Origin of the sequence: Chryseobacterium lathyri (genome assembly GCF_003290185.1) — a bacterium.
GTDB lineage: Bacteria > Bacteroidota > Bacteroidia > Flavobacteriales > Weeksellaceae > Chryseobacterium > Chryseobacterium lathyri.
In genome coordinates this window covers 230686-332324 of sequence record NZ_QNFY01000006.1, presented here as the reverse complement: position 1 = coordinate 332324, position 101639 = coordinate 230686, and the positions used below count along the sequence as shown (strand labels likewise).

Here is a 101639-nt window from a genome sequence, read left to right as displayed (position 1 = left end):
ATATATAATTTAATAATTATCATTTTTAAATTGTTTTTATTAAACAATGCTCCTCCTGTCATAAACAGTCGAAGATAAAAACCCCACCTTGATTATTCCTTAAGCATACAATACAATTTTAGTTGGATTAATCCTATCCAATTTCAATTACTTGCCCTTGTTTAAGTTTCATTATTTCAAATAATAAATCTTCATCAATATAATTCATATCAAAAGTAAGAGCTAAATATGATTGATTCTCTATAACAGTTTCATTAACTATATTTATAGGTATCATTAAATCTTTTAATACTATTGTATTTATTTTGTAATTCTCTAGTTCAGAATCAGATTTAACATTTCCTGTAACAATTAATTTATTTCTAGTTTGTAATCTAAAAACACTTTTTATTAAGAAAGAATCCATTTTATTTTAATTTTTAGCATCTTATCAAAATTTTCTTTTATTTCATTGTATCTGGCTCCATAATAGTAAAGATCTGTTTCGCTGTCTAATTCCTTCGCATTAAACTTATATGGATCGACATAGGCTGTTGGTTCCTAATTTATTTAACTAATTATTAAAAATAATTCAATCTCAAAAATTAGGACGACAGATAATAATCATTGGAAATTACTGATCATATTCCATAACTATTTATCCAAGAAAATTACAAATCTTAGTTTAGTAAAGAAGCTTTAATAACAAGTTCATAATTTTGAAAGTAATTACAGGTTAAACCAATCATTTTATTTAAGGCCTGTAACAGTCTTAAAGTTCGTTAATATAGAGCATACTAAGTCAAATTCATCCTCTATTTTTTGGAAAATAACTATCTTCGCCTACAAATCTAATTTGAAAATGAAGAAGATCATCTCCGGGGTATTTGTTTTCTGCTCTGTTGTTATACTGGCTCAGGAAGCCATACAGTTCCAGGAACTACCTTTCAAAGACATTATAGCAAAGGCAAAAAAGGAAAAGAAACTTGTTTTCATCGATGCTTATGCTTCCTGGTGTGGACCGTGCAAGATGATGGAGAAAAATGTATTTACCCAGAAGCCTGTAGGAGATTATTTCAATACCAACTTCGTCAATGCCAGATTCGATATGGAAAAAGGTGAAGGAAGGGAAATTGCCGCCAAATATGGTGTACGCTCCTATCCTACTTATCTTTTCCTGAATGGTGAAGGTGAGCTGGTTTCTCAGAATTCCGGTTATATGGAGCAAAGCATGTTTGTGGCCATGGCTCAGGATATTAATTCTGCAGGTAATAAAAAAGGTTCTTTAAAAGAACGTTTTGCCAATGGAGAGAAAGACCCGGAATTCCTGATCAACATTATGAAACTGAACTCCTCCTCAGATTACGATTTTGCTAAAAAAGCTTCCGAACGGTATTTTGAAAACAAAAAGAAAACAGAAGAAATTTCTAAAGAGGAAATAGGTTTCCTGTTATTTTTTGTAAAGTCAACGGAAGACAGTAACTATAGTACGTTTACATCAAGAAAGGCTGAAATTATTAAATATCTGCCGGAAGAAACTTACAATGAATTTGACAATCAGCTGAAGCTTTCAAAAATTGTAGAACAATCTATTGATGATAAAAATAAAAGGATCAACGACGAATATTTCATGAAAACGGCTGAACCGTTAGTAGGAAAACAGCTCGCACAATCCAAACTGAACCAGACGAAACTCAGCTATTATGAGCAGAATGCCAATTTCCCTGAATTCGAAAAAGCAGCTTTGGAATATTATAAAAACTCCGATGCATTTGAGCCTAATGAACTGCTGAGAGCAGCGTGGGTATTTAGTGATCACATCAAAAATCCAGCATCACTAAAGAAAGCCTCGGAATGGGCAGAAAAATCTGTAATGCGTGGCGAAACATCGGAAAACACTTACATTCTTGCCAAGCTTTATTTTCTTACAGGGAATAAAGAAATGGCCAAAAGCTACGCAGAAATGTCTAAACATATGGCCGTTCAGACCAATAAAGACTCCAAACTCGCAGAAGAATTATTGAAACAAATAAAATAAATGCTAAAACACAAATTTCTTACCGCATCTATCACACTTCTGTCTGCTGCAATGTTGACAGCCCAGGAACAAGAACAGGAAAAAAGTCTATATATCAAAGGAAATGCACTTCTGGCTCCAATTGGACTCATCAATATTGGTCTGGAAAAGCAACTGACGTCAAAGTTTACGATGCAGGGCGACGTTCTGGTATCTCCCTGGAAGTCTTTTGCAGGACATGAATTTCAGTATTATTCTGTTTCTCTGGAAGGAAGATATTATTTCAATGAAGCATTTAGCCATTGGTATGTAGGAGCTAATATTGCAACCTCAGCATTTGTACTTCAAAAATGGAATTATTGGAAGGATGTTGCCTATATAAATGACCAAAATGAAGTATTTGTTAAATCTAATCTATATCAAAAAGGAATTTCATTTTTAGTTGGCGTTACCGGAGGATATCAATTTAAAGTATCTGACCGATGGAATATTGATGTATATGCAACTATTGGCTCATCTACAGATTTCTACAAGGGATATGACCGTACCACCGGACAGCGGTATGAATCAGCCAAAAAATTTAATAAAAGCGGAGAAATCCTTCCCTACAGAGGAGGTGTCATGATTTCTTATAAACTAAAATAACAGCATGAAACTGTTCGGAAAAAATCATATTATTATTTCAGTGATCACTTTTGTGATCCTTTTTTTAATGAATTATATCGGAAATGACCTGCCCGACAAGTTGGAAAGAGCATTGATGACAGCTTTTGCCGGAGTTATAGGATTATCACTTGGGCTTTTCATCCTAAATAAAGGTAAGAACGATAAAAACCCTCCACAGAATTTTGATTGATATCAAAGTGAATGGTCAATTGTGAATTTGGCTTTGCCAGTAAATTTTATGATCTATAGGTTCACAATTGACAAGGCAAAGCCAAATTCACAATTGACTTTTAAACTCAGTCTTTGTAAACAATATACTTACGGCGGATCTTTTCGAATTTCTCCAGATCACTTTTCCATGAAGCTTTGATTTCCTGAATTGATTTTCCGGCTACGATCTGTTTTCTGAATTCATCTGTTCCGGCCAGCTTATCGAAGAACAAATTCTCCAGGAAGAAGTTCTGCTTTGGATTCTTATAGCCTTTATAAGATTTAATCAGCCATTCAAGATTTAGTTCTCTAAGATCTTTCGGATAGGCTGAAAGATCTTCACCGTAACACAATTTTCCATTTAGAAAAGGATCTTTTGCTCCAAAATTAGGTTTTGGCGTAAACTGATAAGGAAATCCCTGCGTCCATGGAGAACCATAGACCTGAAATGGCAGATCAGTACCTCTTCCTACAGAAACCTGAGTTCCCTCAAAAAAACATAAGCTCGGATATAGATTGATAGATTTATCATTAGGCAGATTCGGGGAAGGCTTATCTAAAATCGGGTAACGTTTATTTTTATGGTAATTTTTCATAGGGATCAGGGTATATTTTGCCTGAACTCCATTTTTCAGCCACTTTTCGCCATTCACCATTTTCCCGTACTCTCCTATCGTTAATCCATAGACTACAGGAACTTCATGCATTCCTACAAAACTTGACCATTTTTTTTTCAAAACAGGTCCGTCTGTATAACCATCATGTGGGTTCGGACGGTCCAGCACCATTATTTCTACATTATTTTCGGCTCCAGCTTCCATCAGATAGGCTAAAGTTGAAATATAGGTATAGAACCTGACACCAACGTCCTGGATATCAAAAACAACAATATCAATTCCTTTTAACTGCTCCGGTTTTGGCTTTTTGTTGTTTCCATATAAAGAAATAATCGGAATTCCTGTTTTGGTATCCACTCCGTTCTTTACTTTTTCGCCTGCATCTGCATCTCCTCTGAAACCATGTTCAGGAGCGAAAATCGCCTTAATCTTGATATTATTTTTTACCAGAAAATCTACGACATGGTTTTTATCACTCATCAGTCCGGTCTGGTTGGTGACCACTCCGATGGTTTTATTTTTCAGCAGAGGAAGATAAAGCTCAGATTGATCTGCTCCGGTTTTGAAATCCGGCTGATCTTGAACCTGAGAATAATATTGGTTGAATACACCTAAAAAAATTAGGCAAATAAGAAGTAAATTTTTAATTTTGAAATCTAAATTCATAAGCTTGAAATTTCCTTTATATTTCTCTAGAAAAATAGCGTTTTCCAAAGATAACAAAAATAACCTTTCAAGAGTTATCATCTTCATCGGCAGGCTTTCTGTAGCTTTGGGGATCATTGTTTCTTTGATTACCGTATCTACGGGCTTCGGCTCAAAGAAAGCCATCAAAGAGAGGCTGGCAGATTTCAGCGGACACATTACAGTACGGTCTACAAGATCTAATTCTTCTTACAATACCTCTGTTCTTGACAATCAGGGACTGAACATTCAGAAAATTAAAAATCTTCCGGATGTAGAAAGTGTTCAGAAGTATGCAACAGTAACGGGAATTATGCGTAATGAGCATAATTTTTCAGGCATTATATTTAAAGGAATTGGAAAGGATTTTGACAGTCTGAGGTTCAAAAAATTCCTGGTTGCCGGTACTACTCCTAAAGTAACAGAGAATGGCTTTAACAATGATGTAACTATTTCACAGAAGATTGCTAATGATCTTCACCTAAAAGTAAATGACAGCATTGTTACCGTATTTTCAAAAGCCGATCAAAAGCCGATCTACCGTAAATTCAGGGTGATAGGAATTTATAAAACTGATATTAAAATGATTGACGAGCAATTCGTCATCGGGGGAATCAATCATGTAAGAAAAATTCAGGAAATGAAGCCTGATGAAATAGGTGGTCTTGATATATTCTTTAAAAATGTAAATGACATCGACAAAGATTTTCCGGAAATTGAAAAACTGATCGGCTATAAAAACTATGCTGAAAAAGCAACGGAAAAATTTCCGCAGATCAATGACTGGATCAGTATTTTCGACACCAATATTGCCCTGATTATCATCATTATGCTAATTGTGGTTGTTATTAACATTATTATGGTTCTTTTAATTCTGATCATTGAAAGAACTAATTCTATCGGCCTTCTAAAAACGCTGGGGGCAAGCAATTCACAGATAAGAGCTACGTTCATCAATTATACACTGATCATCATGATCCCGGGGCTTCTGTATGGTAATGCCATAGGTCTGGGTTTGATTCTGATTCAGAAATTCTTCGGCATCATTAAACTTAATCCTGAGAACTATTATGTAAGTACGGTTCCGGTAGATCTTAATCCTGTTGCCATTATATCTATTTCACTAGGAATTTTGCTTATTTCCGGGCTAGCTTTGATCGTTCCGAGTTACCTGATCAGCAAGATATCTCCGGTGAAGGCAATTAAGTATAATTAAAAGTGAAATGTGAAGGAGTCCATTGTCAATGACAAAACAGTGATCAATTCTATTTATTAAAAAAATTCACCATTTGCGATTCACCATTCACTTTATACAATTACAATTATTAATGAACAGAATGCAATTACCCCATTTCAACGACCTGAGTAAAAATTCATTATTAACAATTCACCATTCACATAAATCACACGGCTAATTTTTAAAGCCTTATCTTTGTACCGCTTATAAAACATTTATGAAATACGCAAAAAACATTCTTGAAACGATAGGAAACACCCCTCTTGTGAAACTTAATAAAGTATTGGGAGAAGATTTTCCTGCTCTGGTTTTAGCAAAAGTAGAGACATTCAATCCTGGGAATTCTGTAAAGGACAGAATGGCCCTTAAAATGATAGAAGATGCCGAAAAAGACGGCAGATTAAAACCTGGAGGAACCATTATTGAAGGAACTTCCGGAAATACGGGAATGGGGCTGGCTCTTGCTGCCATCATCAAAGGCTACAAATGTATTTTTGTAACCAATTCCAAACAGTCAAAAGAGAAATGCGACATCCTTCGTGCTGTAGGAGCAGAAGTGATTGTATGCCCTACGGATGTGAAGCCTACAGATCCGCGTTCTTATTATTCAGTTTCCAAAAGACTGGCAAAAGAAACAGAAAACGGATGGTACGTGAATCAATACGATAATTTATCGAACAGAGCTGCTCATTATGAATCCACTGCTCCTGAAATCTGGGAACAGACAGACGGGAAGCTTACACATTTTGTAGCAGGTGCCGGAACAGGAGGTACTGTTACAGGTTGCGGAACATTTTTCAAAGAGAAAAATCCGAACATCAAAGTAATTGGTGTCGATACATATGGTTCTATTCTGAAAGAATTCCACGAGACGGGTGAGCTTCATTATGATCATGCCTATACGTATATCACAGAAGGAATCGGGGAAGATATTATTCCTGAGAATTACGATATGTCTGTTATTGATCATTTTGAAAAAGTAACGGATAAGGACGGTGCCATCTATGCGAGAAAACTGGCTAAGGAAGAAGGAATTTTCTGTGGATATTCTGCAGGAAGTGCAATTGCTTCTCTGATCCAGATGAAAGACCAGTTCACTAAAGATGATGTAATTGTTGTTCTTCTTCACGACCACGGTTCAAGATATGTAGGAAAAGTCTACAATGACGAGTGGATGAAGGAAATGGGCTGGTTGGATTAATCAAAAACGAAGAAGGTAAATTTACCTTTATATAAATAAAAAATCAGAGCGTTTTGCTCTGATTTTTTTTATTGTTTGATATTTTTCTTTATAGTTTGTTTTAAGCTACTGTAATCTCCTTTACTCATTGATTTTTCGGGAAACATGTAATTATATTTTCCTTCCAATGCAATAAATGAATTATTTATATCATATACTTTGAAATCTTCCCACTTGCTTAGCTCTTCCTGATGATTAAGATTAACGTTAAAAATATCATCATTAAAACGGATCTCATAGATTTCAGAATCTTCCAGAGATTTCAGATAACGGTTAACCTCTTTTTTCCACCGGGAAACCTTGTTGATGCTTAAAGAAAGATAAACCGTACAAAGCAGGAACAAAAAGCTCACGAAATATAGAATCCCAAACTTTTCTTTGCTTAAATCATCTTTAAAACAAAACAGAATTAACAGAATTAATCCTACAACTGCCGTAGTAACGGTTTTTCCTTTGGTAGTCTGTGAAAAAAACAAACTTCCCTGGTTACCGCTGAAATAAATTTCCTCGAAATCCTTTCTGTTTACATTTAATTTAATGATTTTCTCTCCATTCATTTCTCAGAAATATTTAATTTGTTTTTAAAGATTACAAAACTAAATCAAATATCTTCATATTGGTCACTTATTGCAGAAAGTTTATTCAGTAAATCACGATTTTTTCTCTTCAAATCTTCCATTTTCCGAAGCATATCATGAATAACTTCCAGACCGGGAAGATTAATTTCCAGATCATAATGCCAGTTGGTAAACCTTTCAAAAACAGGCAGGTCTTCATACAGTAAATACCGGACATCATTCTCTGTTTCTACATGCAGTAAACCCTCGTCTACCAATTCATCAAAAAAAGTGATCTCTATATTGTATATTTTTACGAGTTCTTCCCGTGATATTCTTTCATTCATGGCTTAGGAATTTTTAAGTTGTTCAAAAAGTTCTTTCTGCTTGTCTGTCAGATGGGTCGGCAGCTTCACCTCATACGTCACAAAAAGATCTCCGGCCTGCCCTTCTTTCTTATACACCGGAAAACCTTTTCCCTTCAGCCTTACCGTTGTTCCGTTCTGTGTTTCCGGCTTCACTTTAAGGTTAACGCTTCCGTCGAGTGTAGTCACTTTTACGTCGCCTCCTAAAACAGCGGTATACAGATCTATTGAAACCTTGGTTTTCAGATCATCTCCTATTCTTTCAAAATTAGGATCTACGGGGATATTGAAAGTAATATACAGGTCTCCGTTTGGACCACCATTAAAACCCGGGTTTCCGTGCCCTTTCAGTTTGATCTGCTGTCCGTCATATACCCCCGCCGGAATCGTAATTCTTACTTTTTTACCGTTGATATCAAAAGTCTGCGGATGAGTCTGGGCAGCATCTTTTAAACTTAAATTTAATTCAGCATGAACATCCTGTCCCTTGAATTTTCCTGAAGAACTTCCCCTTGAGCTTCTTCCAAAACCACCACCGGCACCACCAAACATACTTTGGAAAAAATCTGAAAAATCTTCTCCCTCACCGAAATCAGCACCGGAAAATCCACCGTCGCCATAGTTCTGCTGCTGATACTGTCGTTGCTGTTGCTGAGCTTTTTCATACTCTTCCCCGTGTTTCCAGTTTTCCCCATACTTATCATATTTGGTACGGTTTTCAGGATTACTGAGAACTTCATTGGCTTCATTCAGTTCTTTGAATTTCTTTTCAGCTTCTTTGTCACCCGGATTGAGATCAGGATGAAGCTTTCTCGCCAGTTTACGGTAAGCTTTTTTAATGTCATCCTGTGTTGCGCTTTTATCTACGCCTAAAATTTTATAGTAATCTATATAAGCCATAGAAACGATATTTACTCAAATTTATGAAATTTAAGCCTGAAAATTATATAAGAGAGTGTTAAAAATAAACCTATCTTTGATAAAAAGCATTGAATGAAAGAGGTACTGAACAACTACTCGGGAATTATACTTTTACTCTTAGGAATTGTTGCAGGAAGCATTATAGGTATTACTGCTCCCAATATTGTGGAATATGTTAAACCTTTGGGAGATATCTTTCTGAACCTCCTTTTTGTGAGTGTAGTACCGTTGGTATTCTTCGCTGTTTCCAATTCTATTGCGTCGCTGGAACAGCAGTCTAAATTTGGAAGAATTATTTTAGTAATGTCTTTTACTTTTCTGTTTTTTATTTTGACAGCAGCCATTTTTACGATTTGTGTCGTTTATGTATTTCCAGTTTCCGGGATTTCCGGCAGTTCTGAAATCATTTCTGAAACGGTTAGTGAAGACAGTTGGGGAAACAGGATCGTAAGCTTTTTTACTGTTGGAGAATTTACCCAGCTTTTTTCAAGACAAAATATGCTGGCTCTTCTTATTTTTGCTTTTATGACCGGATTTGCAGCCCGCAAGGCCGGAGAAAAAGGACAGCCATTCAGGGTTTTTATCGCTTCCGGATATGAGGTAATGAAAGAGCTTCTTTTATTGATCATGAAGCTTGCGCCTATTGGTCTTGGAGCTTATTTTGCCTATCAGGTAGCCACTTTGGGGCCTCAGCTTTTTGGCTTTTATGCTAAACCTTTAGGACTTTATTATATTGCAGGAATCGTTTATTTCTTTGTCTTTTTTTCTCTGTATGCTTTTATGGCGAACGGGCAAAAGGGGATCAAAAGTTTCTGGACAAATGCAGTCTACCCTACTCTAACTGCTCTGAGTACCTGCAGCAGTTTTGCGACCATGCCGGCGAATCTTCAGGCTGCCTCGAAAATAGGTATTCCGAATTCCATTGCCAACCTGGTTATTCCAATTGGAACCACATTGCATAAGAACGGATCTTCCATGTCATCCATTATCAAGATATATGTTGCTTTTCTGATCATTGGGAAAGACTTTTTTGACCCTGCAAATTTATTGCTGGCACTAGGAATCACTGTTTTTGTAAGCATTGTAGCCGGTGGAATTCCGAACGGCGGGTATATCGGTGAAATGCTGATGATTTCGGTTTATAAACTGCCACAGGAAGCTATTCCGGCTGTGATGATTATTGGGACGCTGGTGGATCCTTTAGCTACGGTTCTTAATGCTGTGGGAGATATAGTCGCTGCTATGTTTGTGAACCGGTTTGTCAAGGTCTGATGGGATAAAGAGAAAAAGAATAAAGAACAAAGAGAAAAGAATAAAGAGCAGATATAATACATATTTATACGATTGGTTCAAATCTATACTTATAAATCCTCTTGATCTGCGATAGTTTAAATAATTATTTTCTGAGTGATTAAGTTGATCTGATATGTCTTCTCTAGCCGATTGTTTCAAAGGTCAGTTGATAGTCAATATTCTATTCGCTACGTTTTACTGGTTCCAGATGTTCATATTCTTCTTTGGTGAAAAGTCTGTACTGGACTTTGAATGTCTTGCCTAAAGGAGTTTCCAGAGAAAAACCTCCCGGACCGAATCCATCTGTGACATCCAGTGTAAAGTGGGAATATTTCCAATATTCAAATAAATCGCGGTCTATCCAGAATTCATGACCGTTGATGGTTCCTATCATAGCATCATTCATTCTCGGAAAAAATCCGCCTTTCTCAAAGCATTGTGGCTGAGTGCCTTCACAGCATCCGCCGGCCTGATAAAACATCAGGGGGCCGTATTTATCTTCCAGTTGATAAATAACATCAAGCGCTTTTTCTGTTGCTGATAATCTGGATATTGTCGCTTCCATTTCTTTCTTTTTAAACGAGTTGTTTCTATTAAGGTACGAAAGATTAATTGATGAACTCTTTCTCTTAATATATTTTTTAATCGCAAAGGCGCAAAAGTTTTTATCTCATGCTGTTTTAAGACACAAAGATTTTATCTATGATACAATTGTATACTGCTGTCATTTTGAACAATTTTACATGTCAAATCGTAAAAATTATCATCAGCATATGGTCCTCTGCTTTACCTCAGATCTCTGATTTTATTATGTATTAAAATGCAAACTGTAATTCCAAAATAATGGCTAAGTTTTCGCGTGAGGGATTGGAAGGGCGGCGAGGAACGAGCCGGTGCGGAATGAAATGGAGCACCGAAACGAAGTGAAGCCCTGGAAAAGCCCGACCGTTTTGCCCCGGCTCTGCCGGGGCAAACGGGCACGCCCTAATATTTAAAAATTAAAAGAAACCTAATTTGTTTTTGTTGTAGGAGATCAGCATATTTTTGGTCTGACGGTAGTGGTCAAGCATCATTTTATGATTTTCTCTACCGATTCCCGACTGCTTATACCCTCCAAAAGGCGCTCCTGCAGGATAGGAATGATACTGATTCACCCAAACTCTTCCTGCCTGGATCTGGCGCGGAACATTGTACAGCTGGTGTGCATCTCTTGTCCAAACTCCTGCTCCAAGACCATAGATGGTATCATTGGCGATTTTCACAGCTTCTTCTTCATCTTTGAAAGTCGTAAATGCCAGCACAGGACCAAAGATCTCTTCCTGGAAGATTCTCATCCTGTTGTTTCCTTTGAAAATGGTAGGCTGGATATAGAATCCATCTTCTAAGTTTTCTCCTACATTGTTTACGTCACCACCTACAAGAACCTCAGCTCCTTCTTCTTTTCCTAACTGAATGTAAGACAATATTTTATCTTTCTGGATCTGGGAAGCCTGGGCACCCATCATCACGGTTTTATCAAGCGGATTTCCTACTTTGATCGCTTTTACTCTTTCGATTACTTTTGCAATGAATGCGTCTGCAATATCTTCCTGTACCAACAGTCTTGAAGGACAGGTACAAATCTCTCCCTGATTAAGGGCAAAAAGAACAGCTCCCTCAATTGCTTTATCCAAAAATTCATCATCAGCATCCATTACGGAACTGAAGAAAACGTTTGGAGATTTTCCGCCTAGCTCAAGGGTTACCGGAATAATATTTTCTGTAGCATACTGCATGACAAGACGTCCTGTAGCTGTAGAACCTGTGAATGCTGCTTTTGAAACTTTAGGATTAGTCACTAAGGCTCTTCCCAGCTCCGCTCCGAAACCGTTGACAATATTAATAACACCTGCAGGCAGCAAATCGCCTATAATTTCCATTAAAACCAAGATGGAAACCGGAGTACTTTCAGCGGGCTTTAATACAACACAGTTCCCTGCAGCTAAAGCCGGGGCCAATTTCCATACGGCCATCAATATTGGGAAATTCCAAGGGATGATCTGGGCAATTACTCCCAACGGTTCGTGAACGATCAACGAAACAGTGTCCTTATCCAGTTCGTTGTGAGAACCTTCGTCTGCACGGATCACGGAAGCAAAATATCTGAAATGGTCTATGGCAAGAGGTAAATCGGCAGCCAGCGTTTCTCTTACCGCTTTCCCGTTGTCGATGGTTTCAACAATGGCAAGGTATTCAAGGTTCTGCTCGATCCTGTCTGCAATTTTGTTTAATATAACGCTTCTTTCTGTAGATGAAGTGTTTTTCCAGGTTTGGAACGCTTTGTCTGCGGCATTTACGGCCAGCTCCAAATCTTCTTTGGAAGAGTGTGCTACTTGGGTAAAGTTTTTACCATTCACCGGAGAAACTACATTGAAATACTGTCCGTTTACCGGAGGTGTAAATTTACCATCAATGTAATTATCATATTTGTTTTTGAATTCAGGCCACTGAAAAGCGGTTTCTGATTTCGGTTCTGTCATAGTGCTCATATTAATGTAATTTTATTTTTTTCGTAATACCAAATTACATTTCCAGATGAAAAAGTGATAGCACAATCGTGTAAAAAAATATCACAATAGTGCAGATGGTTAATTTTATAATTTTATTAACAACAGTCTAGGACTAAAATTTATATATTTGAGTAATTGGGTCTTACAAAATGTTTAGAAATGAATAACAATAATAAATTTTTATTAAATACTCCTGAATTAAAGAAGGAGAGCCAGTTATTGAACCTTGTTGAAAACCAGACAAAATTCAATCTAAACAACTGTGAATTTAACATTTATGAAACCCACAAAACAGCTTTCGGTGTGAAACTTCACTTTGAAAACATCGCATTTACAGCAATGCTAAGGGGCAAAAAGCATATGAAGCTGGATAATAAAACAAATTATTTTGATTATTTTCCCGGTGAAAGCATTCTCGTTGCACCCGGTGAAACCATGGTCATTGATTTTCCTGAGGCAGACGAATCTCCTACCCAATGTATTTCTTTAAGTCTTAATCCTGAATTTATAGAGAATTCGCTTAATTATTTAAATTACAGTCTTCCCAAAGTGGATGAAACTTCCCAATGGAATATCAAGCTGGATGAATTTTTCCTGTTTAATAACAAATCCTTAGCGTCTGCTACCAACAATATCATGAGGATTGCAATGGACGACAATTCCCAGAAGGATATCATGGCAGATTTTGCTTTGAAAGAACTTTTGATCAGGCTTATGCAGACGCAAGCCAGAAGCATGGTTGAAAAAAATATTGCTAAAAATAAATCCAGGATAGGTTTTGCCGTTGATTATATCCGTAAAAACCTGCATCAGAAGCTATCTATCGACAGTATGGCAAAATTGGCTTATGTAAGCAAGTCCAATTTCTTTAAAATGTTCAAAGATGAGCTGGGAACTTCTCCCAACGATTTTATCCTGCAGGAAAGGATCAACAGAGCAAAGGAGTTACTCGCTGGGCAGAACAGCATTAAGGAAACCGCCTATCAGACAGGATTCTCGGATACAAATTATTTTACTAGAGTTTTCAAGCATCTGGTAGGTGTTACACCGAAAAGTTATCAAAATGAAAAAGTATTTTTTGAATAAACCAAAAAGAGCAGATTCTTCTGCTCTTTTTTATTTTCTAAATCATTTATTGTTTCTCTAAAATCTGCTCTAACTGCTTTTCCAATTTATTAATTTTTTCGGATTGAGATTTTAAAGTTTGATTTTCTTCCTGGAGTTTTTTGATTTGCTTATTCTGCTCTATGGAATAAAGGGTAAGCTCCTCTATCTTTTGTAAAAGTTTGATCTGAAATTCACCAACATTTACACCCTCCTGCTCCATAACTTTAGCAGAAGCTATTTCCGGCAAATGCTTATTTTCTTTAATATGCTTTTCAACATCTTCTAATTTCGGAAGATCATAGTCTTTTTCAAATACGAAGTCAGCAGTCGGCGTAAGTGTTACTTTTACTTCTTTCGCTTCTAATTTCCCTTGAAGGGCTGCATTTCCGTTAGCTTTTAAAGTAAGAACCTCAATTCCTGGAGACCCGTTATATCCAACAAAAAAACGGTGCTGCCCCTGGGAAAAATAATCTAAACTTGCAGTGCTTATTCCAAAACCAAAGTAATTATTTGAACCTCCTGACCAAAGTGTAATCTTATTAGGAAAAGTTGACGGATCAGAGTAATTAGTTCCTAAATCTAATTTAGAAACTGGACTTGAAGTACCTATTCCCACATTCCCATTTGGCGTAAACCTTACTTTTTCGTCACCATTAAATCTAAATCCAAGCCCAATAATATTATCCGTATCCCCTCTGATAATTCCCATATCTGCATGATTATTATACCATGTAAACATAAGAGAAGAAACCAATGTATTAATAGGGTTTTGCGTTGTGGAAGGCTGAAAGAATCTAATCCCTTTTTGTTCGTTTCCAAAATTAACATCGAATTTAGCCTGAGGAGTTGAAGTCCCAATTCCAATATTCCCATTTTCTAATAATTGAAGACCTACTCCTGTAGAGGTCCGAAGCCTTATCCCGCCATACCAATTAATATCTAAGCCAGAAGAACCTGTCACGGGATAACTCCCTAAATAAAAATTTACAGGATCCCCATGACCATATAATTTACTGAATGCGATATCTTGAGAGAATAGTAGTCCACAGATAACCAGACCAAGAACTGATAATGTTTTTTTCATAAAATATTGTGTTTAAAAATTATTAACTACTCCTATTAAACCTAAAGAGCTCAATAAAGTGAGCAAATTTAACTATTTTTTCAAGAATATCAGAATAATTTATCACCACATATAGGCAAATTTTAATCCTTATAATGATAATATCTGGCTCCTTTCAAAACAGGATTATCAGTTTCTACTGAGGTCAGTCCAAAACCTTTATAATCTTTATTAACGGAAGTCTGAAGCTGTTTTCTATGAAGCTTTTCATAAGTTACAAAATCAACAGCAGTTCTGTTTTTTAAATTTTCAAATAAGTTCCATTTTGAAACAGCTGCCTTCCAGTTTTTGGAGATTCTTCCGGCAAAAACTTTAGATTTCGAACCGCTGCCATATGCTAAAAAGCCTATTTCTTCACCTGCCAGCTCTTCTCCTTTGTCAAAAGCGACCTGTATTGCAGAAAGGAATGCCATAAAGATGGAAGCTGTATACATATTCCCTATTTCTGAGGAGGCCCGCTGAGACCTTTCGATCTTTTCACTGATAAAATTGAGATAGTCTTCAGATTTCGCAACCGTTTTCTGCTCGTCAGAAGTTTCATAAGGAAGTCCCTTTTCCAGGCTATAAATTTCTGTGAAGACTCTTTTTCCGTGGAAAGCATACGGAAGATGGAAAATAAGATATTTCCAGGCCTCATAAGGCTTATCTTTTCCTGTAATTTCTTTATAATGCTGGTAAGCTTCCCTGATCCTGTCCTGATAGCATTGGTTTGAATACTGCCCATCAAAAACAGGCTCATCCGTAAAGATCTCAATTTTATCCGGGTAAGTTTCCGGAGCTGAATTCAGATCTTTTTTACTGTAGGCTCTTCTGGGCTTAAAGAAATCAAAAACGCCTTCGGCAGCTACTCCCCAGTTATTTTCAATCTCCAGAAGATCCGGTTTTGATGAAACAAGCAGGGCCACTGCACCTCCTCCCTGGGTATATTCACCAGAAGAAGCCAGCTCGTATTTGGCATAATCGCTGGCAATAACTACTGCTTTTTTATCGGGATTCACCCTTACAAAGTCAAGGGAATTATGAAGGGCATCTACCGCTCCGATACAGGCGAAAGTCATATCCACCACATCGCAGTTCCTGAAACATCTTTCGCCAAATTCTTTTTCCAGAACTTTCTCTATCATCTGCATGGCGTAGGAAGCCGTAGGTTTTGCAGCATCCAGGGCACTTTCAGTTCCCAGATAAATCCTGGCTATATCTTTAGGATTGAGATTATGATCTCTGATCAGTTTCAACAAAGCTTCTGCTGCAAAGGTAGCGGCATCTTCATGAACATCAGGAAATCCCATTTTATGCAGTCCTAATCCTTTTTCCAGTTTTGCAGGTTCAATTCCTCTTTTCTCCGCCAGGTCTTTGATTTCTAAGTACAAAGACGGCACATAATAGCCCGCAGCCTCAATTCCAAAAGTCATTTTATTCTTAATTTTTATACGAATTTATAAAATGATGTTTGAATAAGCCCTCATTTCTAAGGCATAATTTGTCTTTTAAATACAAAAATCATAAAAAAACCGCTGTTCGATACAGCGGTTTTATATTCTTGTCAATTTTAATGATCTGTTTATTTAAAATCTTCAATCGCTTTATTGATGGCATCAATCTGTTTGTTGATGCTTGCAGCATTCTGAGGATTCTGTCTCAACAGTTCCATTTTTTTACTTAAACCGTCTTTCAGCATCTGGGAAATCATCATTTTTACCTGAGGATTATCTCCCATTTCACCTTTTGCATGGCTGATTATTTTGGTAATGTTCTCAGTAGCTTTCAGATTATCTGAGTTCATAATCCAGTTATATCCTTCTTCTGCAGATTTACCCAATTCCGGATTCTGGAACTTAATAAATGGATAAAAGGCTACAAGCGGAGTGATATTGGACATCTGTGAAGTTACTTTATTCTTTACAATCACCGGAAGCAACTGGCTCAATAATTCGTCTGAAGCCCCTTCAAGGTCAATTTTATCCGCCAGTGTATTAGCTTTTGACGGGTCAATAGCTACAACAGCGCTTAATGAAGTTCCTTTTACAGCATTGGAGACAGCGTTTACTCCTTTTTCAAAAATTGGAAGATATTTTTTATCCTTAGTTTTAGCTAATGCAGAAATGGCAGCAGCCTGAACTAATGTTTTCGGGTCGTTGGAAGCTAATTTCTCAACATCTGCCCCCAAAGCCTTCATCTGTTCAGGATTTGAAAGATCCACCAATTGAAGAGCTTTGATTCTTGTTCTGAAATACGGATCTTTTATTGCAGCAGCCAGTAATTTTGTAGCAGCAGGGTTTTTGCCTACCTGATCTTTTATAGCGGATAAAGCTTTATATCTGCTCTTAAATTCTTTGGAGTTGGTGAACTGCAACAGGTTCTGCTCCGGAGTTTTGGTGTCTGTGATATCTGCCAGTAAAATTCCGTCTGCGTTGATGTTCACAAGATCAGGAGTTTTGGAAACATCAAAATTAAATGTATTCTTCGCTTCAGCATTTACCCATACGTTATATCTTTTCGGCTTTCCGTTGTCATACACATCAATAGCAAGAGGAAACTCGAATGGCTGCTCCTGGGTCTGGTTGATCGTTACGGCTACCTGTTTTTTTACCGGTTCGAAAGTAAATGAGTAATTGATCTTTGGATTTCCGCTTCCGAAATACCATTGATTGAAGAACCAATTCAGGTCTTTCCCTGAAACTTTTTCAAAGGAAAGTCTTAATTGGTGTGCTTCTGCATTCTGGTACTCATTGGTTTTCAGATAGTCGTTCATTCCGGCAAAGAAAGCATCATCACCAAGATAATTTCTCAGCATGTGAAGAATTCCACCTCCTTTCTGATAGGTCACAAGATCAAAAACATCTTCACGGGAATCGTAATTGAATCTCACGAGGTTTTTCTTGAAATCAGCAGGATTGTGGATATACATATTCACATCGGTCATCTGGTGGTAGTCTGCCTGGTCTTTTCCATATTTATATTCATTCCAAAGGTATTCGGAATAATTCGCGAAAGATTCGTTTACGGTAAGGTTGCTCCAGCTTTCTGCCGTCACAAGATCCCCGAACCAATGGTGAAATAATTCATGGGCAATGGTATCTTCCCATTTGTTTTCATCGATCAGCTGCCCCGGCTTCTGAAGGATATCGCTTCCATGTAGGGTTGCTGTTGTATTTTCCATGGCACCACTCACATAGTCTCTTCCTGAGATCTGTGCATATTTTGCCCAAGGATAATCATAACCCATCTTTTTGGAGAAAAACTCGATCATTTCCGGAGTATTTCCATAGATCTGTTTAGCATAAGGTTCGTATTCTTTTTCGATATAATAATCTACCGGAATATTTTTCCATTTATCTTTAACGATGGCATATTCTCCTACGCCCATGAAGAACAGATAAGTGGCATGTCTTTTATCCATTACCCAATGGTCTGTTCTTAAATTATTTCCTTCTTTCTGTGAATCTTTTAGAATTCCGTTGGAAAGCGTTACATATTTATCAGGAACGGTCATATAGATCTCCTGGGTAGTCTTCTGATTCGGTTTATCGATGGTTGGGAACCATGCAGAAGAAGATTCTGTTTCCCCTTGTGTCCAGATTTGTGTAGGCATATCCGGATCCTGTCCCTGTGCATTGACGAAATAAAGACCTTTGGCATCATTGATGGCCATACTTCCTTTCTGTTTTACTTCATTAGGTCGTGCGGTATATTTGATGTACACCGTATATTCCTGATTTTTCTGATAGGTTTTGTCCAGATTGATTTTCAGGATGTCATCTTTATATTCATATTTCAGAGGTGATCTTTTTCCGTTGTTGTCAAGAGCTACTTCATGAATCAGCATTCCTTTTGCATCAAGTGTCAACTCATTGGAAGGGTAGAAATACGGAGAGGCTGTCAGCCATTCTTCCCCTCCCATCTGTTCTTTCTGATAATCAAAATTGACTTTAAGCTTGGTATGTTTAAGTTCCGTTACTTTTGTGTGTGTGGCTCTGTAAGCCTTTTCCCTTCCTGAAGTTTCGGTCTGTGCTGATACGTTCGTGGAAAAGAAAATTCCGAGTATAGCAATGGACAAAATCGCCTTTTTCATGTATTACTGTATTATTTTTTAGAATTATTTTTTGTTATTATATCAAAAATATCATTAACTAAGGTCTCGTAGTCTCCTTTTTTGAGCTGTTCCTTGGTTTTGGCAAAAGCTTTTTTCAGTTCACTTTCGGGGTTTTCATCATCAACGATCTCTGCCGAAGCTACACCTTTCAGTTGTAGAACTGCATTTTGAAGTGCTGCAAGGTCTGCATTGTCTTCTGTATTGATTTTTAAATATTTCATTTTATTGTTTCTTAAAGGTAAAATTATTGGCTCCTTGTGAGAAGTCCATAGTTGCTTTCTCAGCATTGAACTTCATTTTAATGCCTGCCATTTCAAACTTAAACTCGCTTTCAGAGACTGCTTCCAGTGGAAATGCGCCCTGTCCTGTAGCCTGCCCCATCAGCTTTCCTTCTTGCTGAAATATTTTTATATCCAATGGAAAGCCTTCTGTCTTGTAAAGCCCTTCATATTTTTTCAGAATTTCAGCTGCTACAGAAACTTCTTTAAAATTAGGCATTTTAAAATCTTTTCCAATAGCTGTCTGGATCATTTTGATCGAAATATCGTTATTATCATAGTCTGATTGATTGGTGATGGCACTCACTGCTACTTTCAGCTCAGGAAAATAATACAGTACTGATCGGAACTGATCAATTCCCCCGTTATGTCCATACCCCGAATATTTTTCAAAAGGTACCTGTGCAATTCCATAGCCATAGCCGTCGATAAAATTTTTCATCCGGGAAAGGCTGGTTTTATTGATGAGCTTTCCGTTTTCCAGAGCCATGATAAACTTCAGAAGTTCTGTAGGGGTAGAAATGATATTTCCTGCACCAACAGGAATGCTCATATCTGTTTCCTGCCACGGCTGATAACTTCCACCGGAGTAGGTATAGGAAAGCGCCTGGTTTTTGGAAGGATCAATCTTTCCGCCCACTTCCGTCAGTGTTAACTTCAGAGGATTTGTAATTTTAGCCTTAAGCAACTGTGCATAAGTTTTTTTATAGACCTTTTCCAGTATAAAGCCCAGCAGAATATAATTTGAATTGCTGTATTCATATTTTGTTCCCGGAGAAAAATCGCTTTTGTATTTTTTGATGATTGACACCAGGGATTGTTCTGTCTGAGCTGTTGTATTATAGCTCCAGTACTCCTGTTCATCCGTTAGATTATGAATTCCGCTTCGGTGCTGTAAAAGATTTTCGAGGGTAATTTTATCTGCATTTTCTATTTCCGGATACCAGGTGGAAAGTTTAGCATCGAGGAATAGCTTTTTTTCTTCAACAGCCTTCATCACAAGTACTCCGGTAAATGTTTTTGAAATGGAACCTATTCGGTATTGGGTATTTATATTGGCTTTCTGCTGTTTTGCAACATCGGAGAATCCTGTAGTTTTCAGAAAAGTAGATTGTCCGTTTTCTGCAATAGCAAAACTTCCCATGACTTTATGATGAACAGAAAGTGAATCAAGATAATCCATTAATTTCTGTTTGTTTGCACTTTGAGAAAATGCCATACATGAAATACTTGCTGTCGCCACAAAAAACAGTTTTTTCAGAATCATATTATTAATTTTCCAATCAGTAGTAAAATTAAGGATTCTGTTACAACAGTACGTACCGGAAAGTTATCTATAGTCTTCAGAAGAAATCAAGATTTCTCAGTTGTGACATCATCTTATGTTCATCTTTGCACAAACTGTCTTTTTTTTGAGATAAAAAAAGTGAAGACCTTGCTTCACTTTTATATTTCATACGATTAATTAAATTGCCACAGGAGCTTTGATTCCCGGATGCGGATCATAATTTTCCAGGGTAAAATCTTCAAAATTAAAACTGAAAATATCTTTTATCTCAGGATTCAGCTTCATAACCGGAAGTGGTCTAGGTTCTCTGGAAAGCTGCTTATTGACCTGTTCAAAATGATTGTTATAAATATGAACATCTCCGAAACTATGAATATAATCTCCTACTTCCAGATCGCAAACCTGAGCCACCATCATCAGCAACAAGGCATAGCTTGCAATATTAAACGGTACTCCAAGAAATACATCAGCGCTTCTCTGATATAACTGCAGTGACAGTCTTCCATCTGCTACATAAAACTGGAACAAAGCGTGACATGGCGCCAGGGCCATATTGGGTATTTCAGCGGCATTCCAAGCGGAAACGATCAGTCTTCTTGAATCGGGATTCTTTTTGATCTGGTCTATTACTTCAGTGATCTGATCTACTATTTTTCCATCGGCTCCCTGCCAGCTTCTCCACTGTGCGCCGTAAACAGGTCCCAGGTCACCGTTTTCATCAGCCCATTCGTCCCAGATGCTCACTCCATTGTCGTTGAGATATTTGACATTAGTATCGCCATTCAAAAACCAAAGCAATTCATAAATAATAGATTTCAGGTGTACTTTTTTTGTAGTCACCATCGGAAAGCCTTTTGACAGATCGTATCTCAGCTGGTACCCGAAAACACTTCTGGTTCCGGTTCCCGTTCTGTCCGTCTTGTCTGTTCCATTGTCTAAAATATGCTGTAAAAGTTCCAGGTAGTTCTGCATTTTGAGAGTGCTTTTTATGGTTCAAATTTAGAAAAATTTAAACGATTTACGGGTATCATGGATCATAAAAAAGCATCCATTTCCATGAATGCTTTGTTTATTAGAGTCTTTGATCTTCAATCAAAAGAAGTAAATTTTACCTTCAAAATTCAAACAGAATAATTCTACCAGATATGCTGAATAGTCTGGACCATGCTATTAATGGCAAAAGTCTCCCCCTCTTTTTTCCCTGACATGGCTTTCACAAGGGGTGATTCTACAGAAACTGTCATCACTTTTTGTTTTTCAGAAGTAATTTCGCCCACAGATACGGCAACATAAAACAAACCTTTATCTGTTTTGACCAAAGCTCCGATCTGAGCTTTATCTGAAGGTTCAACTGATATTTTTTGAATCACAGATTGCTGATTTAAAGATTCATTAAGCTGCCGCTGAAGGTTATTGATTTCCTGCTGAAGCATTTCGCGGCCTGTTTCATATTTGTCGCCCATGGAACTTTTGGTATCATTATTAGAAGCGCGGGTTTCTGCAATCAGGTTTTCAAAAGATTGTATTTTTTCTGTAAGCTTTGCTTTTATGATGTTTAATAATTCCTGTTTGTTCATATCATGAAGTTTCGTGTAAATTTTGGCTAAAACCGGTTGCAAATATGCATAAAATAAGCGGGCTAAAGCCCGCCCCTATTGAATATTTTAGAAGATTAATATTCTTTTAAAAATAAAAGGAATATAAATATTTCTGATTTTTAATGTTTAATTTCTGATTTATTTTTCAAAAACTGCATAGTCTGAAACTTTGAATGTGAAATCTTTCCCGCTGTCAAAATCTCTTTTGGTCTTGTCAAAAACATTACGGAAAACTCCTGAAAGATTCTGGTCCTCAATGGTAAAGTTTACAGGTTCTTTTGACATGTTCAGGACTACCAACACTTCATCTTTTCCGTTCTTTCTGACGTAAGCCAGAATTTTGTCGTTGGCTGTGGTATTTAAAAGATAGGTAGATACGTTGCTATCTCCGCCTCTTAATGCAGGATTGGAGGCTTTCAGTTCCAGCAAAGTTTTATAAAATTCTGCCATCTGGTAGGTATTGGTCCATTTGATGACATCTTTTTCAAAAAATTCAAGCCTTTTCATATTGGGAAGTTCCTGGCCTGAATATAACAGGGGAATGCCATTCCATGTTGCAGAGAATACAGCCATAGGTTTGGTTATTGTTCCATACTTTTCGTATTCTGTTCCGTTCCAGGAATTTTCATCATGATTGGCTGTAAACCAGGCTCTCATGGAAGCATCTCCGATATTGGAATATTTTTGCAACAAATCTTTAAGTTCCTGAAGAGGCTCATTTTTCTTATAATAGTCTGCAGATTTATGCATCCATTTCCATGAATAGCTTGCATCAAATACTTTTCCGTATTCGGGGCTCTCGATTTCATCAAATTCTCCCAGCCAGAAAAGAGGCTTTATTTTTTCGACTTCCGGGCGTGCCTGCTGCCAAAAATCCACTTCTACCCAAGAGGCAAGATCGCATCTGAAACCGTCAATTCCCGTTTCCTTTACCCAGAATTTCATGGCATCTATCATCGCCAATCTCATTTCCTGGTTTTTGTAATCCAGCTCAATAATATCATCCATTCCTGAAGCAATATGAAATTTTCCATCAGGATCTTTCAGATAGAATTCCGGGTGTGTTTTTGTCCAGACATGATCCCAGCCGGTATGGTTGGCCACCCAATCTATGATAACTTTAAAGCCCAACCGATGGGCCTCGTTCACCATATGTTTGAAATCATTCATGGTTCCAAATTCGGGATTAATGGACGTGTAATCTGAAGCTGCATACTGACTTCCAAGGCTTCCCTTTTTGTTTTGCTGGGCAATGGGGGTTATGGGCATGAACCACAGGATTTTGATTCCCATTTTTTTCAGACGTGGCATTTCTTTTTCAAATGCTTTAAATGTGCCTTCCTGTGTATATTGTCTTAGGTTTACTTCGTAAATATTGGTCGTGTGCTTCCATTCCTTCGGCAGATCCATAGTGTTTTGAGTGTTTTGAGTGGCACAGGAAATAATTCCCAGGCCAATTATTGCTAATAGAATTAATTTCTTCATTCATCTATTTTTAGCAAAAGTAAGGAATGTTTTTTTGTTAGAAGCAGAGAACGTGAAGAAGTGAGAAAGGTAAAATGTGAATAGTCAATGGTGAATTTTGCTTCGCAAAGTAATTTAAGTTTGAAAAAGTGAACGATGAATAAGAGGCTGTTTATATTTTTAAAATCTCGCTTAAAATTCATGATTCACTTGCGAAGTAAAATTCACAATTTACCTGCAACAGCTGACATAAAAAAGCCCCGGACAGAATCCGGGGCCTTATATTGTTCAGATGTTATCTTTCATCATCGTTATCATCATCCTCTTCGAAAACATCGTCATCGTAGTTTTCTTCTTCTTCATCATCGAAACTGTCGTCATCCTCATCTTCAAAATTTGTACTTCCTCCAAAGTCATCCTCGAAACTGAAATCATCATCCATCAATGGCATTGCTGATCTTTTCTTGGATCCTCCGCCTTTGCTTGGTGCCTTTAACGGAACGTTTCCAAATCTGTATACCGTAATAGGATAATTAACTCCTTTTGTTTCTTCGATGATTTCTACAAGCTCACAATACAGTTCCCAAAGATCAAGAAGCCCATACTGGAACTGAGCTTTGTCGCCTACATTTCCAAAAGCTTCATCAATGTACACGTCCGACATAATTTCGCCATCACCATCGTCACTCATATCTTCCAGGGGAACACTTTTAATTATTGTTCCGTCGTCTTCCAACATATTAAAAGTGGAAAGTTCGTCTCCTTGCAGACTGAACGCACTTTTAATTCCCAAATGTAAGTTCCATAGTGATTGTTTTCCCTTTACTTCAATATCACGGAAAATATCCTCTTTCGCATCTAATATTACGCGGATCTTGTAAACCATATCAGTTTCTTAAATTACTTTTTTGCCTTAATTATTATGATAAATCTCTGTTGCAAATATATAATAAATGACATGTGACAAAAAAATATTTCAGGATTTTTTAAAATATTTTTTTTTCTTACATTTTACCAGAATTATTTGCTTTTTTCAAGCATGAAACTGAATTTAGTGCCTTCAAGATAGACACTTTCTACGGTAATATTTTCGTTATGGGCTTCCAGAATATGCTTTACAATAGCCAGCCCAAGGCCGGAACCACCTTCTCTCCTACTTCTGCTGGTTTCGACACGGTAAAATCTTTCAAAGATTCTCGGAAGAGCTTCAGCTTTAATTCCCATTCCGTTGTCGATCACCTCAATCAGTACCTTATTTTTAAGAACACTGGTTTTTACAGCTACTTTTGCTTCCTGCCTGTTGGCATAATGAATGGCATTGGAAATCAGGTTAATGAAAACCTGTGAAATTTTCTGCTTATCGGCATCTACAAAAATCTGTGGATGAAGGGTCTGGATCTGCAGGGTGGCATTATGTTTTTCTGCTTCAAATTCAAGAAGCTCAAAAATTTCTTTGATCAGAAGGTTAACATCAAATCTTGATACCGTAATACTGATCTCTCCTGCCTCAAGGCGGTTGATCATATCCAGGTCTGTAACGATTGCGATCAGCCTTTCTACGGATTTATCTATCCTTTCCAGATATTTATCTCGGATGGTAAGATTGTCAACACCTCCGTCTCTGAGGGTCTCTACATATCCCTGAATGGAAAACAGCGGTGTTTTAAGCTCATGGGAAACATTTCCGATATATTCTTTACGGTAGCTTTCCATTTCCTTCATCATATCGATTTCCGTTATCTGCTGCTGGTTAAGATCGGAAAACCTCTCACCCAGTTCTTTAATGGTAATATTCTCGTTATTGTCATGAACAATTTCCTGCGGAAGCATTTGTGAAAGACCGCGAACCTGCTTTTTCCCGTAATAGTTGAAAAGAAGCTCGAGGACCACATAATTGATCATAAAAATGAGGATGAGGCAGGTAAAAAGGCCAATCTTAAAAAAAGGTGTCTGGTAATAGATATCCTTCAGTGAATCAAAGATGATCACTAAAAGAAACATCACCAGTGTCAGAAGACACGAGGCGACGAGTGTAAGTCTGTAAAATTTCAATTTTACAAGTTTTTATAGGTTTATGTAAAGGTAGGAATTTAAAGTATTAAACGATAAGCTTATACCCGATTCCTTTTAATGTCTGGATGGTATTAATTCCCAGTTTTTCTCTCAGTCTTCTGATGTGGACGTCAATTGTTCTTTCTCCTACGATCACATCATTGCCCCATACTTTTTCCAGAATTTCTTCTCTCTTGAATACTTTTTCAGTATTTGAAGCAAGAAGATAAAGCAAATCAAACTCTTTTTTAGGAAGAAGGAACTGCTGTCCGCTTTTGGAAACTCTGAAATTGTCTTTGTCGATCACTAAATCACCAATTTCAATCAGTTTAGCATTATCAGAAACCTGAGAAGTCAGCTTCAATAAAGCATTCACTTTAGAAATTAGAATTTTCGGCTTGATCAGCTTTACGATGTAGTCATTGGCGCCGGCCTGAAATCCTGCCAACTGAGAGAATTCTTCGCTTCTTGCAGAAAGAAAGACAATAAGTGTTTTCTGCAGCTCTTTTACTTTACGGAGTTCCTGGCAGGTTTCGATACCATCTTTTTCGGGCATCATAACATCCAACAGAATAAGATCGGGAATAATCTCTTTGGCTTTATCTATTCCTTCGTTACCGTTTGTGGCTGTATAGATATCATAGCCTTCTTTTTCCAGGTTGTAAGACAGAATCTCTAAAATATCCAGTTCGTCGTCTATTAAGAGTATTTTCTTTTGGTTCATTTTCAATTTTTACAGAGTCAAAGTTAATAAATTTTAAAGCACAGATGAACAAATCTATTATCGTTCATATAAAGTTAACAATAACCTGCTTTTATTAATGTTTAGTTAAAAAAAAATTAAAACAACCTAAACCATTTACCCCACTAATCTTTTATTCCTTTGCACCGAAAGAATCTAGTAATAAAGTAGGTAAAATAATGAAAATTAATAAACTTAGCATTGCAGTCATATTTTTATCCGGATCCATGTTTTACGCTCAGGAAACGAAGCAGGACACGATCATTAAGGAGAAAAAAATTGATGGCGTAGTAATCCAGGGAAGCAGCAACAAGAAAACTGAAACTGCTGTATTAGGAGAACAAAAAAAAGCGGTTATTCAAAAGCAGGCTGTAAGTGCTGAAGAGATTTCCAGAAAAGGGATCTCCAACGTGGAACAGGGACTTACGAAAGTAACAGGAATCACTACAGTAGAAGGAAGAGGTCTTTTCGTTAGGGGTCTTGAGGAACGATACAATTATTTATTGATCAACGGTCTTGGATCACCTTCCAACAACCCATTCCAAAAGATTATTGCCCTGAAGCAGTTCCCAACAGATGTGGTAGGAAAATTAAATATTTATAAAACTTTCAACTCCAACCTTTACGGAGATTTTGCAGGAGCAACTTTTGATATTGAAACACTAACGATCGACAAGCCTTTTACGAAGGTAGAATTCAGTGTAGGGGTAAATACTTTAAGTACATTCAGAAATAACTTTAAAGTAGCTGAGGGCTCGCAGGGTATTAATGGATATTTAGGTTTAAATTCCAGGGACAGAAAACTACCAAACGAGGTTAGAGACTCAAGACCAAGTAACTATAGATTTACAGCAAATGAATCACTAAATTCTTTTAAAGATTCGTGGAATGTAGACAATGTAAAAACAATGCCTAATACAAGTATTGGATTTACGACTGTACAGAAAACAAAAATGGGTGAAACAGGGAATTTAGGAATTTTATTCTCTTTAAACCAGTCAGCAAAATATTCATACAGAGAAGGAGATAATAACCAATTTAGAAATAATGGCTCTACAATAGAGCTCAGCAACTTATTAACTAAAAAAGATTACGAATATGAAACAGAATCTTCAGTTTTATTAGGATTGGGCTATAAAAATAAAGGTACAAATGTTAACCTGAATGCAATTTACCTACAGAACTCATCCAATATTATTGAGGATTTTACCGGATTTAAAAATGGCCAGGTTCTGGATCAACGTTTCTTTAGAACGAATCAGCAGGATATCTCAAGATTTTTGGATCTACAGTTAACTGCGGCACAAAAAATCGGAGAACGCCATCAGTTTAAGGCGGGGGCTAGCTATGTAATCAATAGTTACAGCCAACCGGACAGAAAGATCTTTGAACTTAGCCAGCCTGAGGATTTTACCCATGCTTTAATTTCATATGGAGGTAATAGCTTTATCAGACAATATTTGGATGTCAATGGCCGATTTTATGGTTCAGCATTTGGAGAATATTCTGTTTTATTAGGAGAGAAAGGCGATCGAAAGGATTATCCATTACAAGTATCTATCGGTTATAATGGCTTTACAGATATAAGAAAGAATTCATATCGCTTTATTTTCGGTAACCCAGGAACCGGAAGCTCTTCTGTTTATATCAATGTCGACCGTCCTCAAGATGCTTTAAATACTTCCATTAAAAATAATCAACTTTATTATAATGAAGGTAGTGATTCTTATGCTTATTTATCTAACATATATCAGTTTGTAAATGCTGGATATGCTAATATTAATTACAAGCCTACTGATACTTGGGATATATTATTAGGTGGCAGATTTGAAAATGACATGAGAATTATTAGGTTTAACAGACCTGGTAATTCAAATAGAGAAAACCTAACACCAAATAAAAACTACTTTTTGCCTTCGCTCTCTATAAAAAAAGCCCTAAATAATAAAAATAACTTAAGATTATCTTTAAGCAAGACCATTACCCGTCCTGTTCTTATTGAAACAATGCCTATTGAATATATCAATCCCGATAACTCCTCTATCCTTGGTAATGCAAATATTCAAAACAGTGAAAACTATAATGTAGATCTAAAATGGGAATATTTCCCAACTAACAAAGAAATGTTTGCTGTTAACTTATTTGCCAAGAGAATAGACAAGGCTATAGAGCGTTCTATGGCTCCTTCAGCCAATGCAAGTGGTGCCGTTATTACATTTTATAATGCTGAAAAAGCTACTCTTGCAGGAGTTGAGCTGGAAGGTATTCTTAACTTAGGCAGATTTTCTGAATCTTTAGATAAATTTACCTTAGGAGCTAATGCTACCTTTATGTATTCTGATGTAACAAGAAGTGAAGATCAATTAAAAACTGAAAGACCACAAGGCTTTACCAATGATCAGCTTCATAAAAGAGGCTTGCAAGGGGCGTCTCCTTATACGATCAATGCTGATCTGAAATATGAATACAAAAATTCAAAAAATTTCAGCAAAACTTTCTCTTTGGTATATAATGTATCTGGTTCTAAAATTTATGCAGTAGGCGGTTCAGGTGCAGATAACTATTATGAAAAACCGTTCCATCAATTAGACTTTGTTTATCAAAATCAAATTGATAAGAATTGGAACATAAAAGCAGGAGTACAAAACATTCTAAACAGTAAATACCGCGTTGAATTAGGAGATGACAGTTATTATACTGTAAACACAAACAGTATTTATTCCTTAAATAATTATTTCAACGGTGTAACTTTTAATTTGACCGTAGGTTATACCTTTTAAAAATTAACTTATAAAATAAAATCTTATTATAAAATGAAAAGAAATCTTTTAACTTTATTATCATTAACTTTACTTTTAAGCTTGTCCTCATGTACAATCGAAGTAAATGATGATTCAGGAACTCCTACTAATACAAACCCTGGAAATACAGCTGGTGTTTTACCTGAAGGAGGAAAATTATCTGGTGAAATCACTTCTAATTTAACAATAAAAAAAGGGAATTATACATTAGAAGGTATTGTAAAAGTAGCTGATGGAGCGACTCTTACTATCGAAGCTGGTGCAACATTTACCGTATCTACTGCCGTTACATCAAGTTTAGTTGTTTTACAAGGCGGTAAAATACTTGCTTTAGGGTCCGCAACGGAGCCAATAGTTTTCACAACTACAGCAAAGACTCCTGGCGGATGGGGTGGAATAACACTTTACGGAAGAGCTCCTATCAAAGCTGTAAACGGAAATCCTACTGCAGTATCTGAAGATGGAAATGCTATAACATATGGTGGAACCGATGCTAACTTTAGCTCAGGTATCTTAAAATATGTAAGAGTAGAATATGCAGGTAAAAAAATTAATGATGGAACTTCTGAAACCAATACTTTCACATTCTATGCTGTAGGAGATGGTACAATTTTAGAAAACTTAGTTGCCTACAAAGGAACTGATGACGGGTATGAATTCTTCGGAGGTACTGTAAGTGCCAAGAATATTGTTTCTTATGGTAACTATGATGATTCTTTTGACTGGCAGGATGCATGGAGCGGACAGAACAACACCAACTGGTATGCTTTTCAAACAGTGACTGGTAACTATGGAATGGAGATTGAAGCTTCCGCCAATGTAGACAATACAGCACCTAAGATTTCAAATATTACTTTGATAAGAGATACCAATACAGCTCCTGAGGTTGCGGGATCTACAGAAATTTCTGCTATCCAATTCAAAAGACAAGGAACAGGTATTTTCTCTAATGTATATATAAGCGGATATAAAAACACAGGGGGTAAAAATGCTTATGCAGTGCTTATTCAGGATGATGCTACTAATGCAAGCCAGGTTAATGCAGGAAAAGTAGTTGTATCACCAATTAACTATTTAAATTCAGATAACTTGGGAGTTTGGGGGTATGCTCAAACTAACGGTGGAAAAACTTTCACGAACACCGCTACCGTTACCAAAGTGTCTCTAACTCCTGGAGCTTGGGCTACTGTAGACGGAGTAAACCTTTTAGCAGGATTACAATAATAAGTAACTAGTTTCTTCATATCAAATCTAAGGGCCATCAGAATTCTTTCTGGTGGCTTTTGATTGTTCAAATAAATCAAAGAAAAGCCATCAGAAAATCCAATGTCTTTATTACAAAAAACAAGTATATTAAAAAATATATTTAATGTCTCCAAAATAAGTTCCCGTCATTCATCAGGGCTTCTATTTTGGATATTCTGGAAACAGATTCTGCAGAACATGAGGCATCAGTAAATACAACGGATGCATCGTCGCCTGGTTTGGGCCATTGCTGTTTTCCTTTTTCATCCAGCGGAAGAATACTTTGAGTTGCAAACTGAAGTGTTCTTGACAATTCAAATTCAGTTTCATATCCGTACAGTTCCGCAATCAGATTCGCTTTCTGAAGCATATTTCCTGATCCGAAGGTACTCCAGTAGTCCTGCACATTATCATTTCCGATCACAACCTTCACTCCATACTTTTTCAGCATTGGAATGGGCATTACCGTTCCTCTAAAGGGTACAGAAGAGGCAATTCCCACTTTTCCTTCAGCCAGTCTTTCTGCAATCTTTTCCGTTTCTTTTGGTGAAAGGTGGGCTAAAGCAAAGGCGTGACTTACAAATGTTTTTCCCTGAAGCTGTGGATTTTCAATAGCTTTATCGATAAGATAATTGATGGTCTTCATCCCGGACTCTCCTACTTCATGCAGGTGGATATCAATTCCTTTTTTATGGTCTAAAGCCAGTTGTATTGTGAAATCAATTACTTTTTCAATATTCCCGTCAATACTTAACGGATCAAGACCCCCGATAAAACCTACACTTTTCAGCTGTGCCGCTTCTTTCATCAAAGGAAGCGTATCTGTATAATACAGGCCATGCTGCGGGAAAGCAACAAGTTCAGCTTTAAAAGAATCTTTTTTATGTTCTAATGCTTTTTCCAGATTCTCAAGTGAATGCAAACCAGAAGTAGGATCAATATTAAAATGGGCTCTTGCAAAATGAGTCCCGTAATGCTGAAGCAGGCTGATCAGCTGCTCTGCTCTCTCCACAGAAGTTTTTAAAAGTTCAGGGATAATTTCCTGCTCATAGGCAATCATATCCTTCACCGTTCTCCGTTTCGGTGAAAGTGCCTGCCACGGAAGTCCGTATAATGTCTTGTCCAGATGAATATGCATATCTCTGAAGGCAGGAAGCATCAGAAAACCTTTACCATCCAAAGCATCAGAAGCAGGATCATTCGGTTTTATGGATTTGATCTTTCCGTCTTCTATTTCAATACTGAAAAGACCGGTTTTCGTCCTGATTACTTCTTCATCATCATATTCAAATCCCGTTTCGAGACGGACATTTTTGAGTGAATAGGTTCCTTTTGCGGCCAATTGATAGGGAAACTGCATGACTTATCTTTTTTAACAGGACAAAGCTACGACCACCCCGTTGCAAAACCGGTGTATCAATTATGCTTTGTGTTGTACAGATTATTATTTGAACTGTGACGGAGTCATTCCCGTCTGTGCTTTGAAAAATTTGGAAAAACTGGCATGATCATAAAAACCGAGATCGTACAAAATATCTTTTACAGACATTTCCGATACTTTTAAAAGGCGTTTTGCTTCCAACAGAATCCTGTCCTGGATGAGGGAGGAAGCAGAAGCATTCAGATTTTTTTTGCAGACAATATTTAAATAATTGGCCGAAATATTAAGCTTTTCCGCGTAAAAAGAAACCGATCTTTCCGTTCTGAAATGTTCATCAATAAGATGTAGAAACTTGGAAATAATAGGATTGGAATGATACATTTCAAAATCTTTAAAAGTCCCCTTCACCGATTTACTAACCAACAGCCCGATGAGCTCGCTCCGTTTCTGAATGACTTCCCAAAAAACATTCTTCTCATGTACTTCTTTCCGGATAGCCTGAAATTCATACAGAAAAGTCTGAAAGGCTTCTTTGGAAAGATTAATGACCGGATGATTCTGGTAATACGAAGCAGAAAACCTCAGCGAAGGCAGAAAACTCTCAAACCAGTCTCTGCTGATCATCAGTTGATAGCCCACTGTTTCCTTTTCAATCACCCATTGATGTACCTGATCCGGAAAAACAAGATGGATCTGGCAATTTTCTACTTCATATTCTGTGAAATCAATGGTATGAGTCCCTTTTCCATGCTCAAAAAGATTAATGATAAAAAAATCATGCTTGTGAGGTTCATCAATAGAACGTTCCCCGTGCAGTTCATTGAACAGCAGATGACAGCCCTGAAGCTGATTTTCGCTGAACTCCTGAATTCCCAGGATTGGAAAATGATCGGTATGATGCCCCACGTACTCTGATTTTCTCTTAAAATTAGTAAAATTTATGCGAGAAATCTGAATAGATGGAGATATTTTCATTTTTAAACAGATATGATTGCTTTTAACCATAAAAAGCGACTGTATGGATTTTCAATATTTTTAATTTCCTACAGAGCAGAATAATTTTTAAGACATTAAGATAAATGAAGTAAATAAGGAAAGTTAAGCTCTACTTAGTATTCTTAAAAATTGAATGTATCTTCATGGTTTTATTATTTTCGTAGAAGAAAAGATCATTTTAATAAACTGTATTTCCCTGATGAACTAAAGATTTCACCTCTGAAATTCTTGAAACCGCTTCTGCCGAACAGCTTGCATTTATCAGGACAAAATCCGCCTGATCTCCGGCTTTTGGCCATTGCTGAATTCCTTTATCATCCAGCGGGAGGACATTCGCTGTTGCCAGTTTCAGGCTTCTTGATAATAAAAACTCCGTAGAATATCCGTACAGCTGAGCCATCAGATTGGCTTTCTGAAGTACACTTCCGGTCCCGAAAGTATTCCAGTGGTCCACAATACTGTCATTACCTGTCAGGACGGTTACATTATGTTTGTACAGAGTAGGAATCGGCATTACAAGACTCCCAAAAGGGATGGTGGAAACAATTCCGATTTGGGCCTCAGCCAGTTTTTCTGCTGTTTCTTCCTGTTTTACTTTGTCCAATTTTGCTAAAACAAAACAGTGACTCAGATAGGTTTTTCCTTTCAGGGAAGGATTCTCATTGACTTTTTTAATAAGGTACTCTACCGTATTCAACCCGGACTCATCAGATTCATGAAGGTGGATATCAATTCCTTTTTTATGATCTAAAGCCAACTGAACGGTAAAATCAATTGTTTTTTCAATAGCTCCATCAATCGTAAACGGATCTACTCCACCGATAAAATCAATATCCATCCGGGCCGCTTCTTTAAGATAGGGCACCGAATCCGTGTAAAAGACACCATGCTGGGGAAAAGCAACCAGTTCGGCTCCAAAACCTTTCTTTTTATTTTCCAAAGCCTTTTGAAGGTTCTTTAATGAGTCCAGTTTTGAAGTAGGCTCAATATTAACATGACTTCTCGCAAAAGATGTTCCCTTTGACTGCAACAGTTCAATCATCTTTTCTGCTTTGAACGTTGAGTTTTTCAGCATTTTGGGAAGCATTTTCTGCTCGAGTGCGATCATTCCTTTTACACCACCCGTTCTTTTTCTGACCGCCTGCCATTTATTGCCGTAAAACGTTTTATCCAGATGAATATGCATATCCTTAAACGCAGGAAGCATCAGCATTTCTTTGGCATCAACAGCTTTTGCATTCGGCTGGTTCGGAGCTATATTTTTGATTTTTCCGTTTTCGATTTCAATATAAAACAGATCGGTTTTAGTAGAAACAACCTCTCCTTCTTCATACTCAAAACCGGTTTCCAGACGGACATTTTTAAGGCTTAATTTTCCTTTTGCCGAAATATTCTGTGTATCAAAAAACGGTGATGCTGCCATAATATTAGGTATTAAAGTAAGCCCGGCTGCGGCCAGCGCTGAATTTTTTATAAAATCTTTACGGGATATCGAATTGTCAGAGGTCTTCATTCCAAACTATTTATACAAAAGTAGAAAGAACGCGAATGATCAAGGTGTATGGTTTATTACAATATCTGTATGATTTATTGAATGGCTTAATTTCTTTTGTCTTGAAACAAAAGAAACAAAAATTCAAGACTGGAATTCTCGGCTAAAAATGAATTCTATTCTCTAAAAATTCTAAAACTCGTGCGGTTACTATCTATGTTTAGAATCAAGATTTGTCCCGCACTCAAACAGTAGATTTTTTTTAACGTTCATAGAAATCATTTTCTTAACGCCTCCACTTCCTATGTCGTTTCTAAATACTTAATACTTTTCTGGTGGATATAAAAAAGACCGGATCTAAAAACCCAGTCTTTTTATAATTTATTTTTTAACCCTTAAGAAGAATATTCAAATTTTCTTACGGCTTCCAGTGTCATGTCAATTTCTTTATCCTTGATGGCATCACTGATAAAATATGTTTCATACCCACTTGGTGGAAGATATATTCCGTTCTTCAGCATCTGGTGAAAGAAATTATTGAACAGAGAATGGTTGGAAGCCTCTGCCTCATCAAAATTGGAAACCCTGTTCGTATGGAAAAACACAGACATCATGGATCCTTTTCTGTTAATTTTGTGAGGAATTCCTTTTTCATTTAAAATTTTCCCGATTCCGAAATCCAATGTTTCTGCAGTTTTATTGATTCTGCTAAAAAATTCCGGATCATTTTTGATAAGCTGTAAAGTTTTCAGTCCGGCTCTCATTGCCAGTGGATTTCCACTTAAGGTTCCGGCCTGATAAACACCTCCTTTCGGGGCCAGATGATCCATAATTTCGTTTCTTCCTGCAAAAGCTCCTACCGGAAGACCTCCACCAATTACTTTTCCGTAAGTAACCAGGTCGGCTTTTACATTGTACAGCTCCTGCGCTCCTCCGAAAGCCAGCCTGAAACCGGTCATCACTTCATCAAAAATCAATAAAGCTCCGTTTTCATCACAGATCCTTCTCAAGTTCTGAAGGAAATTATTTTCAGGAAGCACACAGCCCATGTTTCCGGCAACCGGCTCAATGATAACGGCAGCAATTTGACCCTGGTTGTGACGGAACAGATCTTCTACCTGCTCAAAATCGTTATAACGGGCCAGAAGAGTATCTTTAGCCGTTCCTTCCGTTACTCCCGGAGAATTGGGGTTTCCGAAAGTAGCTGCACCGCTTCCTGCCTTGATCAGAAATGAATCTGAATGGCCATGATAGCAACCTTCAAATTTAACAATCTTGTCTCTTTTTGTAAAACCTCTTGCCAGTCTTACGGCACTCATACAGGCTTCTGTACCTGAGGATACCATTCTGATCTGGTCGATATTAGGAACGTTTTCTACGATGAATTTGGCAATTTCTGTTTCCAGCTCTGTAGGTGCTCCGAACGAAAAGCCTTTTTCGGCCTGTATTTTCAGTTCTTCAAGCACTTCAGGATGGGTGTGTCCCAAAATAGCAGGACCCCAAGAATTAATGTAATCGATGTATGTATTATCATCTGCATCGGTAAGGTAGGCCCCTTTTGCAGATTTCATAAATACAGGAACACCTCCTACTGATTTGAATGCACGTACCGGAGAATTTACACCTCCCGGAATGTATTGGTATGCTTCATCGAATAAAGCTGAACTTCTTTGGTATTTCATATTTTAGTTGAACGTTGATGGTTTATAATCGACAGTCAGATAGCAACTGGCAATGAGAAACCGGCAACAAAAATTAGTTTCTGGGTTTTTTATCAATTAAATAAATCAGCTGACCGGCAGACGGTTTCTGTCCTTCGTCCATTCTGTTTTTTGCATATAATTTATTTAATTTGATTCCGAATTTTTGAGCAATATCATGCATATCCTCACCAGATTCAGCTTTATAAATGGCTGTATTTCCCGCAGAATTTTTAGATTCAAGAAATACGATATCATTTTTCTTTAAAACATCACTATTAAGCTCATTCCACTTAATCAGTCTGCTTTCGCTTACCTTGAATTTGTCTGCAATGAATTTAACGTTAGTATCTTCGGGAATGACAATGTATTTTAAGCCCTCATTCGGATGGCTTTTGATAAGAATTGAATTTAAAATTTCAGCTTTTGTTTTGATTTTTTCAACTCTTTTCTGCTGTTGGGCATACGAGGTTTGTTTATAAGGAACTTCTACTGTAACAGGATCTTTAGCTTTCTTCACTGTCATTTTTGAAGGTTCCAGCTGGGCCATGAATGTTCTGTCGTCTTTCAGGTCCGGATACATTTTAAGAACGGCATACAGTACTTCTCTGGAGTTAGTATCGTCATACTCGTAAAGTCTGTATCTTTCAATTTTACCGATTAAAATTGAAGCGTAGCGGGGATTGGTTGCATAGCCTGCTTTTTTAAGTCCATGTGCCCATGCTTTGTAATCTTTCATATCCAGATTGAAAAGATTGGTGTAATATTTTCTTGTGGATAAAAATATGGAATGGTCTTCATAAGACTGTCTGGGATCGTCATAAACCCTGAAACATTCATTGGGAGCATCATCGGTGTGCCTCATGGTTTTTCCTGTCCAGTCTTCCTTACATTTTATTCCGAAGTGATTTTTACCTTCCTGAGCCAGTCTGCTCTGTCCGCCTCCAGTCTCTAAGAGACCTTGAGCCAATGTAATAGAAGCCGGAATTTTATATTTTTCCATTTCTTCTACTGCATATTTAGCAAATTTTTGAATGTACTGGTCTTCAGTCGCCCAAGTTTGGGCTGAGAATGTTGATAAAACTAAAAGGCTTATGATTGAGAAAAGTCTTTTCATGTTTTTCAATTTTTACTTATATAATTAAATTTCTATTCTGTTTTTCCAAAAGCAGATTGGCTCCTTCAATCCCCTGCAGTCCGCCGGTATGAAAGCACAAGATCCTGCTGTTCTCAGGAAAATATCCGTCATCAATCAGTTCGAAAACTTTCTGCATCATTTTTCCTGTATACACCGGCTCCAAAGGAATGCCGTACTTCTCTTTAAAATCATTGATAAAACGGATGTTTTCATCTTTTATTTTACCATAACCCCCAAAACATGAATCTATTAGATTAAAATTCTGTCTTGAGGTTAATTCTAAAATTTTATTCTCCAGTGAAGCATCGTCAACGACATTAAATCCTATAACTTTCTGATCTTCTTCACAAAACTTTGCCATTCCCGCAACTGTACCTCCGGTTCCAACCGCGGTGCAAAGATAGTCAAAATCTTTTGTTTGGTCATTGAGCATCATTTTAACGCCTTCTACAGCATCTTTATTGGTACCGCCTTCCGGAACAATTAAAGCGTCGGGGAATTCTTTATGCAGAAATTCGGTTAATTTTTCTTTATGCCTGTACTCTTCCCGGGTTACAAATTTCAGGTTCATCCCGTTTCTTTTTGCTAAAAGAAGTGTAGGATTATCCCTCCATTTATTTTGTAGTTCTTCCCCTCGTATTATTCCCAACGTAGGAATTCCGGACAGGTTTCCTGCAGCAGAAACGGCAGCAATATGATTGGAAAATGCTCCTCCAAAAGTGATGATATAGGGATTTTCAGGATTTCTTTCCAGGTAGCTGTTGATATTGTAAAAAAGCTTCCAGTATTTATTTCCTGAGATTTGAGGATGGATAAGGTCTTCCCTTTTTATAAAGAGCTTTACATTTTTATAAATAGGTATTTCCTGAATGGGAATAGGCTCTGCCGGAGGTTTTAATAGCATTTCTGTTGTTTAACTATTATCTGCAAAATTAGTAAAAGATTTGCTTTGTGTGATTTATAACGACATGAATCATTTTGTTTTTTACATTTAAAGAGCACAGAAAAATTTATGCCTATTTTTTTGACTACAGATGACACAGATTTTCACAGATGATGGATTGTTTATTTATAAGTTGTTTTTGTGATTATTTGTGGGAATATTTGTGAAATTTGTGTTTTAATTTTAGGTTTTGGCTAAAGCCGGGTAAAGGCGGTTTATTTTTTGAAGGCAAGCTAAAGCCCATCCCTATTGAATTTTAAGGTAAACATTTTACATTTTACATTAACTACAAATACTTCCTGAAATTCCAGATTTTTCTTGTCTTCAGGTAATTCAGATTGCTTTCATTTGCATATGCTTCCCTTTCAAATGAAATTCTTTTATAAGCAAGAAAGCCATCTTTCAGTTTAAAAAACCAGTAATAATATTCGATGACATAAAAAACATAAAAGAAAATAATAAGCATTTCCAACTGCTGTCTCAAATGGATTTTTTCGTGATTGATAAGTACTTTATTTTCCTTATCTTCGGGTTTCCTAATGAAGATAAAGGGAAAGAGAGCAATGCCGTTAATTTTTAATTTTTTTAATGGCTTTTGGCATATAATTATCATACTAACAAATATAAAGTTTTTTGACTTAGAGATTTAACTTATGGCCCAATATGACATCAAAGAAGGTGAAGACTTCTACTATAATGAACAGGGGTACAAGGTTTTTACGGAAAAATTCCATCTGAAAAGAGGATATTGCTGTAAAAGCGGATGCAGACACTGTCCTTACGGGTACGATAAAAAGACTGATACATTCATTAAAAACGATAAAAAAAATAAATAAAATGAAAAAATATATTTTTATTTTGTTAGCATCGGCTGCATTAGGCCTTACATCGTGCAGCCCGTTCCAGGTACGTTCGGATTATGCTGAAACAGCTAATTTTACGACTTACAAGACCTATAAAATTAGGATTGACGATCTGAAACTGAATGACATTGATAAAGACAGAGTTTTAAACGAATTATCGAGACAGCTTCAAAGCAAGGGACTTCAGTCGGGAGAAAATCCTGATCTGATCGTTAACGTAAAGGCCAATCATAAAAAAATAACGGACATCAACAATAGTTCTCCTTACGGAATGTGGGGATGGGGCGGACCTTTCGGATGGGGTGTTGGCATGAGCAGAACATGGACAAGCAATTATAATGAAGGTGCACTGATTGTTGACCTCATTGATTCTAAAACCAATAAACTGGTTTGGCAGGGTATCGGAAGCGGAATCTCCGTGGATTCTCCAAGAGCTAAACAGAAACAGATTCCTGAGATCATGGCTGAGATTATGAAAAATTATCCTCCTCAGAGAAAGTAAGATATTTAAATCAATCTTATATATAATCCGGTGCAGTTTTTCTGTGCCGGTTTTTTTTGTCCAAAATAACTGAAAGCTTCAACATCATTAAATTTCTTTTTACCTGTTCTTTTGTCTTGAAACAAAAGAACGAAAAGTTCAAGACTGGAATCTTCCTAGGTCGGTTAGATTCCCCCTTTAAATAAATCGTCTGCCATTGAAATGAGTCTACAATCATTTGAAGTAATTCTGGTCTTCATAAACTGCATGCGCTACATCTTAAAATTAACACTAATGTAATTTTTTATTCGCAAAAATATAGTATTCTTACAGAAATTTTATCTGTATGAAAAAAATTATCTTATTTACTGCAATAGCGGGGCTTGCCAATGCCCAGGCTCCTGCAGGATACTACAATTCAGCGAACGGACTGAGTGGTGCAGCGTTAAAAACGGAATTAAGTTCTATCATCACAAACGGACACCAGGACAAAGGCTACAGCGGACTCTGGACAGGTTATAAAACGACTGATATTGATAAGAACTATGAAAATGATGGCTCTATCATGGATATTTATTCGGAAAGACCTTCCGGGACTGATCCTTACAAATATACCCCCGGTACGAACCAATGCGGAACATATTCTACGGAGGGTAACTGCTATAACAGGGAGCATATAGTTCCTCAGAGCTTATTCAGTGAGGCTGCTCCTATGGTTTCGGACATTCATTTTATCCGGGCTACCGACGGAAAGGTAAACGGGATGAGAAGCAATTATCCTTTCGGAAAGGTAGGTTCAGCTACATTTACCTCTCAAAACGGCTCAAAACTGGGCAGCTCTTCGTCTTCAGGATATGCAGGAACTGTTTTTGAACCGATTGACGAGTTTAAAGGGGATGTGGCAAGGATGATCTTTTACTTTGTAACCCGTTATCAGAGCAAACTTTCTTCTTTTTCTTCAGGTAATATGCTGGGCAGTTCAACATTTCCCGGGCTACAGACCTGGGAACTGAATGTTCTTCTGGCATGGCACGCTCAGGATCCTGTTTCACAAGCTGAAATCAATAGAAATAATGCCTCTTATACTTTCCAAGGGAATAGAAACCCGTTTATCGACAATCCTAGTTATGTAGGTCAGATCTGGGGCTCCAGTCCTGGAACCACGGATCCCGGAACTCCTACTCCTGGAACAGAATGCATCAATGAAACATTCGGAACAATTCCTACCGCCAGCAGTGCTTCTTATCTAACAAGAACCTGGACGGGCAGCGGTATTTCATGGACGGCTACAGATGCAAGAACTGACCAGACCATCAACGGCCAGGCTATTACGGTAAGAAACGGTTCTTTAACTTCGGGAAGCTCGGCCAACGGTATCGGATCACTGACGGTAACAACTCAGCTTAAGTTTTCGGGAACAAGCGGAACTTTTGATGTAAAAGTAAACGGTACAACAGTAGGAACAGTGCCTTACAGTGCCACTGCTACCACTACAACCATCAATAATATCAATATCACCGGGAATGTTACGGTAAGCCTTACTAACAGCTCATCGAGCAACAGAGTGGCTATTGATGATCTTAAATGGACGTGTTATTCAGGAACTGCAAGAATGGCTCAAAAAGTCTCAGCAAATGAAATCACAGTTCAGGAACTTCAGATATCTCCTAACCCGATTTCAGGACAGGAAATTTTTGTACAAGGTGACACCCGGAATATTAAAAAGGCAGAGATCGTTAATCTTCAGGGAAAAACGCTTGAGAGCATTAACAGTCCTTTTAAAAACGGAAACTCTATTAAGATCAAAAACCTTGAGCAGGGTGTTTATATTTTAAAGCTTGACCAGTCTGCTTTGAAATTCATTGTAAAATAATCTGTTGATTAAAAATAATATAGCCGGCTCAATGTTTTGAGCCGGCTATTTTTTATTTAAAAAATAGTGTTTCTACTATTTCATATACTGATACCAAGGAGATCCCTGCGGAGTAGGATATTTTAATCCGAAAACCACATCATTTCTGTAGGCATCTTTGGTTACGGTTACATATTTATTTCTGATTCTTCCATCGTCCTCAATAGAAATACTCAGTATGGAATAGTTTTTCCCGTCGTCCCAGAAAAAAGAAGTAGGATAGGTAAATGAGTTTTTCTCACCCTGGTTCCATGATACCTTATCCGGTGCCACTTTCTTTAGCTTTTCAAAAATCTGCTTTACCATTTTAGCATCTACAGTTGCTTTATCTGTCACTGTAGCGGTAGGTTTTCCATGTTTTCCTGCAATTTTTTCAACAAACTCCAAAGAGTTTTTTTCAGCGGCATTGGTGTCGATTGCACTTACTTTACCTTTGAATACGGTAATTCTTGTTCCCATGGTATTGTCCAGAAGAATTCCGCCATACGTCAATCCTTTATTTTCATCTGCATAGTATTGTATAACATCCGGTTTGCTGCCTTTATCTTTCAGAAATATATCTTTATTTTCAAGATCATATTTTTTTGCATCTTCCCCTAAAGAGACAGATGAAAGATCAAATGATTTATTTCCGCAGCAGATATTGATCAATACAATGAAAATTAATGCCAAGAATTTTCCTTTTTTCATAATACTTTATATTTGATTTATTAATGTCATTCACAAATTCTTGCAGAGAAACAGGTCAACTATTTTACTGTTTTAAATAGATGAACAGAATGCAGCATACATTGATCAAAGTAAGTGCCAGCCCTACACCCAGAGACCATTTTACTCTTTTTTTCATGTTAAATGATGTACCGTAAGTAGTAAGCAGTGCTGCAAAAAAAGCGGCAACTCCTGTAAAAACACCTCCACCAGCCAACACTATCCAATCCAGTTCCACAGCATTTGTACTGTCCTGATTTTCCGCATCTGTAATTTTTATTTTCTCTCCCAGTTCGGGTGGATTATTGCTTGTAATATCAAGTGTTTTCACCACTTTTTTGCCTTCCATATCAATATATTCTACTTTCGGAAAAAAAATAGCTCTGTCACTGTAGGTAGAGGAACTTGGAAAGTTTTTAGCTTTTGTGATTTCTTTCTTATATCCAATCACTGTTGCAGTGTATTGGGGTTCATCAAAAGTTCTGTAGGCCTTCTCCCAAAAAAATGAGTAGGATAAAATGAACGTTAAAGCATTGATGGAAATCATTATTAACGAAATAAAAAACAAAAGAAAGGCCTTCTCAAGAAAACCTCCTGTTTTTCCGGAATCATGCTTTCTATCCGAAATTTTTGAAAAAATCCTGTATCCTAAGAATACGGAAAACAGAACAACCACCGCTACGAAACCTCCAAAAAAAGTCATGATCCGGATAATTTAAATAATACTAAATCCTTTTTCTTTCGTTCTCATGTGAAGCTTGACCTCCATTTCAATATTGCCTTGCTTTTCAAGGTCGGGGCTTTTAAACTGGAGCGGCTGAGATCCGTCTTTTCTCATGAGTCTTACCAATTTACCATAGCCCATGATTTCCAAGTGCAGATCGGCTTCATTAAGTTCTTCAACTGCTAAATTCTGTCCAAACAATTGACCGGCACTGTCTAAAAATCTTTTTTTCCGATCTTCAGTATAATATAAAGCCTGCTCCTGAAGCTGCATTTTGTCATGAGACATTTCCAGGTATTTTCCGACATTATGTTCAACCAATACTGCGCGTATCTGCTTATAGTATTTGAAAACATCGCTGAAGAGGTCTTCTTTTTTCATGTCTTTAAAATCTACTGAATGCTGCCAACCATCCAGTACAAAAGGAAGTTCCACTTCTATTTCGCCGGCAACATTAAAAGTCGGGTGTTGGACATTCTCTGTCAGTCCGTCCCATGGGGATTCCATTTTAGGGCGAAATTCAGCACGGGATGCTTTCCAGTTATCAAAATCTGCACAAAAGAAATCTACCGACAGGGTATCATCCTCATCTAAAACATTTTTACCCAATCGCGGATACATTTTCCCAACTACCTGATATTTCCCGCTCTGAAGCAGTGCCTGGTTGATCATGGTATCTCCTCCAAACCCGCCTTCTTTTGTCTCATCTCCGTACCAGTCTATGACAGGAACATCATTCACATAAATAGTTCCCGAACAATACATTCTGGGATAAACGGAATATAATGGTTTTTTAAAATTATGCATACCTGAATTTAAGTTAAATATTTTTTATCCATATAGTAAGTCTCTTCTTTCATCACCTTTTCTTCTACTTTGAAATTACTTTTCCACCAACCTACTTCCCCTTCTATTTCTACGGAAAGAACAACTCCTGAAAACTTCAAAATGGGCTGGATAAATAATCCTGTGGTATCTGAATCTATGACGAAGTCACCTCCAAAATAGGAATCAGCTTTAGCCGCCGCTTTAAATGTAGCGATAGGTTTCACTTTGGTTCCTTTTACGGTTCCTACTTCAATGCTGATACTGAGTTCTATTGTAGCACCCATTTTCCCGCCGATCGTGGTTTTACCCTGCATATTGATCCCGTTGATACTGTCAATTTTCAGGGCATCCACCATAATTTCAAGCTCACCATAAAATGTAGCTGTAAAGGTAACTGAAGCTCCAAGTTTTTCTAATCCGCCTCTAAATTTATTAATAATTTTCGCAGCGGCGGGGTTACCTGTTGCTCCATAAGACGCTACGGCAATAGCTGCACCAATGATATCAATAACAACTTCTGCCCCTATCAGAGGTTTGAAGCCAAATCCTACTTCTCCGATTACACTTAAAGCAGCTCTCTCATTGATTCTTTCCAGATACCATTTTCCTACAACAGTAAATTTGGGATATCTGAGATTAAAACCAACAGGAATAGCAGTTTCTTTTGCGGCACTCTGTGCATAATTTATGGCATTCTGAACGATATTGACAGCGGTGGCAATCATTTTTGCGACCAGCTCTATCTTATCGGCAAATTCGTTGGTGAAACTTCTTTTTTCCCTGCCGGCATCCCATTCTGCGGATAATCCTACTCCTATGTTAATCGGGACTTTTCCGGTTTCATTCATCCTCCATCTTTTGTAGCCTGCCTGCCTGGATTTTTCCTGATGTTTGGCAAATATGTTTCCTGCCGGCATATTGGCCGCTTTATAGTTGGATACATTGACCTGAAATTCCAGTGCCAGTTCCCATTTAATATCCGGATATGCTTTGATTAAAACCGTTGTTCTCTTATCATTGCTGAAATACCTGCAGCTGTGAATGTGCATGTGAAACTGGTTCGGATTGGTCGCTATAGGCCAGATATACTGTATGGGAGCAGCATTTAACCTGGATATATTCGAATACACTTTATAATTAAAGGATGATGGAGCGAAAGTCTGTTTGGTATCTCCTTTATCTATTGCCTGACCGACATCAACCATCAGGATCTGCTTTTTATGTTTACCTTTACTGTCGCGATAGCATTCAGTGGTATCAAATCCTGTGATATCAATAGTGATATCTTTTTTTGTTGACTCTGTAGGAGCCACCACTTCGTAATTAACAGTCTGGGCATCGTGGGCATTAAATACAAAAGAGATGTCTACTCTACGGTTGTTTTCGTAGTCTTTCTCATTTTTGTATTTGATATTATCCCTGCCCATTTTATCATCGGTAGGATCTACTTCTCCTTTACCAACGGAAATGATTCTTCCCGGATCAAGGCCTCCGTCTGCAAAAAATTTCTTTACAACGTCAGCTCTCCTTTGGGACAGTCCTTTATTGTGATTCTGTTTCCCAATAACGCAGGCATAACCGCTGAGATTCATGGTAGAGTCTTTATGCTCAAGAAGAAACTTAAGCACATTGTTAAGTATAGCTTCCCCGTTTTTATCTATTACCGTGGAATCGAATTTATAATAAATCGTTCTCTCGATACGTTCCTGCAAGGCTGCAGATTGTGCCTTTTTTATTCCTTTACCATTATCAAAAACCATCACGGTTGTACTACTGGCTTTTCCGTCTTTCACTTCGGTTTCGGTGATCTTTATCACTTCAAACCTGCAGGGTTCCTGACGGACGGAATTTACATCCGGCTTGTATACTTTTGTAGGGGTCTGATTTTTACTGACATTGGCGTTGGTGGTAACGACTTTATTTTTCACATTCAGGTAGATGGCATGAAGATCATCACCCAGATTATCTTTGATGTACTTTTTGGAAGCGGAATCTTTTACTTTGACATAAAACTCTTCTACGTTCTGGATGTTATCTACATGTGCCATCCATGAGTAGGTATTTTCTATTTTTAAATTGACCTCACCATCTATAACCTGTACATTATTGTATACATGAACCAGCTTGTCATCTTTTGCAGACTGTTGGTTCCAAAGTTCAATAGTCAGCGTATTTCCATTAAGACCTTCTGTGGTCAGGTTAAGATATACGATATGACCGTAGGAAATATGATTGACTTTATTCTGGTTTTTAATGCTGGTCTTGCTTCCTCTCTGGGTAGTCCATTTACTGGTAACAATTTTGGGTTCGCACCACCCTTTCACATAAAGTCCCACATTATTTTTGGTGTCTCTCTTTCCTGAAAAACTTGCCTCAATGTAGAATTGATAACTTCCGCAGTACTGTTTATCAATACTGAATTTATAGCCTGTGGTAGATGGAGCCTGATAGATAATAATTTTGCGGTCGTTGGTCTGCCTCATCCAAATCACGGGTTTCTTTTTATCTTCAGCCGTTGTATCCGGCAGCCATTCTTCTACCTGGAAAGTGACATCCTGGTTCGGGACAATAGTAACTCTCTGACCCGGAACAGACATTTTCGGATAATACCTGCCTTTTGTAATCTTTATTTTTTTTACTCCTTTTGCCATTTCTTTATCGTTTAGATTACACCATCCTGCCCGCCATATTCAGGCTGTTCTTTATACATTTCTTCGGAATTCACCAACGGATTGATCTGCTGCTGTACATCCGGATCAGCATTTTTAAAGTTCTGCGGGCTACCCTCTGTTCTCTGTCCGTGGTCTATGATCTCAATACACGGTGTCCCGGCAATGGCACAGATGGCTTTGCTGGTTTCTACGATAATATAGCCGCCGTTATTAAGCTGCACTTTTTCATAAAAATCTTTCCACTCTGTTACCATGATTTTGCATGGCGGCGGCGGAACTCCCATTTTGATACAGTTTCCGAAGGTATTTTTTTCAAATGTAGCCGCACCTATTTCTTTTGTGGTTACGATAAGTTTTTTGGAAGCATTTTTATCATTAGCGTATTCTTTCTGATGTGATAGCACTTTGAGTTTGTCCGGAAGCTGTCCGAACTGGCATTTGCAGATAGCACCCTGTACTACAATATGTTTTTCTGCCATGGCTAAAATTCTTTATTTGAAATTACTACTCTGGTTAAATATTCATTCCCGAATTCCAGACGGACAAAGGAGGAATTCATCTTGAAAGTAACAACGGTTAGAGCTTTTTCTGAATTTTCATTCGTATCTCCTACGGTCTGATAAAGCTTTGCGTTATACCTTGAAAATTTCTGCTTACATTCTGATGGTGAGCTGTCATTGAATACCAGGCCATGAGGTAATCCTGAAACCATATCCTCCCCGTAATATTGAATGGCATAATATTCCAGGCCAGTGCTCATATTTGCGTAGATCATATTGAAATCATCAAAATCCCAGTTGGAATATTTTCCACCTTTGCAGTCTTTGCATTCCAATTCACTTGGACTTACGTGTAAAAGTTTTGTGAAGGTATCGGACGTGGCCGGTAACGCTATAAACTGTTTTTTCCCGAACAGAGTCTGTAGTTTTTTTGACACTTTTTTCTGCTTCGGATTTTCTTCAATCATATCCGTTGTAGTTACTGCAGTAGTATAGGTTGTGGCAGCTACGCTGTCAGTTAATGATGCATCATAATCATTTGAAGGTTCTTTGCGTTTGTAGGTTAAAAGAAATTCTTTAATCTCTTTCTCCACTTTCCCAGTAGATTTGGTCAGTTTTGTATCTACCTCTTTCTTCGACCAGCTATCCGGAATTACTTTTTCAAGAAAAACGGTGACTTTCGTGCTTTTTGCGGAGATCTTTTTCAAATTGACATTCCATACCGCCTGCTGGATAAACTGTTTAGGCTTCGAACCGCTTTTTAATGCCAGATCCAGATAAGGATTTTTGGTATCTGCATCATATTTCAGATTATAAAGATCGACAGTGGTTGAAAAATCTCTGTCGGATGCTGCGGCAGCTTTAGCTTCATCTTTGGTGAAGTCATTCTGGAAATAAAAAATAGAGTTTTGTAAGGTCTCGATATCTTGCGGGACATTAAATTCCACTTTTTGCCCGAAATACAGGCTAAAACTCAATATAAAAACAAATATGGAAAATTTATGATTTGGTTTAATTTTCATTTTGGTAGTTTTTTTAATTATTCAGTCAGCATCGCAATTACTACTGCTATTTTCTTTTTCTTCTCAAGTTGGATATCACATTCTAAATACATGGATTTTACAAGTAAATTTTGCCCGTTCAGATAATACACTATCCTGAAATTCCCTTCATGATTCATCTGCGGATTATCTTCAATGATCATGGAAAAAGGAGCTTTATTTACGAAATCATATATGCTTCTTTCATCGTTTAATCTGCCTTCGCCTTCTACATTAACCAAGCCTGATTCTCCTTTCAGCGGATCAATCTCCAGTTTTATTTCATACTTCGGCTCTACCGGATTATCTACCACAGGGAAACTTTCCATTAGCTTTGTCTCATAATTCTGTCCAAAGCTCTGATAAACCCCGAAAAATAATGTTCTGATGAAATAATCATTTTTAAGATAAAGACTGATCACATCAGGCTCATCTATTATTTTTTCTATCTTTTCACAGTAGGTGTCTACCGTTTCGCCTTCAAACTCTTTATAAACTTCCTCTTTTACAGCTGCCCACCTTTCTTTAAAGACCGAAAAATTTTCCACTGCATTAAATTTCCCCTGCTCATCGACACTGATCTGTAAGGGATACAAAACTTTGGATGTTTTATATGCCAGGAGATCAGCTATTTCATTTACTTCCTCTTCGTTCAGATACAGATTGGAAGTTCTGTCTATTTCAAAAAAATGAAGCTTATTTTCCTTTTTCAGCCAGCGTACTGATGTTTCGTATTTCAGTTCATTTTTATGATCATTATTTTCAATAGTCACCGTAACTCCATATCTGCTGAATGAGTTCTCCGGCTGAAAGATCAGGCTGTTTGCCTGGCCGAACTTTACCAGTCTGTTTTTATCCGTTACAGCCGTCCTGGGAAGAAAAATTTCTTTCTGCCCCGTGAGCTCAATCAGAATCATATCTTTTACGTTGCAGTGGTTACTATGAAATAACTTTAAAGCACCTGTGTCTAAATTATACAGCAGACTTATGCTTTTTAAGCTTTCTCCTTTCTGAACAGTATGTATATTAAATTTCTGCATAAAAATAATCCGGCTTCGTATTCTCTTTCTTATTTTGCTTGTTTATGGTAAACCATTAATGGAGCACTCTTATTCTGTCCGGTGTCGGATCCATTCCTATCCCTTCTCTTCTTGCTGACCTGTGAAGGTACGTGTTTCTTAATGTTCTCAAGTCATCCTGTTCTTTCATCTCTTTCTGATAGTCAGCATATTTATGTTCCGGTATAGGTATTCCGCCGTATGCTCTTTCAAGATCTTTATACCGCTTAAAGATGTACTGTTTTCCATCTCCCATTGCATAAGGTCTTAAGCGGTTTTTTATTCTTACCAGCAGGGCGTCTGATGAAATGGAATACTTTTCGTCAGTAATTTTCTTTAAAGTCAGGGGAACTGTTTTCTGAACACCATATTCTGCCATAAAATGTAACGGAATATAGCTGTATGTTTTTTTTATAAGCTTACGTTCTCCCCTTAACGACAGATAAAAGCCCGGAGTAATGGTAAGTTCTTCTTCTTTATACCAGGATTCTGCTATAAGCTCGCTTCTAAAGGCCTTTAATTTTGTGCTGGTTGTCCAGGATGTTTCAAGTTCTTCCCATATTTCCGGGCCGTTTTCGTAAGCTCCTCCTACATCACAATGAACGCCGGGAAATATTTTTTCTATTCCTACATGCACATTCGTAAGGTCGAAATTTTCCCTGTGTTCATTTTCTGCCACAAAATGAATTACGCTCTGTGCTCTACCGATATCATTCAGGCTCAGTTCTTCTACGTCATTATGAAAGTTCGGCGTGGCAGAAAAGTTTTTTGAATAGGAGGAAACGGTATCATAAATACCCAGAAACCTCACTTTCAGCACATCCACTGTAATTCCGGCCTCCTGCAGCTTAAGTCCCAGATGGCCCCATTTCGGAAGCTCTCCACTTTGTATTCCTCCCGTACCGTCGCTGTCGTAACGGGCAGTTACCGTGACACCTTGATGTGAAACAGTAGTGGTGGTCGCTTTATATTTGGATTTACCTATTTCATGGACGAAATTACGGGCAGCAGCAGCACCCCTGCTGAAACCGAAAACATCAAAAGTAAGGACTGCAATTTTATCTGCTTTTTTTGCATTCTTTATATTTTTTACTTTTTTTACGATCTCTTCGCAGCCTTTTCTCACCTTCCCACGGATCCCGGTAGCACCTGTTCCAAAGGCATAGCCAAGCATAGAATCTTCTTCTTTATCTTCTGTACCGATACCTTCAATGTAAATGCCAAAATTTTTATCATAATTGTCCCATAAACGCGCCACATTGCTCCAGTCGTTATTATAACTGTTGTTATCGGTGGGTGAGCCTCCATTTTTCTTGTAGTCGGCAGTTTTGTTCCTCCTTTCTATGGTATTGGTTTTATTATTCAAAGTTCCGTCAAAAAACATCCCAAGAGTAATGTCTAACACTTCCTCTTTGGATATTTCCGGTGTATAATCTCCAAATTTATTATTGTGCATCGTTCTTATTTTATTTTTGTTGACAGACTGATTATAATTTTATGAAGGATATTATTCTATTGCACGCGAAAGCCTGATTTTTGCTTTTGTAACCGGAAGTTCTTCTTTCTCGCTCTTTAATGATAGATTAGCTCCTGTATTATCTGCATTGACTTTAATGATTAAGTCTATATTTTTTTCATTTCCGAGTTTCCTGAATAATTCAAAAATTTCTTTTTCATCAAAAGAGTCTACCCATACGCCGTATCTTTTTTTATTCTTATCCCTCCAGTAAAAACCGCAGAATTTTGGGGCAGCCCGTTTTTTATAAGTATCAGCTGTCAGGCTTTCTCCGAAGAGGTTTTCCTGTTCTCCATTATAATTAGTGAATCCGAAATCAATCCACTCACCGCCTTCCGGCAAAGTAACTGAGGGTTTCCAGTTATATTTTTCTCTGTATACTTCATAGAGATCCGGAGCTGGATACCCTTCTTTTTCTATTTTAGCTCTGATCTCAGGCTTAAATGTTTCATAAGACGGATCTTTCAGCATTCTGTCTGCGAAACCTTCTTTCAGCATATACTGTGCGTTTTCGTATGCTTTTTCTTTGGTAATAATGGTATCATGAGCCTGAAAAGCGCCTACTTCTTTCTGGTTTCCCGGACCGTTGATCCATAAAACCACCTTCCCTTTTGGGGCAAGACCAACAATGAAATTACTGTATGTAGTCTTTTTACCATTATCCTGATCTATAAAACCTTTATCGAAAAGATCTTTTATTTTTTCTTTATTCAGGTCCCATTTTCCGGTATAGAATTTATTCTCTACCAAAGAATACCAGGTAAATTCCAGCTTGTGGGGAATATCCATCTGGCTGGTTTCTACACTCATTGTTCCGCCTTCATTTCCCCAGCCTGTATTCTGTGTACCCCAGATGGCATCGAAGCCGTAGGTAAAATCATCTGCGATGAGAGCTCCTTTGTAAATTTCCATTGGATATTCCTGCGGTGCCGAAAGGGTTCCCAACCAGCTGTATTTTTGTTCCATTTTTTTATTTTGACAATTGATTAATGAGAAACTACTTACAATAAAAAGAATCAGAATTCTTAATTTACTTGTTTCCATGAGACATTATTTTCTTATTGCTTGCCAAAACAAGATTGTTTTTCTGTGCTTCCACATTAATTTTCTGGGCAATTTTTTCAACCTTTTTGCCAACATTCAGATGATAAGAGTCTGTGACTTTTATCTGTATATTCTTAGCTGTTTTAATGATCGCCATATCAGAAAAGTTTTGATTTTTCAGCACTGTTGAATTCTACGATTTTACCGCTCTGCATCGTCATGTTTTCAAGCTCGCTGAACATGGATATTTCTCCGGCTATTTCATTGGATGTTTCGGACTGTCTTTTGAATTCTTTTTCTACCATTTCGGTTCTGGTGTCCGAAGATTCACGGATATCACCGGACGCTGTCTGTACAATATCTTTTCCGGCTGTAGAAATAATACTGTTGTTGGCAGAACTGTTGATTCCTTCTCCCGCACTGATCGAAATTTCTTTTCCGGCCGTAATGTTGATATTATCCCCCGCATTCAGGGTGAAATTTTTAGGAGCCTTCATGCTGATATTTCCGGCACCATCCATATAGTAAATATTTCCGCTAGGGTCCATAATCTTTACACTTCCTTCTTCATCATTCATCAGAATTCTGATTCCGCTTCTGGTCTGGATGGATTTCAAATGGTTATTGACTCCTCCGCCCAGGGCTATTCCTCCATGAAACATACCTCCCATCACGAAAGGTCTGTCCGGATGGCTGTGAACAAAATTCACCATCACCTGGTCTCCCACTTCCGGAATGGCAACATATCCTCTGTTCTGCGTGATCTGGTCTGTTCCTCCTGCATCAGGACTCATCATTCTGATAAAATGGGTTGTATCGCTCGTCTGCCAGTCAAACTGTACCTGTATCCTGCCCTGTCCTTCCGGATCGGTATTGGATATAACGACTGCAGTCTGCGGTTCAGCTTTAGGAATCTTATATTCCGGTCTTGGAAGAAATCCCGTATCTGCAGCTATCCCTGAAAAGCTTCCTTTATAGTGCCCTATGGTGTCGATCTCATGTTCAGCTTCTGTGATCATAATTCTTGTAAAATAGGAGGTTTCATTGGAATCCTGTTTCCGCATCTGAACATCGGCTATGCATCCCGGATGAAGGAATGGAACAGTTGTATTTCCCGAAATGGAAAAAACGTTCACCGCTGCACTTCCCGAAGCACTTTTCTGTGAATATTCTATATCCAGATGGGTTGTTGCCTTAATAGGGGCTATCTGAAGCGCGGGGGTTTTGTAAATACTGTTGTTGTGATCGTAAGCTGTCTTTGCAATATCACTTACATGCTGAATAGGCGTGGAACCTGAAGTAAGTTTTTCATTTTTATTGCTGTTATACCCATAAAACTGGGGCTTGGTATGGATTGCTTTCAGCTCAACTTTAATATCGTTGGCGCTGCTTCCATAGGTGAGAATAATAGGTTTGTTCTGAGGCGGCAGTTTCCCAAAATGCAGGACTTCGCCATCATAAAAAAACTGTTCACCATATGCTTCTGCCATTCTTGCCAGATAGTTGTAATGGGTTTCGTCATACTGGCTACTATAGATGATCTGGGAAAAATTATTGGCATCTATCCTTACGTCAAAGCGACCTTTATCAATCCCTTGTTTAATCACTTCTTCAGCAATAATTCCTATATTGACCGGCTGACTTCCTCCAAAGCTTTGGATATGGGAAGCTCCGTCTAAAAGAATGGTTGGGCTGGATCCTGTAAGCACAATATTCCCCAGACTCATTTTTTCCTGGCTGAATGCTACTCCTGTAATGATTCCTACAAAGGTTCTCTCAGGACTGTTGTCTATGCCTTTATAAGAAATGACTGCGGTGAGGCGTTTTCCCAGGAATTTATTGGCTTCTTCCAGCGAATGGGTCTGGCGGTCTCCCAAAGTATCATGAGCCAGGGTAAGTGTAAACTCATGATGACGCTGAGCACTCTGTTTAAGTTTGAAATGTTTATAAAATTTGATGATTTTTCCTTCTATGACTAAGGAAAGCTTAACCAGACGATTGATACCGGTATGATGATTTTCGGATACCCCGTCTGCATTCTGTGCCGGGCGAAAACTCGTTCCCTTTGATTTTTCAGGTGTAGTAGACATATTTTATAAAGTGATTTGTGTTAAAATATATATTATTCATCCAATCGGGAATTTTTGAAAATAAACAAAGATCCCCTGCCAGAAAATAGTGTTCACAACAGGTAAAAAAAGACCGTCTTGAGGGACAGTCTCTTTATATTTTGTACTACTCCGGACCTAGCTTAATGGCCAGAATCCGTCGTATAATGAATTTCCATATGTAATGCTTTCTGCACTTACCACAAAGCTTACCAGCATATTGTTGCTGTCAATAGCATCAAAATCCATTTCGTGCTGAATTACATATCCGTTTTCCCACTTCAGGGTAATTAAAGTTCCTTCTTCATGTGATTTATTGAATGTAACTTCACCACTTGTGGGCTTATATTTACCATTCAGTAAGCTTTCCAGAATATCAGACTTTTCAGTTGCTTCAATTGTTACTTTAATCAAAGCGTTCGACGGATCTGATGCTACACGTCCTGAAACATCTGTAGACCTTGATACGCTGTAATTAAGCTTTAACAACTTTTGTCCTTCACCTCCATTGAATTTTAAGATTCCTCTTGAATTTCCTGCCATATTCTTCTATTTTAATCATTAATGATTATACTATTCATAAAGTTTATCTAACAAAGATAGACTTCATGGTCTAATTTAAAAAGTTTTTAGTGAACAGATTTACATTTTGTAGTAATTCTACGACTTTTTTTCTACTCATATTAATTTAGCATTAAAAAAATACAGTTCTTAGCTTTGTTTTTTATCAATGAGAATGCATGTAAAAATGTTTATAATAATAAGATATGATCATGATGACCAAGTTTACCGTGACCATGATCATGAGAATGTTACTGTATTTCCTTTTCTTATCTACAAAAGTCAGACCCAGGGTAAAAAGGAACAGGAGTAGTGTATAAACAGCCGGATACAAATGAAAGGCTTCTGAAAATCTGCCTTCAAATACTAATACGACAGCTCTCTGGGCACCACATCCCAAACATTCTATTCCCAGAAATTTCTTACTGGGACAGGTTAGCATAAAGTCTTCAATGTTCATTCCGGATGTTATGATGAAATTTTCGCTCTTGTATATTGGTGTGGAAAGAAACAGTCTTCCTTCATTTCAAATGATCCCTGAACGGCAATATACGGGTTCCTTAAAATTTCTCTTGCTACAAATATGAGGTCTGCGTCTCCTTTTTCCAGAATTTCTTCAGCTTGTTCCACCCTTGTGATTAACCCGACTGTTCCGGTTTTTACCCCGGCTTCTTTTCTGATCTGGGATGAAAAAGGAACCTGATAGCCATCAAATACAGCTATTTTAGCGCCGTGGATATTTCCTCCGCTTGAAACATCTACCAGGTCTACGGAATGTTCTTTTAAAACTTTAGCAAGCTTTACACTGTCGTTGATATTCCATCCGTTTTCGGCATATTCGGTTCCGGAAATTCTTACGAAAAGGGCTGTATTTTCGTCCAGTTCTTCGTTAACAGCATCAACAATTTCCAAAAGAAAACGGATCCTGTTTTCAAAGCTTCCGCCATATTCATCTGTCCTGATATTGGAAAGCGGTGATAAAAACTGATGGATAAGGTATCCGTGTGCACCGTGAATTTCTATCATATCAAAACCGGCTTTTACAGCTCTTTTTGCTGCTTCTTTAAAATTCTGTACCTGTTCCTTAATCTCGTCAGCAGTCAGAACATGCGGAATCCTTTCAGTAGGATGATAAGGAATAGGACTAGGTGCAACGGTTTCCCAACCTTCTTCAACAGGAATCTGCAGGTTATTCCATGTGGAACCTTTTCTTCCGGCGTGGGCAAGCTGGATCCCTATTTTACTTTCTGAACGGGAATGGACAAAATCAACAATTTTCTTAAGTTCTTCTGCCTGCTCATCATTCCAGATACCCATACAGTGGTTGGTAATTCTTCCACGAGGCTCTACTCCGGTGGCTTCAACCATGATAAGTCCGGTCCCGCCCTGAGATCTGCTTCCGTAGTGTACAAAGTGGAAATCATTAGCCAATCCATTTTCGCATGAATACATACACATGGGAGACATTACCCATCTATTTTTCAATTCTATATTTCTAAATTTTACTGGTGTGTATAACATTTTACTTTTTGATTTTCAATTTAATGATGAATAAAAAAAACATTGTCGAAGTGATGAAAAAGAAGTAAATTTGGCCCCCTTTTTAGTCTTACTAATATATGAAAAAAGACATACAGATCAGTTACGAGCATTTTAAAAACAGCAGTGAACTGAACGATATAGAAAAAACTTTATTTGAAAGAGCAATACAAGCCCGTGAAAATGCTTATGCGCCCTATTCGAATTTCCTTGTAGGATGTGCCGTCTTACTGGAAAACGGTGAAATTTATTCCGGTAACAACCAGGAGAATGCAGCCTATCCATCGGGGTTATGTGCAGAAAGAACGACTCTTTTCTGGGTGGCAGCCAATTTTCCGGATGTCAAGGTGAAAAAGATCTTTGTCGTTGGAGGTCCTAAGGAATTTCATGAGAAAAATCCTCCGATTCCACCTTGTGGAGCCTGCAGGCAAAGCCTGATAGAATATGAAACGAAACAGAACGAAAACATCATCCTTTATTTTTCAAGTATGAATGATGAAGTGGTGAAGGTGCATTCTATTAAAGATCTGCTTCCTTTCTATTTTGATTCATCGTTTTTGTAAAAGTGAAATTTTGCGAATAGTGAATTTTGGTTGATGTGAATAGTGAATTTTGCTTCGCAAGTGAATGGTGAATTAAAGTTTTAAGAATCAAAAACCAAGAACCAAGAATCAAGATTTCAAATACCATACTTTTGTCAATGGTCAATTTTATTTTACAAGTGAATTGTTAATTTAAGAATTATTTTCAATTTTGTAGTGTCATGTTCATTAATGATCATTTTATACTTTTTAAAAATTTCCCTGCGAAGCAAAATTCACTATTCACTATTCACTATTCACAAATAACCACTCACAATTGACTTTTTGTCTTTTTTGCGCAATAATTTTAAAAAGTTATCTTTGCAAAAATTTTGGTTTCCAGTATTTTGGAAATAATAGGGAATTGGGTGTAACTCCCAGACTGTCCCCGCAACTGTAAATCGCAATAAGATTTCTGTAAAAAACCACTGTTCAGACGGGAAGGTGCAGAAAGCGAAAGTCAGGAGACCTGCCAAAATTATAACTAAAAACGTATTACTTTCGGAGGAAAAGTAAAATAGTATGGATATAAAAAGGTCTTTATTACTACTTTGTTCGTCTTACGGCAGCTTTCTCTTCGGACAGGAGAAGGCAGTTGACACCATTTATATTTTCGACAGCCAGATGAGCAAGGTAAAGCTTTTCCATCCGGTACGTACGATCACTCCAAAAGATCTCGAAAAAAACTCAGCCAATCTTTCTGAACTTTTACGCTTTCAGTCTTCTATTTATGTGAAAGAAAATGGTCGTGGGGCGGTTTCTTCTCCTTCATTCAGGGGAACAACAGCTCAGCAGACCGCTTTTGTGTGGAACGGAATCAACATAAATTCCAGCTTTTTGGGCCAGGGAGATGTGAATAATATTCCACTTTTCGGATATGATCAGATTGATATAAAAGCGGGTGGCGGAAGTGTTGTTTATGGCAGCGGAGCTATTGGAGGAAGTATTCATTTAAATAATATTTTGGATTTCAACAGGGGCTTCAAAGGTTCTGTTTATTCGGAGGCGGGCTCTTTTGATACTTATAATAATTTTCTGCAAGCTTCATTCAGCAATGATAAATTAAGCGTTAAAGTTTCCGGGAGCTATTTAACGAGTCAGAATGATTATAAAGTTCCTGAATTTGTTGTAGGAAGTACGGGATTTTATAATGTTAACGGCAGATATTACAATACTTCAGTTAACATCGGAGCTTCTTATAAAATTGCTGATCACCAGACTATTTCATGGCAGAACCAGATGTTCGATGCATCACAGCATTATCCTGTTTTTGAACAAATCGGAAACAGAACAAAATATAACGCGCAGACTTTAAGAAGCCTGATCGCATGGGATATCAATAAAAGTAATCTTTCAAACAGCTTAAAAGCAGCTTATACGGAAGATAATTTTCAGTATTTTTCAGATCTTAACCAGCCTAAAACAAGCGGTGCAGAGGGAAAAAATTATATTTTCAAAAATGATTTCAACTATTTCATCACTCCAAAGATCAACATCAATGCTATCGGGGAATTTCAGGTGAATAAAGGGGAAGGTTATCAATCCGGAATTGGGGTCATCAGCAGAAATGTAGGTTCCCTATCCGGCTTAATCAGGTATTTTGCCACGAAGGAGCTTCGTTTTGAAGCCGGGATCAAGAAGGATTTTGTGGAAGATATCTCCTCTCCGCTTCTGTATTCTTTTTCGGGAAAATGGGATGCTTTACAATGGTATCGTATGGGAGCCAGTTTTTCAAGAAACTTCAGATATCCTTCTTTTAATGATCTTTACTGGCAGCCGGGAGGAAATCTGAATTTGCTTCCTGAAACATCCACGAATATTGACATGAGCCATGAGTTCAGCTTAGGAGATTTTAAAATTACATTGAGTCCTTATTATATGGACATCAAAAACCTCATCAACTGGCTTCCTACACCTTATGGATACTGGGCTCCTGTGAATACGCACAGGGTTGAATCTTATGGGTTGGAATCACAGGTTAAGTGGAACAAAAAATTCGGGAAACATGCTTTAAAGCTGGATGCAGGGTACACATATTCGAAATCTGTCAACAAGAATACTGAAATGCAGATGATGTATGTTCCGATCCATAAAGCTGTCGGAAATATTGAGTATGGCTATTCATTCCTTAAGCTATACGCACAGGGACTTTTCAACGGTCTTACCTATACGACTACGGATGAGCAAAGGTCTACAGCTATTGATCCTTATTTTATCTTAAATACAGGAATTTCGACCTCACTTTTCAAGAAATACACTTTGGGATTTAAAGTGAACAATGTTACCAATACGGTTTATCAGACGGTATCTTTGTATCCGATGCCGAAAAGGAATTACAGTATGTATGCAACTATTAATTTTTAAACTTAAAAATATTATGAAACTGAACAAACTTCTACCTCTTTTTTTTGCTTTTATACTCCTTTTAGGCATCGTGTCTTGTAGCAGTGATAATAATGATGAGCAGGAAATATTCTATGGCAATGGCTTTTTAATTGCTAATGAAGGTACTTTCGGAAAACCTGAAGGTGACGTAACGTTTGTAAGTGCAGACCTAAACCTTAAACAGGATAATGTTTTTGCCCTTAATAACGGAGGAGCAAAACTAGGTGATGTTTTACAAATGGTTGCTTTCAATGGTGAAAATGCTTATCTGTTATTGAATAATTCTAATAAGATCCAAATCGCAAACCGTTACAATTTTAAGGCGAATGGCGAGATTACCGCTGAACTTAGTTCTCCGCGATATATGGCTTTTGCCAACAACAATATTTATGTAACAAACGATAAATATTTAGGTGCCAAGTATGTAAGCATCTATAAAGCTTCAGACCGTTCTTTCATCAAAAAAATCACTTTCACAGATGCTGCTGAAAGAATTGTAGAAGCCGGAAACAATATCTTTGTACAGAATGCTTCATTTGGCTTTGGAAATAAGATTTCTTACATCAATACTTCTACTAACGACATTCAGTCTACGATTACGTTACCGGCAGGAAATATCAACAAGATCATTTCAAGTAATCAGAATGTATATGCTATTGCTGCGGGAACAGCAGATTCTTATATCTATGAGATCTCAAGCACAGGAAGCATTACAAAAACAACTACTTTAACAGGTATTGCCAATGCTACGAATCTTGAAATTGCCAATGGTAAGTTTTATTTCACTTCAGGGAAAAACGTTTACAAGATGGATATGAGCGCTACAACAGCACCTACATCACCGCTGTTTACTGTAGCAAACAGTGTTGATGCGTATTCTGCTTTATACGGATTCAGCGTGATCAATGACAAAATTTTCACTTCGGATTCCAATGGATTTACCCAGGCCAGCAAAATTGTAGTTTACAATACCTCAGGAGCTATCATCAGATCATTTACAACGGGTATAGGCTCAAATTCAGTCTATGCAAACTAAGATATTAATACTTCGGTATTATTTATAAATTTTATTTTTTTTCATCATTTGTGTTTTTTTTCAGGCCGCTTCTCCGAAGCGGCCTGATTTTGTTTTTACTGATAAAAAAGGCTTCGGCGGGACAAAGTCCCGCCGAAGCCTTTTTGTTTAATTACACTTCAATCCCAGCTTCTCAGCTTCTGCAATCACAAACTTTTCAGCTTCTTCCTTATCATTGGGAATCTCACCTTCCAGGATGGCTTCTTTTACTTTTTCTTTAAGGATTCCGATCTCTTTTCCGGGTTTAAGATCAAACATCTGCATGATCTCTTCTCCTGTGATTGGCGGCTGGAAATTGCGCACCTGATCTTTCTCCTCCACTTCTTTGATCTTCACTGCTACATACTCAAAATTCTTCTTGAATCTGTCCTGCTTTTTGGAGTTTTTGGTGGTAATATCTGCTTTACACAAGGTAAACAGATCTTCCAGGTCTTCGCCAGCATCAAATAAAAGTCTTCTCAATGCAGAGTCTGAAGCATCATCGGTGATCAGGGCAATTGGGCGGGATGAAAGCTTTACCATTTTCTGAACATATTTCATATCGCTTCCCAACGGCTGTTTTAATCGGTGGAAAAGAGTCTTCACCATTTTTGAGCCTAAAAACTCGTGACCATGGAAAGTCCATCCTGTTCCTTCTACAAATTTTTTGGTTGGCGCTTTACCTACATCATGCAGCAAAGCGGACCAGCGTAACCAAAGATTATCTGTATTTTGAGAAATATTGTCTACCACTTCTAAGGTATGGTAGAAATTGTCTTTATGGGTCTGCCCTTCTACTTCTTCTACTCCTTTTAGCTCAATCAGTTCGGGAATGATCAGCTTTAAAAGGCCTGTTTCTTCCATTAATCCCAATCCTACAGAAGGTTTTTTGGACATCATAATTTTATTGAATTCAACCATGATCCTTTCCATAGAAACGATCTTGATTCTTTCTGCTTCCTGCTTTATAGCGTTCAGCGATTTTTCTTCAATGACAAAATTTAATGTTGAAGCAAAACGAACGGCTCTCATCATCCTCAATGGATCATCAGAATAGGTTTGTGCCGGTTCCAAAGGAGTTCTCAAAATTCTTTTTTCCAGATCTTCAACACCATTGAAGGGGTCTATCAGTTCTCCGAAATTAGTTTTATTTAAAGAAATCGCCATGGCATTGATGGTAAAATCTCTTCTTTTCTGATCATCTTCAAGTGTCCCGCCTTCTACTTCAGGTTTTCGGCTGTTCTCGGTATAACTTTCTTTTCTGGCTCCAACAAATTCAAGCTCAAGATCTTTGTATTTGATCATGGCTGTTCCGTACGTTTTGAAGACAGAAACTTTTAATTTAGGATCAATATCATTCGCAACAGTCTGGGCAAGCTCAATACCGCTTTGCTCCGTCACAAAATCTATATCTGTAGATGCAGTCCTCTTCATCAGGAGGTCACGGACATAACCACCGACAATGTATACGGATTGATTATTCTTTTCCGCAGCATCGGCAATGATCTTAAATAGTTTTAAATTTTTATTTTGGGTAAGATTAATTTTCATCGTTAATAAATAGATCGTCTTTTTTCTGTCAATGCATCTTTTCCATTAATCATAATGGGCATACATTTTATTAATTTTTCCTCCACCGTCAAAAAACATAACTTCCACAGCATGTTTGTCCATAATAGATTTGTAGAACAATGCCACCGAATTGACGCCTGCTGTTGATCTTATCAATTCAAAATGCAAATCGGGAAATTTGTCCAGTGCTTTTCTCCAGTATTCACGGACCGCTTCTTTTCCCCTCAATGTATTCTCTTTTCCTCCTGTAGCCAAGGCAATCATTGGTGTTGTCACCTCTATATCTTCGGCATAATGAGACAGTATATTTTCAAGATCATGAGAATTCCAGGCACGGATCCATTCTTCAGCAAAATTTTGGTGGTTCATGGCACTTCTTTTATCAGTTGAAGAATGCAAAGATAGAAATTAAAAAAAAGAAATCCTGCCGATATACATTGACAAGATTTTAAAATGAAGGAATTATTATAGAATTTTACTCACGAAGAACCTTAATTCTGTTATCACTCCATATTTTTATCACGGAAGAACCCGAATATTTTGAAACTTTTTCTCTGTCTTCCTCTACTGCGTAATCTACCAGCTTAATTATTTCCGGAGAAATATCGGAAAACTTCAAAGGACTTTTATCCCCACTGAAATTGGCGGAAGTGGAAACCAAAGGTCTGTTTAGCTTGGTGATCAGTTTTTTACAGAAATCAGTTTTTACCAGCCTTATTCCTATGCTTCCATCTTCAGCAAGGAGTTCTTTCGGAAGCCCGCGGGGATTTTCATAAACAATGGTGACCGGTTTTTCGCTTAGGTCAATAATTTCCCAAGCCATTTCCGGAACATCTACAAGATCCTGAAGTCTCTTTTCAGATTCCACCAGAATGATCATGGATTTGTTTTTTTCCCTTTTTTTGATGTCAAAAATCTTATTGACAGCTTCTATATTGGTGGCGTCGCAACCTATTCCCCAAATGGTATCTGTAGGGTAAAGAATCGTTCCGCCGGATTTTAATATTTCGATAATGTTTTCCATAATTTAATAAGGCATAAAAACCTGTATAAAGGTAAAAAAACAAGAAGGTTCATCCAAAAAAATATGGGATAAATGTTTTTGTTTAGATGAATGTTTTAAATTGGGCTAAAACCTGAATAATAGGTCTTCTTTTGTTGAATGGGCTAAAGCCCATTTCTATTGAATATATTGGTCTCTTAAAAGTAATGTACAAGCTTTTGACAAAAAATGTATACAAAAATTCAATAGGAACGGGCTTTAGCCCGTTTAAAATAAGGTTCCATAACATTTGGCTTTAGCCAAAACCTATAAGAAATTATCCCTTTCAAGAAATTCCTGATATTCTTCTCTAAAACTTTTTCTCTGATGATGTTTCTCCTGATTCTTAATATATTCTCTCACAGTCTCAACCTTTGACTCCGAAACAGAAACGGCAAAATATTCATCCTGCCATGAAAATTTTTCCCGAGTAAGTTGATTTTTATTAATCCAAAAAGAAGATTCTCCCTTTAGCAATTGTACTATTTTTTCCATATTCTGACCCGATCCTAGTGAAATCAGACAATGGCAATGATCTGAATAGCCGTTAACCATATCTAAATAAATTCCTTTTTGAGAAGCATTTTCCTTGATATGTTTCCAGACTTTAACCCTCAAATCAAATGTATCCAGATGTGGAACTCTGTTTTTTGTGGAAAAAACAAGATGAATATAAATTTTAATAAATGACATTTGTGTTGTTTTAACCAAAAATAATATTTTTTAATCTATATTTTGGCTAAAGTCATATTTGACTGATTATCCAAAAAAAACAGGCTAAAGCCCGTTCCTATTGAATTTAAATATCATTCACGAATTATCATGGATCATAGATCTTATCTCTTTGTTCCTGATTGTTCATTCTACAAACCCAAACCCTATTTCAAGCCCGGCAAATATCTCTCTTTAATAATATTTAAATGATGATAATTGTGTCCCACGATCAGTTTCCCGATTGTTTCCACAGCCAGTTTATTTCCATTAGCTATGCCTGTATTATTTAAAACACCGGGTTCAAGGGTTTCAATGAGGATTTGTGAAGACTTTCTTACAAGTTTGTATTCTTCCAGCAGGGATTCCAATGATCTGTTATTGGCAAAAGAGGCCGCAGCATATTCTTCTTCATCAAAGCCGGGCAATTGGGCTTTTTCTCCTCTGGCAAAAGCCAGAATTCTGTACTGAAATATTCTTTCGGCATCAGACAGGTGGAGTAAAAGTTCTTTCAGGGTCCATTTTCCGTCTGCATAGGCAAAAAGAGACTGTCCTTCTGTAAGGGCTGCATATATTTCTACTGTTTTTTCTCCTGATAATTTTAATTCTCCGATCCAGTCCTCTGAAGGAATCTGGTCCAGATATCTTTGTACGTATTTTTGAAAATCAGACATGCTTTTTCGAGTTATAAGTTATTAATGATAAGTGATAAATTATAATTGATGAATGATATGTAAAGTGAAATTCACAATTGACTATTGATCATTCACAATTTACTTTTGTTCCATTTCCCTGTTCGTCCATTCATAAAAATTCACAGAGTCATAGAGTTCAAATCCGCAGGCGGGATACAACTGGTTTCCCACATCGTTGTTTTTTCCTGTTTCCAGGAGAACTCCGCAGGCATTGGATGATCTGCACAACCCTTTGGCTTCTTCGATCAGCTCTTTGGAATAGCCTTTGCCTCTATGGTTTTCATTAACATAAAGGTCATTCAACAGCCAGTATCGCTGCATTCTTGTGGATGAAAATATTGGATACAGCTGAACAAATCCTGTTAGTTTGCCATCCTGTTCCGCTACAAAAACTTCGGAATCTTTGTTTTCTATTCTATCTCTGAGAAAATGTTCAGCTGCAGGAATATCAGATTCTTTGTGATAAAAAACTCTGTATTGGTCAAATAATTCTGCCAATTGATCCATATCTTCAAAGGTTGCCTTTCTGGTATTTTTCATATGATTATAAATGATGATCGTAGCTCAATACCCTTTTCATCTTCCACTGCTTATCTTCCAGAATCCACAAAATAGTAAATTTCGCCCTACTCCCCTGATTCCATTTGCCATTGGAAAATTCGAAAAATTCATGTTCTCCTTCTTCTATGAAAGCGTACAGAACATTATTGTTGTATAAAGGATAGACTTTCATACTATTAGGCACGAGATCACGCTTTACTTTGTTTCGGTTACCACAGATATTGTTTTTAATAGAAGCGGTAAAAGCAGGCTCACCGGAAGTAATTCCTCCTTTATCGTGATAAAATTCCAGATCCTTACTGACTATAGATTTATAATGAGAAAGATCACATTTATTAAATCCGACATCAAATACCAGACTGTCCAGCTTTTTAGCTGTCTTATACAATTCGTCGGTAGTTTTTACCTGTGAGTATACCATCTGACTGACAAAACTTAAGATCAAAAAAAACTGAATCTTTCTCATTATATTTTATTTTAAAGTGTTAAGAAAAAGCTTTCTCAAGATCTGCAATCAGATCTTCAGCATCTTCGATACCCACGCTCAAACGAACTAAGTCGTCTGTAATACCTAATTCTTCACGTTTATCGGCAGGAATGGAAGCGTGCGTCATCAATGCAGGGTGATTCGCTAAAGACTCTACCCCTCCTAGAGATTCAGCCAGAGTAAACACTCTTACTTTCTCAAGGAATTTTACAGCATCTTCTTTTTTCCCTGACTTGAACGTAAAAGAAACCATTCCTCCTGATTCTTTCATTTGGGATTTGGCAAGCTCATATTGAGGATGAGATTCCAGTCCCGGATAAATTACTTTATCTACTGCAGGATGCGTTTCAAGGTACTTCGCTACAGCAAGTCCGTTGTCTGAATGGCGTTGCATTCTTAATGCTAAAGTTTTGATTCCTCTTAAAACAAGGTAAGAATCGTGAGGTCCTAAAATACCACCGCTCGCAAACTGAATAAAGTGAAGCTTCTCTCCCAGTTCAGCATCTTTTGCGATCAGTGCTCCGGCGATAACATCTGAATGTCCGCCTAAATATTTTGTAGCCGAGTGCATAACGATATCTGCTCCCAGATCAATAGGTCTCTGAATATATGGTGTTGCAAAAGTATTGTCCACAGCAACCAAGATATCTTTTCCTTTTGCCATTTCCACTACCGCTTTGATGTCTACCAGCTTCATCAAAGGATTGGTAGGGGTTTCTACCCAGATCAGTTTTGTTTTGTCCGTGATTACATCAGCAATCTTCGAAACATCATCAAAGTTCACGAAAGTAAATTTAAGCTGATATTTTTCGAAAAGTCTTGTAAACATTCTGTAAGTACCTCCGTAAAGGTCATCTACCGCTACTACCTCATCACCCGGATTCAGTAGTTTCAAAACACAGTCGATGGCAGCCAATCCTGAACCGAAAGCAAGTCCTCTTGCCCCGTTCTCAATGCTTGCCAGAGAGTCTTCCAAAGCCTGTCTTGTAGGGTTGGCAGCTCTTGAATATTCATATCCGGAATGTACTCCCGGGCTTTTTTGAGCGAATGTAGAAGTTAAAAATACAGGAACATTAACAGAACCTGTTGCAGACTCGTGATGCTGCCCTCCGTGAATTACTTTTGTATTAAAATTCATAATATTTTTATTTTTTATAAGCCTCCCATAAAAAAATCAAGGCTCTTTGAAACGTTATCAGATTTTCTTTTCACTTCCAGTTTTCCGTTAAAAGCATACGCAAGAACGTCTATTTCTTCCGGAACTTTATCGGGAACTGTGGTTGTAAAAGAAACCAGGTATTCACTATTTTCGTATTTATCTTTACCTGTTTCTTTCAGCTGCTCAAATTTCCCGTTGATTTTGAGAATTATTTTCTTCAGGGAATCATCTATATAAGCAATATCCGAGCCGTTTCCTTTAATGAAATCGTCCATGCTGGGAACAAGCTCCATGACAGATTCGCCTTCCATATCGTGTGGGTGAAGGCTTCCCTTTAGCATGTCTGCAGGGATTTCTTTTTCTTTGAATAAGGTGATCTCCATAGCCGCATTTTCAGAAACCTTCTCCGTACCGGAAAGATCTTTGTTTTCAGAAGCCGGAAGTTTTTCAGCCGTTACAACAGAATCTGTTGTTTTGGTTTCTTTGAGTTCGGTTTTTTTATTGCACGCGGCCAACAATACCGCTGTACTGATGAGTAAAAGTGCTTTTTTCATATAATTTTGTGATTGGTGCGTAGTTTGGATATTACATTCTGATGGCTGATTTTATAGCAAACTCATCTGCAATCTGCTCCAGCCATTGTGCTACATCCTCTTCCCCGGTAGCTCTCTGGTACGTACTGCCTAAAGATACCAAAATCTGGTGAATAAACATCTTCATCTGGTCTACCGGCATTTCTTTTGTCCAAAGATCGATTCTTAAAGCTTCCATTGTTTTATCATCCCAAACAGAGATCATTGTTGCTTTTGTTTCCTCTTTTTCCACACCGCCGTCCTGGGCGTTCCATGTTATATTTTCAGGAATGTGGTTTTCATCCAACTCTACATCTATTGTAATCTGAGTTTTTCTCATATCAATCTAAAATTTTTCCGCAAAGTTACTACTTCTTCAGCTTATCTAAAATTTCTACGAACTTATCTTCATCTGAAAATGCTGATTAATGTAAAAAAAATTTCGCTTTATTAAGATGCAAAAACCCTGAGTTTTCAAATCAAAAAATAACCTCCAAATTACTTTGAAGGTTTATATTATTTTGACTATTACTATTACGGGGTTTTAGGTTTGTAAACCGCTTCATTAAAGATGTTGGTAGCATCAAGCTTTAAAAAATCAACGAGTTTAGTTTCAGGTTTTTGTCTGAAATAGGCTTTACAGATCTGCCATCCGGTAAAAATTCCGATCTGAGGTGAAGATTCATTATCGATTTCCGTATAAAATTTTGAGAATGGTCCCGGAGAAATGAAACGTTCTACCAGTCTTGGATCATCGCCGAAGATCAGGTTACTTTCTACGAAATAATTCCAGATATTGGCTTCATTGGCAACAGCCCAGTCGTATTGTTTCTTGGTATAGTTCATTTTCAGGTAATCCGGTGTATCCGGAAGAAAAGCATCCTGCAAAATCATGATCTTTCCGTTCAGAATAACTTTGTCTATGAATTTCTGATGATCAGGGGATTCCGTCACAATACTTTCGGCGAAAATCTGTGAAACTTTCGGAATAATATTCTGCGGGTTCATCGATTTCTGAAAATATAGTTCAAGTCCTTTGTAATTGGCATTGCCATCTCCCATAAAGCCGGTAATATCTATGAACAGAAGATTCCCTTTTGAGTCGTAAAAAATAGGATCCTGAACCATCTGAAGTGCTGATGAAAAAAGGTAAACCTTAGGACTTTTAAACTGTGGAAAATAGTATTTGATATGAGAAAACAGATCCTGAAGCTCCTTCTGAAGTTTCGCCTGATCTATTTTAGCAGCTGCTTCTTTATAGATCTTAATCTCTTCTGCATCTGATCTTCTTTTTCCAAAATCCGCATCGGAAACCGTTCCCTGAAACCAGGGAAACTTAGCCTTGAATTGGTCCAGAGGAATATCCTGATTATAGAATTCTTTGGAAATATCTGTCATCTCAACTTTTTCGGCAGGTGCTTTTACTTCTATTTTCCATTGGTTCTCAGGTTCTTTTTTACAGGAATACAAAGCGAGAACCAAAATAGAAGAAAGGGCAATAATTCTAAAAATCTTCATTATTTTTACATGAAATTTAAGTGTACAAAAATAAGGATTAAAAACACATTCGATGATGAAAATTAAAATATTTGCAACTTTCAGCCTTATTATTTCAGGATTTTTTCTTTTCCGTGCCCAAAAACTTAATTTTAAGGATCCGAACTTTGAAAAAGCTGTCCTTGAAAATTTTGATCTCAATAAAAACGGCTCACTGGAGAAACTGGAAGCTGATATGATCACCAATTTATTTCTGGTTCAGAAAGGCATTACATCAGCTGATGATATGCTCCTTTTTAGCAATGCCAAGATGATCGTGCTTGATGATAATACCATTCCGAATGTTTCGATTATGGGACTACCACAGCTCGAGCTGTTTTCCTGTACAGGATGCAAGATTTCTTCTTTTAGGGCAGAAGGTCTTAAAAGCTTGGCTTCCTTGTATCTTGACAACAACCTTCTGGAGAATATTTCGTTAAAGGAAACCCCAAGAATTGATCAATTAACATTATCTTTAAATCAATTAAAAGCGGTTGATATCACTCCGCTCAAAAATTTAAGAAAATTAAACGTAGAGCACAATAAGATCCAGAAACTTGACATTTCAAAAAATCCAGCCCTTCAAACATTGAATATAGGCGGGAATCCAATGAAGGAATCAGACATCAAGAAAGGAGTGAAAACTGATATAACCATTTTCGGAGCTGAACAATAATTATGACCATGAAACTAGAAACAGAAAGACTTATTTTAAGAAAATTTGAAGAATCAGACGTTGAACGGATGTTTCTGCTGGATTCTAACCCGGAAGTGATGAAATATATCGGCGTTCCGGTACTCACAGAACAAAGGGAATCATTAGCTGTAATCAGAATGATTCAGAAGCAATATCAAGAAAACGGCATAGGAAGGCTTGCTGTTATTGAAAAAGAAACCGGGCTGCTGATTGGCTGGAGCGGGCTGAAATTACTGACCGAAGAGATCAATGGTTATAAAAACATACTCGATCTTGGCTACCGTTATTTACCTGAATTCTGGGGAAAAGGTTATGCACTGGAAGCTGCAAAAGCATCCCTGGAGCTTGGTTTTAATGACATGAAAGCTGATGTGATCTACGCACATGCCCATTCCGGAAATGAAGGATCCAATCATATTTTAAAGAAATTAGGCTTTGAAAAAACCGGTGAATTCACAGAACCTGACGGAATCTGTAACTGGTATGAGCTAAGACGTGAAAAATATTTACCATAGTATGGTTACAAAAAAACCATTAATTTTGGATTTCTTTTCCGTTTGAAATTCGTGAAGTGAATGCAATGGCTGTGGAAATGATAAAAGACGTATTAAAAAATGTAAAAGGCGTAGAAATGCCTAAAGAATTTGTAATAGACTAAAAAAATAAATAATGCAGACTCAAAAAGTAATAGATCATATTGTAGCATGGTTAAAGGATTATGCTGTAAAAGCTAATGTAAAAGGATATGTAATAGGTGTTTCCGGGGGTGTAGATTCTGGAGTAGTTTCCACGCTTTGTGCAATGACCGGACTTGAAGTATTACTTCTCGAAATGCCGATACGTCAGAAACAGGACCAGGTCAACCGTGCTCAGGATCATATTGAAGATCTTAAAAAAAGATTTCCAAACGTTCAGGGTAAAACCATCAATCTAACTCCTGTTTTTGAAACTTTTGAAGATGTCGTTGAAGATCATATTGAAGGAAGATGGAGTAACAATCTTGCTCTTGCCAATACCAGATCCCGTTTCAGAATGTTGACATTGTATTACTTTGGGCAACTTCACGGGCTTTTGGTCTGCGGAACCGGAAACAAAGTGGAGGATTTCGGAATCGGATTTTATACCAAATACGGGGACGGTGGTGTAGATGTTTCTCCAATTGCTGATCTATATAAAACTGAGATTTATAAGTTGGCAAAAGGATTAAACCTTATCGAAAGTATTCAAAATGCAATTCCGACAGACGGACTTTGGGATGCAGACAGAACCGACGAAGATCAAATCGGAGCAACATATCCGGAACTGGAGGAAATTCAAAAAGAATACGGAACTAAAACTGCAGATGATTATGAGGGTCGCGATAAAGAGGTATTTTTAATTTTTGACCGAATGCATAAAGCAGCTCAGCATAAAATAAATCCTATTCCGGTTTGTGATATTCCTGAGGAATGGAGAAACGATTAGTTTTGAATGATAAGATGTATATATGAACGGTAAAATAAGGTCAGTATTTTTTATTTGTCTGGGACTTCTTTTCGGAATGTCCGCGATGTATATTTACAATAACTTTATTGTAGACAAAAAGGGAAATACAGAGACTGTAAAAACAGAGGCTACAAGCTATGGAAGTGAATCTCCACATTCCCAAAGTAATAATGCAAACCATTCCTCGCAGCCTATTGACCGGCTCACAGAGGAGAAAACGGTCATTAATTATGTAAAGCAGAATCACAGACTTCCTGATTATTATATCACTAAAAATGAGGCTAGAAAACAGGGTTGGAATGCTTCAAAAGGTAACCTCTGCGATGTATTGCCAGGCAAGGCTATAGGCGGAGATAAGTTCGGAAACCGCGAAAAGAAACTTCCTCAGGGTGAAGAATATTATGAAGCTGATGTAAATTACAGCTGTGGAAACCGAAATGCAGACCGGATTATCTTTACGGAAAATGGTGATGTTTATCTGACTAAAAACCATTATAAAAGTTTTGAGAAGCAATAGTCTTTATGTCCTTATGACATCATTATTCTTAGCATTTTCATGCTCGGAAAAACAGCAGCCACCTGTAAGGAACAATAAACCTATAACCATACTGATTCAACCGTTCAAAGATATCAGCTCTGAAAATGTGAAGAAAACTTCTGAAGGAATCAGAAATGTCTACCCGAATGTGAAAATTCTTGAAGCAATTGATCTTCCTGAGAATGCATACTACAAAGACAGGAACCGCTACAGGGCAGATTCTATCATTAAATTTCTGAGCAGCAGAACAAAAGAAGGCTTTGTAACCATTGGATTAACCTCAAAAGATATAAGCGTTACCAAAGGTAAAATAAAAGACTATGGGATTATGGGACTCGGTTACAGACCAGGAAAAGCCTGTGTAGCCTCTCAATACAGACTCAACAGAAATAATACCGATCAACAGTTCTTTAAAATAGCCATTCATGAACTCGGACATACGCAGGGATTAAAACACTGTCCCGAAAAAACATGTTTTATGAGGGATGCAGAAGGAGGAAATCCTACCAATGAAGAAACAGATTTCTGCAATAAATGCAAAACATTTTTGATCAATAAAAACTGGAAATTTAATTCTATATGAAGACAATATATATCGATTTTACAGACATAGGAGACTATGAAGATTTTTATACCCAATTAAAGGAAAAAGTTAGTCTTCCAGAACATTTTGGAGATAATCTTGATGCTCTTTCCGACATTATTACCGGAGGATTGGAGCTGCCGCTTCACATTGAATTTGTGAATATGACGGTAGACCAGCTTGAGATCTTTGAAGATCTTCTGACAACTCTTGAAGATGCAGAAGATGAAACAGAAGATTTCAGCTTCACTTATTACCTCGAACAATATGAGGATGAAGAAGATGAAGGTAATCCTGAAGATGAAGAATAATTCCAATTCAATAAAACAAAACTCGCAGAAAATCCTGCGAGTTTTTTGGTTATTTTTTTATTTTCACTTTTCAATCTGTTAAATAGAATCTACTGAAGAATAGATTCAAGGGGCTGATAAGGTTAAATGATCAGCTATGAATGATAATAAAAAAAGCATCCCTTTCGAAATGCTTTTTTGTGATTTTATCTTCCAATAACTTCTGTGATTGGGTTTCCTATATTTCCACTCGGGAACTGAATTTTCAGTAATGATGAAACGGTAGGTGCAATATCCGTCATATTATAAGGCTTATTACTTTCTCCTTTCTGGATTCCCCATCCCATAAAGATCAATGGTATGTGTGCATCATAAGAATTCCATACGCTGTGGGTAGTTCCTGTTTTAGAATATGGAGGAAGCATGGAATCGTGAGAAATCAGCTGAATATCTCCGCTTCTCTGTCTGTTGATCCCGTTGATGATTCTCTGTTTGATAGGCTCCGGAATAGTAGCTTCCTGAACTTCATCCACAGAAACAGCATATAAAACAGTAGGATCTTTCTGAAGCTCTTTTATCGTAAAGTCTCTCAGGTCATCCAGTTCAATTTTATTATCCTGCATCAGCTTTCTGTCAAAATAGATCTGATAGTTGTCTACTGCATTAATAAGCTTATCGACTCCGAATTTATCCTTCAGCTTCTGATTGATATCTTTTTCCATTCCTTCACCAAAGAATCCTGTAGTAATTTTATGTTCTTTCAGGAATCCTACAGAATGAGCTCCACCGTGGTCAGCAGAAAGGAAAACAGTATACTCTCCTTTTCCTACTTTTGAATCCAGGTAGCTGAAAAACTGAGCCAGATCCTGGTCAAGTCTTAAATAAACATCTTCCACTTCGATAGAATTCGGACCGAATTTATGTCCTGCATAATCTGTAGAAGCCAGGTTGATCGCTAAAAAGTCGGTAATCTGATCACTTCCTAATTTTTCACCTTCCACAGAAGCTTCAGCCAATTTAAGCGTCAGCGTATTTCCGAAAGGTGTATAGCGGATATTATCTTTTTTTGCCTGGTAATCCTGTGCTAAATTACTGTAAGGGAAAACAGGAGTTTTTGCACTTCCCAACAGCCCCTCCCAAGAAGAATTGTCAGGAGAACTTTCTGTATACTGATTAATCGGGAGCAAAGTATTCCATCCGTTTGCCACTAATTTTTCAGGCAGGTTCTGCGAATTGAAAGATTTAACCCATTGAGGCAAATCGTTCATATACCATGTACTCGTAATAAAGCTTCCGGTACTGTCATCAAACCAGAAAGCTCCGTTCGGAGTATGTCCCGCTGGAAGAATGGAAGCACGGTCTTTTAACGAAACCCCGATCACTTTTCCCTGGAAATTGGTAGCCAGTCTCAATTCATCCGTTACGGTTGTAGACCAAAGGTTTTTTGGAGAATGGCTTCCTATTTTTGTATTGGTTGTTCCTACCGGCTGAACGTTTTCATCTGTTGTACAGTAAACATTTTTCCCTGTTTCTTTATCCGTCCAGTCATTTCCGGCAATACCATGAATCGCAGGTACAGAACCTGTATAGATGCTGGTATGTCCCAAAGCCGTAACAGTAGGTACATAGTTGATATGAACATTATTTAAAGAATATCCGGTATTCAGGAGTCTTTTGAAACCGTCATTTCCGTATTTACTGTAAAAACGGTACAGATAATCCCACCTCATCTGATCTACCACTAATCCTACGACTAATTTGGGTCTTTCTAATTGAGAATTTTTGTTCTTCTGAGCATTGATTGTAATCACGGACAATAAAGCTACTGCCGCAATTGAAATTTTCCTAAGCATCTAGTAAATTTTTGTTGACCACAAATTTACGGGTTTTGAAAGTTTTGGAGTGTGAAATTTTCTTTAAATTTGAGAACCGTCTATTAAACCAATAAGTGCAGAAATGATTTTAGGAGTATATTGGTATTTTAAATTTCCGGAAAATGTATACAATTTCCAATTTTTCAGGTTTTTCAAAGGCTTTGGAGGGCATGCTGACAATCCGGCTGAGTTAGAAGCCCGGGTTTCAGTAGATCATCCCGAAAATCTCATCAAAAAACTGGGGGAATTGCATTTCCGTTTTAAAAGATTGTATTTAGATATTAAGATCAATGAAAGCCAATTATTGATTTCCACAGGCGATTATACTCTTTTTGATGAGCATTTTCAGTTTGTTTCGGAAATAGAACAGTTGCTGATTCATCACAATGCAGTTCTGACTGATCTGCCTTTTGAAGTAAAATCAAGCAGAAGGTTCAGTCCGGAAAGGAAAAATTTTGAAACTATAGAGCATAGTTTTCTGCAAATCACCGGTTCCGATTTCAAGAAAAACAATGCTGAAAACCTTTCTGTCAGGATTGATTGTAATTTGCCTTCAGCAAACAAAAAAGATCTGGTCAATGATTTGACCCGGATATGTACTGAAGAAAATATTCACGTGTTCTATTATTATCATTGCGATTTTAAACAGCATTCCAATCTAATGCTTTTTTTCTCCAACGGAAGACAGCTGGAAAATACAGTTCAAAATGTCGATATAAATACTTTTGGAAACAAAATGCGTCAACTGGAACAGAAATATCAGCTTCACTTCGGGCATTTCGGAGGAATGGAATATTATCCGCGGAATGGTCCTTTTGTAGAACTGATTACTGACGAAGAATATATTTTAAATAAAAAATAAGCTATTACTATGATCAAATTCAAATACGTCATTTTATATGTTGAAGATGTTGTAAAATCAATGAATTTTTATCACCAAACATTTGATATGCCCATTAAATTCATCACTCCTGAAAAAGATTACGGAGAACTTCTTACCGGGGAAACGAGTCTTTCTTTCGCATCTATAAGTCTGGCCAGTTCCAATATAAAACAAGGATTTCTGTTTTCCAAATCTGAAGAAAAACCTTTCGGAATTGAATTGGGTTTTACAACAGATAATGTTGAGAAACTGGTAGAAAAAGCAGTTAAAAACGGAGCCGTTCTTTATGAAGGTACTGCAGTAAAACCGTGGGGACAGAAAGTAGCCTATATCAAAGATCCTGATCATTATTTAGTAGAAATCTGTACAGAAATTCAATAAACCAATCACATTCCGCATTTCCATGGAAATAAAAAAATTAGAAAAACTGACTGAAAACCCTACCCTACACTGGGGACTTAACGGATACACCACAGATAAGATCTTATCCATTTCTTTTGTTGAATATGGCGGTTCTTTTGAATTTGTATTAAAAGAAAAATCTATGCCCTACTCTAAGATTTGGGAAACCCATTCGGATGAGCTTGAAGAACTTAATGAAATCATTGAAAAAGGACATTCTTTCGGAGCTTTTGAAGATAATGAACTGATAGGCTGGATCATCTGTGAGCACCGGACATGGAACAACAGCTTTTACATTGAGAATATTCTGATCAATGAAAAATTCAGAAGAAATGGAACCGGGGCGCAGCTGATCAAAAATGCTGTCCGGGAAGCCAGACATTTAAACTGCAGAATCATTGAGCTTGAAACGCAAAATACCAATTATCCGGCCATACAGTTTTACAGAAGAATGGGCTTCAGCATCACAGGAATTAATACAAGACTCTATAAAAACCCGGAAGAAACTGCTGTTTTTATGACTTTAGATCTATAGGATGATGCAGTTTTACTCTATTCATTAATTTATATCGACAGAAACTATAAAACATATTGAAAATATTATTTTGTACCAAACAGTACAATAACATACCTTTGTCTCAGAAATAATCCCAATGGCAGGAAGACCTAAAATATTTGACGAACAGGAAGCTGTTGCAAAGGCAACTGAAGTTTTCAGAAACAAAGGCTATGATACAGCTTCTGCTGATGAGTTATTATGCGCTATGGGTATCGGAAAAGGCAGTTTTTATCTTGCTTTTAAAGGTGGAAAGCGGGAACTTTATATCCGGTCGATCACCCAGTTTTCAGAATATTTTTATCAAAAGCTTTCAGTCGGCATTGCTGAGTCTGAAGACAAAGTACAATTCATCAGACAGTTTTTCCTGGATCTTGCTGACGCTTCTGATTGCGATAAAGAACGTGGTTGCTATTTAGGAAATGCCTTGGTTCAGCTTTCTGAAAAAGATCTTGAAATAAAAAAAATAACAGTCCAATTGCTGAAAAAACTGCAGACACTGTTTGCAGAAACCATCAAAAATGCACAGGCAAACGGACAGATCACCAGTATCGAAGATCCCGAAATGACCGGGTGGTACCTGAGCAATTTATGGAACGGGATTCATGTTACGAGAAGAATGGAAGGCTCACCGGAAATTCTTAAAAGCATTATTGAAATGAATCTTAAAATACTCAGTTAAAGTTTTTTATTCAATTATGTACCATTTAGTACAATTTAAAATACCTATTAATTTAATACCAAAAATGTTATGAACATTACCGACAACACGATTTTAATTACTGGCGGAGGCTCAGGAATCGGATTAGAAATTGCAAAAGCACTGAGCACAACAAACAAAATTATTATTGCAGGAAGAAATAAAGAAAAGCTTGATGCAGCAGCAAAAGGTCTTGAAAATGTCTTTACTATTCAGGCAGATATTACCAATGAACAAGATGTAAACCGTCTGATCGAGGAAATTAAAGTGAATTTCGGAGGGCTGAATATTCTGATCAACAATGCCGGACATGCCTATGCTTATACAATCTCTGATACATCAGACACGTATAGCAAGGCAGTTGCTGAATTTGAAACCAATTATTTTGCTCCCATTCGTCTGACCGAAAAGTTACTTCCCTTACTGAAACAACAGGAAAACGCTGCAGTTGTGAATGTTTCTTCTATTGTAGCATTTGCTCCGGGTTCCCACGTTCCTACTTATTCCGATTCTAAAGCAGCACTCCATTCTTACACTAAAATATTAAGGCATGAGCTGGCAAAAGACACTTCTGTTAAAGTTTTTGAATTGATGCCACCTCTTGTTAATACAGATTTTTCAGCAGAAATCGGAGGTAGAGAGAATGGTATCCCTGCATCAGAGGTAGCAGACAGCTTTGTAAATGCCCTTATTAATGATACTTACGAAATCCGTGTAGGAATTACTGAAGTTCTCTATAACAACTTTTTTGCAAATTCCGAAGGAGCTTTTAGCATGATGAACGCCTAATTTTTAACGTACCGGTTATTCACTGCGGGAAAAAGAAAAACTTTCTCCCGCAGTTTTGTTACTATCCTTTTTTCTTTTAATTTAAAACAATGCATTTAAATCACATCCACGTGTATTAAAATTTTTATATCTTAGTAATCAACAAACTAAAATATTAACTGCTATGAAAAATCTAAAGAAATTAACAAGAAAAGAGTTGGGAATTATCAGCGGGGGTGATACTGCCTATGCATTGTGTGATATGGATGGAAACTGCCCTCCTACCAGCGGATCTTACTATTGCAGCAACGGAACCTGCTACAGATCTGACGGTGGTGGAAATCCTGGCGGTGGCTGCGATGAACCACAACGCTTATGTCAGCCTTGGGAAACCGGATGCGGATGCGTTTATTTTTAGAAAGAAATTATTGTTAGATAAATGAGGGGCGGTTTTTACCGCTCTTTTTTATTTAGAATTATTACTACCAGATTTGACTACGCGAAAAGCAGATTCGGATACAAATATCTTTTAACAATTATGGAATTTTGCTTCAACAAAAAAAGTCAAAATGAAAATTATCGTAACAGGTTCATTAGGAAATATCAGCAAACCGCTGACAAAAGAATTGGCAGGCAGAGGACATTCTGTAACCGTTATCAGCAGAAGCAGTGAAAGACAACCCGAAATTGAGGCTTTAGGAGCAAAAGCCGCAATCGGATCCATGGAAGATGTTGATTTTTTAGCAGAAACCTTTAAAGGTGCAGATGTTGTGTATGCTATGGAGGCCTTGAATGCCAGCGTATTCTTTGATCATACTATTGATTTTATAGAGGCCAATATCCAGATCGCAAAAAACTACAAAGAGGCTTTTGAAAGATCAGACGTAAAGAATATTGTTCATTTAAGCAGTATCGGAGCACATATGAGTGAGGGAAACGGGATTCTTAGATCTCATTATAATGTAGAAAAAATACTGAATGAGCTTCCGGATGATGTTTCCATTAAATTTATGCGTCCGGTCGGGTTTTATTATAATATGTTCTCATTCATTCCTACAATCAAATCACAGGGCTTAATCATTCAAAATTATGGTGGAGATCAAAAAGAACCCTGGGTATCGCCACTGGATATTGCCAGTACCATCGCGGAAGAGATTGAAAAACCATTCAGTGGAAGAGAAATCCGTTACATTGCTAGCGAAGAACTCTCACCCAACGAAATTGCCCAAACATTGGGTGAAGCTATTGGTAAAACAGATCTTAAATGGCTAACTGTTTCTGATGAAGACCTTCTAAAAGGTATGGTAAACGCAGGAATGAATCCGAAAACAGCTAAAGGTTTTGTAGAGATGAATGCAGCAAGAGGAAATAGCGTTTTATACGAAGATTATTATCTGCACAAGCCTGTTTTAGGAAAAGTAAAACTGAAAGAATTTGCAAAAGAATTTGCAGCAGCTTATCATCAATAATAATTAATTTTGTGATATGAAGCAGCCCATCAGAATCAAAACGATCAGTGAATTTCACCAGTTCCGTGGCCTGGCCAAACCTGAGCATCCGCTTATCAGTGTTGTAGATTACAGTACGATTAAGGATGATGCAAATGAAGCTGAACTGAGCTGGATCCTTGACTTCTACTCTATTTCTGTTAAGCGAACATCTCTCACAAAGATAAAATATGGTCAGCAGCAGTATGATTTTGATGAAGGATTCATGTTTTTTATGGCTCCGGGACAGGTTTTCAGCATTAAAAGAGATCCGGATTCAATTACAAAACATACGGGATGGATACTGCTCATTCATCCCGATTTTCTTTGGCACACTCCTTTGGCAAAGACTATACAAAATTATGAATTCTTTGATTATTCCGTGAACGAAGCATTGTTTCTATCCGAGAAAGAGGAAAATATCATTGATAATATTGTTCAGAATATTCACCAGGAATATCGTTCCAATATTGATACATTCAGTCAGAATATTATTATTTCACAGATTGAGACGCTGCTCAATTATTCGGAACGTTTTTATCAGCGTCAATTTATTACCCGCAAAATTTCCAGCCATAAAATCCTGGATTCTCTGGAGACATTGCTTGCTGATTATTTCAACAGCGAAGATCTTATCACCAAAGGGCTACCAAGTGTGCAGCATATTGCTGATGAACTGAATGTATCTCCAGGTTATTTAACCGGTTTGCTAAAAGTTCTTACCGGCCAGAATACCCAACAGCACATCCACGAAAGACTGATCGGAAAAGCAAAAGAAAAATTATCCACCACCCAGCTGTCGATCAGTGAGATTGCTTATGAATTAGGTTTTGAGCACTCTCAATCATTCAGCAAGCTATTCAAAAGTAAAACCAGTCTTTCTCCCTTGGAATTCAGAAAGTCTTTTAGCTGATATTTTCATGCAATCTTTTTCCCATAATGATAATAAAAATGCATCCCGTAATATGTTATCTATAAGATACTGCAATATCAGGATAAAATAATATATTAGTACGATGAAATATTTAGAAAAAATTCAGGGATTACTGCCTTTGGGATATTTATATCTTATCATTCTTGGACTTTTAAAGGAAAGTATTCTTTTTTATCAGTTGGATGTAAATATTTTGAAATATTCATCGATCACGGATATCCTGATCAGCCCGCTTGCAGATATGACTTCGAGTCCTATTCTGATCATCGTGGTGATCTCTGTCATTCTTTTTTTCTTTATTATTCAGACTATTATCTTCAGAAACAGTCATACAAACTGGGGTAAGAAATTGCTGGGAAGCTACAAAATAGACAGTGAAGTTGATAAGAAAGGCCTTCGAAAAGCGATGATTCCAATATTTGGCTTACTGGTGGCGATAGAACTTCTCGCTTTATTTGTGGGTTTAGGTATCGGACAGGGCAACATCATCAAAAAAAGAATTGAAAGCCAGGATTTAAAATATAATTATAAAATAACTTCCGGCTCAGGAGCACCTGCAGATATTTATTTGATTGATATCAACAGTACATATTATTTTTATGTATCAAAGGGAAATAAAAACATCATCATTGCACCTGTCGGGAACATAGGAACCCTGGAAGTCATCAAAAAAAACTAATATGAGAAGTAAACCGATATCCGAATACACCGATGAAGAACTGATCAGTAATGAAAAAAAACTGAAGATACTTACTGTTATGCTTGGTGTATCAATAACTCTTCTTTTTCTTGCCTCTATGGCCCTGATGCTTAAGAAAGGCTTCAGCCCAATCATGATCATTCCCATCTGCTTATTCCCTTTAGTCGTCGTCAATATCATTAACTGGCAAAATCTCAAAAAAGAAAAGCAAAGAAGAAATCTACAGTAAATTTTAAAATTCAACATTTTGAAATCTGTAAAGTTCATTTTAAAAAGTGAAAGTACAGAGTCTTATAGCTGTATAAGGATTTTTTATACAATAATCGATGCAGATGATTGAACTTAAAAGCAGAAAAAAATAACCTGCCATGAAGTAATAAATCTTCTCCATGAACTGTTATTATGATATGAAAAGCATCCACTTTCTCCTGTTATTATTCCTTGCTGCAATTGGTATTTCAGCACAGAAAAGCAGTACAGAACAATCATTTGAAACCTCTGATCATGTTAAGATCAGATATAAAGTTTCCGGAAAAGGAGATGCCTGCATTTATGTTCCGGGAGGACCTGGGCAGGGATATCCGTCATTTGAACTTTTAGGTGGAAACAACCTTGAAAAAAACATGCAGATGGTTTATATGGATCAGCGGGGATCCGGTGAATCCGGGAAATCAGAGAATTATCACCTGGATGCAATGGTTCAGGATATTGAAGAACTGAGGCAACACCTGAAGTTTGATAAAGTTTTTCTACTGGCTCATTCTTTCGGAGGAATTATAGCGGTTAATTATGCAAAAAAATATCCTCAGCACACAAAGGGATTAATTTTGGCTAATATCACACTTCATTTCCTCAACGATGAAACCCTGAAAGAGCAAATAGAATATGGAAACAATCTTCTTCAACTGCAGAATAAAGCAATTCCCAGAGACAGTCTTTCCTCTGAACTATCAAAAATTAGTGCTGCCTTAAGAAAGAAAAGAATCGGATATAAGTTCCTTACCGAAGATATTGAAACCATCAGACAAACCGATAAAATAGATTCTCTTCACCCAAGAATCATAGATTTTGGGATGGCCGTGATTTCAAAACCAAAAGAGTTCCCTGAATATTATACTGATTATGCACCGATCACAAAAGATATTCATGTTCCAGTCTTAGTTATCACTGGAAAAATGGACAAAGCCGTAGGAACCATGCATTATAAAACATTCCGGTTTCCAGATCAAAAGGTGGTTGCCATTGATGGGGGACATCTTTTGTATTATGAGAAAAATAGAGAATTTGTGAATGCAGTTTGGCATTTCATAAGCAAACACAAGTAATAAATGAGGAATTGGCCTCTGGAATAAAAAAGCCTCAGCGCGGCCTTCGGCCGCGCTGAGGCTTTTTATAAAGCTTAAATCAATTAAAACTTAAGATCTCCGTTTACCTCTCTCACCGCATTCGCTGCTTCGGCAAACTTCAACTGCTCATCTGCAGTAAGCGTTACATTTACAATTTTCTCTACTCCGTTTTTCCCGATAATAGCCGGAACACCTAAGCAGATATCATTTTGTCCGTATTCACCTTCAAGCATTAAAGAGCAAGGGATCATTTTCTTCTGGTCGCAAGCGATTGCCTGAACCATTACAGAAACTGCTGCACCTGGTGCATACCAAGCTGAAGTTCCTAACAATTTAGTCAATGTAGCCCCTCCTACTTTAGTTTCTTCAATTACATATTTTTGTTGCTCATCACTTAAAAATTCAGTTACAGGAACACCGTTTCTTGTAGCTTTGCTCAATAACGGAAGCATTCCTGTATCACTGTGTGCAGCGATTACCATACCGTCTACATCAGAGATAGGGCTTTCCAATGCTTCAGCCAATCTGTATTTGAATCTTGCAGAATCCAATGCACCACCCATTCCGATGATCTTGTGCTTAGGAAGACCTGAAGTTTTGTGTACCAGATAAGCCATAGTATCCATTGGGTTAGAAACTACGATGATAATAACTTCCGGAGAATTCTTTACTAAGTTTTCAGTAACTTCTTTCACAATACCGGCGTTGATACCAATCAGTTCCTCTCTTGTCATTCCAGGTTTTCTTGGAATACCTGAAGTGATTACTGCCACATGAGAACCTGCAGTTTTGCTGTAATCTCCTGTTGTTCCGGTAATTTTTGTATCGAATCCGTTAAGCGATGCAGTCTGCATCAAATCCATTGCTTTACCTTCAGCAAATCCTTCTTTAATGTCTACTAAAACTACTTCTGAACAGAAGTTTTTCATTGCGATGTATTCTGCACAGCTTGCTCCTACAGCGCCTGCACCTACTACAGTTACTTTCATATTGTATACTTTTTTTAAATTATTTTTTAGTTTAGTCTAAAAATTGAAACGCCCAAATTTAACAATTCCTGAAAATGTGGGCAATTTTTCAGGAATTTAATTAGGGTTCGTTGAAATTAATTGACGTTCAGTAAAAACGTATATAGCTTTTTTGCTCCCGAAAGGACCTCATTGTAATGTTCCTCGGTAACTTCAGTATCTAAAACCTCTTTGAAGTTCTTCCACATGGAGCCCGTATTTTCCTGATAACATCCGAAGAAATTGAAGGTCACCTCATCAAAACCCTCTGTTTTAGAAAGCTGTTTGGCGATTACATTTCCTCCTAAAGTAGAACCTTCAATTACGTACATTGCTCCCAAAGCTTCATGTTCATTATTAAACTCAAGATTGTGGGAAGCATTCTGATTTTCCAGAGAAAGACTTTCAAGATCCTTTTCGATAAGAGAAAGCTTTTTCCTGTCGCTGAGCTGAAGTTTTTCGGAGTACTTATCGGAAAGACTTTTGAATATTTTATCTTCACTGTGAAGAAGCATAAGATAATTCGTATTGATGATCTTTTTGTAATCTTCTAAGGTAAAGGTTTTATTGAAAATTTTTTCAGAATTGAAAAGTTTCTCTGCTGCATCGTGATATTCCGCTGTATTTTGCTTAAGATATTCTGATACCATAAATAAGGATTTAAAGTTTCCCAAATTTAGGGTTTTTTAAACGTTAAAATAAAACAAGTTCCTCCTTTATTGCTCTCGTAATCCACATTTCCTCCGATACGCTTCATAATCCTGTGCACAATAGACAATCCTATCCCATTTCCTTTGAAGGTTTTAGCATTATCCATCCTGTTAAATATCTTGAACATTTTATGTTTTTCCTGTTCGGGAATTCCAATACCGTTATCTGAAATCCTGTACACGACAGTCCCGTTTTCTTCAGTTCCCCGGATTTCCACTTTCGGCTCTTCCTGATGAGAAGAATATTTCACTGCATTATTGATAATATTTAAAAATACCTGATGAAGCATCGTTTTATCCGAAAGTACATCGGGGCACTCCTTAATCGTGATTATACTTTTCGGGCTATCGAAGGTGATCTTTGCATTTTCCGATATTTTCTGGATCGTATTCAGAGGCTGCAGGCGTTCCAGTTCTATCTCGCTGTGTTTGGCGCGACTGAGCTGCAGTACATCATGCATCATTTCCGCCATATTGTCGATTTCTTCAACAATGGAATTCAGCTTATTTTTATTTTTTTCTGTTTTTTCAAAGTTAGAAAGCAACATCTGTGCATTCAGCTTCATCACGGTCAAAGGTGTCCCCAGATCATGAGAGATCGTGTAAGAAAAACTGTCAAGCTCTTCATTTACCTTTCTCAGCTCATTATTTAGCGCTTTGATCGCATTGTACTGCTTGTGCGAGGTTTCAAGGATCACATCGCGGACAGCCTGCACCGAAACGATATCTCTGGAATTCCATCTCTTTGAATTTCCTTTAATATTTTCTGTAAAAATCTGGAAAGAGGTTCTTGGCGAAACAACCTGTATTTCCTTACCGTCCTGCAGCAATACTTCTACTTTCTTCTCAGGATTTCCGGCCCAGTCGATATGTTCATCAAACTCTTTACGGAACCAGATCAGCATTTCCTTTTTATTTCTCTCAATAAAATAAATAATGATTCCGGCTGCATTTTCGTCCAGTCCCAGCTCCTTTCCATAATCTTTAAGGAAGCTTCTGCTCACAAAAATACTGTCAGCAGTATTCTCAAGAGCCCAATGTGCAATGGCATCAATAATCCTGTTTTCAGGAACCACTCCAACAGTCACTGTATTTCCTTCCGAAATAATAGCTAAACCGTCTGCCTCAGGCAGCTTTCTTATCTTTCCTTTATTGTCTGCTAGTGAATCAAAAAGATTATTATGTTTCAAAAACTCCGCTTTCAGCTGGGACGATTTTTCGTTCAGCTCCAGACGGTATTTCAGTTCATTTTTAGACTTGAACGAAGAATAGGCATTGGAAGCCAGAGCCGTAAAAATTCCTGCCTGTACCCTATCTTCAAGATCAATATGCTTTGCCTCCGAGTTCTGGCAGGTAACCAAACCCCAAAGATGATCCTCAATAATAATAGATACACTGAAACTGGAAGAAGCTCCGGAATTTTTTATGTACTGGCCATGAATAGGCGACATTCCTCTTGAAGCCACAAAAGTAAGATCAATATTTTCATCCGTTCTGCTTATCAGCGGAACCGTTTCAGCATATACATTACTGAATATTCTTTTTCTTTTCTTTAAATAAAGCTCTCTGGCCTGTCTTGGAATATCAGATTCAGGATAATAAAGTCCCAGATAGCTCTCCATATTATCATTCCTTCTTTCTGCAATCACTTTTCCCGAGCCGTCCATCATAAATTTATAAACCATCATCCGGTCATAATTCACAATTTTAGAAAGCGTGCTTAGCAATTGCTCCCACAGCTCCTTTTCATTATCTATGACATAAAAATTGTCGTACTTATTAGAAATGCGCTTGTTGGGATTTTTCAGTACCGCCTCAAATTCAAGGAAAATGTGTTTACCGCTTCTGAAAACGGAAAAATGATATTCCTTATCACCGATAAATACTTTATCGAAATGGGTCTCATTTTCTCTTCTTGTAAAGTCCTGCAGGGAAGTATAAAGATCGGAGTCAATAACAGTCCGGAAGATTTCAGGAAAATCCATAAGGCCTCTTCCAAAAAGCAGCTCCGCATTTCCGACTTTAAATATATCCGTAATATTCCGGCTGAAAAAAGTGATGGATTGAGATTCTGCATCAATGCCAATCAGGTATCCAAAACTTTGTATATACCCAGGAATATGGATAGGTTCCTCATGACACTCTACAAAATTCATATATTTCTTTGATCTATCAAAGATAACGATTTTTTTAACGGCATATTACTTTGTGGTATTAAATCACGAAGTTCCTGAAACATCATTATTCCTATAATTAATAAGCTGAAACCTCCTGAATTCCAGCGCAAATACTCCCGCTTTTTTAATATAATAATGGACTTTATTCATAATATATTAAAAATTTTGAAACAAATCAAGTTAAATTTTCTGATCATGATTCATTGCATGAATTTCGGATTAACACCTGAAATAATTATGTTAATTAAGCAAAATTTATTAAATTTATATCACCAAACAATGAATACGTTTAAAAATTGTTGATTTTTTTCACATTATCTCCAATTAAATTCTCATTTAAATTCAAATAACACGACTATGAAAAAGTTCCCTTTAATAATCGTCATCTCTATTTGCATATTAGGAACCAGTTATAACGTCAGTATAAACGAAATTACAAAGGCTCAAAAAAATAGGATAATCGATACTCATCCTATGAATTGGAGTCAATGCCTTTCAAATTTCCGGAACTTTTAAATAATAATCCATTAACACAAATACTATGACCCTTTTTTCACCAAAAAAGAGAAGCCTGTTACTATGCATTTTATTGGCTGCTTTTTCAGCGAATGCACAGATTCAGGACTCACTCCGCCCCGATAAACAGGAAGAAGACCATGTGAAATACCCTGTACTTCAGATAAAAGGACTTTTTCAGGCACGCTATCTTGTAGGTATGGCCGAAGATGTCGATGTGAACGGCCTGCATCACACAGACGGATCAGGAACCAGCAACAATTTTATGCTCAAGTATATGAGGGTTCAGGTACGTGCACAAATCAGCAAAAGAACAGAAGTCGTAGCACTCGCCAATTTCGCTGACTTTAAAAACGACCCTAAAAGCAGGGTCCTTGAAAATGCTTACCTGAAATATACTTTCAATCCTAAATTAGCCTTTACCGTGGGTCAGTTCAGACCTTGGTTCGGGATTGAAGAAACGTATCCTATTGATATCATTAAGTCTTTGGATTGGTCCAATCAGTATACAGAATTCGGGAAACTGGGCTGGACAAGCTTTCAGATCGGACTTTCTGCAACCGGACAGCTTCAACTGGGACAAATACCTTTCCAGTATGCTGTTTCAGTTGTTAATGGAAATGGAAAGAATCAGATCAATGACAACGATAACGGGAAGCAGTATTCTACGAGATTGGTTTTCGGTTTGTCTAAAAAATATAATTTCAATGTCGGCTTGAACGGTGGTGTCGGTGAAGTTTTAAGTAAAAAAGTATATGCAGTAGGAATTGACCTCAGCTCGCTGATCCAGTTTGATCCGAAATGGAGTCTGGACATGCAGTTGGAAGCCAAACAGGCAACCAATCATGTTCTTTACAACACGATCGATCCTGAGCTCAGACCTTCGAATCCTGACCAGTATCTGATCCGTGGCGCTTACTTCCTTCCGAATGTAAGATACGAGATCAATCACAAAAACCTCAGCGCCTTCGAGCTGTCATGCCGGTATGAATATCTGGATACCAACTTCAGGCTGAACTCCAATCCAAGACAGACCATTACACCTATGTTCGGACTGGAATTCCTGAAAAACTATGGTGCAAGAATCCAGCTGGGTGTACAGTTTGATCGTTACAGGCACCAGATAGAAAACACATCACAATACAATAATAATTTGTTCATTGTTCAGGTACAAAGTAGATTTTAACCGCTTAAAGATTTATAGATCATGAAAGAAATTAATATCAGAAATATCGCGATAACGTTTGCCGTTGCGCTGATCATATGGTTTATTCCCGCTCCGGAAGGTGTTGCCGAAAACGCATGGCATCTGTTTGCTATTTTTGCAGCAACCATATTAGGTATCATCCTTAAAGCAGCACCTATGGGCACCATGTGTATGATGGCCATTGTATTTACAGCACTTACACAGGTTGTAGCTCCCGGAGATGCAGGAAAATCCATCACAAAAGCACTTTCCGGATTCGGAGATAAAGTAATTTGGCTTATCGGGATCTCATTCTTTATTGCCAGAGGATTTATCAAAACCGGATTGGGAAACCGGATTGCCTTTTTATTCATCAGAATATTCGGTAAAAGCTCATTGGGACTGGCTTACGGGCTTGGACTTGCAGATGTTTGTTTAGCTCCAGCCATTCCGAGTAACACTGCAAGAGGTGGCGGAATCATCTACCCGATTATGAAATCTATGGCTATCAGTTTCGATTCTGTTCCTGAAAAGCCGGAAACCCATAGAAAACTGGGCTCTTTCCTTACCCTGAACAGTTACTATATGAACCTCATCGCTTCATCTATGTTTCTTACCGGAACCGCGAGTAACCCGATGTGTCAGAAATTTGCAGCCAATTTAGGGATCAATATCACCTGGATGTCATGGGCTGCAGCTGGTTTTGTTCCGGGATTGGTTGCATTCTTTGTCGTTCCTTTAGTTTTATACAAATTATATCCGCCTGAATTGAAAAAAACAGGTGATGCCCCGAGAATGGCGGCTCAGAAATTAAAAGAAATGGGGCCTATTTCCAGAAATGAATGGCTGATGTTATTGGCATTTTTCATTCTTTTAGCGCTTTGGATATTTGGAGGAGCATTGTCTATCGATGCTACTACAACAGCTTTTATTGGATTGACGATGTTGCTTCTTACTTCTGTATTGACCTGGGAAGATATCAAAGGTGAAAAAGGAGCCTGGGACACGATTGTATGGTTCGCTGTTCTGGTGATGATGGCCAGTTCTTTAAATGAACTTGGTTTTATTGGCTGGTTCAGTGATTTGATCAAAGTAAAAATCGGTGGATTAAGCTGGCAGGTTGCCTTTCCGGTAATTATTGTCGTATACTTTTTCAGCCACTATATTTTTGCGAGTGCAACGGCTCACGTAGCTGCTATGTATGCAGCTTTATTGGGAGTTGGTGTTTCTCTAGGAATCCCGCCTATGCTATTGGCGATGATGCTTGGTTTCTTAGGCTCAATTTACGGGGTGCTTACCCATTACGGCCATGGTCCTGCTCCGGTATTCTACGGAAGCGGTTATGTCGAACTGAAAGCCTGGTGGCTGAGAGGTCTTGAAATCGGAATCGTGTTACTTATCATCTATATGGTAGTCGGAGGACTGTGGATGAAAGTTTTAGGATATTATTAATCATTAAATCAAAAATATGCTGTCAACCTTGTCAAGAAAAATGCTGATGTGCCTTACAGGACTATTCCTGAGCTTCTTCCTGTTGATCCATTTCTTGGGAAACCTCCAGCTGTTTCTTCCGCCGGAGCAGGCGCACTTACAGTTTAATGCCTATTCACATTTTCTGTCCGGAAATATTCTGATCAAAATGGTTTCGTACGTTCTGTATGCAAGTATTATTCTGCATGCTCTGGACGGACTGGTCATTACTTTAAAAAATAAAAAATCGGGAGGCAGTTACCAGTCGGAAAGACGTGGAAGAGCAAGTAAATGGTATTCCCGTAATATGGGAATTCTGGGAACGCTGATTTTGATCTTTTTGGTAATCCACTTCCAGAATTTCTGGTACGTCTACAAATTTGGAAACCCACCACTGGATGACAACGGAAATAAAGACCTGTACATTCTTGTCGTAACGGTTTTCAAAGAATGGTGGTACGTTATCATTTACGTAGTATCAATGGGGGCTTTATGCTATCACCTCATTCATGGGATTCACAGTGCGGCCAGAACGCTGGGATTATACCATCCTAAGTTTGTAAAATGGTTCAAAACTGCCGGAATTGTCTATTCAGTAATTATCAGCGTAGGTTTTGCGCTGATGCCGGTTTACGTATTCTTTACTGCCCATTAAAAAGAAAAGTTATGATCTTAAATTCAAAAATACCTCAAGGCCCATTGGAACAAAAATGGGACAACTATAAAAAGAAAGCTAAGCTCGTCAATCCTGCTAACCGTAAAAAGCTGGACATTATTGTTGTGGGAACCGGACTGGCAGGAAGCTCTGTTGCTGCTTCTCTGGGTGAGATGGGTTACAATGTGAAATCATTTTGTTTCCAGGACAGCCCGAGAAGAGCCCATTCTGTAGCCGCACAAGGCGGCGTGAATGCCGCTAAAAATTATAAAAATGATGGTGACAGCGTCTACAGAATGTTTGTAGATACGCTGAAAGGAGGAGATTTCAGAGCCCGCGAAGCCAATGTTTACCGCATGGCAGAATGTTCTTTAAACCTCATCGATCAGGCCGTAGCGCAGGGTGTGCCGTTCGGACGTGAATACGGTGGTTATCTCAACAATCGTTCATTCGGTGGCGTTCAGGTGAGCCGGACATTTTATGCAAGGGGACAAACCGGGCAGCAGCTGCTTCTGGGGGCCTATCAGGCACTGATGAGACAGGTTGGAAAAGGTACCGTGCAACTGTATTCCAGACATGAAATGCTTGATCTGGTCGTGATCGATGGCAAAGCAAGAGGAATTATCGTCAGAAATTTAGATACCGGGGAAATTGAAAGACATGCTGCCCATGCAGTTATTCTGGCAACCGGAGGTTATGGAAAGATTTATTATCTGTCAACCTTGGCGATGGGATGCAACGGTTCTGCGATTTGGCGGGCTCACAAAAAAGGCGCTTTAATGGCTTCCCCGAGCTGGATTCAGGTACATCCTACTTCCCTTCCGCAATCGGGAGATTATCAGTCTAAATTAACCCTAATGTCAGAATCATTGCGTAATGACGGAAGGATCTGGGTTCCTTCAAAAGCTGATGAAACCAGACCGCCCAATGATATTCCGGAAAACGAAAGAGATTATTATCTGGAACGCCGGTATCCTGCTTTTGGAAACCTGGCTCCAAGAGATATTTCTTCCCGTGCCGCCAAAGAAAGAATTGACGCCGGTTTTGGAATCGGGCCCTTGAAAAATGCTGTTTATCTTGATTTTTCCAAAGCGATACGAGAACAGGGAAAAGAAAAGATTCAGGAGAAATATGGCAATTTATTCGATATGTACCTTAAAATCACAGGATACAATGCCTATAATGAACCGATGATGATCTCTCCTTCTGCTCACTTTTCAATGGGTGGGCTTTGGGTAGATTATGAGCTGATGACCACTATTCCCGGATTGTTTGCTTTGGGAGAAGCTAATTTTGCGGATCACGGGGCCAACAGACTGGGAGCCAATTCATTGCTGCAGGCTTCTGTGGACGGCTATTTTATTGCACCTTATACCATTGCCAATTATCTGGCCGATGAGATTCATACCGGAAAAATTTCACCTGATGCTCCTGAGTTTGATGTGGCAGAAAAAACGGTGAAAGAACAGATCCAGGATTTCATGGATATTAAAGGAACCAAAACAGTTGATTATTTCCATAAAACTTTGGGGAAACTTTTATATGATTACTGCGGTCTGGCCAGAAATGAAGATGGTTTGAAATACGCAATAGAAGAAATCAGGAAATTAAAACAGGAATTTTACAGAGATGTACGGGTTTCCGGACAGGGTAACCAGATGAATTCAGAACTAGAAAAAGCAGGACGTGTAGCCGATTATTTCGAGATCGGTGAGCTCATGTGCTATGATGCTTTAACCCGGAATGAGTCCTGTGGTGCCCACTTCCGCGAAGAATTTCAAACTCCGGACGGAGAAGCGTTAAGAAATGATACCGAATATCAGTTTATCTCAGCATGGGCATGGAAAGGCGAAAGTGCCGAACCGGAACTAATTAAAGAACCGTTGATATTTGAAGAAATACAGCCGACAGTAAGAAGCTACAAATAAAAAACAGAAATTATGGATTTACATCTTAAGATATGGAGACAGAAAGACAGAAAGAGCGAAGGGAAACTGGTCAGTTATGACCTGAAAGAACTGAATCCCCATATGTCTTTCCTGGAAATGCTGGATACTTTAAATGAAAAGCTCATTACGGAAGGTGACGAACCTGTAGAATTCGATCACGACTGCCGTGAAGGGATCTGCGGACAGTGCGGTATGATGATCAACGGAATTGCCCATGGTCCTTTAAAAAATACAACGACCTGTCAGCTTCACTTACGGTCTTTTAAAGATGGTGAAACTATTTTAATCGAACCTTTCCGGGCAGAAGCTTTCCCGGTGAAGAAAGACCTTAAAGTAGACCGGTCGGCTTTTGACAGGATTATTTCTTCAGGCGGATTTGTATCGGTGAATACGGGTCAGGCTCCTGATGCAACAGCTATAGCAGTAACTCACCAAACAGCTGAGGAAGCGTTCGATTCTGCAGCCTGCATCGGGTGTGGTGCATGTGTAGCCACCTGCAAAAACGGAAGTGCTGCCTTATTCACTTCGGCAAAAATCACCCACATGGTCCTTCTCCCTCAGGGTAAGGAGGAAAGGAGCGAACGTGTCCTGAGTATGGTTACCCAGATGGATCATGAACTTTTCGGGCATTGCTCCAATACGGAAGCCTGTGAAGTGGAATGTCCTCAGGGAATTTCTGTGCTGAATATTGCCCGGATGAATTATGAGTATGGAAGAGCATTGTTTTTTAAGAAAAGGAATAAATAAAAGGACATAAAAGTAAGCGGAGGAAGCAAATTGCCAATCCGCTTTTTTCTATTTTACCTGAGTTCCGGTTATTTATTTTTCATCTTTCTAAATTTCCGGGATCGTTATTTTTTTAGGATCGTTTTCGTTGTACAGAATTTCCACAGTTCCCTGTTTTGGAACAGAAGAAAGATCAAGAAGCCGTACAATCTTTTTGTAAACTGCCATATGTTCAATACCTTTAAAGTCTTTAAATCTAACTTGAAACATGATTTGGGGCTGATCATTCACTGTTAATCCGGTTTGACTGACACTGATGATTTCTGCCTGAGCACTTCTCCCGGCAAACAGGATCTGTTCTTCTTTTTTATTCTTTATAAATTTTCCAACGATCAGCTTATATACCAAAAGGGTTAAAATAAACATGACCCCGCTGAAAATAATTGGATGCATAAAGGTAAGGAACCTCCAGCCGAAATCAAATGATTCCCTGAGGTAAAAATAAGCGTACAGACCTATGACATAAACGATCATAAAAATCACAAATAAGATCCTCAAGATCATATTTTTAACTTTAAATTTAGTCTGTGCCCCGCTTAGAATAAAATAAGGCTCTTTCGAAGGATCAGGATTCAGAAGTATTTTAACCATTTTCCCAACGTCAAATCTTTTTTCCTGGGGTTTTGTATCATAGAACATCATTTCGTGCCGGATCAATGTATTACGGAGATTCTGAAAAGAAAGCACAATATGGATGAGATTGATATTGGTTCTGGGATTATATTTTACAAGCTTATAGTCTGTAATTTCCGCTTCCCTCGGAAGTCCGTTCTGCAAAATATAGCTGATAGTATTTTTTTCCTTAAAGGTTTTAATAAGAAGATTGTTGATCAGAAAAGCTAAGATATACAGCCATATTAACAAAGAAAAACCGAGATATACATAGCTCACTGCCAATGTATTTCTCGGTTCCGTTGTTATTTCCGAAGTCGTCATATAAATAAAGATCGGAAATGGTATGCAGAAAAAAAGCATATAAAGCGTCCAGAAAATGATCATAAATTTCATAACTGTTTATTTTGCGGTGCGATATAAAGTTATGATATTATTCTTTAATGGGCTTTTCTCTTTTTAAACTTCTTTATCGAAGTAAAGTCTGTAGTATTTTCCTTTGTCATCTTCTCCCATTTCGAGCTTCTGCCTGTCACCGTGAATATAGATATGGAAGTTCTTGTCCAGTTTGATAATACTTTTGAAATGACGCTGGGTTTTCTTTACTGCTGCTTCACTGATCGGGAATTCTTCAGCAATATTCACCTGCATATCCTGTTCATAATCGGTCTTGAAGTTCACGAAACTTTCAATGACGTGCTGGTCTCCCAATACTTCATTGGCAAAATCATCCAGCTTAAATTCTTCTTTTTCCTTGAAGAAATTGATGGATTTATTGAGGAAATCTGCCTGGTCTGCTTTGGAAACTTCAAATTCCTGCGGAAGTTGCTTGGTGATATAATCTTTGTACACCATCAAAGCTTCCTGGGTATGAAAATATTCGTCGTCACGCTGTTTTACTTTCAGGAAATCTTCGAACCAATAGTACATATCTCCGTTTTTGTTATTATCAACTACAGAAAGTACATATCCGGTCTCTTTATTATTGTTATAGATCAAAGCTGCCTTATCAATTTTAGACAAACCGATTCCCTGGTCTTTTTCAATATCAAATGTTTCTTCCTTAGGCGAAATTTTCAGGAAAGATTCTCTCTTTTCGGTTTTAAAGATCCCGATCTTATCTACTTTATCCGGACGGTCACTTTCTTCCTCGAAAAGTACAATAAACAGCTCCCCACCCTGAACTCTTGGATTTTCAGCCGCTTCAAAAAGATGTTTTGCAATATTTTCAGATTCCCAAAGGAATTTGGCCTTGTCTTCAAAGATCTCGGATACTGAACTGTATACCGGATTATTGACCAAATACGTGTCACTGTAAAAATTGAAGGTTTCTTCTGATTTAAAAGAACCTAAAAAGTAATCTTCAAGCAATTCTGCCATTCCTTCTTCCAGCTTCAGCTCTTCCTGAGACAGCGTTAAAGATTCTCCGTTGATTTTATTTCCTACTCTGTGTACTATAATTTTTGAAAACATGTCCTGAATAATTTGGAGTGCAAAGATATTCATTCTATTCTTTCCATCATACAAATAAAATAATCCCAAAAACCAAAAATTGATATAACATTAAGTTTTGTCAACTGATAAACTAAGACTAAAAAAATCTGCTCCATCTGCAAAATCTGTGAGAGATAAAAAATTAAAATATCAACTGTTTATGTTTCCCGCAGATTTTGCAGATGAAGCAGATAATTAAATCATAAATAAGTTCCTTCATTTCGTTTTGATAAAAACCTTATCATTTTGACATGTTTTTTAAGATCGAATATTTTTATTAAAATTAAATAATTATTTGATTTTCAATTGATTAAATAAAAATCACTTCAAAGGAATGCCATTCGCTTCATTATTTTAAAAATATATAATATGGACTTAAATACCTTAAACCGCATCGACAAGCTAAAAAGATTAAAAAGCAGAGGTCCGAAAACTCCGAAATGGCTGAAACCTTACCATATGCTATTCATGGCTTTCCTGACCATTTTCATCTTTGGAGCCATCATTAAAGTCTTAGAACAAAATCATTAATCATATGAACTATTCAGAAGCTGTCCGGGAAATTTCAAAAATTATCCCTGACTTTGAAAACGAACTTACGAAAACGATGCCCCAGAACTCGTACAGTGTGATTCGTACTTTCACAGAACGTATCAAAAATATGGTCCGACAGGATGACAGGAGTATTCTATTTAAAAGTCTTCAGAAAATGGACAAAATTTATACAGAAGGAGATATTGCATTAAAAAACGCAGTAGAAGGAGTTTTCATTTATTCTCTGGACAATTTTACAGCTTTCTGCACCCTAGAATATAGAAAAGTGATCTTTAGTCACATTTCAAAAGATTTACAGCAAAGCTATTCAAGACAGATTTACAACCATGGCACATAAATTTTGTTACATATTTCATGTGTTTCATTACAAAAGCATTTTTTATTCAAAAATTAAAACCATTCAAAATCAATACGTTATGAAAACAAAAATCAGAAAAATTTCAGACTGGAAAACATTGAAAACCACGACTAACAGACACAATGCAGAGGTATTGGCTACTCACATCGCAGTGATTATAGGAGTTTTTATTTTTGCTGCCATGCTGTAAATTTTGGTATACATTTCGCTGAAAGATAAGTACTGAAAAATATTAGTTATGATGAAAGTACAAATGCAGGCTATTAATAAGAAAATAGCCGTTGAATACTTAAAATTTTTCTATCCGCCACTTCGAAATGAAATTACACAGTTATCTGTTCAGGAAAACTTTGCCGGCGTTATTCAGGCTACCATCAATTATTTGAAGGATATGCTGCAGGAATCAAAGATCTACATTGTAGCCCATCACATCAAACTGATGGACTGGATCTACAGAAACGGCGATTCTTATGTAAGAACCGTCATTGAAAACCTGTTTGTAAGATCTTTGGAGAGCTTTAAAAAACATGCAAAGATCCAGCACTGGAAGCTTCTTTATCAGAATATGCCTGATAATTTTCAGCTTATCTATCATGAGCAGCAGAAACAGGACGAGATCTTTTTCGGTAAGTAAAATAATTTAATTTGTAAATAGGCTCTTCAGGCATCTTGTCTGAGGAGCTTTTTATTTAAGTTTTTTGAAATATTGGGCAAAACGGAGACTTGGCAGAAATATATTATGCTTTACAGATATTTTACTGAATTATATTTCACCATATTGTGCAAAATACATACTTTTACAAAATGATCCGATGCTGCTGATAATCATCGGAGATACTGATCTTTAGTCAGCTACTGATTATAAAAATTTACAAATTTTGACGATGTGTAATCAGATCATAGAAATATCCTTTCATACATTTATTTGATCTGAGAACAACCTCCCCCGACTAATTGCCAGGGGAGTTTTCTTTTTATTTATCTTTTTTCACAAAGACTTTCTGGATGATCTGAAGTTCCTCTTTATTCATTTTTGAACTCTTTTCCAACTTGGCCAGAAACGAAGAAACTTCTTCAGGGGTTGCGGGTGACCCCAAATTTTCCCCCTTACTGTCGAATGAATCGGCAAGCACTTCTCCTTTCGGATTTAATATCAGCCAGAAAGGAAGTCCGGCATTTTCTCCTTTATAGGTATTCATCAGTTCCTGCCCGCCGGGATTTTCAAGCTTTTTCTTTTCTCCTCTTTCCTGAACATCAATATAAGTCGTTACAAATTTCTTGTCGAAAATAGGCTTTGTTTCAGGAAGATTCATATTCTTTTCCATCAGTTTGCACCAGCCACACCATGAAGCGTGAAATACCAGCAAAACATTTTTCTTTTGGGTTTTGGCTTCTGCAAGAGCTTTATTCAATTCTATATCGGCTTTTTCCTGAGCAGCATTCAGCTGAAACAGGAATAAAGATGCTACGATGATCACTTTAAAAAATTTCATTTAAATTTTGGTTTGGTTTACTGATACTAATTTACATAAAAGTGAATATCTATATTTCATTTATTTAGAAAAAATGTATTTAAAAAACAAAAATCCCCAAACATGAGTTCGGGGATTTTTATAGTCTGGGATTATTAATCCTTATTTTACTTTTTCGAAAATAATTCCCATTGTAAATCGTTAATTAAATTTTATGATACAAAATGATAAGACTTAGCAAAGATTTTAAGCCTATCATTTTATTTCTTTTCTTTCAACAACGTTTCCAACTTTTCTTTTGTTTCCGGAATTTCTTTTAGCGTCAACGCTTTTTTAAATGATTCTATTGCCTTTGCTTTGTTTCCCATGGCAAGGTAAAGATCTCCAATAGAATCGTAGCAATTCCAACTTTTGGGATTGTTTATAATATTTAGTTTAAATAATGATTCTGCTTTTTTGAATTGCTTATTTGCCATCATCTGATACCCAAAATTATTGACCAAATTCTCATTTGGATTCACAATATACCCCATTTGTTTAGATACATTTTCGTAGTGAGCAACTACTATTGAATCTAGTTTAAAGTTTGGATCGCCCATCTCACTGTCATAAATCTTAAGGCGATAAAAATCAAAGATATATCGAAGTGCATCATATTCACCGATCAGTCTTACTGATGGATGGTTATCATTTTCGTAAAATTTGTATTTGTAACGTAGCTGATTTCGATTCGATTTTTTAAGTTCCTCTATAAACCTTAAGTTTGCCCTGATAAGATCTGTACTCCCGCTCGTATCTTTCATCACACTTACCGTATCAACTCCTTTTTCCAACCGATTAGCCATAGCAATATACAATGTCTTTCCTTCATAATTCTGATTGGCTAAAATGCTTTTAGCATCCTCTACAACCTTTGCCTTATTCCACCACAATGCTCCGTCTAGAGAAGCATACGAATTAAACAAATTAGGTTTATGAAGTAATGTATTAATCACTGTTAAACCTCCTACTGAATGACCTATAAATGTCTTATATGATGTGGTAGGATAAGTTGAATCAATATAAGGAATAAGCTCCTTTTCAACAAAAGACATAAAGTTTTCTCCTTTACCGACAAATCCTTTAAATTCTTCATCAGAGTTTGTTGTCAATTCACTCATTCTATTAGAATGTACTATCCCAACTACAATCATTGGCGGAGCTAGGCTTGTTTCTTCCATGTGCTCGGTAATACTTACGACACTATTAAAATTATCATTACCGTCCAACAAATAAATTACTGGGTAACGACCTCTGTCTTTTATTTTGCTTCCACCATTACTGTTTGGAATATGTATTAGAATTTCCCGATCTTCTCCCAATATTTTTGAAGATATGGTTTCTGAAAATCCAGTGCTAAAGCGATCGTAATTCTGTGCTTGAACAAAGAATGAAAATAAAAGTAAGATGAGAGAACTGTAAAATGATTTCATGGTTTTATTTAAAGTATTTTAAATTTAGACTGCAAAGATATATGAACTATCCCATTATGAAATAACATCTTGAACATTCTCTGTTTTTTGAGTCTTAAATTCTATTAAGGTGCATAAGACGCACATACTATCTAAATATCGCTCGATACAAGTAAAATATAAATTTACAGTAAATATCGATTAAAATCAATTATTAATGAAAAATGTAAAATAAAAAATCGCCGTAAACATTAAATTTACAGCGATTTGATAATTTATTTTAATCGATATTAACCGATGATAATTGCTACTTACTTGACTTCTTCGAAGTCTGCATCCTGTACATCATCAGCACTTCCTGCATTTCCTCCAGGATTCTGAGCTCCTGCATCTGCACCCTGAGCCTGCTGTCCTGCTGCATACAGTTCTTCTGAAGCAGCCATCCATGCTGCATCTAAAGCTTCAGTTTTAGCCTTCACATCATCTGCGTTTTTAGCTTCGAAAGCTGTTTTCAATTCTCCGTGAGCTGCTTCAATAGCTGCTTTTTTGTCAGCAGACAGCTTTTCTCCGAATTCTTTTAACTGCTTTTCAGTCTGGAAGATCAATCCGTCAGCTTTGTTGAAGATTTCAACTTCTTCTTTTTTCTTAGCATCTGCTGCAGAGTTTTCCTGAGCTTCTTTCTTCATTCTTTCGATTTCTTCGTCAGAAAGACCTGAAGAAGCCTGGATCTTAATCGTCTGCTCTTTTCCGGTACCTTTATCCTTCGCAGAAACGCTTAGGATACCGTTGGCGTCAATATCGAAAGTTACTTCGATCTGAGGAACTCCTCTTGGTGCAGGTGGAATATCTGCAAGATCAAATCTTCCGATTTCTTTATTATCGTTGAACATTGGTCTTTCTCCCTGTCCTACTCTGATGCTTACAGCCGGCTGGTTATCAGAAGCTGTAGAGAATACTTCAGATTTTTTAGTTGGGATCGTAGTGTTCGCTTCAATTAATTTCGTGAATACAGAACCCATTGTTTCAATACCTAGAGAAAGTGGTGTAACGTCAAGAAGCAATACATCTTTTACGTCTCCTGTCAATACTCCTCCTTGGATTGCAGCTCCAACAGCTACTACCTCATCCGGGTTAACTCCTTTTGAAGGTTTTTTACCAAAGAATTTTTCCACTTCTTCCTGAATGATCGGGATTCTTGTAGAACCACCTACCAGGATTACCTCATCGATATCAGAAGTTGATAAACCTGCATCTTTCAATGCTTTTGCTACCGGCTCCATAGATCTTCTTACTAAATCTGAAGCCAATTGCTCGAATTTAGCTTTAGTTAAAGTCTTTACCAAGTGCTTAGGACCTGTCGCTGTCGCTGTGATATAAGGTAAGTTGATCTCTGTCTGAGCAGAAGAAGATAACTCGATTTTTGCTTTTTCAGCAGCTTCTTTTAATCTCTGAAGTGCAATAGCATCAGATTTAAGATCTACCCCTTCTTCAGCCTTGAATTCATCTGCCATCCAGTTGATGATCACATCATCAAAGTCATCACCTCCTAAGTGTGTATCACCGTTAGTAGATAATACTTCGAATACTCCGTCACCTAAATCAAGGATAGAGATATCGAAAGTACCTCCACCAAGGTCATATACAGCAATCTTCTGGTCTTTATGGTTTTTATCCAAACCGTAAGCCAATGCAGCAGCTGTAGGCTCGTTGATGATTCTTTCTACTTTAAGACCTGCGATTTCTCCAGCTTCTTTAGTAGCCTGTCTCTGTGCATCGTTAAAATATGCAGGAACCGTGATTACCGCTCTTGTTACTTCCTGTCCAAGATAATCTTCAGCTGTCTTCTTCATTTTCTGAAGTATCATTGCTGAAATTTCCTGTGGTGTATATTCTCTGTCGTCGATTTTTACTTTTGCCGTATCGTTTGGTCCGGATACTACTTCATAAGGTACTCTTGAAATTTCTTTAGCATCTTCCTTAAAATGAGTTCCGATAAATCTTTTGATAGAGTATACAGTTTTCTTTGGATTCGTTACAGCCTGTCTTTTTGCAGGATCCCCTACTTTTCTCTCACCATCTTCTGTAAATGCTACGATAGATGGAGTCGTTCTTTTACCTTCCGCGTTAGGGATAACAACAGGGTCTTTACCCTCCATTACAGCAACACATGAGTTGGTTGTTCCTAAGTCAATTCCAATTATTTTACTCATAATATTTATATTTTTTCTAATTTTTATATTTTAATTTACACTCTCAATTTCTCAATATCTGTACCATATCCTATTTTGTGACAAAATGACAGAATCAAAAATGGTCAAAGTAAACAACATCCGCCAGATTATGTTAAATTGTACTATTCAAGACAGTTTGAACATTGAGAATATTAAAAAATTAATCAAAGTTTAACCTTAGAAATATCAGATTAAACTGTACGAATTGCTATTTTTGATAAAATATAAACTTTAGAATGTCAGTACACTTCAATCCGCGAGATATTACATGGCTTGCTTTCAATGAAAGGGTTTTACAGGAAGCTATGGATGAAAATGTCCCCTTACATTTAAGAATACGCTTCCTGGGAATTTTCTCCAACAATTTAGATGAATTTTTCAGAGTACGTGTGGCAGGGTTAAAGCGGGCAATGGATTTTAAAGAAAAAGTAATCGCTGAATCTTTCTATCAGCCACCATCAAAGATTCTTCAGCGTATTAACGAAATTGTGATCAGACAACAGCAGAATTTTGATAAAACCTGGAAGCATATTCAAGCTGAAATGGCGGGACTTAAGGTTTCTATTAAAACCTCTAAGAACCTGACCGCCAAACAGAAGGAATTCGTGAGACAATATTTTGATGAAATAGTAGAATCCAATGTGATCCCTATCCTGCTTCATGAAAATACTCCGATGCCTTATCTGAGGGATAAAAGCCTCTATCTGGGTGTCGCCATGAGAAAAAAAGACTGGCAGTATTCCAGCAATTATGCAATTATTGAAATTCCGTCACGTTTTGTAGGAAGATTTGTCCTGCTGCCTACGGAAGATCCGGAAGAAAAAAACGTTATGCTGCTTGAAGATGTTATTACATTCAACCTTCCGCATATTTTTTCTTATTTTGGCTATGACGAATTTTCTGCCAATGCCTTTAAAGTAACGAAAGATGCTGAACTGGATCTTGACAATGATATCCGGACCAATTTTGCAGAAAAAATAGAAAAGGGACTTAAAAACAGAAGAAAGGGAAAACCTACCCGTTTTGTTTTTGATAAGGATATGGACAAGGCTTTACTGGAACTTCTTATCCGAAAATTGAATTTAACAAAAAAAGACAGCATTATTCCGGGAGGAAAAATTCATAATTTTAAACATTTTATGGATTTTCCTGATGTTTTTGAAACGTATGAAAGACCAGAGGAAAGATCTTCTTTTACCCATCAGGCTTTTGAAAACGGAGAAAGAGTGACTGATGTTATCTTAAAAAAAGATGTTCTGCTTACTTTTCCTTATCACAAATATAATCCTGTAATCGATCTTTTACGCGAAGCTGCCATGGACCCGGATGTAAAATCTATCCAGATCACTGCTTATCGCCTTGCCAGCAACTCAAAGATTAGCAATGCCCTGATCTACGCCGCCAGAAATGGTAAAGAAGTAACGGTCATGCTGGAACTTCAGGCAAGGTTTGATGAAGAATCCAATCTTAAGTGGAAAGAAATGTTTGAGCCTGAGGGAATTACCGTGTTGGTAGGCCTCCCGAATAAAAAAGTACACGCTAAGCTTTGTGTCATCAAAAAAAGAGCACACAATAAAACACTCCAGTATGGTTTTGTAAGCACCGGGAACTTCAATGAAAAAACGGCAAAAATATATGGTGATCATTTATTGATGACTTCAGACCGTGGCATCATGGCGGATATCAATAAAGTATTTAATGTCCTGAAAAAACCAAAAGATGATTTTCTTCCGATTCTGAAAACCTGTAAAAATTTAATGATCTGTCCACAGTTCATGCGCGAAAAGATCGTTCACCAGATAGATAAGGAAATCGAAGAAGCCAAAGCAGGAAGAAGGGCAGAGATCATCGTTAAGGCCAATTCCATGAGTGACAGAGCCCTTATTGAAAAGCTTTACGAAGCTGCAAAAGCCGGAGTCATTACAAAAACGATCGTAAGAGGAATTTACTGCCCCGTCAATCAAAAAGAGTTTAAAGAAAAAATAAAGGCAATAAGTATTGTCGACGAATACCTGGAGCATGCAAGGGTTATGTATTTTTATAATAAAGGTGCAGAAGACATTTACATCTCATCTGCCGACT

General features: G+C 37.5%; 101 protein-coding genes and 1 riboswitch (1 of these 102 running past the window's edge). Of the genes, 42 read left to right on the top strand and 59 right to left on the bottom strand.

The features are described 5' to 3' along the window. Nucleotides 1-133 precede the first annotated feature (133 nt). A complete protein-coding gene (locus DRF61_RS10945) occupies nucleotides 134-406 on the bottom strand; it encodes a hypothetical protein (RefSeq protein WP_111956880.1) in 273 nt (90 codons plus the stop codon). 435 nt (nucleotides 407-841) lie between these two features. On the opposite strand from DRF61_RS10945, the gene DRF61_RS10940 reads away from it, so the two are divergent. The 3 genes from DRF61_RS10940 to DRF61_RS10930 are packed head-to-tail and all read left to right on the top strand — an operon-like array spanning nucleotide 842 to nucleotide 2852. Further along, the gene (locus DRF61_RS10940; RefSeq protein ID WP_111956878.1) at nucleotides 842-2017 is read left to right on the top strand and encodes a thioredoxin family protein; all 1176 of its coding nucleotides are present in this window, start codon (nucleotides 842-844) and stop codon (nucleotides 2015-2017) included. Then, complete coding sequence (locus DRF61_RS10935; RefSeq protein ID WP_111956876.1) at nucleotides 2018-2641, top strand: DUF3575 domain-containing protein; 624 nt, start codon at nucleotides 2018-2020, stop codon at nucleotides 2639-2641. A gap of 4 nt (nucleotides 2642-2645) precedes the next feature. Beyond that, complete coding sequence (locus DRF61_RS10930; RefSeq protein WP_072921985.1) at nucleotides 2646-2852, top strand: hypothetical protein; 207 nt, start codon at nucleotides 2646-2648, stop codon at nucleotides 2850-2852. A gap of 106 nt (nucleotides 2853-2958) precedes the next feature. On the opposite strand, the gene DRF61_RS10925 is transcribed toward DRF61_RS10930, so the two are convergent. After that, complete coding sequence (locus DRF61_RS10925; protein WP_111956920.1) at nucleotides 2959-4155, bottom strand: exo-beta-N-acetylmuramidase NamZ family protein; 1197 nt, start codon at nucleotides 4153-4155, stop codon at nucleotides 2959-2961. Nucleotides 4156-4159: 4 nt separating this feature from the next. Between DRF61_RS10925 and DRF61_RS10920 the strand changes: the two genes are divergently transcribed. Continuing rightward, entirely contained in the window at nucleotides 4160-5389 is a 1230-nt protein-coding gene (locus tag DRF61_RS10920) for an ABC transporter permease (RefSeq protein WP_111956874.1), read from the top strand. A gap of 238 nt (nucleotides 5390-5627) precedes the next feature. Beyond that, a complete protein-coding gene (locus DRF61_RS10915) occupies nucleotides 5628-6611 on the top strand; it encodes a PLP-dependent cysteine synthase family protein (protein ID WP_111956872.1) in 984 nt (327 codons plus the stop codon). A 68-nt stretch (nucleotides 6612-6679) separates the two neighbouring features. Here the strand turns inward: DRF61_RS10915 and DRF61_RS10910 are convergent, their stop codons facing one another. Genes DRF61_RS10910 through DRF61_RS10900 form a run of 3 tightly spaced genes read right to left on the bottom strand, consistent with a single transcriptional unit; the run spans nucleotide 6680 to nucleotide 8472 of the window. Beyond that, nucleotides 6680-7207: a hypothetical protein gene (locus tag DRF61_RS10910; protein WP_111956870.1), complete on the bottom strand. Its 528-nt coding sequence runs from the start codon at nucleotides 7205-7207 to the stop codon at nucleotides 6680-6682. 44 nt (nucleotides 7208-7251) lie between these two features. Next, nucleotides 7252-7554, bottom strand: a complete 303-nt coding sequence (locus DRF61_RS10905) for a chaperone modulator CbpM (RefSeq protein WP_111956868.1) — start codon at nucleotides 7552-7554, stop codon at nucleotides 7252-7254. 3 nt (nucleotides 7555-7557) lie between these two features. Continuing rightward, entirely contained in the window at nucleotides 7558-8472 is a 915-nt protein-coding gene (locus DRF61_RS10900; RefSeq protein ID WP_111956866.1) for a DnaJ C-terminal domain-containing protein, read from the bottom strand. 93 nt (nucleotides 8473-8565) lie between these two features. Between DRF61_RS10900 and DRF61_RS10895 the strand changes: the two genes are divergently transcribed. After that, the gene (locus DRF61_RS10895; RefSeq protein ID WP_111956864.1) at nucleotides 8566-9765 is read left to right on the top strand and encodes a dicarboxylate/amino acid:cation symporter; all 1200 of its coding nucleotides are present in this window, start codon (nucleotides 8566-8568) and stop codon (nucleotides 9763-9765) included. A gap of 202 nt (nucleotides 9766-9967) precedes the next feature. Here the strand turns inward: DRF61_RS10895 and DRF61_RS10890 are convergent, their stop codons facing one another. Together DRF61_RS10890 and DRF61_RS10885 are read right to left on the bottom strand one after the other, a co-directional pair. After that, on the bottom strand, nucleotides 9968-10351 hold the full coding sequence (locus tag DRF61_RS10890; protein ID WP_111956862.1) for a DUF779 domain-containing protein: 384 nt from the start codon (nucleotides 10349-10351) through the stop codon (nucleotides 9968-9970). Nucleotides 10352-10784: 433 nt separating this feature from the next. Beyond that, nucleotides 10785-12314 carry an aldehyde dehydrogenase family protein gene (locus tag DRF61_RS10885; RefSeq protein WP_111956860.1) on the bottom strand — a complete coding sequence of 510 codons (1530 nt, stop codon included), beginning with the start codon at nucleotides 12312-12314 and terminating at the stop codon, nucleotides 10785-10787. 180 nt (nucleotides 12315-12494) lie between these two features. Here DRF61_RS10885 and DRF61_RS10880 point away from each other — a divergent pair, with 180 nt between their 5' ends. Further along, the gene (locus DRF61_RS10880; protein WP_111956858.1) at nucleotides 12495-13421 is read left to right on the top strand and encodes a helix-turn-helix domain-containing protein; all 927 of its coding nucleotides are present in this window, start codon (nucleotides 12495-12497) and stop codon (nucleotides 13419-13421) included. 46 nt (nucleotides 13422-13467) lie between these two features. On the opposite strand, the gene DRF61_RS22905 is transcribed toward DRF61_RS10880, so the two are convergent. The 11 genes from DRF61_RS22905 to DRF61_RS10825 all read right to left on the bottom strand — a co-directional run bounded on the left by DRF61_RS22905 (nucleotide 13468) and on the right by DRF61_RS10825 (nucleotide 26062). Beyond that, nucleotides 13468-14526 (bottom strand): hypothetical protein, encoded by a 1059-nt coding sequence (locus DRF61_RS22905; RefSeq protein WP_228452629.1) that lies wholly within the window; start codon nucleotides 14524-14526, stop codon nucleotides 13468-13470. A 122-nt stretch (nucleotides 14527-14648) separates the two neighbouring features. Then, nucleotides 14649-15977, bottom strand: coding sequence for a hydroxymethylglutaryl-CoA synthase family protein (locus tag DRF61_RS10870; protein WP_111956856.1), 1329 nt, complete (start codon nucleotides 15975-15977; stop codon nucleotides 14649-14651). A gap of 149 nt (nucleotides 15978-16126) precedes the next feature. Then, nucleotides 16127-18637 carry a M1 family metallopeptidase gene (locus DRF61_RS10865; RefSeq protein ID WP_111956854.1) on the bottom strand — a complete coding sequence of 837 codons (2511 nt, stop codon included), beginning with the start codon at nucleotides 18635-18637 and terminating at the stop codon, nucleotides 16127-16129. 11 nt (nucleotides 18638-18648) lie between these two features. Next, nucleotides 18649-18879, bottom strand: a complete 231-nt coding sequence (locus tag DRF61_RS10860; protein ID WP_111956852.1) for a hypothetical protein — start codon at nucleotides 18877-18879, stop codon at nucleotides 18649-18651. 1 nt (nucleotide 18880) lies between these two features. Further along, the gene (locus DRF61_RS10855) at nucleotides 18881-20203 is read right to left on the bottom strand and encodes a serine hydrolase domain-containing protein (RefSeq protein ID WP_228452630.1); all 1323 of its coding nucleotides are present in this window, start codon (nucleotides 20201-20203) and stop codon (nucleotides 18881-18883) included. 198 nt (nucleotides 20204-20401) lie between these two features. Beyond that, nucleotides 20402-21196, bottom strand: a complete 795-nt coding sequence (locus DRF61_RS10850) for a thymidylate synthase (protein WP_111956851.1) — start codon at nucleotides 21194-21196, stop codon at nucleotides 20402-20404. Between the two features lie 164 nt (nucleotides 21197-21360). Further along, nucleotides 21361-21801 (bottom strand): hypothetical protein, encoded by a 441-nt coding sequence (locus DRF61_RS10845; protein WP_111956850.1) that lies wholly within the window; start codon nucleotides 21799-21801, stop codon nucleotides 21361-21363. 159 nt (nucleotides 21802-21960) lie between these two features. Then, on the bottom strand, nucleotides 21961-23307 hold the full coding sequence (locus DRF61_RS10840; RefSeq protein WP_111956849.1) for an alpha-amylase family glycosyl hydrolase: 1347 nt from the start codon (nucleotides 23305-23307) through the stop codon (nucleotides 21961-21963). Nucleotides 23308-23581: 274 nt separating this feature from the next. Next, nucleotides 23582-24172, bottom strand: coding sequence for an IS1096 element passenger TnpR family protein (locus DRF61_RS10835; protein WP_111956848.1), 591 nt, complete (start codon nucleotides 24170-24172; stop codon nucleotides 23582-23584). A 134-nt stretch (nucleotides 24173-24306) separates the two neighbouring features. Next, entirely contained in the window at nucleotides 24307-25338 is a 1032-nt protein-coding gene (locus tag DRF61_RS10830) for a sensor histidine kinase (RefSeq protein ID WP_111956847.1), read from the bottom strand. Nucleotides 25339-25384: 46 nt separating this feature from the next. Next, a complete protein-coding gene (locus DRF61_RS10825; protein WP_111956846.1) occupies nucleotides 25385-26062 on the bottom strand; it encodes a response regulator transcription factor in 678 nt (225 codons plus the stop codon). A 197-nt stretch (nucleotides 26063-26259) separates the two neighbouring features. Between DRF61_RS10825 and DRF61_RS10820 the strand changes: the two genes are divergently transcribed. Further along, nucleotides 26260-28860: a TonB-dependent receptor plug domain-containing protein gene (locus DRF61_RS10820; protein ID WP_111956844.1), complete on the top strand. Its 2601-nt coding sequence runs from the start codon at nucleotides 26260-26262 to the stop codon at nucleotides 28858-28860. Nucleotides 28861-28893: 33 nt separating this feature from the next. Then, nucleotides 28894-30105 carry a hypothetical protein gene (locus DRF61_RS10815; RefSeq protein WP_111956842.1) on the top strand — a complete coding sequence of 404 codons (1212 nt, stop codon included), beginning with the start codon at nucleotides 28894-28896 and terminating at the stop codon, nucleotides 30103-30105. 142 nt (nucleotides 30106-30247) lie between these two features. On the opposite strand, the gene DRF61_RS10810 is transcribed toward DRF61_RS10815, so the two are convergent. From DRF61_RS10810 to DRF61_RS22900, 7 genes are all read right to left on the bottom strand, one after another. Next, a complete protein-coding gene (locus tag DRF61_RS10810; RefSeq protein ID WP_111956840.1) occupies nucleotides 30248-31486 on the bottom strand; it encodes an amidohydrolase in 1239 nt (412 codons plus the stop codon). Between the two features lie 84 nt (nucleotides 31487-31570). After that, on the bottom strand, nucleotides 31571-32482 hold the full coding sequence (locus DRF61_RS10805) for a helix-turn-helix domain-containing protein (protein WP_228452631.1): 912 nt from the start codon (nucleotides 32480-32482) through the stop codon (nucleotides 31571-31573). Nucleotides 32483-32681: 199 nt separating this feature from the next. Continuing rightward, on the bottom strand, nucleotides 32682-34016 hold the full coding sequence (locus DRF61_RS10800; RefSeq protein ID WP_111956838.1) for an amidohydrolase: 1335 nt from the start codon (nucleotides 34014-34016) through the stop codon (nucleotides 32682-32684). A gap of 374 nt (nucleotides 34017-34390) precedes the next feature. Next, entirely contained in the window at nucleotides 34391-35677 is a 1287-nt protein-coding gene (hemL, locus tag DRF61_RS10795) for a glutamate-1-semialdehyde 2,1-aminomutase (protein WP_111956835.1), read from the bottom strand. A 73-nt stretch (nucleotides 35678-35750) separates the two neighbouring features. Beyond that, the gene (locus DRF61_RS10790) at nucleotides 35751-36812 is read right to left on the bottom strand and encodes a glucosaminidase domain-containing protein (protein WP_111956833.1); all 1062 of its coding nucleotides are present in this window, start codon (nucleotides 36810-36812) and stop codon (nucleotides 35751-35753) included. A gap of 16 nt (nucleotides 36813-36828) precedes the next feature. Continuing rightward, nucleotides 36829-37737: a 1-aminocyclopropane-1-carboxylate deaminase/D-cysteine desulfhydrase gene (locus DRF61_RS10785; RefSeq protein ID WP_111956831.1), complete on the bottom strand. Its 909-nt coding sequence runs from the start codon at nucleotides 37735-37737 to the stop codon at nucleotides 36829-36831. A 325-nt stretch (nucleotides 37738-38062) separates the two neighbouring features. Further along, nucleotides 38063-38389, bottom strand: coding sequence for a hypothetical protein (locus DRF61_RS22900; protein ID WP_111956829.1), 327 nt, complete (start codon nucleotides 38387-38389; stop codon nucleotides 38063-38065). Nucleotides 38390-38429: 40 nt separating this feature from the next. Here DRF61_RS22900 and DRF61_RS10775 point away from each other — a divergent pair, with 40 nt between their 5' ends. The 3 genes from DRF61_RS10775 (at nucleotide 38430) to DRF61_RS10765 (ending at nucleotide 40993) form a co-directional block, all read left to right on the top strand. Continuing rightward, the gene (locus tag DRF61_RS10775; RefSeq protein WP_048502239.1) at nucleotides 38430-38612 is read left to right on the top strand and encodes a C1orf53 family protein; all 183 of its coding nucleotides are present in this window, start codon (nucleotides 38430-38432) and stop codon (nucleotides 38610-38612) included. A gap of 1 nt (nucleotide 38613) precedes the next feature. After that, on the top strand, nucleotides 38614-39141 hold the full coding sequence (locus DRF61_RS10770) for a DUF4136 domain-containing protein (protein WP_111956827.1): 528 nt from the start codon (nucleotides 38614-38616) through the stop codon (nucleotides 39139-39141). A 325-nt stretch (nucleotides 39142-39466) separates the two neighbouring features. After that, a complete protein-coding gene (locus DRF61_RS10765) occupies nucleotides 39467-40993 on the top strand; it encodes an endonuclease (protein WP_111956825.1) in 1527 nt (508 codons plus the stop codon). Nucleotides 40994-41068: 75 nt separating this feature from the next. Here DRF61_RS10765 and DRF61_RS10760 read toward each other — a convergent pair whose 3' ends face one another. The 14 genes from DRF61_RS10760 to namA all read right to left on the bottom strand — a co-directional run bounded on the left by DRF61_RS10760 (nucleotide 41069) and on the right by namA (nucleotide 55312). Beyond that, a complete protein-coding gene (locus DRF61_RS10760) occupies nucleotides 41069-41722 on the bottom strand; it encodes a hypothetical protein (protein ID WP_111956823.1) in 654 nt (217 codons plus the stop codon). Nucleotides 41723-41786: 64 nt separating this feature from the next. Beyond that, nucleotides 41787-42443, bottom strand: a complete 657-nt coding sequence (locus DRF61_RS10755) for a hypothetical protein (protein ID WP_111956821.1) — start codon at nucleotides 42441-42443, stop codon at nucleotides 41787-41789. Between the two features lie 12 nt (nucleotides 42444-42455). Continuing rightward, nucleotides 42456-43271, bottom strand: a complete 816-nt coding sequence (locus DRF61_RS10750; RefSeq protein WP_228452633.1) for a hypothetical protein — start codon at nucleotides 43269-43271, stop codon at nucleotides 42456-42458. Nucleotides 43272-43279: 8 nt separating this feature from the next. Next, nucleotides 43280-45943, bottom strand: a complete 2664-nt coding sequence (locus tag DRF61_RS10745; RefSeq protein WP_111956817.1) for an OmpA family protein — start codon at nucleotides 45941-45943, stop codon at nucleotides 43280-43282. 11 nt (nucleotides 45944-45954) lie between these two features. Further along, entirely contained in the window at nucleotides 45955-46443 is a 489-nt protein-coding gene (locus DRF61_RS10740) for a DUF4280 domain-containing protein (protein WP_111956815.1), read from the bottom strand. Between the two features lie 2 nt (nucleotides 46444-46445). After that, nucleotides 46446-47486 carry a hypothetical protein gene (locus DRF61_RS10735; protein WP_111956813.1) on the bottom strand — a complete coding sequence of 347 codons (1041 nt, stop codon included), beginning with the start codon at nucleotides 47484-47486 and terminating at the stop codon, nucleotides 46446-46448. A gap of 17 nt (nucleotides 47487-47503) precedes the next feature. Beyond that, complete coding sequence (locus tag DRF61_RS10730) at nucleotides 47504-48544, bottom strand: hypothetical protein (protein WP_111956811.1); 1041 nt, start codon at nucleotides 48542-48544, stop codon at nucleotides 47504-47506. 55 nt (nucleotides 48545-48599) lie between these two features. After that, nucleotides 48600-50018, bottom strand: coding sequence for a T6SS phospholipase effector Tle1-like catalytic domain-containing protein (locus tag DRF61_RS10725; RefSeq protein ID WP_111956809.1), 1419 nt, complete (start codon nucleotides 50016-50018; stop codon nucleotides 48600-48602). 51 nt (nucleotides 50019-50069) lie between these two features. Then, nucleotides 50070-51044: a DUF2931 family protein gene (locus DRF61_RS10720; protein ID WP_238601917.1), complete on the bottom strand. Its 975-nt coding sequence runs from the start codon at nucleotides 51042-51044 to the stop codon at nucleotides 50070-50072. Between the two features lie 64 nt (nucleotides 51045-51108). Continuing rightward, on the bottom strand, nucleotides 51109-51279 hold the full coding sequence (locus DRF61_RS22635) for a hypothetical protein (protein ID WP_157963379.1): 171 nt from the start codon (nucleotides 51277-51279) through the stop codon (nucleotides 51109-51111). A 1-nt stretch (nucleotide 51280) separates the two neighbouring features. Continuing rightward, on the bottom strand, nucleotides 51281-53212 hold the full coding sequence (locus DRF61_RS10715) for a type VI secretion system Vgr family protein (protein ID WP_111956805.1): 1932 nt from the start codon (nucleotides 53210-53212) through the stop codon (nucleotides 51281-51283). 156 nt (nucleotides 53213-53368) lie between these two features. Next, nucleotides 53369-53773 (bottom strand): type VI secretion system tube protein TssD, encoded by a 405-nt coding sequence (gene tssD, locus DRF61_RS10710; protein ID WP_111956803.1) that lies wholly within the window; start codon nucleotides 53771-53773, stop codon nucleotides 53369-53371. Nucleotides 53774-53957: 184 nt separating this feature from the next. After that, on the bottom strand, nucleotides 53958-54251 hold the full coding sequence (locus DRF61_RS10705) for a DUF2752 domain-containing protein (protein WP_111956801.1): 294 nt from the start codon (nucleotides 54249-54251) through the stop codon (nucleotides 53958-53960). An 8-nt stretch (nucleotides 54252-54259) separates the two neighbouring features. Then, entirely contained in the window at nucleotides 54260-55312 is a 1053-nt protein-coding gene (gene namA / locus DRF61_RS10700) for an NADPH dehydrogenase NamA (RefSeq protein ID WP_111956799.1), read from the bottom strand. Between the two features lie 98 nt (nucleotides 55313-55410). Here namA and DRF61_RS10695 point away from each other — a divergent pair, with 98 nt between their 5' ends. From DRF61_RS10695 to DRF61_RS10685, 3 genes are all read left to right on the top strand, one after another. Then, nucleotides 55411-55893, top strand: a complete 483-nt coding sequence (locus DRF61_RS10695) for a cytidine deaminase (RefSeq protein ID WP_111956797.1) — start codon at nucleotides 55411-55413, stop codon at nucleotides 55891-55893. Between the two features lie 334 nt (nucleotides 55894-56227). Then, a riboswitch (cobalamin riboswitch) is annotated at nucleotides 56228-56402 on the top strand. A gap of 31 nt (nucleotides 56403-56433) precedes the next feature. After that, nucleotides 56434-58275: a TonB-dependent receptor plug domain-containing protein gene (locus tag DRF61_RS10690; protein WP_111956795.1), complete on the top strand. Its 1842-nt coding sequence runs from the start codon at nucleotides 56434-56436 to the stop codon at nucleotides 58273-58275. Nucleotides 58276-58288: 13 nt separating this feature from the next. After that, entirely contained in the window at nucleotides 58289-59332 is a 1044-nt protein-coding gene (locus DRF61_RS10685; RefSeq protein WP_111956914.1) for a DUF5074 domain-containing protein, read from the top strand. 147 nt (nucleotides 59333-59479) lie between these two features. Here the strand turns inward: DRF61_RS10685 and DRF61_RS10680 are convergent, their stop codons facing one another. The 11 genes from DRF61_RS10680 to gldB form a co-directional block, all read right to left on the bottom strand. Further along, nucleotides 59480-60901: a CCA tRNA nucleotidyltransferase gene (locus DRF61_RS10680; protein ID WP_111956793.1), complete on the bottom strand. Its 1422-nt coding sequence runs from the start codon at nucleotides 60899-60901 to the stop codon at nucleotides 59480-59482. A 45-nt stretch (nucleotides 60902-60946) separates the two neighbouring features. Beyond that, nucleotides 60947-61291 (bottom strand): nuclear transport factor 2 family protein, encoded by a 345-nt coding sequence (locus DRF61_RS10675; RefSeq protein ID WP_111956791.1) that lies wholly within the window; start codon nucleotides 61289-61291, stop codon nucleotides 60947-60949. 106 nt (nucleotides 61292-61397) lie between these two features. Next, entirely contained in the window at nucleotides 61398-61946 is a 549-nt protein-coding gene (locus DRF61_RS10670) for an L-threonylcarbamoyladenylate synthase (protein ID WP_111956789.1), read from the bottom strand. Nucleotides 61947-62231: 285 nt separating this feature from the next. Continuing rightward, nucleotides 62232-62657 (bottom strand): IS200/IS605 family transposase, encoded by a 426-nt coding sequence (tnpA, locus tag DRF61_RS10665; RefSeq protein WP_111956787.1) that lies wholly within the window; start codon nucleotides 62655-62657, stop codon nucleotides 62232-62234. Nucleotides 62658-62842: 185 nt separating this feature from the next. Beyond that, on the bottom strand, nucleotides 62843-63349 hold the full coding sequence (locus DRF61_RS10660) for a DinB family protein (protein WP_111956785.1): 507 nt from the start codon (nucleotides 63347-63349) through the stop codon (nucleotides 62843-62845). Nucleotides 63350-63448: 99 nt separating this feature from the next. Continuing rightward, nucleotides 63449-63910, bottom strand: a complete 462-nt coding sequence (locus DRF61_RS10655) for a GNAT family N-acetyltransferase (protein WP_111956783.1) — start codon at nucleotides 63908-63910, stop codon at nucleotides 63449-63451. 4 nt (nucleotides 63911-63914) lie between these two features. Beyond that, a complete protein-coding gene (locus tag DRF61_RS10650) occupies nucleotides 63915-64397 on the bottom strand; it encodes a nuclear transport factor 2 family protein (RefSeq protein WP_111956781.1) in 483 nt (160 codons plus the stop codon). Between the two features lie 19 nt (nucleotides 64398-64416). Then, on the bottom strand, nucleotides 64417-65559 hold the full coding sequence (locus tag DRF61_RS10645) for a cystathionine gamma-synthase (protein ID WP_262484397.1): 1143 nt from the start codon (nucleotides 65557-65559) through the stop codon (nucleotides 64417-64419). A gap of 11 nt (nucleotides 65560-65570) precedes the next feature. After that, nucleotides 65571-66131: a hypothetical protein gene (locus DRF61_RS10640; RefSeq protein ID WP_111956779.1), complete on the bottom strand. Its 561-nt coding sequence runs from the start codon at nucleotides 66129-66131 to the stop codon at nucleotides 65571-65573. 31 nt (nucleotides 66132-66162) lie between these two features. Then, entirely contained in the window at nucleotides 66163-66489 is a 327-nt protein-coding gene (gene gldC, locus DRF61_RS10635; protein ID WP_111956777.1) for a gliding motility protein GldC, read from the bottom strand. 194 nt (nucleotides 66490-66683) lie between these two features. Continuing rightward, nucleotides 66684-67667: a gliding motility lipoprotein GldB gene (gldB, locus tag DRF61_RS10630; protein WP_111956775.1), complete on the bottom strand. Its 984-nt coding sequence runs from the start codon at nucleotides 67665-67667 to the stop codon at nucleotides 66684-66686. 52 nt (nucleotides 67668-67719) lie between these two features. On the opposite strand from gldB, the gene DRF61_RS10625 reads away from it, so the two are divergent. The 6 genes from DRF61_RS10625 (at nucleotide 67720) to DRF61_RS10600 (ending at nucleotide 71299) form a co-directional block, all read left to right on the top strand. After that, the gene (locus DRF61_RS10625; protein ID WP_111956773.1) at nucleotides 67720-68361 is read left to right on the top strand and encodes a leucine-rich repeat domain-containing protein; all 642 of its coding nucleotides are present in this window, start codon (nucleotides 67720-67722) and stop codon (nucleotides 68359-68361) included. Nucleotides 68362-68369: 8 nt separating this feature from the next. After that, nucleotides 68370-68897: a GNAT family N-acetyltransferase gene (locus DRF61_RS10620; RefSeq protein ID WP_276527420.1), complete on the top strand. Its 528-nt coding sequence runs from the start codon at nucleotides 68370-68372 to the stop codon at nucleotides 68895-68897. Nucleotides 68898-69051: 154 nt separating this feature from the next. Then, nucleotides 69052-69846, top strand: coding sequence for an NAD(+) synthase (gene nadE / locus DRF61_RS10615; RefSeq protein ID WP_111956769.1), 795 nt, complete (start codon nucleotides 69052-69054; stop codon nucleotides 69844-69846). A gap of 22 nt (nucleotides 69847-69868) precedes the next feature. Further along, the gene (locus tag DRF61_RS10610; RefSeq protein WP_228452635.1) at nucleotides 69869-70384 is read left to right on the top strand and encodes a ribonuclease domain-containing protein; all 516 of its coding nucleotides are present in this window, start codon (nucleotides 69869-69871) and stop codon (nucleotides 70382-70384) included. Nucleotides 70385-70397: 13 nt separating this feature from the next. Next, a complete protein-coding gene (locus tag DRF61_RS10605; RefSeq protein ID WP_111956767.1) occupies nucleotides 70398-70988 on the top strand; it encodes a matrixin family metalloprotease in 591 nt (196 codons plus the stop codon). Further along, a complete protein-coding gene (locus DRF61_RS10600; RefSeq protein WP_111956765.1) occupies nucleotides 70985-71299 on the top strand; it encodes a barstar family protein in 315 nt (104 codons plus the stop codon). Before DRF61_RS10605 ends, DRF61_RS10600 begins: the two co-directional genes overlap by 4 nt. A gap of 185 nt (nucleotides 71300-71484) precedes the next feature. On the opposite strand, the gene pafA is transcribed toward DRF61_RS10600, so the two are convergent. Continuing rightward, the gene (gene pafA, locus DRF61_RS10595; protein WP_111956763.1) at nucleotides 71485-73131 is read right to left on the bottom strand and encodes an alkaline phosphatase PafA; all 1647 of its coding nucleotides are present in this window, start codon (nucleotides 73129-73131) and stop codon (nucleotides 71485-71487) included. A 103-nt stretch (nucleotides 73132-73234) separates the two neighbouring features. Between pafA and DRF61_RS10590 the strand changes: the two genes are divergently transcribed. The 11 genes from DRF61_RS10590 (at nucleotide 73235) to DRF61_RS10540 (ending at nucleotide 80907) form a co-directional block, all read left to right on the top strand. Further along, nucleotides 73235-74014, top strand: coding sequence for a hypothetical protein (locus tag DRF61_RS10590; protein WP_111956761.1), 780 nt, complete (start codon nucleotides 73235-73237; stop codon nucleotides 74012-74014). A 9-nt stretch (nucleotides 74015-74023) separates the two neighbouring features. Next, nucleotides 74024-74416, top strand: coding sequence for a VOC family protein (locus DRF61_RS10585; protein WP_111956759.1), 393 nt, complete (start codon nucleotides 74024-74026; stop codon nucleotides 74414-74416). 22 nt (nucleotides 74417-74438) lie between these two features. Further along, nucleotides 74439-74972: a GNAT family N-acetyltransferase gene (locus DRF61_RS10580; RefSeq protein WP_111956757.1), complete on the top strand. Its 534-nt coding sequence runs from the start codon at nucleotides 74439-74441 to the stop codon at nucleotides 74970-74972. Between the two features lie 118 nt (nucleotides 74973-75090). After that, nucleotides 75091-75675, top strand: coding sequence for a TetR/AcrR family transcriptional regulator (locus DRF61_RS10575; protein ID WP_111956755.1), 585 nt, complete (start codon nucleotides 75091-75093; stop codon nucleotides 75673-75675). Nucleotides 75676-75744: 69 nt separating this feature from the next. Further along, complete coding sequence (locus tag DRF61_RS10570) at nucleotides 75745-76482, top strand: SDR family oxidoreductase (RefSeq protein ID WP_111956753.1); 738 nt, start codon at nucleotides 75745-75747, stop codon at nucleotides 76480-76482. A gap of 163 nt (nucleotides 76483-76645) precedes the next feature. Continuing rightward, nucleotides 76646-76879 carry a bacteriocin-like protein gene (locus DRF61_RS10565; RefSeq protein WP_111956751.1) on the top strand — a complete coding sequence of 78 codons (234 nt, stop codon included), beginning with the start codon at nucleotides 76646-76648 and terminating at the stop codon, nucleotides 76877-76879. 151 nt (nucleotides 76880-77030) lie between these two features. Further along, nucleotides 77031-77930 carry an NmrA family NAD(P)-binding protein gene (locus tag DRF61_RS10560; RefSeq protein WP_111956749.1) on the top strand — a complete coding sequence of 300 codons (900 nt, stop codon included), beginning with the start codon at nucleotides 77031-77033 and terminating at the stop codon, nucleotides 77928-77930. Between the two features lie 16 nt (nucleotides 77931-77946). Then, complete coding sequence (locus tag DRF61_RS10555; protein ID WP_111956747.1) at nucleotides 77947-78861, top strand: helix-turn-helix domain-containing protein; 915 nt, start codon at nucleotides 77947-77949, stop codon at nucleotides 78859-78861. 103 nt (nucleotides 78862-78964) lie between these two features. Continuing rightward, nucleotides 78965-79561 (top strand): hypothetical protein, encoded by a 597-nt coding sequence (locus DRF61_RS10550; protein ID WP_111956745.1) that lies wholly within the window; start codon nucleotides 78965-78967, stop codon nucleotides 79559-79561. A gap of 1 nt (nucleotide 79562) precedes the next feature. Continuing rightward, complete coding sequence (locus DRF61_RS10545; protein WP_111956743.1) at nucleotides 79563-79811, top strand: redox-active disulfide protein 2; 249 nt, start codon at nucleotides 79563-79565, stop codon at nucleotides 79809-79811. A 160-nt stretch (nucleotides 79812-79971) separates the two neighbouring features. Further along, complete coding sequence (locus DRF61_RS10540; protein ID WP_111956741.1) at nucleotides 79972-80907, top strand: alpha/beta fold hydrolase; 936 nt, start codon at nucleotides 79972-79974, stop codon at nucleotides 80905-80907. An 83-nt stretch (nucleotides 80908-80990) separates the two neighbouring features. Here the strand turns inward: DRF61_RS10540 and DRF61_RS10535 are convergent, their stop codons facing one another. The 3 genes from DRF61_RS10535 to DRF61_RS10525 form a co-directional block, all read right to left on the bottom strand. Continuing rightward, on the bottom strand, nucleotides 80991-81917 hold the full coding sequence (locus DRF61_RS10535) for a malate dehydrogenase (protein ID WP_111956739.1): 927 nt from the start codon (nucleotides 81915-81917) through the stop codon (nucleotides 80991-80993). Nucleotides 81918-82033: 116 nt separating this feature from the next. Further along, nucleotides 82034-82585: a biliverdin-producing heme oxygenase gene (locus tag DRF61_RS10530; protein WP_111956910.1), complete on the bottom strand. Its 552-nt coding sequence runs from the start codon at nucleotides 82583-82585 to the stop codon at nucleotides 82034-82036. 26 nt (nucleotides 82586-82611) lie between these two features. Next, entirely contained in the window at nucleotides 82612-84801 is a 2190-nt protein-coding gene (locus DRF61_RS10525; RefSeq protein WP_111956737.1) for an ATP-binding protein, read from the bottom strand. Nucleotides 84802-85363: 562 nt separating this feature from the next. Between DRF61_RS10525 and DRF61_RS10520 the strand changes: the two genes are divergently transcribed. Genes DRF61_RS10520 through DRF61_RS10500 form a run of 5 tightly spaced genes read left to right on the top strand, consistent with a single transcriptional unit; the run spans nucleotide 85364 to nucleotide 91345 of the window. Beyond that, the gene (locus DRF61_RS10520) at nucleotides 85364-86524 is read left to right on the top strand and encodes a porin (protein WP_111956735.1); all 1161 of its coding nucleotides are present in this window, start codon (nucleotides 85364-85366) and stop codon (nucleotides 86522-86524) included. Nucleotides 86525-86545: 21 nt separating this feature from the next. Continuing rightward, entirely contained in the window at nucleotides 86546-87976 is a 1431-nt protein-coding gene (locus tag DRF61_RS10515; protein ID WP_111956733.1) for an anion permease, read from the top strand. Between the two features lie 16 nt (nucleotides 87977-87992). After that, entirely contained in the window at nucleotides 87993-88649 is a 657-nt protein-coding gene (locus DRF61_RS10510; RefSeq protein WP_111956731.1) for a succinate dehydrogenase cytochrome b subunit, read from the top strand. Between the two features lie 11 nt (nucleotides 88650-88660). Next, nucleotides 88661-90577: a fumarate reductase/succinate dehydrogenase flavoprotein subunit gene (locus tag DRF61_RS10505; protein WP_111956729.1), complete on the top strand. Its 1917-nt coding sequence runs from the start codon at nucleotides 88661-88663 to the stop codon at nucleotides 90575-90577. A 12-nt stretch (nucleotides 90578-90589) separates the two neighbouring features. Beyond that, nucleotides 90590-91345, top strand: a complete 756-nt coding sequence (locus tag DRF61_RS10500) for a succinate dehydrogenase/fumarate reductase iron-sulfur subunit (protein WP_111956727.1) — start codon at nucleotides 90590-90592, stop codon at nucleotides 91343-91345. A gap of 87 nt (nucleotides 91346-91432) precedes the next feature. On the opposite strand, the gene DRF61_RS10495 is transcribed toward DRF61_RS10500, so the two are convergent. Both DRF61_RS10495 and DRF61_RS10490 read right to left on the bottom strand, forming a co-directional pair. Then, entirely contained in the window at nucleotides 91433-92392 is a 960-nt protein-coding gene (locus DRF61_RS10495; protein WP_111956725.1) for a hypothetical protein, read from the bottom strand. Nucleotides 92393-92455: 63 nt separating this feature from the next. Continuing rightward, complete coding sequence (locus DRF61_RS10490; RefSeq protein ID WP_111956908.1) at nucleotides 92456-93469, bottom strand: nucleoid-associated protein; 1014 nt, start codon at nucleotides 93467-93469, stop codon at nucleotides 92456-92458. A gap of 390 nt (nucleotides 93470-93859) precedes the next feature. Between DRF61_RS10490 and DRF61_RS10485 the strand changes: the two genes are divergently transcribed. The 4 genes from DRF61_RS10485 to DRF61_RS10470 all read left to right on the top strand — a co-directional run bounded on the left by DRF61_RS10485 (nucleotide 93860) and on the right by DRF61_RS10470 (nucleotide 95037). Then, entirely contained in the window at nucleotides 93860-94021 is a 162-nt protein-coding gene (locus tag DRF61_RS10485; protein WP_228452638.1) for a hypothetical protein, read from the top strand. 4 nt (nucleotides 94022-94025) lie between these two features. Continuing rightward, nucleotides 94026-94382 carry a DUF7674 family protein gene (locus DRF61_RS10480; RefSeq protein WP_111956721.1) on the top strand — a complete coding sequence of 119 codons (357 nt, stop codon included), beginning with the start codon at nucleotides 94026-94028 and terminating at the stop codon, nucleotides 94380-94382. A 79-nt stretch (nucleotides 94383-94461) separates the two neighbouring features. Further along, on the top strand, nucleotides 94462-94593 hold the full coding sequence (locus DRF61_RS23020; RefSeq protein ID WP_262510831.1) for a hypothetical protein: 132 nt from the start codon (nucleotides 94462-94464) through the stop codon (nucleotides 94591-94593). Between the two features lie 48 nt (nucleotides 94594-94641). Continuing rightward, a complete protein-coding gene (locus DRF61_RS10470; protein ID WP_111956717.1) occupies nucleotides 94642-95037 on the top strand; it encodes a DUF7674 family protein in 396 nt (131 codons plus the stop codon). A gap of 340 nt (nucleotides 95038-95377) precedes the next feature. On the opposite strand, the gene DRF61_RS10465 is transcribed toward DRF61_RS10470, so the two are convergent. From DRF61_RS10465 to dnaK, 3 genes are all read right to left on the bottom strand, one after another. After that, the gene (locus DRF61_RS10465; protein WP_111956715.1) at nucleotides 95378-95896 is read right to left on the bottom strand and encodes a thioredoxin family protein; all 519 of its coding nucleotides are present in this window, start codon (nucleotides 95894-95896) and stop codon (nucleotides 95378-95380) included. A 239-nt stretch (nucleotides 95897-96135) separates the two neighbouring features. Next, nucleotides 96136-97347 carry an alpha/beta hydrolase-fold protein gene (locus DRF61_RS10460; protein ID WP_111956713.1) on the bottom strand — a complete coding sequence of 404 codons (1212 nt, stop codon included), beginning with the start codon at nucleotides 97345-97347 and terminating at the stop codon, nucleotides 96136-96138. 290 nt (nucleotides 97348-97637) lie between these two features. Further along, a complete protein-coding gene (gene dnaK, locus DRF61_RS10455) occupies nucleotides 97638-99536 on the bottom strand; it encodes a molecular chaperone DnaK (RefSeq protein ID WP_111956710.1) in 1899 nt (632 codons plus the stop codon). A gap of 257 nt (nucleotides 99537-99793) precedes the next feature. Between dnaK and ppk1 the strand changes: the two genes are divergently transcribed. Then, nucleotides 99794-101639, top strand: the 5' portion of a protein-coding gene (ppk1, locus tag DRF61_RS10450; RefSeq protein ID WP_111956708.1) for a polyphosphate kinase 1. 227 nt of this gene lie beyond the right edge of the window; the window shows 1846 of its 2073 coding nt (coding positions 1-1846); the start codon lies at nucleotides 99794-99796; its stop codon lies off the right edge, out of view.

Excerpts from the sequence above, each read along its gene's own strand:
- DRF61_RS10945 (WP_111956880.1), bottom strand. The coding sequence starts at position 406 with ATGGATTCTTTCTTAATAAAAAGTGTTTTTAGATTACAAACTAGAAAT.
- DRF61_RS10940 (WP_111956878.1), top strand. The coding sequence starts at position 842 with ATGAAGAAGATCATCTCCGGGGTATTTGTTTTCTGCTCTGTTGTTATA.
- DRF61_RS10935 (WP_111956876.1), top strand. The coding sequence starts at position 2,018 with ATGCTAAAACACAAATTTCTTACCGCATCTATCACACTTCTGTCTGCT.
- DRF61_RS10930 (WP_072921985.1), top strand. The coding sequence starts at position 2,646 with ATGAAACTGTTCGGAAAAAATCATATTATTATTTCAGTGATCACTTTT.
- DRF61_RS10925 (WP_111956920.1), bottom strand. The coding sequence starts at position 4,155 with ATGAATTTAGATTTCAAAATTAAAAATTTACTTCTTATTTGCCTAATT.
- DRF61_RS10915 (WP_111956872.1), top strand. The coding sequence starts at position 5,628 with ATGAAATACGCAAAAAACATTCTTGAAACGATAGGAAACACCCCTCTT.
- DRF61_RS10910 (WP_111956870.1), bottom strand. The coding sequence starts at position 7,207 with ATGAATGGAGAGAAAATCATTAAATTAAATGTAAACAGAAAGGATTTC.
- DRF61_RS10905 (WP_111956868.1), bottom strand. The coding sequence starts at position 7,554 with ATGAATGAAAGAATATCACGGGAAGAACTCGTAAAAATATACAATATA.
- DRF61_RS10900 (WP_111956866.1), bottom strand. The coding sequence starts at position 8,472 with ATGGCTTATATAGATTACTATAAAATTTTAGGCGTAGATAAAAGCGCA.
- DRF61_RS10895 (WP_111956864.1), top strand. The coding sequence starts at position 8,566 with ATGAAAGAGGTACTGAACAACTACTCGGGAATTATACTTTTACTCTTA.
- DRF61_RS10890 (WP_111956862.1), bottom strand. The coding sequence starts at position 10,351 with ATGGAAGCGACAATATCCAGATTATCAGCAACAGAAAAAGCGCTTGAT.
- DRF61_RS10885 (WP_111956860.1), bottom strand. The coding sequence starts at position 12,314 with ATGAGCACTATGACAGAACCGAAATCAGAAACCGCTTTTCAGTGGCCT.
- DRF61_RS10880 (WP_111956858.1), top strand. The coding sequence starts at position 12,495 with ATGAATAACAATAATAAATTTTTATTAAATACTCCTGAATTAAAGAAG.
- DRF61_RS22905 (WP_228452629.1), bottom strand. The coding sequence starts at position 14,526 with ATGAAAAAAACATTATCAGTTCTTGGTCTGGTTATCTGTGGACTACTA.
- DRF61_RS10870 (WP_111956856.1), bottom strand. The coding sequence starts at position 15,977 with ATGACTTTTGGAATTGAGGCTGCGGGCTATTATGTGCCGTCTTTGTAC.
- DRF61_RS10865 (WP_111956854.1), bottom strand. The coding sequence starts at position 18,637 with ATGAAAAAGGCGATTTTGTCCATTGCTATACTCGGAATTTTCTTTTCC.
- DRF61_RS10860 (WP_111956852.1), bottom strand. The coding sequence starts at position 18,879 with ATGAAATATTTAAAAATCAATACAGAAGACAATGCAGACCTTGCAGCA.
- DRF61_RS10855 (WP_228452630.1), bottom strand. The coding sequence starts at position 20,203 with ATGATTCTGAAAAAACTGTTTTTTGTGGCGACAGCAAGTATTTCATGT.
- DRF61_RS10850 (WP_111956851.1), bottom strand. The coding sequence starts at position 21,196 with ATGCAGAACTACCTGGAACTTTTACAGCATATTTTAGACAATGGAACA.
- DRF61_RS10845 (WP_111956850.1), bottom strand. The coding sequence starts at position 21,801 with ATGAACAAACAGGAATTATTAAACATCATAAAAGCAAAGCTTACAGAA.
- DRF61_RS10840 (WP_111956849.1), bottom strand. The coding sequence starts at position 23,307 with ATGAAGAAATTAATTCTATTAGCAATAATTGGCCTGGGAATTATTTCC.
- DRF61_RS10835 (WP_111956848.1), bottom strand. The coding sequence starts at position 24,172 with ATGGTTTACAAGATCCGCGTAATATTAGATGCGAAAGAGGATATTTTC.
- DRF61_RS10825 (WP_111956846.1), bottom strand. The coding sequence starts at position 26,062 with ATGAACCAAAAGAAAATACTCTTAATAGACGACGAACTGGATATTTTA.
- DRF61_RS10820 (WP_111956844.1), top strand. The coding sequence starts at position 26,260 with ATGAAAATTAATAAACTTAGCATTGCAGTCATATTTTTATCCGGATCC.
- DRF61_RS10815 (WP_111956842.1), top strand. The coding sequence starts at position 28,894 with ATGAAAAGAAATCTTTTAACTTTATTATCATTAACTTTACTTTTAAGC.
- DRF61_RS10810 (WP_111956840.1), bottom strand. The coding sequence starts at position 31,486 with ATGCAGTTTCCCTATCAATTGGCCGCAAAAGGAACCTATTCACTCAAA.
- DRF61_RS10805 (WP_228452631.1), bottom strand. The coding sequence starts at position 32,482 with ATGAAAATATCTCCATCTATTCAGATTTCTCGCATAAATTTTACTAAT.
- DRF61_RS10800 (WP_111956838.1), bottom strand. The coding sequence starts at position 34,016 with ATGAAGACCTCTGACAATTCGATATCCCGTAAAGATTTTATAAAAAAT.
- hemL (WP_111956835.1), bottom strand. The coding sequence starts at position 35,677 with ATGAAATACCAAAGAAGTTCAGCTTTATTCGATGAAGCATACCAATAC.
- DRF61_RS10790 (WP_111956833.1), bottom strand. The coding sequence starts at position 36,812 with ATGAAAAGACTTTTCTCAATCATAAGCCTTTTAGTTTTATCAACATTC.
- DRF61_RS10785 (WP_111956831.1), bottom strand. The coding sequence starts at position 37,737 with ATGCTATTAAAACCTCCGGCAGAGCCTATTCCCATTCAGGAAATACCT.
- DRF61_RS22900 (WP_111956829.1), bottom strand. The coding sequence starts at position 38,389 with ATGATAATTATATGCCAAAAGCCATTAAAAAAATTAAAAATTAACGGC.
- DRF61_RS10775 (WP_048502239.1), top strand. The coding sequence starts at position 38,430 with ATGGCCCAATATGACATCAAAGAAGGTGAAGACTTCTACTATAATGAA.
- DRF61_RS10770 (WP_111956827.1), top strand. The coding sequence starts at position 38,614 with ATGAAAAAATATATTTTTATTTTGTTAGCATCGGCTGCATTAGGCCTT.
- DRF61_RS10765 (WP_111956825.1), top strand. The coding sequence starts at position 39,467 with ATGAAAAAAATTATCTTATTTACTGCAATAGCGGGGCTTGCCAATGCC.
- DRF61_RS10760 (WP_111956823.1), bottom strand. The coding sequence starts at position 41,722 with ATGAAAAAAGGAAAATTCTTGGCATTAATTTTCATTGTATTGATCAAT.
- DRF61_RS10755 (WP_111956821.1), bottom strand. The coding sequence starts at position 42,443 with ATGACTTTTTTTGGAGGTTTCGTAGCGGTGGTTGTTCTGTTTTCCGTA.
- DRF61_RS10750 (WP_228452633.1), bottom strand. The coding sequence starts at position 43,271 with ATGCATAATTTTAAAAAACCATTATATTCCGTTTATCCCAGAATGTAT.
- DRF61_RS10745 (WP_111956817.1), bottom strand. The coding sequence starts at position 45,943 with ATGGCAAAAGGAGTAAAAAAAATAAAGATTACAAAAGGCAGGTATTAT.
- DRF61_RS10740 (WP_111956815.1), bottom strand. The coding sequence starts at position 46,443 with ATGGCAGAAAAACATATTGTAGTACAGGGTGCTATCTGCAAATGCCAG.
- DRF61_RS10735 (WP_111956813.1), bottom strand. The coding sequence starts at position 47,486 with ATGAAAATTAAACCAAATCATAAATTTTCCATATTTGTTTTTATATTG.
- DRF61_RS10730 (WP_111956811.1), bottom strand. The coding sequence starts at position 48,544 with ATGCAGAAATTTAATATACATACTGTTCAGAAAGGAGAAAGCTTAAAA.
- DRF61_RS10725 (WP_111956809.1), bottom strand. The coding sequence starts at position 50,018 with ATGCACAATAATAAATTTGGAGATTATACACCGGAAATATCCAAAGAG.
- DRF61_RS10720 (WP_238601917.1), bottom strand. The coding sequence starts at position 51,044 with ATGGAACAAAAATACAGCTGGTTGGGAACCCTTTCGGCACCGCAGGAA.
- DRF61_RS22635 (WP_157963379.1), bottom strand. The coding sequence starts at position 51,279 with ATGGCGATCATTAAAACAGCTAAGAATATACAGATAAAAGTCACAGAC.
- DRF61_RS10715 (WP_111956805.1), bottom strand. The coding sequence starts at position 53,212 with ATGTCTACTACACCTGAAAAATCAAAGGGAACGAGTTTTCGCCCGGCA.
- tssD (WP_111956803.1), bottom strand. The coding sequence starts at position 53,773 with ATGGCAGGAAATTCAAGAGGAATCTTAAAATTCAATGGAGGTGAAGGA.
- DRF61_RS10705 (WP_111956801.1), bottom strand. The coding sequence starts at position 54,251 with ATGAACATTGAAGACTTTATGCTAACCTGTCCCAGTAAGAAATTTCTG.
- namA (WP_111956799.1), bottom strand. The coding sequence starts at position 55,312 with ATGTTATACACACCAGTAAAATTTAGAAATATAGAATTGAAAAATAGA.
- DRF61_RS10695 (WP_111956797.1), top strand. The coding sequence starts at position 55,411 with ATGAAAAAAGACATACAGATCAGTTACGAGCATTTTAAAAACAGCAGT.
- DRF61_RS10690 (WP_111956795.1), top strand. The coding sequence starts at position 56,434 with ATGGATATAAAAAGGTCTTTATTACTACTTTGTTCGTCTTACGGCAGC.
- DRF61_RS10685 (WP_111956914.1), top strand. The coding sequence starts at position 58,289 with ATGAAACTGAACAAACTTCTACCTCTTTTTTTTGCTTTTATACTCCTT.
- DRF61_RS10680 (WP_111956793.1), bottom strand. The coding sequence starts at position 60,901 with ATGAAAATTAATCTTACCCAAAATAAAAATTTAAAACTATTTAAGATC.
- DRF61_RS10675 (WP_111956791.1), bottom strand. The coding sequence starts at position 61,291 with ATGAACCACCAAAATTTTGCTGAAGAATGGATCCGTGCCTGGAATTCT.
- DRF61_RS10670 (WP_111956789.1), bottom strand. The coding sequence starts at position 61,946 with ATGGAAAACATTATCGAAATATTAAAATCCGGCGGAACGATTCTTTAC.
- tnpA (WP_111956787.1), bottom strand. The coding sequence starts at position 62,657 with ATGTCATTTATTAAAATTTATATTCATCTTGTTTTTTCCACAAAAAAC.
- DRF61_RS10660 (WP_111956785.1), bottom strand. The coding sequence starts at position 63,349 with ATGTCTGATTTTCAAAAATACGTACAAAGATATCTGGACCAGATTCCT.
- DRF61_RS10655 (WP_111956783.1), bottom strand. The coding sequence starts at position 63,910 with ATGAAAAATACCAGAAAGGCAACCTTTGAAGATATGGATCAATTGGCA.
- DRF61_RS10650 (WP_111956781.1), bottom strand. The coding sequence starts at position 64,397 with ATGAGAAAGATTCAGTTTTTTTTGATCTTAAGTTTTGTCAGTCAGATG.
- DRF61_RS10640 (WP_111956779.1), bottom strand. The coding sequence starts at position 66,131 with ATGAAAAAAGCACTTTTACTCATCAGTACAGCGGTATTGTTGGCCGCG.
- gldC (WP_111956777.1), bottom strand. The coding sequence starts at position 66,489 with ATGAGAAAAACTCAGATTACAATAGATGTAGAGTTGGATGAAAACCAC.
- gldB (WP_111956775.1), bottom strand. The coding sequence starts at position 67,667 with ATGAAGATTTTTAGAATTATTGCCCTTTCTTCTATTTTGGTTCTCGCT.
- DRF61_RS10625 (WP_111956773.1), top strand. The coding sequence starts at position 67,720 with ATGATGAAAATTAAAATATTTGCAACTTTCAGCCTTATTATTTCAGGA.
- DRF61_RS10620 (WP_276527420.1), top strand. The coding sequence starts at position 68,370 with ATGAAACTAGAAACAGAAAGACTTATTTTAAGAAAATTTGAAGAATCA.
- nadE (WP_111956769.1), top strand. The coding sequence starts at position 69,052 with ATGCAGACTCAAAAAGTAATAGATCATATTGTAGCATGGTTAAAGGAT.
- DRF61_RS10610 (WP_228452635.1), top strand. The coding sequence starts at position 69,869 with ATGAACGGTAAAATAAGGTCAGTATTTTTTATTTGTCTGGGACTTCTT.
- DRF61_RS10605 (WP_111956767.1), top strand. The coding sequence starts at position 70,398 with ATGACATCATTATTCTTAGCATTTTCATGCTCGGAAAAACAGCAGCCA.
- DRF61_RS10600 (WP_111956765.1), top strand. The coding sequence starts at position 70,985 with ATGAAGACAATATATATCGATTTTACAGACATAGGAGACTATGAAGAT.
- pafA (WP_111956763.1), bottom strand. The coding sequence starts at position 73,131 with ATGCTTAGGAAAATTTCAATTGCGGCAGTAGCTTTATTGTCCGTGATT.
- DRF61_RS10590 (WP_111956761.1), top strand. The coding sequence starts at position 73,235 with ATGATTTTAGGAGTATATTGGTATTTTAAATTTCCGGAAAATGTATAC.
- DRF61_RS10585 (WP_111956759.1), top strand. The coding sequence starts at position 74,024 with ATGATCAAATTCAAATACGTCATTTTATATGTTGAAGATGTTGTAAAA.
- DRF61_RS10580 (WP_111956757.1), top strand. The coding sequence starts at position 74,439 with ATGGAAATAAAAAAATTAGAAAAACTGACTGAAAACCCTACCCTACAC.
- DRF61_RS10575 (WP_111956755.1), top strand. The coding sequence starts at position 75,091 with ATGGCAGGAAGACCTAAAATATTTGACGAACAGGAAGCTGTTGCAAAG.
- DRF61_RS10570 (WP_111956753.1), top strand. The coding sequence starts at position 75,745 with ATGAACATTACCGACAACACGATTTTAATTACTGGCGGAGGCTCAGGA.
- DRF61_RS10565 (WP_111956751.1), top strand. The coding sequence starts at position 76,646 with ATGAAAAATCTAAAGAAATTAACAAGAAAAGAGTTGGGAATTATCAGC.
- DRF61_RS10560 (WP_111956749.1), top strand. The coding sequence starts at position 77,031 with ATGAAAATTATCGTAACAGGTTCATTAGGAAATATCAGCAAACCGCTG.
- DRF61_RS10555 (WP_111956747.1), top strand. The coding sequence starts at position 77,947 with ATGAAGCAGCCCATCAGAATCAAAACGATCAGTGAATTTCACCAGTTC.
- DRF61_RS10550 (WP_111956745.1), top strand. The coding sequence starts at position 78,965 with ATGAAATATTTAGAAAAAATTCAGGGATTACTGCCTTTGGGATATTTA.
- DRF61_RS10545 (WP_111956743.1), top strand. The coding sequence starts at position 79,563 with ATGAGAAGTAAACCGATATCCGAATACACCGATGAAGAACTGATCAGT.
- DRF61_RS10540 (WP_111956741.1), top strand. The coding sequence starts at position 79,972 with ATGAACTGTTATTATGATATGAAAAGCATCCACTTTCTCCTGTTATTA.
- DRF61_RS10535 (WP_111956739.1), bottom strand. The coding sequence starts at position 81,917 with ATGAAAGTAACTGTAGTAGGTGCAGGCGCTGTAGGAGCAAGCTGTGCA.
- DRF61_RS10530 (WP_111956910.1), bottom strand. The coding sequence starts at position 82,585 with ATGGTATCAGAATATCTTAAGCAAAATACAGCGGAATATCACGATGCA.
- DRF61_RS10525 (WP_111956737.1), bottom strand. The coding sequence starts at position 84,801 with ATGAATTTTGTAGAGTGTCATGAGGAACCTATCCATATTCCTGGGTAT.
- DRF61_RS10520 (WP_111956735.1), top strand. The coding sequence starts at position 85,364 with ATGACCCTTTTTTCACCAAAAAAGAGAAGCCTGTTACTATGCATTTTA.
- DRF61_RS10515 (WP_111956733.1), top strand. The coding sequence starts at position 86,546 with ATGAAAGAAATTAATATCAGAAATATCGCGATAACGTTTGCCGTTGCG.
- DRF61_RS10510 (WP_111956731.1), top strand. The coding sequence starts at position 87,993 with ATGCTGTCAACCTTGTCAAGAAAAATGCTGATGTGCCTTACAGGACTA.
- DRF61_RS10505 (WP_111956729.1), top strand. The coding sequence starts at position 88,661 with ATGATCTTAAATTCAAAAATACCTCAAGGCCCATTGGAACAAAAATGG.
- DRF61_RS10500 (WP_111956727.1), top strand. The coding sequence starts at position 90,590 with ATGGATTTACATCTTAAGATATGGAGACAGAAAGACAGAAAGAGCGAA.
- DRF61_RS10495 (WP_111956725.1), bottom strand. The coding sequence starts at position 92,392 with ATGAAATTTATGATCATTTTCTGGACGCTTTATATGCTTTTTTTCTGC.
- DRF61_RS10490 (WP_111956908.1), bottom strand. The coding sequence starts at position 93,469 with ATGTTTTCAAAAATTATAGTACACAGAGTAGGAAATAAAATCAACGGA.
- DRF61_RS10485 (WP_228452638.1), top strand. The coding sequence starts at position 93,860 with ATGGACTTAAATACCTTAAACCGCATCGACAAGCTAAAAAGATTAAAA.
- DRF61_RS10480 (WP_111956721.1), top strand. The coding sequence starts at position 94,026 with ATGAACTATTCAGAAGCTGTCCGGGAAATTTCAAAAATTATCCCTGAC.
- DRF61_RS23020 (WP_262510831.1), top strand. The coding sequence starts at position 94,462 with ATGAAAACAAAAATCAGAAAAATTTCAGACTGGAAAACATTGAAAACC.
- DRF61_RS10470 (WP_111956717.1), top strand. The coding sequence starts at position 94,642 with ATGATGAAAGTACAAATGCAGGCTATTAATAAGAAAATAGCCGTTGAA.
- DRF61_RS10465 (WP_111956715.1), bottom strand. The coding sequence starts at position 95,896 with ATGAAATTTTTTAAAGTGATCATCGTAGCATCTTTATTCCTGTTTCAG.
- DRF61_RS10460 (WP_111956713.1), bottom strand. The coding sequence starts at position 97,347 with ATGAAATCATTTTACAGTTCTCTCATCTTACTTTTATTTTCATTCTTT.
- dnaK (WP_111956710.1), bottom strand. The coding sequence starts at position 99,536 with ATGAGTAAAATAATTGGAATTGACTTAGGAACAACCAACTCATGTGTT.